The sequence below is a fragment of the Burkholderia sp. SIMBA_051 genome (genome assembly GCF_046534915.1).
Classification (GTDB): Bacteria; Pseudomonadota; Gammaproteobacteria; order Burkholderiales; family Burkholderiaceae; genus Burkholderia; species Burkholderia ambifaria.
Genome location: NZ_JAWRXS010000005.1, coordinates 1 through 115,343, shown reverse-complemented (window position 1 = coordinate 115,343; position 115,343 = coordinate 1). Strand labels below are relative to the sequence as shown.

Sequence of the window (115,343 nt, the reverse complement as noted above, 5' to 3'; positions counted from 1 at the left end):
TGCCGCTCGCGCGCACGCAGCCGTGGCTGATGCTCGCGTTCAGCGGGTCGCTCTGGTACGCGGCGCCGCACGTCGCGCGCTTCCTGCCGACCGTCGAAGGCGCGCCGTGGGACTTCAATCCGTTCGCCTGGCAGTTCCTGTTCGTGCTCGGCGTGATCGCGCGCTGCCAGCCCGTGTACCAGACGCTCGCGCCGAAGCCCCAGGGCTGGCTGCTGACGGCCGCGTCGCTCGCGATCGTCGCGGCCGGCGCGTACTATCGGCTGCGCATCGAGCCATTCCCGACCGATCCGTCGATCAAGCAGAACCTCGGCGCGCTGCGGCTCGTGAACTTCCTCGCGATCGCCTGGCTCGCGGCCAAGCTCGTGCACCTCGGGTGGATGAAGAAGGTCGCGCATGCGATGCCGTGGATCGGCACGATCGGCCGCCAGGGGCTGCTGTGCTTCGTCGCCGGCACCTGCATCTCGCTTGCGGTGGACTCGCTGCTCTACCAGGCGACCGAAGGCTATCTGAACGTGCCGCTCGGCCTGGCCGCCGACGTCGTCGCGACGGGGCTGCTGTATCTCGTCGCAAAACTCTACGGGCCGCTGGTGTCGCGGCTGCCGTTCCCGTTCCGTTCGCGGCAATGACGCGCCGCGCCGTCATGCGCCGCTGCTACGATAGCGGGCGCCTTTCCTGAAACGATTCGCCATGCGCCGACTCGCCCTTCCATTCGCCGTCGCCCTGCTCGCCGGCTGCCTCGCCACCGCCCACGCCACGCCGGGCGGGCCCGCGGTTTCGCCGGGATCCTCCGCGCCCGCGGGCGCGATCGTCCCGCCCGCAACCGTCGGGCCGGCTGCCCAGGAGCCGCCGCTCAACCCCGGCAGCAGCGTCGTGCTGCGCGCGTTCCGCTCGGCGTCGCTCAAGCGCGACTGGTCATACACGGTCTATCTGCCGCCCGGCTACAACCCGGAAGGCGCGCGCTATCCGGTCATGTATCTGCTGCACGGCAATGCCGGCAACGCGAACGACTGGATCACGCAGGGCCGGCTGCAGGCCACGGCCGACACGCTGATCGAGCGCCACGAGATCCCGCCTGTCGTGATCGTGATGCCGCAAGGCGGCACCGACTGGTACGTCGACCGCAAGGAGAAGATGCAGAGCGCGTTCCTGAACGAGCTGTTGCCGGAAGTCGAAGCGCACTTCGCGGTGTCGAACCAGCGCGCGGGCCGCGCGATCGGCGGCGTATCGATGGGCGGTTTCGGCGCGCTGCGTTTCTCGCTGCTCGAACCGGGCCTGTTCTGCGGCGCGATGCTGCTGAGCCCCGCGATCTACGCGAACGAGCCGCCGCTCAATTCCGCCGCGCGCTATGTCGGTGTGTTCGGCGACCGGCAGTTCGATCCGCGCGTATGGCACGAGCTCAACTACCCGGCGCTGATGCGCGGCTATTTCGCGCGCAACTGGCGCGTGCCGATGTTCATCGCGGCCGGCGACGACGACCTGACGATCCAGGCCGAGTCGAGCGTGCTGTACACGCACCTGCGCCGCGCGCAGAACGCGGCCGAGCTGCGCATCGTCGACGGCGGGCATACGTGGGAAGTGTGGCGCGGGTTGCTCGGGCAGGGGTTGAAGTATGCGTTGGAGTGCGTGAAGTAACGGAGGCGGATACTTCCACCGCACCGGATCGTGCAGCGTATGCGTGCGCGCATCCGGCCGCGTGGTGCCGCGACATCGAACGGGTCAAGCGCGATGCGGAACGGGTGGCCGACCACGCTTGAGCGCGACACGAGCTGTGTCGGCCCGCACGGAGGCCGGCGTTCCCGACGAACGACCGCACGACCGCCACCCCGCTCGATCACCCAACACGAGCGCCAATCGCACCGCGTCTTTCAGCTCAAAGCCACGTCCCGCCCTGCCGCTCATCCGGTTCATCGGCGAGCGCGTCGAAATCGTGAATCCAGTCCAGGTGATGCAGCACGCTGTCGCGCTCGCCGAGGCGCGCATTGCGCGCCTGCGCGGCCGACCCATCGGGCAGATGCAGCACGTCGGCCGCGGAGATCGACGCGTACTGCACCTTGCGCGTGCGGCCGCGCCGCAGCCGCTCGTACCCCTCCTGCGCGTCGCGCCAGTTGCCGGGCCCGGCCTTCGCCAGTTGCGCGGCCAGCACCATCGCATCCTCGATCGACTGATTCGCGCCCTGCCCGTGATGCGGCACGAGCGCATGCGCGGCATCGCCGATCAGCGTCACGCGCCCGCGGCTCCAGCGGCCGAGCGGCGGCCGGTGAAACAGCCCCCAGCGCTGGCTGATCGGCACCGCCGTGATCATCTGCACTACCGCCGGATGCCAGCCCCCGAACAGGCGCAGCTGCTCGCCCTCCTCAGCCGGCATGACCCAGTCGCGTGACGGCCACGGCGACGGATGACGCTCGACCAGCAGGAAGTTCTGGTCGCCGTTGTCGCCGATCGGATAGTGCAGCAGATGCCCGTGCGGACCGACCCAGAACTGAATGGTCTCGGGATCGGGCAGCAGGTTCATCCGCTCGGCCGGCACCACGCCGCGAAAGCCCGAGCAACCCGAATACAGCACGTCGTCGTAGCCGAGCATCCAGCGCCGCGTGAGCGAACGCGCGCCGTCCGCGCCGATCACGAGATCGGCGTCGACGCGCTCGCCGTTCTCGAAGGTCAGCGTGACGCGCTCCGGATGCTGCGCGAGTTCGACCAACCGATGGCCGAGATGAATCTGCTCGACCCCGACCGCCTTCGACAGGATCGCCTGCAAGTCCGCGCGGTGCACGCCCCAGTACGCGCCGCCGAACTGCCGGCGATAGTCGGGCTCGCCGCGATGATGGCCGATCACCGCGCCGCTGCGCCCGTCGCGATAGACGAGACCGGGAATCTCCGCGCACACCGCATCGAAAGCCGGACGCAATCCCATCCGTTCATAGAAGCGCGTGGCGTTGGCCGACAGCGCGACGGCCGCCCCCACCTCGCGCAGCACGTCGGTCTGCTCGTAGAGCTGCGCGTCGATGCCCTGCTCGCGCAACGCGAGCGCCAGTGTCAGGCCGCCGATGCCGGCACCGACGATCGCGATCCTCAAGTTCGTCTGCATGATGAACGTGTCTCCGATATTCAGATGATGAGTGGTCGAGGCCGCGGCGCGCGTGACCCGCCCGGCGCGCCGGTCGAATGCAGGCGCCGTGTCGGTATTTTCAGCAGCACACCCTTATCCCACAATAAAATACCGGAAATCTGCTTCATCACTGAACGCAATGATCGGAGGCAACGCCGAACCATGGAACTGAGCGAGATCGACCTCAACCTGCTGTTGCTGTTTCAGCGGTTGATGCAGGAGCGGCGTGTGTCGACCGTCGCCGAGCAGATGAACATGAGCCAGCCGGGCGTCAGCAACGCGCTCGCGAAGCTGCGCCGCCGGCTCGGCGATCCGCTGTTCGTGCGCGGGCCGGGCGGCGTCGTCCCGACACCCTTCGCGTTGCGGCTGGCCGAACCGGTTGCGCAGGCGCTGTCGACGCTGCATGCCGCGCTCAATCCGGAGACCGGTTTCGATCCGCTGTGCGCGTCGCGCACGATGACGATCGGCATGACCGATATCGGCGAAGTCGTGTTCCTGCCCGCGTTGCTCGAACATCTGGCGCGCACGGCGCCGGGCATCGCGCTCAACACGGTGCGCAACACGAGCGTCAACCTCAGCGACGAGATGGCCGACGGCCGCGTCGACCTCGCGATCGGGCTGCTGCCGCAACTGCAAGGCGGGTTCTATCAGCGCCGGCTGTTCGATCAGCGGTACGTGTGCCTGTTCCGGCGCGGTCATCCGCTCGAAGACGCGCCGCTGACGGTCGACGCGTGGCGGGATGCCGAGCATCTGGTCGTGGTGTCGGCCGGCACCGGTCACGGGCAGGTGGACGACTGGCTGAAGCGGCGCCGCGTGAAGCGCCGCGTGCGGCTGACGGTGCCGCATTTCATGAGCGTCGGCTATATCCTGCAGCGCACCGACCTGATCGCGACCGTGCCGGAACATCTTGCGCTGCAACTGGCGGCTCCGTTTTCGCTCGGCTGGCGGGCGTTGCCGGTCACGCTGCCGGGCGCGCCGATTCACATGCTGTGGCATGCGCGCGTGAATCAGGACGAAGGCAACCGGTGGCTACGGGAGGTCGTGGTCAGCCTGTTCGCGGACACCGGGACACGCGCGCGAAAGGCCGCGCCGGCGCGCAAAAAATAGCGGCGCGAGCGGCGCAACCCGCGGTGCGCGGTACGATGGCGCTTCACCCGGCGCACGATGTCGCCTCTTTTCCTCACCCCAACCCGCAGGGAATCAAGCCATGTCTGCCTCGAAGAAGTTCGCCGCCGTCACGGGCGCGGGATCCGGCATCGGTCGTGCCGCCGCCATCGCACTCGCGAACGCCGGCTTTACCGTCGCGCTGATCGGACGCAACGAAGCATCGTTGCTTGAAACGAAAGAGACGATCGCCGCCGGGCATGGCGACGCACATGCGTTTCCCGCCGACGTCACCGACGAAGCGTCGGTCGAACATGCGTTCTCGCGGATTTCGCACGAGTTCGGCCGGCTGGATGTCCTCTTCAACAACGCTGGCCGCAACGCGCCGGCCGTCCCGCTCGACGAGTACGAATTCGGCGTGTGGAACGACGTCGTCGCGACGAACCTGACGGGCGTCTTCCTGTGCGCGCGGGCAGCATGGCGCCTGATGAAGGCGCAAACGCCGCAGGGTGGCCGGATCATCAACAATGGCTCGATCTCCGCCTACACGCCGCGCCCGAACACCATCGCCTACACGGCCACCAAGCATGCGGTGGCCGGCATCACCAAGTCGCTCGCGCTCGACGGCCGTGCATACAACATCGCGTGCAGCCAGATCGACATCGGCAACGCGGCGACGTCGCTCACCGACCGGATGACGGACGGCGTGCTGCAGGCCGACGGACGCATGGCGCCGGAGGCGCGCATGGACGTCACCCATGTCGCGAACGCGGTCGTTCAGATGGCAAGCCTTCCGCTGGATACGAACATCCTGAACATGACGATCATGGCGACCACGATGCCGTTCGTGGGGCGCGGATAACGGGGCGCGGCGCCCGTTTCGGCACGCCGGCCTGCGCTGCCGGTCACGCTGCCCGACGCTCCGGCGAAACGTAAATCCTCCTTGACAAGTTGCGAGGCGCAACTAATATTGCTTGCGACTCGCAACTTTTTTTGCGGACGGATCATGGACCTCATCGATATTCCGGCAAAGCCTCGCGACGCGACGATCCTCGAGCTGCGCGATTTTTCTCGCAAGCTGGTTCGCGAACTGGGTTTCATGCGCGCGACATTGGCCGATAGCGATCTGGCGCCCTCCGCGGTTCACGCCGTTCTTGAAATCGGAATGGCGCCCGGCATCAGCGCGAAGGATCTGGGCAGCATTCTGCGGCTGGACAAATCGAATACGAGCAGGCAGCTTTCCCGGCTCGAAACGGCCGGCTTTGTGACGCGCCGCATCTCACCTGACGATGCGCGTGCGACCGAGTTGTACCTGACTACCGACGGGCAAAAACTTCGCAAGAAGATCGACCAGTTTGCGACGCGCCAGGTATCGAATGCGTTACGACGGATGGTTCCGGCCGACCAGCAAACCCTCGTCCGCGCGCTCGCGCTGTACAGCGATGCGCTCGCGCAAGACAACAGTGCCGAGGCACCACCCGCGCCGAATCCGGACGCCGGGCACATTGTCGACGGCTACCAGCCCGGCTGTATCGGCGACATAGCAAGCCTTCACGCGCGGTTCTATTCGGAACACTGGGGATTCGGCGCCTTCTTCGAGAAAAAAGTGGCGACCGAGCTCGCGGAATTTGCCGGCACGCTGCCCGCCGAAGGCAAGGCTCTGTGGCTCCATGTCGAAAACGGCCGCGCGCTCGCCTCTGTCGCAATAGACGGGAACAAGGCCACGGGAATCGCACACTTGCGATGGTTCATCGTCGACGACGCATTGCGCGGTGCCGGTATCGGGCGGCAACTGATGACGCGCGCAATGCAGTTCGTCGACGAGCAGCGGTTCGACGAGACCTATCTATGGACGTTCAAGGGCCTGGATTCGGCACGTCACTTGTACGAATCGTTCGGCTTTACGCTGACCAGCGAATCGGACGGTGCGCAATGGGGAACCCATGTCATCGAGCAGCGCTTCAGCCGGCGCGGGCCGGGTCGATAAGCGGATAAGCCACCGCGCGATTCATCGATCGTGATAGATCGCGAGCCACACCGACGGTTCTTCCGGATGTGTCCACGCAACGCGATGCCGGCAATGCGGTTCGATCAGCACATGGTCGCCGGGGCGCATGTCGTGCAGCGTCGCGTCCGCTTCGAATTCGAGCACGGCCGCGCCTGACAGCAGCACCACCCATTCGGCACGGGGATCGTCATACCAGAATCCGTCGGGACTCGCGTGCCCCATCGACACGATGCGCTCGACGTTCAGGCGCGGGCCCGCGACGAGTATGTCGATCCGTTCGTCGTCGCCGCGCGCCGCTTCGGTGCTGAACAGGTTGCCGGTTTGAAGTTGCATGGTTGGACCCTCGCGTCGCCCGTCGTTCGACGGCGGTTGACGTCCACTGTAGCGCGGCGGCCGGCATTGCGGCGAACTCGTTTGCGCGCGCCGGCAAGACCGACACTCAGGCGGCCGCCTCGTTATCGATATCGCGCGCCGTCGGTTCATCACGCGCGATCGAACGAGGGGTACCCGTCATCAGCAGCAATGCTGCAATGCTGCGATGCGTCACACCGTCACGCCGGCGGCTGAAACGCGGCGACCTTGTTGCGGCCCGTTGCCTTCGCGTAGTACAGCGCCTCGTCGGCGGCCTTGATCACGCTGCCAGCCTCCACGTCGTCGTCTGGCGTCCAGCTGGCGAGGCCGATACTGGCGGTCACGTGCCCGTGTTCGCTGCCCGCGTGCTCGAGCGCCAGTTCGTCGATCGCCGCGCGAATTCGCTCGGCGATCTGGGCGGCGCCCGTCTCGGGCGTATCGGGCAGCAGCACGACGAATTCCTCCCCGCCGTAGCGCGCCGCGGTATCGGCGGGCCGGCGGATGTTCTCGCCGATGCAGCGCGCAACCGCGGCCAGTGCGTCGTCTCCGGCCTGGTGGCCGTAGGTGTCGTTATAGGCCTTGAAGCGGTCGACATCGACGAACAACAACGAGAAAACCGAGCGCGATCGACGTGCGCGACGCCATTCGCGATCCAGCACTTCGCCGAAGGTGCGGCGATTGTTCAGCCCGGTGAGACCGTCGGTGCGGGCGAGCAACACGAGTTCCGACTCGGCGCGCATCCGCCGCCGCAGTTGCGTGCCGAGCATGACGGACACCGCGATGAAGGCAGCGCCGAACGTCGCCACCAACGCGCCGATCGTCGCGGCCCGGTGCCGCCATGCCGCATAAATGTCCTCTTCCGCTTCGGCGACCATGATCAGCAGCGGCAGCTTCGGCAGATGCCTGAAGTAGTAGAGCCGGCGCACCCCGTCGAGCGACGAGGTTTCCGAGAACACGCCTTCCCGCGCGGTCTGAAACCGCTTGAAGGTCGCGGCGTGGCTGATATCGCGGCCGATCGTGTGGGCGTCGTACGGCTGACGCATCACCATGACGCCGTCGCTGCCGATCAGCGAGATCGAGCCGTGCTGCCCCAGCGACAGGCCGGCAAACAGATTATGGAAATACTCGAGGTTGACCGCGATGAGCACGACGCCGCCGAACGAGCCGTCCGGGTTCGAGATTCGCCGCGTGAGCCCGATGCTGGGCGCCCCGCCACGCAGCCGCGACGTGAACGGGTCGCTGATAAAGAGTCCGGCATTCGGATTGTCACGATGGACGACGAAGTATTTACGGTCGGCGAAATTGCCGCGGCGCGGCACGTCGTTGGCCGAATCCAGCACGATGTTGCCGCCGGCATCGAGCACCAGCATCGAGCCGAGAAATTCCGCCGTCATCGCATTGTCGAACAGCACCGAGCGCCGCAGGCTCGCAGGCGCATTCATCACGTCGGAACGTTGGAGGCCGTTGATGACCGCCTGCAGCGAAAGGTCGTAGAGTTCGAAGTTGCGTTCGATGTCGCGCTCGGCGATGAGGCCGAGATTGCGGGACGTTTCGCTCGCCCGCTCCCGCGCGTCGTTGCGGCTCTGGAACAGCTGCAGCACGCACAGACCCATCAGCGCGCAGGCGATCACGATACCGACCACGACGATGGTATAGGGAGCCGCCGACCTGGATTGCATGTGTCTCCTCGATGATCAAGCGTGTGCGCGGGCGCGGGCGCACCACATGATTACTTCATACTAAAAAAGGCGCGGCGGCATGGCAAGCGGGGGATGCACCGAGGGCGGCGCGGCAGCGGTGCGTCGGTGCGTCGATAGCGGGTCGTTGCGCACCCGACCATCACGCACCCGAATCCGGAATCCGAAAGAGATCCGATTCCTCGATGTCGATCGAGATTCCCACATCCGCTCGAAAGCCTAATCTACAAGGCTTTCCCGGAAATCTGATGAACTTTCAGGTTGACTGAAGTCGATCGATTTCCGTAGCATTTGCCTACATGACGCCTACATGGACGGCAAATGACCAAGCAGAACTTCACGGCCGCTCGAGTCGCCGGATTCGAGTGCGAGCCCGGAAAGCAGCAAACGATCTACTGGGATGCGAAGACGCCCGGTCTCGGACTTCGCGTCACAGCTGCAGGCGCACGATCCTACATTTTCGAGTCGCGTCTGTTCGGCAAAACTATGCGGCTGACCATCGGAAACATCCAAGTTTGGGATTTGGGCCGGGCACGCACCGAAGCCGCCCGGCTCAAGACCTTGGTTGACGACGGCAAAGATCCGCGCGAAATACGGGCAGAACAGCAAGCCGCTCACGAAGCCCGACAATTTGAAGCACGACGCCGAGACGCGACTTTCGGTGAAGCTTGGGAGCAGTACATCGAAGTTCGCAAGCCGTTTTGGAGCGAACGCAGCTACATCGACCATCTGCAACACTCCCAAGTGGGCGGACTCCCCAAAAAACGTGGAAAAGGAACAACTCGCCCCGGCGCACTAGCTGAGCTGCGCCCGCTGAAAATGTCCGAATTGACCGGCAACCGGATCGCCAATTGGTTGATCGCCCAATCCTTGCATCGCCCTACCGTAACGGCACATTCGTTCAGGTTGTTGAGAGGATTTATTCGCTGGGCGGAAGATACCCCTTCGTACCAAGGAATTATCCCGCCCGACTCCTACACGATGCGAGAGGTCCGTGACGTCATTCCTCGGGTAAAACCCAAGGAAGGTGATTCGTTGCAACGCGAACAACTCCATGCGTGGTTTCGGGAGGTCCGAAAAATCGAGAATCCAATTCGAAGCGTCTACCTACAAGGCTTGCTGATCACCGGTGCTCGCCGTGAGGAATGGGCAGCGCTACGCTGGGAGGATGTCGACTTCCGCTGGCGAAGCCTCCGGCTTGACGACAAAGTCGAGGGAACCGGTGGACGCGTAATTCCGCTTACTCCGTACTTGGCCGAGCTCTTGCTCGAGTTGAAACGCTTGAGCGAAACGCCGCCCAACAAAAGGCAAGCCGCACGTCTTGCCAAACTAGGAGAGGACTGGAGACCATCCGCGTGGGTATTCGCTAGCAAGAAATCTGCTGATGGCAAGATCGCGGATCCCCGCGACGCGCACATCAAGGCATTGGCATCGGCAGATCTGCCTCACGTGACGCTCCACGGATTGCGCCGGTCCTTCGGCACACTGTCGGAATGGGTCGAAGTCCCTGTCGGCGTCGTGGCTCAAATTCAAGGGCACAAGCCATCCGCGATCGCGGAGAAGCACTATCGGCGCCGCCCTCTTGATCTCCTTCGAATGTGGCATGACAAAATCGAGCACTGGATGTTGGAACAGGCGCAGATCAGGTCCGAGCCATCCCAAGCATGAGATGAAGTATGCTACCCGTTGACTCGTAAGTTGGTCGAGGAAAAGAAGATCATGAGCCAAGATTGTCCCAATCGAGCGAACATGGAAAAGCGAACGCTATCTGCCGATCTGTCGACGTGCTCTATGAGCAGGGATCCGAACTCGGCGTGCTTGAGAGACACGCACTAGCTCCGCGTTCGGAGTCGCGACCGACAGAAGTTGCGGGTGCAGATCCTTGCGGACGATCAAGGCTCGCAAGTAGAGCGCGTCGAAGAAGTTGAGGCTTCCGCCGCGACTTTGAGCCGCGGCGAGCTGAATCTCTAGATTTTCGAGCAGTTCGGCCAGTGTTCGTACACCCTTCAGCCCCTTAAGAATGGCACTGTGAAGGTGCTCCACTTCGCCCTTTGCACGCTCAAGAACGTGAAGGCGATTGAGATGAAACTCGATAGCACGACGGGTCGATCTCGACAAGCTCAGGCGTGGTGCGATCGACACCAGTGACGGTGCGCCTCGAGCGCCCATTTCGATGTGGGCGATGAGAACTCGCTCGGCTAAGAAACGATCGAAATATGGATGGAGAATCCGCCTCTCACTTGTTCTGAATCGATAAGATCGTTCCAGCAGCTCTGTCGCGCCCACTTGCCGCCTATTGCGCACGACCCGTCCAGTTGTTGGCGCGTAATAGGTCAGTTTGTGCCCCTGGCAGTCCCCACACGCCGGCACCAAATTAGCGGAAAAAATCGAGAAATGCGGGAATTCTTTCCTGCTTCGTGGAAGGTAGTGATCGACCGTCATTGATCCCTTGATTCCGCAGTAGGGACAGCATCCAACGTAACCAGGCTTCCGGGGCGCGTTCTTATAGCGCAAATAGCTCGCCTTGGAGTCATAGAGGCCGTACATTGCCTGCGCAAGCTTGCGATCCGACGCCTTAAGGAGCAAGCGGCCGGGTTCAATGTATCGCTTAGGGTACTGCGCGAACGCTTTCGCGACTCTGGGAAGCACCCGGTGGATGTCCTGCCACCCATCGCCTCGCTTGGTGATGTAGGTCCGAACCGCGGCCAAGTCTTCCTGTGCTGTCCGCGTCAGGGCGAGATAGGTAGGCATCTCAGACCTTTGCGAGGACAGCTTGCGCGTGCAGATAGCGCGCGCCGTCATTGCCCAAATCCCTCTCAAGCTCGTTTGTCACGATCTCGGCGCCCTGTGCTACTCGCTCGGCAATGACGGCATCGATGCGGCGTTCGTAGGCCTTCTTAATGCTGCCGTCCTGAAAGACGTGGTCAACGATCATAGAGACATCGCCACCTAGGGTTTGGAGAGAGGGGCGATACAGCTCTGGCAGACCCTCTGCGTTGCGCTTCAAAATCAGTACTGCGCTGCGATCCACCTCTCTGACAACAAACGGCGAGTGAGTGACAACCACGGCTCGCGACTCGGTTGCCACGAGCGTACTGACAAGGGTCCTCACGAGCAGAGAAATAAAGGCCGGATGGAGATGATTCTCGGGCTCATCGATGAGGACAAGTGCTCCCCCGCGGGTCAGAAGGAAGGTCGAGAGACAAAAACTAAGAAGGCTCTTTTCCCCGGAACTCAGCGAGTAGCCGCCCTTCGTGCGCGACTTCATGATCGGTGCCTTCGTTAGATCTACCGCTGCCAGTAGGTTAGAGTTCAGCTGTTCGATAAATTCGCGGAGATGGATTCTCGCGACACCGCCAAACTCGCGTGCTATCAGCGGGAGAAAGAGTTCGTCGGTATAAATGAATTGGCCGAGTATTAGCTCAATTTGGCGAAGATTGTCCTGACCATCGTCGGTCGATGCGATCTGATGAATCAACCACGTGACGCGACGCCAAGAAGCTGAGTCAATTCCCATCGACTCCACTTCAACACCTTTTCTTCGGAGGCGACGCCAGTGGGACGCCTCGTACGTAAACGCGACGATCTTAGGCGGACCGGATTCCAATAATTCAGTGCCGACATCATCGTGCATCGATAGCATTCTGCTCTGGGCAGCCTGCGCGAGTCCGATGAGTAAGCGTGTCTTCCCTTGGCCATTCGAGCCGATGATCACGTTGATCGGGTTCAAAGAATGGAGTGCTTCTCCGAAGTTCAACGACACAGGTAGGTCAAGGTCCGCAGCCACCGGAACGTCAGCTTCAATAGACGCAGCATTTGTCAGTGGCGATCTACGCGCAAGCACGTTCAAGATGGAACGAATGGCTACGAAGGCGAATAGCTCTTCGTCGCCTTTGAGCAAGATTGAACGAAAGGTGGCGAACGCTCTAGCTCGGATCAGGCTCTTTGCGTTGGGGTGATAGGCGTTTAGAACCGCGATATCGTGCGCTTTCGCGAGCAGGCGCTGTGCAGCTCCTGCTAGTTCGGAGACCACTTCCCGATACGCGTCGCGACCTGACAGTGACAGTACGAAGTCGCCAAATTTTTCAACAAATTCGTCGGCAGTTTGCAGTTGCCCGTAACTGGAAGCCCAGGCGGCTAGCGAACTGGGTTCGAGGGCTAACGAGCCGTCGGGTCTGTCTTCATCTACTAGCAGGAACAGCTTGCCATCTACACGAGCCATGGCTGCACCGAAATGATCGACAGGGAATACCTGCACATTAACTAGGTATCCGCCATCGACGCGCCGGGCATCTCTGTCGGGCACGATGACCAGACAGTCTTGGTACTGACCTTGTAACTGAATCTGACTCGGAGATCCGGCAAATAGGACCTCGTCTCGTGCGTACCCGTCTTTTCGCAATTCCCACCTCGCCTTCACCTCCGCACGCTCGGTGCGGTGCACTTGCATCACGCGTAACTTGGCAGATCGCCGATAACCCGCTGGATGGCCTCAACAACGGGTGCATCGCCGGTCGGCCTGAATTGCCGAATTATCAGACGATTCTACGTCGAATGGAGCTGGTAATTGAAAGAAGCATCACGTCAAATAGCAACCAAGCCACAAAAGGGAGAGCTCGCTCGCTCACTTGCCGATTACACGCTGGCCCGCTGACATGTCACACGGGCGCTCACCCTCGTGCCTTAGCAACGCCGCTCAAGCGCTTGTTGACGCCATCTCTCCACACAGCCAGCCGCTCGATGTCCTTCTCGAGTTCGTCTGGATCAGGAACTGGTAATCTGCCAACTGCTGTCGCAGCATCGTGCTCGAACTTCGAACTTTTGGTCATACCCGCTTCGACTTCTCGATAGTCATCATCTGTCACGACGACAGACTTGAGGCGCTGAGTTGACACTCCCTCCCCAAACCGCTGAACTGAGCCGTTGAGCAGAACCTCCTCGACACCTCTCTCCCATGCGAGGCGTAGTCGGCCATAGCAAGCCGCAGTCAAGCGGCGATGTTCATCGTCGTCGCCTTCCTTTTGGGCTTTGCGAACTTCGACCAACATCTCTCTAAGTCGCGCCAGACGATCCTTGGTACCTACTACATCAAAAGGTAGATCCTGGGAGTGAACGCCATAGCCATCCGCCGTTCTCCGGATGTAGTTTTTGGTCAATGCCGCTCCGAGCTCTTCGGCTTTTTGCTCGAGGATGCAGAGGAAATAGATGTCGTGAGTAAAGACGATTACTTGCCGCACCCGCGACTCGACGGCCAATCGCTCGGCAACCTCCCAGCGGCGCCTGTGATCAAGCGACGATACAGGGTCGTCGAATACGACGCCGCCTCGCCCCTTGCCAAGCTTTATCTCCGCAAGAAAAGACGCGATTGCGATAGCTCGTTGCTCTCCCTCGCTCAGGATCGCGGCTGGGGCTCCGCCACCGGGCAGTCGCAAGGTCAGCTTGAACTGGGTCCTGCCGCCCGGTGACTCAGGCTTCATTACGACCTTGAGGTGATGAACTTTAAGCTTCTCGAGTTCCTCGTTCAGGGCGTCTGCAAGCTCCTTACTCGCCGTCGTCCGGGACAGTTCCGTGGATTTCCTCGATATGCCGCGCGTATCCAGTGCATCAATACAGGCTTGGAGTTTGCCGCAAATCTTGTGCTTCGCTATTGCCTCCAAGACAGCAGCCTTGACCTCGCCGAGCCGCACGCGTGCATCGAACTCCGACTTTTCGATAGCCATGGCGGCCCGCACCTTTTCGTCAGCCGTAGCATCAAGCGCCTTGGCCTGCTCCTGCAAACGGTCTATGATGCCCGCAAGCTCCGACCGCGGATCTGCCGACAGTTTGGGGATTTCGCTCCACTCAAGCTTTCCAGCAGCAGCTAGCAATACGGCCTTATGAAGCGCGTTAAGGCCACCTTGAATCACAGTGCATGCGGCTGCCACGGCCGGTGCAATCTCGCTCAACTCCTCGACCAATGCATCGCGAAACATCAGATCCAAATTGGCTAGTTGAACCGTTCTGTAGGCCGTAGCAGCAAGCTCGCGAGCGTCCTTCGCCGCCTTTTCGGCAGCCTGTTGGATAAAGGCGTCGAATCGCACAAGCCGTGCGGCACCATCCTGCCCAAGTGCATTCTGGCACAGTGGGCAGGCCGCATCGTTGGGCAAACCAGGAAATTCATGGTCTGGATGGCACACTTTGTTGAACGCACGCGCAGCGTCGAACAGCACCTTCCACTCTTCTCCTCCAGTACCGATCAGTTGGCCGGGAGTCTGCTTGAATTCGGTCGCAGCAAGTTCCGCGGCAATCTTGGCGGTCTTGGCCTTATCGACCAGCGTCTTGAGCTCGTTGACCTTGTCGTCGTCGATCGCAGCAATCGCAGTTGCAATGCGCTCCTTCAGCCCGTTTAGACGCGTGGCCTTCTGGCGAAGTGCCAGCGCCTTTTGCTTCGGATCTACTTCGGCCAGGACCTTCGTCAGGAGCGCGTGGCGTTCCTGCTCGACTTCGGAAAGCGTTGCCAGGGCCTCAATCTCTTCGGGCGCGGTATTCCCGGAAATACCAAGAAGCAACTCCGCCACTGCAGTCTTCTGCTTAGTCAACGCTACGTAGGCAGCATCACTCGGAGCATTCGCTTGCTTCTCCTGAGTGGCGCGAGCCTTGAGATTGCTGCACGCGCCAACGAGTCCCTCAAGGATATCTAATCCGTACGGGACATATGCGAAATCACCGTGATTGTCGATATAGGCGCGAGCGCAATGCGTGTCAAAGATGGAGATGTCCGACAATGGTTCCGGCGACGGATTGCCATAGCGCCAAGGCAAGTCGGTGACGATCCCATCGATTACGGCCTCAAATATGGCCTGAGCCACATTGGCCGCATTGGGCTCGATATTCGCGTTCGGGAGAATCGGCTCCCGCCGGTCTCTAGCACGGCAAGCCTGCTTGAACACTCTCGAATAGCCCGACTTACCAGCGCCGTTCTCGCCGTAAATGATCGTCAAACCAGCTGTCGCAATGGGGAGGCGTCCGCCATGTGCCAATGCATTGACATGAGCGAGATCCTTGATGCCAGCCAGTTGAACAAGTCGAGCAGGATTAGCCTGCGGTGCGACTTGTGCGTCCTGAAGCGCCCTCGGCTGACGCCCCTGAGGATCGGCAATTCCAGCCTCAACTTTGGCCAGGGCGTAGAGGTCGTCGAGATCAACAGCGCCCAGCGTTCGATCCTCGTAGAGTCGAGCGATGGCGTCTTGTTGCCAAGCCGCGAGGCCCTTGGACCACTCGTATATTTCTTGAAGAATTGTCATTGGTCTCCTTCATACCACCGGAGATTGCCGAAGGAGTTTGGCTTGTTGTCTTCGGCTCAGTGGCAGTACCCAAACTATATCTCAGCCGCGTGGTTAATGTTCGCTGATACAGCGAACGCGTCCCCACCGCATCGGCATTAGAAGGTAGTGATACACCACACCGTTATCGATAACACATTGACCTATGGCCATATCCTAGAAAATTTCAACTACATATCACTTCCACGAGCACGGCTACCTACAGCCGCTCCGCCTCGACAATCCCGTCGGGGCGCACTCCGCTCGGAGGTTTCATGTACCTGGCCTATCTTCTTATCGCTACGATCGCAACGGTGTTTGCGCTCGTTGTAATCGTTATTCTCGTCGTTTGGCGGCAGCGCACCAAACCAACGCCGCCGACCACGCCCACAACTGGTTCTGCCGCGCCTGCACTAGCGACTATCCCTTCGCGATACACAGCGGATGACGAGTGGGAAGCTCAGGCACCATACCCTGACCATGCTTTGCATGCGATCCGGACAAGCGAGTGGGCATTACGACACGCACCGCCACACGAGACACGCTATCCGTCGCGCAATCACTTCACGTTCGACGACGTCGAACCGTTCGAACTGGACGAATCCCGCTCGTTTCATCGGCCCACTGAACGATCTGAGGCCGATGCTGACTTCTTCTCTTATGCGCCGCCGAATGCCCATAGCTTGTCGACGTTCGCACCCAGCGAAATCGCCCAACGCTGCCCACACTGCAATTCGTCACGCATCACCACGTTGAACATCGGCCGCAAAGCAGGCAGCACGATCGGCAGTGTCGCCGGCGCGACGAGCGGCATGGCAATGACCCTCTCTGGCGCCGAAGCCGGCGCGGCCGTAGGCGCAATTGGCGGGCCGCTTGGCTCTGTCTTTGGTGGACTCGCCGGCGCGGTCATCGCCGGCCTACTCGGCAGTGCAGCAGGCTGCGCGGCTGGATCCGCGGTCGGTGCCGCCATCGACGAGAACGTCCTCGACAACTATCGGTGCCTGTCGTGCGGCCATACCTTCAGCGCGCAGCACGATTGATCCTCGCGATCGCAGTCCTCATCCAGCCGTTCCACCGCATCCGCTTCCCCCTTCTCGATTTAGTCCTGCCCGGCATGCGCCGGGCATTATGCCATTTCAATTTTTCAGGAGTTCACCATGCATCTCGTCCAATCCATGGCCTACGTCGGTCAAATGCCTTGGCATGGCCTCGGCAACCATCTCGCCGCCAACCAGCCGATCGAAGTCTGGGCAGACCGCGCCGGCATGAACTGGACGATCGAATCGTCCGAGGTCCGGTACGTGTCCGGCTCCGCCGGCATCGGCTCAATTCACGCCTTTCCCGACCAGAAAGTGCTGTATCGGTCGGACACCAAGGCACCGCTATCCGTCGTCTCCGCCCGGTATCAGGTCGTCCAGCCCCGCGAGATTCTCGAGTTCTACCGCGACCTGACGGAAGTCGGCGGATTCGAACTCGAAACGGCGGGCGTGCTCAAGGAGGGCCGCAAGTTCTGGGCACTCGCCAAGACCGGTCAGTCCGGCATGTTGAAGGGCAAGGACCACGTCAAAGGCTATCTGCTACTGGCGACGGCCTGCGACGGCACGCTCGCAACGACCGCGCAGTTCACTTCAGTCCGCGTCGTCTGTAACAACACATTGGCGATCGCGCTCGGTGACGGCACCGGTGTCGTCAAGGTTCCGCACCGTTCTCAGTTTGATCCGCAAGCAGTCAAACGTCAGCTCGGTATTGCCGTGTCGTCGTGGGACGCGTTCATGGTTCGCACGAAGGCCTTGGCAGAGCGCAAGGTCACCGATACCACCGCCGACGCATTCTTCCGGCGCGTGCTCACCTATACCGTCACGAGCCCGGGCGAGCGCGACGGGCAAACCGTGAACGAACGTGCCATTCGCGCCGCCAGCGAACTCTATGCAGGCCGCGGCAAAGGTGCTCAGCTGGCTTCGGCGTCCGGAACCGCCTGGGGCTTGCTGAACTCGATCACCGAGTACGTCGACCACCATCGGCGAGCACGCAGCGAGGATCACCGGCGCGACGCCGCCTGGTTCGGGCAAGGTGCGCTCATCAAGCAACGAGCCTGGGACGAAGCGCTCAAGCTCGTCGTGTAATCACCGTCCTTCATTCCCCTACTCCTCGACCCGGTCAGGTTCCCCTGCCGGGCCTTTCTACTTCTGGAGGTTTCATGAGCGTTATTCCATCCAGTCGGATTCGACGGCAACGACCTGCGTTGAAGCTCGTCAGGACCGACGAACTATCCCGCGACGACTGGCTTGCTGTCCGGCGAGCCGGCATCGGCGGATCCGATGCAGCAGCGGCCGTCGGCCTCAATCCGTACATGAGTCCACTCGAGTTGTGGCTCGACAAGACGGGACGGGCAGACAGCCTTCCTCGTCCAGACCCAGACGACACGACGTCGCCAACGTACTGGGGCACGCTGCTCGAGCCCATCGTGGCCGCGTCCTACACGAAGCAGACGGGCAATCGTGTTCGGCGCGTCAACGCAGTACTCCGTCATCCCTCGATCCCGTGGATGCTGGCGAATATCGATCGCGAGATTGTCGGCGTGCCTGACGTACAGATTTTGGAATGCAAGACGGCGGGAGAGCATGGCTCTCGCCTTTGGCGAGACGGCGTGCCCGACTACGTGACGATCCAAGTTCAGCATCAGCTCGCAGTCACCGGCAAATCGGCGGCGCACGTCGCCGTGCTGCTGTGTGGTCAAGCACTCGAAGTGCATCGGATCGATCGTGACGATGCGCTGATCGGTCGGCTGATCGATCTCGAAGCTCGTTTCTGGCAGTTCGTGGAAACCGACACGCCTCCACCGGCCGACGGATCGGAGTCGGCTGACCGTGCGCTACGACACCTGTACCCGGGTCATGGCGCAGCGATCGACTTTAGTGACGACGCTTGCCTGTCCGCGATCTTTGCCGATCTGATTGCGGTACGGGCCGAGATCGAAACACGTCAACAGCTCGAAGCGCAGTTCAAGCAAACGATCCAGCAAGCGATGGGGGATGCGACGCGTGCCGTATTCCAGACCGGCGCCGTGTCGTTCAAGCGTAGCAAGGACTCGTCCTCGATCGACTTGGCGCGACTGTTGGCCGATCACCCAGAGCTCGAAACACAGTACGCCACCTCGAAGCCCGGCTCCCGGCGCTTTCTTGTTTCCACCTGACGGGAGTCTGATCGTGAGCCAATACACGACAAACCTCGAATGTCTCACCGACATCATTGAATTCTCGCGCTACGGCGCGCTCGCGCAGGCGTTCGTCATGGATGCGCTCAGCAAACACGCCGAACGCGTCGCCAAGCTCCCCCTCGACGAGTTACAGAAGCAGCTTGGCAATCACCCGCTGGTCAGCGCACGCGCCTGGCATGGCGTCGCTCAAGAGATCCACAGCAAGCTCGAGTCGCATTTCACTCGAAAGCCGGCATAGCTCGTCGGCTATCGCAATCCACTCCCCCTTTCTATCTAAAGGAGCAGCATGCTCAAAGGTCTAGCCATTACCCCGCCCGTTGTCGGCAGGATTTCGATCGGGCGCGTTGTCGAGAAGAGCGGCAAGCGCGTTCCCGCTGCCGACGACCAATTCACGCTCACCACCCAGGTACAGCAGCGCGGCGAATGGATGTTGCATCCGCTGAACGAAACCCTGCGCAAGGCAGCGTCCGGCAAGTTGCGATCGATCCCGGTCCGTATGCTGTTCAGCGATCCGGATCTCAATCTCCGCGCCGATTACTCGCTGTTTGACCGCGACACCGGACGCCCCACGTGTGTCGGCAACGGAGAAACCTGTCGGCGCGCCGGTGACAACGGCATCGAAAGCCTGCCGTGCCCGTCGCCGGATGGATGTGCGTTTGGTCAGCGTGGCGGCTGCAAGCCCTACGCACGGCTGAACGTGGTCGTCGGCGACGAAGACGAGATGGGCTCGTTCATCTTCCGCACCACGTCGTATAACTCCATTCGTACGCTCGCAGCGCGGCTCCTCTACTTCCGCGCCGTGTCAGGCAACTTGCTCGCCTGCCTGCCGCTGGAACTCCGGCTACGCGGCAAGTCGACCACGCAAAGCTATCGGTCGGCGATCTATTACGTGGACTTGGGTGTGAGGCCTGGCAGTACGCTCGAGGAAGCCCTGATGCACGCACGCGAGCTCGACATGCGCCGCCGGGCAGCGGGTTTCGATCAGGCCGCACTCGACGCCGCGGCTCGGCTCGGTTTCGCAAACGGGGCATTCGAGGATAGTCCGGACGAGCGCGCCGCCGTGGCCGCGGAGTTTTACCCCAATGCATCCGGTCAACCGGCGGTCGAGAGCAGCGATTCAGGCACGCAGGCGACGCTGCGTGACAAGCTGGAGCACAAGGCGGTGCTCCTGGGCGGGAAAGCCGCATGACCGGCGCCCGTCGATGGCCGATCGTCCTGGCGACCATGGCCACGACCACCGCGCTCTGCCTATCCGTGTTGGCCGGGTGGCAGCGTGGCGGCACGTGGCCGGAACAACTCGTCTGGATCGCAATCGGCATGGTGCTCGTAACCAGCGCACATATGTTGCCGGCACTGATCCGGGACAGGCCGTTTCTTGTTCGAGCGATTGGTAGCTTGCTCTGGATAGCCTGTTTGGCGACCACGTGCTACGGACATGTCACGTTCTTCCTGCTCAGCCAGCAACACGTTAGTGAACGGCGGGTATCGAGTGCAGTCGTCATGCCCTCGCCTCCCGCGCGCAGTCTGACGGTCTTGATGACCGAACGGGCAGCGATCACACAACAGCTCGCGCGAATCGATATGCGTCGCTGTGTGCGTGACTGCGCATTACGGGAGTCGCATCGTGCGACGTTGGCGGCGCGACTTGATGTCCTGAGTGCGGAAGCTGACGAAGTCCGTCGTGTCGACGCCGAACGTGACCGCCTCATGTCCCGGCGCGACGCCCTGCGCGACGATCCAGTCACGTCGCGACTGGCGGCATTACTCGGCACGACGACAAAGCACGTCGATCTGCTCTCCGGCTTGACGTTTGCCGCAGTGCTGGAAGGTGTGGCGTGTTTGCTGTGGACGGTTATTCTGGGGCGGCCGTCGATACCCGAAGCGACAGGTACGGCGACTACTGCTGATGCGCCAACCGTCCCGTTGCAGACCGAGGCGACTTTGCCTGCCGTGACGACGGCCTCGGAGACGCCTGCTGAGCAGACCGTTAGTCGCAAAAATAACGATTCAGTCCTCCCGCGACTTGACTCAGTCCCGCCCAATAGCGAGTTAGCTCGTCTCGCTCAGGACGTTGCTACCGGCTTGGTCCGGCCCACCGTCGCCGACATCCGCCTACACCTCGGCTGCTCCCAAGCCAAAGCTCTGACGCTTCGGCGGCGCCTCGCCGAGCTCAACTTACTGGCATAAACCGGGCTTTCGCCCGGCAGTCGCTTCCCTCTTTCAATCGGACGTCCTTTTATCCAGCGCTGCTGGAGGCCTTTGCACGTCCATCCATTGGAGAAACACCATGAATTTGACACCCAACCACCCGCCTCGTCTGCGCTTCAAGCTCGGTCGAATCCTTGCGACGCCCGCTGCGTTGAGCGTCATGACCAACGCGAACGTCTCAGTCATCCATCTGCTGATCCGGCATGCCTGCGGCGACTGGGGAGATCTGTCCGAATCAGACCGGGAACAGAACGAACTGGCGGTAGAGGCTGGATCACGGATCTTGTCGAGCTACGTCCTCGCTGGCGGCCAGACCGTTTGGCTCATCACGGAATGGGATCGGTCCATGACTACGCTCCTGTTACCGGGTGACTACTGACGTACGGGACCAAGACACTAAGTAGCGCCAGACGGACCGCTGCCATGCTGGCTGCGGTCCGAAGTGCCTCAAATTACCGTAGTCGCTGGCGCTTGATTTCCGGAGGCGTAGCAGCATTCGCCCGACGCTCGCCTGTTGGCTTGAGCGATACGCCGTCCAATGGAGCAAACAATTCGGCCAACGTTACGTTCAGCACATAGCAGATGTTAGCCAACGTTTCGACCGACGGATTGGCAATACCACGCTCGATCGCCGAGATGTATGTGCGGTCGACGTGCGCCTCGAAAGCCAGCACTTCCTGCGATTTCTCGGCTGCATGTCGGCACGCCTTGACCCGTTTGCCGAGAGCAATTGAGATCGGGGCTGGTCGTGTTGCGGAAGGTGTTGAGCGCCTAGTAGCCATGGCGTGCAGAATGCCCGCCCGTCGACTGATTAACGACGCTGTAAACACTTCAATTATAGTCGTATATACTCTACATTACGAATCTCAACTGATGTCCGGGCTGGCTGAGGTGCTTAGCCGGCTTGAGCACGCGCCACCTCGGCTCCTTTGGTGCGCTCGTCTTTGTTGAGTAAACACCACATCAATTGATGTGCCCATGCGTGCTGGACCGGCACGTCAAACGGAGAAAACAATGAAAACCATAAAACATACGGGGTTCAACAAACACATCCTGGGCCTGTCCATCGCAACTGCCCTCGCTGCTTGCGGCGGCGGTGGCGATTCAGGATCTAGTCAACCATCATCGGGCGAAGGAAGCACTCCGACAACGCCCACGCCAGCAGTCACGGGCAAGGCCATCGATGGATACCTTGCGGGTGCCACGGTCTGCCTCGACCTGAACAACAGCGGAACTTGTGAGTCGGGGGATCCAAGCACCGTCACGGATGGAAACGGTCAGTTCTCGATTCCGTACAGCGGCGACGCAACAGGGAAAACGCTCCGGGTCGAGATCACGCCGACCACCAAGGACCTCTCTCGTCCGTCAGGTTTCCAGTTCCCGGCCACCTTCACGCTGTCGCAGATCGTCCAGCCAACGTCATCACAAGTCGTCAGCCCACTCACGACGCTCGTCTCTGCACAAATGCAGACCGGTTTGAGCCGATCGCAGGCAATAGCCACCGTGCAGGGACTACTCGGCGGTCAGGTCGATCCCAATGCGGACTACCTCGCGAACAAGGACGCGACAACACAATCGCTCGCTGCCCAAGTCGTCGATAAGCTCGGAACTTTCGCGACGAGCGGTGCCATCGACGCATCGACCGTTCGCAATGCCCTGAACGCGATGGTCACCAAGGGAAGCGTCTCGTCGATCACGCAGGATGATCTTACTGCTCAAGCAAAGAAGCCGGTCTATCAGGTTGCGGATGCGTCGCAGGTTCTCGCCAATCCGACCTATAGCTTCGTGGACTATCTGATCTCGTTCTTTGGCGGGTACAACCAGACACCCGGTTCAACCAATCAGGCTTTGGTCCGCGATGTCCGCCAGATCGTCGGCACCGCACTACAAGTCACTCAGCAAGAGAATCTGCCGGCCGGAAGCGACTCATGGGCCAGCGTCGGTCTCGGAGCCTACAACGGAGGAAAATACGATGGGTTGGCTGGTGAGTACGTGCTGAAGTCTGACGGAACATGGTCGAATCTCATCCCGGAGACGCAGCGGCTCGCCCCGCTTCCGCTTACGCGCGTCGGCACAATCCTGTCGGGCACAGATCCGGCGTCGGGTATCGGGTTTACGTACGAGGTCCGCTCCGTCGACTTGTCCGGCCAGCCGCTGTCGCTTGCGGCTCCCGCCGTACCGGGTTTCTACGATTTCGCGCACGCTGCACAACTGACCAGTACTGCGTTCCCCAGCGGCACCGGCGCCTATCTCGGCCGTCAAACTTATTCCACTGATCGGGTCGTCATCCCGGTATCCGTCCCGATGTGCGACAACCCCGTCGTACAGAACGGCTTGGTCTGCGGTGGGGTTCCTGCGTATGTAGACGGCAGCACTATCGTCATGACATCGGGTGTTTCGAGCACGACTTACACCTCGATTCAGCAGGCAGTTGGTGTTGAACTTGCGGCGCTGAACGTCGGATTGAGCTCCATCCGTTTGTCTGCAGACCACAGTGCAACCGTCGATGCCAAACCAGGCACATGGTCGGTCTACGCAAATAACCCTAACGTCCTGGTGCTCGACTTCGCTCCTGCGGACATCGTGGCACTCGCGACAGCCAACGGTCGGATGCAACCGCTCGTACGGGGCGCAAAGCTGATTCTCGCGCAGCGCGCTGGCCGCTTGCAGGTCGGCTGGTTGTACCCCTCGACATACACCGAGCAATCGCTTCAATTCGCGAACGGCCTGCCAGCGGCACTCATGGCGGCGCTCAACGCGGTGATCTCCTCTCGATAGCTGATCTCAGCCTCTTACTGTTTTGGCCCGGGTTCTGGCATGTACCCCCTCGGATCGCCAGAACCCACTTTGCCGACCGGTTCCCCGGTCGGTCTTTTTTTGCTCCCTTTCTCGTAATAACCCGCCGCCCCATCACTCACGGGTGCCGGAAATCATCCTCTTTGACGAACTCACACCATGAAACCTATTCGTTCTTGCCGTCACGCGGCGGCCCTACTCATAGCTTCGCTCGCAGCAGCTTTGCTCGCTGGCTGCAAAGGTGATGTACTCGATTACCGCAACGTCCAGCTTGTCAACGGCAAGGTATACGCGGGCGACGCCAACTCGCCTTTCTCCGGGAAAGTCACCAGCGTGCCCGCCCCGAGCATTCTCAATAGTCAACCGGGCTATCAGCGAATGATGCAGAACAGTGCGTATGTCGTGCCTGAAGCCTATCGCGGCGGCATCGATTCGATGATGATTCACGGTCTCCTCTGCGACGCCAAGGTCAGTGCGGGGATGCTCGACGGCGACGTCGTCTGCAAGGCACCACAATCCGATACCGTTCGCATGAAGATGTCGTTCAGCGGTGCAGCACTCACCGGCCCAATGCAGATCTTCGACAACTCGGGCGATCAAACTGTCCTCGATGCGAATTTCAATAAGGGAAATCCGGACGGTCCGGAGAAGATCTACTACGCACCGACCAAGCAACTCATTGGAGAGTTTCCCTGGAAGGACGGTCGGCTGAATGGCGTGGTCAAGACGTACGACGGGAAAACCGGAAACACGCTTGTGGAAGCACACTATGAAAACGGTGCGGCCAACGGCGAGATAGTTCGCTATTCGCCTGATGGCAAGCACGTGATCTATCGTGCGGCATTTGCCAACGACCAACTCGACGGTGCCGAGGACCGATTCGATCCCAACACGGGCGAACTCGTCAGCCACAGCGTCTGGAATTCAGGCTCGCGAGTCGCCACTCCTGAGGAAGCTCAAGCCACAGCACAAACTTTGGCAACAATTGAGCGTGGCACGCAGGTGAAAACGTGTATCCGGGAGCTTCGCAACGCTACGCCACCGAATCCGATGGATGTCGACGACAAAGAGGCAAAGTGGTCGGCACAATGTGAGCAACGCTTTCCGACTGTCGCAAATAGCGCAACCACCTCGACATCGGCTTCCTCATCTGCTCGTACCGAGAATCGTAGCGAGTGGCCAACCGAGGACAACGCCTGTACTACAAGCTGGCTGAACCACTTCAAGAGAGAACGAGGGGCGGATGCCGTTGTGACCTACGATATGGCGTGGGAATGGGTCGACAACTGTCGGGCCGGAAAGCAGCCGTCGTAAAACTTACGATTCCAGCAGATCTGCGGCACGTCACCCGCAGATCCGTCATCTCATTTTGTTGACACTTCACGTGAAATTGAGTGGGGGAGCACATTACCTTCCGGCTCAGAACGGCTGATGAGAACAACCAACAGCACTCTTGTCCCTCCGGCACTGATCGTCGCGACGCGTGTACTCTACAGACACCCGATGTCATACCCGGATGTCATACCCGGATTCAGATGAGAGTGTTAATTATGTCAACTTGCGGTGTGGTGTTTGCTCGTGGCTAAGCAAAAAGCGGAATGATCCGCTGCGTAGCGATATCTGTATCATCAGACTATCGACTCGCCAACAACGACAAATAACGATGAACGCCCTTAACGGCCGCGTGCAAGGAACATCCGTCAAACGGATGACAGTAGATGCTCTGGTCAGGTCGCTTGCTGTTTCGCGCGACAGGCCGCTCATGCTATTTCTCGGCGCCGGTGCGTCCATGAGTTCGGGAATGCCTTCGGCCGGGCAATGCATCTGGGAATGGAAACGCGAGATCTTTCTCTCCAATAATCCTGGCCTCGAGGAGCAGTTCAGCGAGCTTTCGTTACCCTCGGTTCGGGCGCGAATCCAGTCATGGCTTGATCAGCAGAGACGCTTTCCGCCACTGGGTCATGCCGATGAGTATGGCGCCTATATCGAGGCCTGCTTTGCCCGTAGTGAAGATCGTCGTCTGTATTTTGAGAGATGGGTGAAGCAGTGCAAGCCTCATCTCGGCTACCAGCTCATGGCGCTGCTGGCTGCCGACGGGCTGGTCAAATCTGTATGGACGCCTAACTTCGACGGCCTTGCGTCACGCTCAGCGGCAGCTGCCAACGTTACGCCGATCGAGATCGGGATTGATTGCCAGCAACGCCTGTACCGTGCGCCGGGAGAACGCGAGTTGGCATGTATCTCCATGCACGGCGATTATCGGTACGACAGCCTCAAGAACACGCCGGGTGAACTGGTAGAACAGGAGGCCACGCTTCGCGCGTCATTCGTGCAGTCGCTCACAAGCCACACCGTTGTCGTTTGCGGCTATAGCGGTCGTGACGACAGTGTGATGCGTGCCTTTGCTGAATACGCGGCCAACACGCCGACAGGGTCCTCCCGCCCACTCTTTTGGACCCAGTACGGCGACGACGAACCGCTTGACGCGGTTAGTTCGCTCCTGTCGACACCGGAGAATGAGGAAGCAAATCGTTTTCTTGTCCAGGGCGTTTCCTTTGACGATTTGATGCGTCGACTCGCCCTTTACCTCTCCAAGGGCGATGCGCGACTGCGCGTTACCGAAATCCTTGACCGGTACCAGGCGGCACCTGTTGATCAGAGGTCGCCTTTTGCCTTGCCCAGGCTACCGGTCACGGGGCTTATCAAAAGCAACGCGATTCCGATGACCCCGCCCCGAGAGCTCCTAGAGTTCGACCTTCATCAGTGGCCGGCAGTTGGTACCGTTTGGTCCAGACTGCGTGACACGGGGGACGAGTATGGATTTGTCGCAGCTCCTTTCCGTGGGAAGGTATATGCCGTTGCATCACCCGCCCAGATCCAGACCGCGTTTGGCAAAAACCTGAACGGGGAAGTCAAACGTGTACCGCTCAACGACGAAGACCTCCGCTACGAAGGCGGCGTCATCAACCACTTGGTTCGCCGCGCGACAGTACGCACGCTTTCGCGGCTGGCCAAATGTTCTACGGACGGTGACTCGCTCGTATGGGATAACGATTCGGGCAAATCGCATCGGGTGAATGGACTCAGCTGGCGAGTTTGCGATGCGGCGCTCCTGCAGGTACGTTCTCTTGGCGACAAGCTCGCACTTGTGATCAAGCCAACTCTGCATGTAACCGACGACGGTGGTGCGCTGGCACCGAAGGAAATCGAGCGCCTGGTCAAGCAGAAGGTGCTTGGCTACCAGCACAACAAGGAGTTCAACGAAGCAACGGAATTCTGGCGCAAGCGATTACTCCCGAAAAGAGATCTCGCGCTTCGGTTTCCGGACAGCGAGGATGGTATCTCGTTCGTCATTTCTGGCCGCCCTGTCTTTGCCCGCATCACCGACGAGCGTGAGCGTACCGTCAGCCTCACCGAGTCGCAGGAGGTTGCCGCCAGTCAGAGCGGACTCCAGTTATCCGAACCGCGGTTGCACTTCGCGCAAAAGTCTGCGAATGGCGTAGCGCTGGATACGCATCCTGTCCGCGGACTGGTGCAGAATCGTCCGTTTGACGCCGCGCTGACGGCGTCAGGCATTGCTTCAAGGATACGTGTGGCCGTGATCACACCTTCACGCGATGCAAAACGGATCCGTGAATTTCTCGGCCGGCTCCACGACACGGCGCAACCTGGCAAAGATTCCGATTACCTGCCACCGTTTCCCGGGTTTGGCTCGGCGTTCCATTGCCCACTGGAACTGCCCGATCCCGCTGTCCCGATGTTCGTCACGCTGGGCGAACCAGACGACACCACTCCAGAGGCAGCGCGCCTGCTTGCCGGACGCATCACTTCCGCCCTATCTTCACTTGCAGCTTCGGCACGACCAGACGTCACCCTTATCTACATACCGTCGCGCTGGCAGCCGTATCGCGGTTACCAGTCCGACGATGAGGATTTCGATCTGCATGACTTTGTGAAAGCAGCGGCCATTCCGAACGGATGCGCGACGCAGTTTATCGAGGAGGATACACTTCAGAACCCACAGCAGTGCCGGGTCCGGTGGTGGTTGTCACTCGCGCTGTACATGAAAAGCATGCGCACGCCGTGGACGCTTCCTGGGTTGGACAAAGACTCCGCATATGTTGGTCTGGGGTTCAGCGTCAAGCGAAAAACCTCGGCCGATGCGCAGGGGCATGTCGTTCTCGGTTGCAGTCACTTGTACAGTCCAACGGGACAGGGCTTACAGTTCAGACTGAGCAAGATCGAGAATCCGATCATGCGAAGTAAAAATCCGTTCATGAGCTTTGATGATGCCCGCCGGCTCGGTGAAGGTATCAGGGAACTATTCTTCAACGCTCACCTGCGTCTTCCCAACCGCGTCGTCGTGCACAAGCAGACGCCCTTTCTTGAAGATGAACGCAAAGGCCTGCAAGTGGGGCTCGACGGCGTCGCGTGCGTCGAGCTTCTGCAGATATTCATCGACGACACGTTGCGCTACGTCGCATCGCATCCGACCGCCGACGGCAAGTTCGACATCGACGGGTATCCCATCAGGCGAGGTACCACCGTTGTGATCGACGACATGACCGCGCTACTTTGGGTTCATGGCGTTTCGACTGCGCTGAACCCGCGGCTTCGTTATTTCCAGGGGAAACGGCGCATACCGGCCCCGCTCGTCATTCGTCGTCATGCAGGTACAACGGATCTCATGACTCTCGCTGAGGAAGTTCTTGGTTTTTCAAAAATGAACTTCAATAGCTTTGATCTCTATGGACAGCTTCCAGCCACGATCGAGACTTCACGTCGTGTTGCCGGTATTGGAGCGTTGCTCGACAGATTTACGGACCGCTCCTATGACTACCGGCTTTTCATGTAATTTTCCAGGTCAGGACATTTACTGCCCAGGACCCTTCAGTACCTTTGTCTTCAGATCCGTCTCGTGAGCGACGTCTCTTGCCGATATTCGTGAAGGTATGTCCATTCTCAGCGAGCGACGTGCGGTGCGAGTTGCTAGCGAATGCGCGCCAAGTAGTAGTCGCCGACCGAGTGGTCGACGACTTGTCCCGGCGTGGTGTGATGTATTGCAGGCCGGCGCAGACCGAGATAGCGGTCAAGCGCCGACACGAAAGGCTTGTGGATTTGCCCAAGTTGTGTAGTGCAGCCCGTTCGACACGCGCATCACCTACCTGCTGCCGAAGCCACGCCAGTGCCTAGCGGTCAGCTTGGGTCTTGCCAGCTGGAGGGCTCAACCGAGGTTTAAGCCGATGTCGGCGCGACGCGCCGGTGACCGATCGTGGGGGATGAACAAGGCAAGCGTTCATGCTCTGTAGAGCATGAACGCTTGCCTTGTTCATAAGCCCTGTTCGGCGTCTGGGCCGCACTGGTACCGGGCTCGGCGATTGCAGCGTCATCGTCAGCGTGAACAGTGTGCTCGACTGTGGTCGATGGGACGGAGGGCACACGATGACTGAAATTGTACTGACCATTGACCGTCTGTCGATCGCTTCCGCACGGACGTCCACGCCCGTGCTTGACAATGTGTCGATGTCGATTGCTCGCGGCACAATCGTCGGTGTGATCGGCGAATCGGGTGCCGGCAAAACGACGCTCGGCCTCGCGCTGCTCGGCGCATTGCGCACCGGGATGTCACGGCGCGACGGCCGCGTGACGCTCAGTGACACGGAAATTCTCGGGCCGGCCGCTCGTGATCCGCGAATCCTGCACGGCACGCGCATCGCCTACGTCGCTCAATCGGCCGCTGCGGCATTCACGCCGACCCAGCGACTCATCGAGCAGGTCATCGAGACGGCCGTCGTACGCCGTGTGCTCGATCGTGATGCCGCGCACCGCCGCGCGATCGAGCTGTTCGCGCTGCTCGGCTTGCCCGATCCGGCACGGTTCGGCGAGAGGTACCCGAATCAGGCATCCGGCGGCCAGTTGCAGCGTGCGATGGTCGCGATGGCGCTATGTGCGTCGCCGGACATTGTCGTGTTCGATGAGCCTACCGCCGCGCTCGACGCCGCAACGCGCGACCAGGTTTAGCGGTCGCCCGCTCGACGCTGGCATCGAGCGGCACCGCCGCGCTGTTCATCAGCCACGATCTGCCGGCCGTCGCTCGCATCGCCGACACACTCATCGTGCTGCGCAACGGCCGCATCGTCGAACAGGGACTGGCGCGCGACGTAGTCGCGGCACCGAAGCACAAATATACGCAACGGCTGCTGACCGTATCGATCGGGCGCCGCGAGCCGGGTGCCCCCGTTCCGGAGGGCTCGCCGGTGCTGCGCGACGTGTCGCTCACACTCCAACGCGGATAGACACTTGCGGTAGTCGGGCCGTCAGGTTCCGGCAAGTCGAGCCTCGCGCGCGTGATAGCTGGCCTGCTGCCGCCGCGGCGCGGCGCGATCCGCCTGCACGGGGCATTGGTCCCCCGGCAGCTACCGGCAGCGCGGCCGGGACGCGTTGCACGCAATCCAACTGATCCATCAGTTTCCGGACCTCGCACTGAACCCGCCCGAGACGATCGGCGCGGCGATCGACCGCGCGCTCGCCCGCCATTCCGGAGGGCAACGCGCCGGCCGCCGCGGGCGCATCGTCGCGTTGTTGACCGAGGCCGGGCTCGAGCCGGCGATCGCCACCCGACCACCCGCGCAATTGTCGGGCGGCCAGAAGCAGCGCGCGTGCATCGCACGGGCGCTGGCTCCCGAACCGGCGGTGCTCGTCTGTGACGAACCGACATCGGCACTGGACCCGTTTGTCGGACGGCGGGTACTCGACCTGCTCAAGCGGGTGCAGCGCGAGTCCGGGCTGGCGATCCTGCTGATCACGCATGATGCCGCGGTCGTGGCTGCAATGGCCGACGACGTCCTGACACTCGGTCGCTCGACCAACGTCGCAAAGAATACGGAATATCGAGTCAAGCCTGACGTTCTCGTCGCCCACTAACCTCCTGCTCATCGACGCTTCAAGTGCGACGTGCCGCCGAAATGCTCCGGTACGTCTGGTACGCCTGTAATCGGCATATCGAATTGAATGTAGGTGCCCGAAATCTCCCGCGCGAACGATAACAAGAAAGGCTTCTCGGTCCCCATAACATCAAGTCATGTTCGCCACAACAATTCCGGCATTGTTCCCGCGAAATTGACTCACTATAGTCAATCAAAACAACGCTCGATCTCTGTCGAACGGCCATGCCAATGTACCGGCGAACCGTTGGGACGATGCTCCCACCTCAACCGTGTCAAGGAAAAGTCGTGATCTCGATAAAGTGCTTGAGCCGGGTAGCCATAACATTGGCGATCGGCGGCGTGACCACCACACCCGTCCTCGCCGGCGGCAAGATTACCTTCGTCTCCCAAGGCGGCGCCTATCAGGAAGCACAGACGAAGGCAATTCTCGCCCCCGCCGCGAAACTGCTCGGTATCACGATCAACCAGGACAGCATCCCCGATGCCTGGCCCCAAATCAAGGCACAAGGCGCGACTGGAAAGCCGATCTGGGACGTTGTCGACACGCCGACGTCGAACTGCCTGCGCGGTGGTCGCGAAGGGCTGATTGAGAAGCTCGACTTTTCGAAGATGCCGAACGCCGGCGCGATTCCGGAAAAGTACCGTACATCCTGGTCCGTGCCCTACGAGTTCTACTCGAGCGTCATTGGCTACAACAAAAAGACCCTGAAACACGTGCCGCGCAATTGGGCGGATTTCTGGAACGTCAAGGATTTCCCCGGTACACGGGCGTTGCGCAACGATCCGCAGACGGTTCTCGAGGCCGCACTGCTCGCTGACGGGGTGCCACGCGACAAGCTCTATCCGCTCGATGTCGATCACGCGTTCCGTAAGCTGGCACAGATCAAGCCCAGCATTGCCGTGTGGTGGACCTCAGGCGGCCAGTCCGCGCAGTTGCTGCACGACGGAGAAGTCGACATGGAAATGATCTGGAACGGCCGCGCGAGCGCCGTCGCGAAAGACAATTCCGACATCGCATTCACCTACGAAGATGGCATCCTGCAGAACACGCAACTGTGCATCCTGAAGAACGCACCGAATCTCGCGGACGCGGTGCGTTTCGTCGACGCGGCGGTCTCTCCCGATCTGCAAGCGAACCTGCCGACCTACATCGACTATGGCCCCGGTAATCCAACCGCGTACAAGATCGGCAAGATCTCGCCTCAACGGGCAGGCGAACTCCCCAGCTCCCCGCAAAATGCCGCGAAGCAGGCCCTGCTCTCCGAAGAATGGTGGGCGTCGCCCAACGGTATCCAGGCGAAAGCCCGCTGGCTGAAGTTCATGCAGCAATAGTGCCGGAAACGCGCGACGGGAGACGCTGCAGCCTCTTCACATGCCGGAACGTTCCGTGCGCCTCGCGCGCAAAGCCGTGGCGCCTCACTCCCTTCGGTTCCGCTCGATAGTGTACGACTACCTGATTCTCGGCGGCGGCTCGGCGGGTTGCGTGCTGGCCGCCCGGCTGTCCGAGGATGCCGGTCGCTCGGTCTGTCTCGTCGAGGCGGGCCGTGACATCGCGGCGGCAACCATGCCACCCGACATTCGCAGCCGCTACCCCGGCCGAGCCTATCTCGACACACGCAACCTCTGGACGCGTCTGCACGCGAAGATGCGTGCATCGAGCGCCCCGCGCCGCTATGAGCAAGCTCGCTTGCTGGGCGGTGGATCGGCGATCAATGCGCTGATGGCCAACCGTGGGGCGCCCGCCGACTACGACGAATGGGACGCGCTCGGTGCGACCGGATGGAACTGGGCGAATTGCCTGCCATACTTCCTGAAGCTCGAACACGACGCCGACTTCGCCGGCCCGCTGCACGGCAAGAACGGGCCGCTTCGCGTGCGACGTACCTCGCACGACAGGTTCTCCCCGTTCGTGCGTGCCGTGATCGAGTCGCTCAGCCGACACGGACATCCGCTTCGCGCGGATCAGAACGGTCCGTGGGAGGACGGCGTATTTCCCGGTGTCATCTCGGTCAGCGAGCACGGCGAACGGATTCCGACCTCGGTTTGCTATCTCGACGCCGCCACCCGAGCGCGGCGCAATCTCACGATCGTCGCTGATACCCAGGTGGCACGCCTACGGTTCGAGGGCCGCCGCACGACTGGCGCGGACATCGTGCGTGCCGACGGCAGCGAGGCGATATTGCGAGCGCGCCACGTAATCGTCAGCGCAGGCGCGATCCACAGTCCCGCCCTGCTTATGCGTAGCGGCATCGGGCCGGCTGACGAGTTGCGCAGGTTCGGCATCGACGTGTTGGCGCCACTCGATGGTGTGGGACGCAACCTGATGGAGCACCCGTCGATCGCCGTGTCGGCATTTCTGCCGCGCGCACTGCGCTCGCCGTTTCCCGACGAACATCACGAGCAAGCGATCGTGCGCTACTCGTCCGGCCTCCCCGACACACCTCCCGGCGACATGCACGGTGCGATCCTGTCGCGCTCGGGCTGGCATTCGGTCGGCTACCGGCTCGGCACGATGTTCTTCTGGGTCAACAAGTCGTATTCGCGCGGACGCGTCACATTGACCTCCACCGATGTGCGCGACGAACCCGACGTCAACTTTTCCATGCTGTCGGACGCACGCGACCTCCAGCGTCTGAAAGATGCGGTCCGATTCGGCGCCTGGACGCTTGCCCAGCCCGTGCTCGCCGCCCGACTCGGTCCGCGCTTTCCGTCGAGCTACTCGCCGCGCGTCGCGTCGATCGCACGTCCTGGCGGATTGAACGCGTTGCAGCGCGGCGCGCTAAGCGGGTTGCTCGACGTCGCCGGACCGCTGCGTGCAGCGTTGATCGGGCGTGTCGTCACACAAGGAATATCTCTCGATGCGCTTCTTGCCGACGACACCGCGCTCACCCACTTTGTCGCGCATGCCGTGGGCGGCACCTGGCATCCTTCGGGAACGTGCCGCATGGGCGCTGCCGGCGACCCACTCGCAGTGACAGATCCGGACGGTGTGGTACACGGTATCGACGGGCTGACGGTTTGCGATGCATCGCTGATGCCGTCGATTCCGTGCGCAAACACGAATGTCCCGACTATCATGATCGCAGAGCGTATCGCGGACCGACTGCGCAGTCACTCAGGAAACTGAACGCACGTTACGTCGATCTCGGGCTTGCGCGATTCATTCGCGTGTCTCCGCATCTGACAGCGTGTGCATCGCGCAACGCTCGGCGCGCTATATGGACGTGCCCCCGACGCGATTCCGCGTGATCTCCGGTGTCGCGCGTGTTTCCGGCTCCTTCATCGGCACCGGATTTTCAGAGCACAGGTGCGCCATTGGTCCCGGCGTGGGCCACCTGATCGCCTACCTCGTCGCCAACGATACACCGCTTGTCGATCCGTATGCCTCTTCGCTCGCCAGCTGCTCCCACGGTACGAAAATCGTGATCGATGCCGGGCGCAGATTCGGGTCGATTCGGCAAGCGTGTGCTAACACTTGCGCGATCGGCGATGCGAAGCACCTCACTCCGGAATTCGACCGCACGCGTCATGGATGTTTCACAAGCATCGGGGAGCACCACCGGTCGTTCGATTCGTTAGCGGCCGTGCCCCGTGTCGCGCCGAGAACCAGTCACGGCTTCCTCAGCCGGTTGCCATACGCGCCGGGCCGCCGCGGCGGCTGATCACGACAACAAGCACGAGGGCGAGTGTCAGTGCGGTAAGCATCGTACTGATCGCCGCAATGGTCGGATCGATCTCGTCGCGCAGCGTGACGAACATCCTGCGCGTGAGCGTCTGGCTCGCGCCGCCCGACACGAAAAGTGCCACGACGGTCTCGTCGAGGGCCTGAATGAACACGAACACCGCGCCCGCGATCACGCTCGAGCGGATTTGCGGCAACGTCACCGTCAGGAAGCTGCGCAGCCGGTTCATCCCCAGACTCCGGGCCGCCATCTCCTGAGTATGGTCGAACGTGCGCAGATCCGCGCCCACGGAGATCAGCACGTAAGGCAGGCCGAGCATCGCATCCGCGAGGATCAGTCCGCCGAGCGTATTCACGTAGCCGAGCTGCGAATAGACGAAAAACACGCCAACCGCGACGATAATGATCGGCACCATCAGTGGCAGCATGATCGCGGTGCGCAGCCAGCGAATCAGCGGATGCTCACCGTGCTCGACCGCGTAGGCCGCGGCGACGCCAACCGGCGTTGCGATCAGCACTGCACCGCAGGAGGCCACGAGCGTCGTCCGCGCGGCCGCGAGCCACTCGGGATTGTCGAAGAACGCCCGATACCAGCGTAGCGAAAGCGCGGGGGGCGGAAACGTCATGAAGCGCGTGTCCGAGAACGACATGGGCACGACGATCAGCACCGGGATCATCAGGAATGCAAGGATCAGCAACACCGTGGCGACGAGCAGTGCGCGCGCGAGTGGATTCGGTCTCATTTCGCCCCCAAGGTTCTGTCCAGCGGAATCACGCGGCTTGCCGCATAGAAGATCGCGAACACGCACATGAGCAGCACGACGCTCACCGAACTGGCTGCCCCCCAGCTGTTGTAGATCTCGACGTTGCGGCTCACGACCATCGATACCATGATCGAGCGCCCGCCGCCCATCAGCTCGGGCGTAATGTAGAAGCCTAGACACAGCACGAACACCAGTGTGACGCCCGCCACGACGCCGCCCATCGACAGCGGGAGAAACACGCGCAGAAAGCCGTGCATTGGCGACGCACCGAGACTCGCGGCCGCCTGCGCAAGGTTTTGCGGAATCTTCTGCATCGCGGAATAGAGCGGCAGCACCATAAACGGCAGCAGGATGTGCACCATCGCGATAACCGTTCCCAGTTCATTGTGAGCGAGTTGCAACGGGCGCTCTGCGAGTCCTGTCGCGAGCAGCAGCTTGTTCACAACGCCGGTGCGCTGCAGCAGCACAAGCCACGCATAGGTGCGCACGAGCACGCTCGTCCAGAACGGCAGCACCACCATCCCGAGAATCAGCGTTGCGTACCTCGGCCGCACCGAAGCCGCGAGATACGCGACCGGATAGGCGAGCAGCAGCGTGACTGTCGTGACAAGCACACTCAGCCGGAACGTCAACGCGAAGGTCTCGAGATAGGCACCGCTGAAAACACGGCGATAGTTGCCAAGCGTAAAGCCACCGTCCTGCCAGATCGACTGCCAGGACAGCCACGCAAGCGGCACGACGAGGAGCAGCACCACGACAGTGAGCGCCGGCGCCAGCAGCAACAGCATCGTCCGATCCTGGCGACGCCGATGGTGGCGTGCGACGCCCTCCTCCTTCGGTCGCATCAGTTCGATTTTCGAAATAATAGTCTTGACCGTTGTCATCATACCCCCAGCGCATCGAGAAGCTGATACCACGCTGCAACGAACCGCACGCCGGGCGCTCTCAGCGCCCGGAGCGGAACCGGCCGCAGGCCATCCTGCGCGAGCAACGCGAGATCAGGCATCTCGCCGAGCGCAAGCGCCGCCGCGTGCTGGCCCACGAGACTCGCCATCGCCACGCCAGCACCGTTGTAACCGACACAGAACACGGTTGAGTCGTCGCTGCGACCAACGTGCGGCAATGCGTTGAACGTCATGCCGACATAACCTGACCAGCGGAATTCGACGCGCACGTCCTCGAGCGCCGGAAACAGTGCGACCATCGCACGACGCAGTGCCTCGAAGCCGGTGTTCTGCCCCTCCTTGCCGAACGCGTCGCGCCCGCCGAACACCATCCGGCCGTCCGCACGTCGAAACCACCTCATCATGCGTCGCGTCTCGGTGTAGCTGCGGCGCTGCGTCATGAGTGCCTCGTCGAGCACGGACGGCAGGCGCTCGGTTGCGATCATCGCGCTACGAAATGGCACCAGCTCGCGCTGATAGCGGGCGGTCGCCCCGGTGATGTCCGAATACGCATTGGTCGCGACGATCAACCGCTTCGCGCGCACGATCGCACCAGGGGTACTCAGCGTGACGCCGGGCGCGCCCGGCTCGCGCCGGATTGCCACCACGGGCGTGTGCGCATGGATCGGCACGCCGCGCGCCGTCAACCCGCGCGCCAGGCCAAGCACATACTCGAGCGGCAGGATCGTGCCCGCGTCGGCACTCAGCACACCGCCGACGAAGCCTGTCGACCCGGTTTCCTCTGCGACCTGCGCGCCCGTGAGCGAGGTCATCGACGCGTCCCCGAGCGATTTGCGAACCCACTCTGCTTCGGCGACGCACGCCGCCAGCGCGCGCTCAGTGTGTGCGCAGCGCAAGCTGCCGTTGCGTTCAAACTGCGCTCCCGCAAGTCCGAACTCGCTGACCAGCGCCTCGATGGTCCGCACGCCGTCGTGCGCGAGCCGGTGCATCCGTTTCGCGACGTCGAGTCCGTGGCGCGCCGCGATCGTCGGAAAGGACAGCCGGAACTTGGACGACACCACGCCGCCGTTGCGCCCGCTAGCCCCCCAGCCAACCGGATTCGCGTCGAGCACGACGCATGGCACGCCGCGCCGCTGCAGCGCATAGGCGGCGCCGAGGCCCGAGTAGCCGGCGCCGATCACCGCAACCTCGGTCTGCACATCGCGCATCAATGGACCGGCGTCGACCCTCGCATCGAGTACCCCCGACCGGGCAGCAAGATGCCGCCACAGAGAGTCGGGCTGCGGAGCCGTGGAAGCAAGCGGCGCGAGCATCGTCAGGCCGCGGCGCGTTCGGCGTCGACCGCATCCGCCAGCGCGGCAAGCGTCGGGAAGCAGAACGTCGGCGGCGTCACCGCATCGGGCACCGGCGTTCCGCCGAAGCCATGCTGATCGCGCCGCCGTTCGATCCAGCATGTCGCATAGCCGAGCTTTGTCGCGATACCGATATCGTGATACTGGCTCTGCGCGGTATGCAGAATCTCGCCGAATTTGTAGCCGAACGCGGCCTGACGCCCGCGGTTGTACGCGAAAAACTGCGGATCGGGTTTCGCGACGCCGGTTTCGTCGCAGCAGACGGTATCGTCGAATGGATCGCCAAGCGTGTGGGCATATGCCGAGAGCGCGACACGGTCTGCGTTTGTCATTGCGACGAGACGAAAGTGCTTGCGCAGGCGCTTGAGCGCCGCTACCGAGTCGGCGAACGCGGGCCACTCGAGAACATCGCGCTGGAACGCGGCGGCAGACTGCACGTCGTCGGGCAACCCAAGCTCCTTCGCAAGCGATCGGTAGACGTTCGCCATCTCGCGGCTCGAGCGGCCGGGGAACGCTGCGCGGCCCCGCAGGTACGGTTCAAAAATCTGGTCGTCGGAGAGATCCTTCGCGGCGACCCCGCCGAGGCGGCGCACCGAGGCGAGCACGCCCTGTTCGAAATTGATCAGCGTGCCGACGACATCGAACGTCAGCACCTTGAAATCGGTAAGCTTCATGGCCTGGATCCTTGATTACATGAAAATTGAGCGAAACAACTGAAACAAGCACAAACCGGACGCGCGCCCGTCAAGCGGGCACGACGATCGTGTCGTGCGGATCGAGCGCGACGGCGACGGAAGCGCCCGGCGGCGGAATACGCCGCCGCGCATCATGGTTGCCCGGCTGACGCAAGCTGAGCGCGGTACCGTCGGACAGCGCCCCGAACACACGCAGGCTTTCTCCCTGATAGAGCACCTCGGTCACGCGCACGCTCAAGCGGTTCGCGCCGGACGGTGCGCTGCCGTCGTCGATGACGAGCTTTTCGGTCTGTACCGCGAGCAGCAGCTTGTCCGCACGCGGCAATGGCGAGCTCGTTCGCAGCACGGCATCGCCGAGCCGCACGAGGTCCTCCCCCGCCCGCTCGACGGGCAGTAGCGTGGCCTCGCCAATAAAGCTCGCGACAAACGCGTTGCACGGCCGATCGTAGAGGCGCTCCGGCGTATCGATCTGGACAAGCTTGCCGTGCCTCAGCACCGCGACACGATCGCTCATCGTCAGCGCCTCGCGTTGATCGTGAGTCACATAGATGATCGTCGCGCCGAGCCGTCGATGAAGACGACGCAGCTCGATCTGCATGGTCTCGCGCAGTTGCTTGTCGAGCGCGGAAAGCGGCTCGTCCATGAGGATCAATTGAGGTTCGAACACCATCGCGCGCGCGAGCGCCACGCGTTGGCGCTGACCACCCGAGAGCTCGCCGACACGTCGGTCCTCATAACCTGCCAGTTCGACCATCGCGAGCGCATCCGACACTCTGCGCGCCCAACCGGCCTTCGGCTCGCCTCGCGCACGCAGCGGAAATGCAATGTTCTCTCCGACCGTCATGTGCGGAAACAGCGCGTAGTTCTGGAACACGATCCCGATGTCGCGCTTGTGAGGCGGTGCAAATGTAATGTCCCGGTCGCCGACCCAGACGCTGCCGCTCGTGGGTTGCACGAATCCGCCGAGAATGCCGAGCAGCGTTGTCTTGCCGGACCCGGACGGGCCGAGCAACGAAACGAATTCGCCCTGCGCGACCTCAAGAGACACGTCATCCAGCGCCGAAACGTTGCCATAACGTTTGACCGCCGACCGAACCGAAACGCCCGCCTTCACTCTCGCGTCCATCTGCCGCTCCCGCATGTCAGACCGTGTTGAGGAAAATATAGGCGCCGTCATTTTTGGCGGCAATTCCCAAATTGTTGGATCGGGCATAACATCAGGTCATGCCGAACCTTCGTCGCAAACTCCCCAGCGCGAATGCGCTGTTCGTCTTTGAAGCAGCCGCCCGTTGCGGAAACTTCACGCGCGCAGCACAGGAGCTCTACGTCAGTCAGCCGGCTGTGAGCCGTATGCTTTCACGCATGGAGGAACACCTGGGCGTGAGGCTGTTCGAGCGCATACACGGCGGCATTTCGCTCACCGAGGATGGCAGGATTCTGTACCGCAAGATCTCGGAGGGCCTGAACGGCATCGAAGATGCAATCCACGAGATCGAGGCCCGGGCAACGGGCGTCGAACCCGTTACGCTGTCGGTGTCGACAGCGTTCACGACCCACTGGCTGATGCCGCGAATGAGTCGGCTGAACGCGGCGTTCCCGTCGGTCGACCTGCGGTTCCAACTCATTTCGGGCCGCATCGGCGGCCCCCTTGGCGACGTCGACCTCGGCATGCGCTTTCTGCATGAAAGCGAACTCGGGGACAATAGCGTGCGGGTCATGCCCGAACTGCTGCTACCGGTATGCAACGAGCGCTATGCGGAGATTGCGCAAAGCGATGCATGGCGCCAGCACGGCGACACGGTAATTGTGATGGACGCGGAAGAGCGCGGCTGGCACACGCGCTTTTCCGCGTTCGCGAGCCAGGCGCGCACTGTCACCAACGTGCTAAGCCTGAACGATTATGCGATCGTCATCCAGGCGGCGCTGCTCGGCCAGGGGGTCGCACTCGGCTGGGTGAACGTGCTCACGCACTGGCTCGCGGAGAAAGCGCTCGTGCCGGCCGAGTCCGAGCTGATTGGTACTGATCGCCTGTGTTGCCTGTCCTGGGCGCCAGGCCGCCCTCTCAGGCCGATCGTCGCCGATGTAAGAGACTGGTTGCTTGCGGAAATGCAAGCGGATCTCGTAGCGGTTGACCGTGCGTACCCGGCGCTCGGCTTGGCAGCGGCGATCTCCGGCTATGCGGTGTCGGGCGCAAGACGGCAGTGAATTGTCTCGCCGGCGGTTGTCTCCCTCTTCTGCCGCGGCGCGGCCGGCCATGATCCCGTCTCTGTCCACGGACCTGCATCGTGCGCGATTCGTCACACTTATCGATGGGCGTCTTATGAGATGCATCGAACGAGGAAGCGCGATCACGTGCAGGGACTATCGTCGGTTCCGGCCGCCCACGCTGCTGGCTGCGACTGGAAGTACTTCCCGCGTGCATTGCGAGAAGTACCACCGTGTCCACTTCATCGAGCGTTCGACTTCGTCAGACGACCCGGTGCGACATGGAAGGCAACAGTCCGTGACAACGCTCTCGGGTCGCGAGATGAACCGGCCGCCAACAGCTTGTAGCTGCCACCGTTGATTCGCCACAGATGCGCATCGACGTCCCAGATTGCGAAACGTTGTGCGGGAACCGAAATACTGACCTGTTGTGCGCGACCCGGTTCGAGCGACACCTTCGTCCACCCCACGAGTCGCTGCGGCGGCTCCCCTGTTCCCGGCGGAAGAGTTGCGTACACCTGTGCGACCTCCGCCCCTGCACGCGACCCGGTGTTCGTCACCGTGAAGGTGACGACTACATTGTTCGCTCCGTCAACCCGAACAGTCATGTCCGAGTAAGCGAATGCCGTATACGAAAGTCCGAACCCGAACGGAAACAATGGCTCGATGGCTTTCGCGTCGAACCAACGGTATCCCAGCAACAGTCCCTCGCGGTACTCGACGTTCAATGCCTTCCCGCCGATAGCCTGTTGAGGAAGATCGGCCTCCTGTCTGGCGAACGTAATCGGGAGCTTGCCGGAAGGATTGACGTCGCCGAACAGCACGTCGGCAATCGCTTGCCCGCCCCGCACGCCCGGATACCAGGTCTCGAGGACGCCGTGCACATTGGCGAGCCACGGCATCGTCACCGGACTACCGTTTTCCAGCACGACGATGATGCGCTTTGCCCGGGATGCCACCGCAGCAATCAGTGCATTCTGATCGTATTGCTGGTTGTACGGATCCGCCTTCGAATCAGGTAGTGAAAGACTGGCCAGATCGAATCCCTCCGTCTCCCATTGAGTCGCAAACACGATCGCGACATCGGCACGCGCGGCAGCATTCGCGGCGGCCGTCGTATCCGTACCATCGAAGTAGCTGACGGTCGCATTCAGCGCCTTCGCCTTGATCGCAGCCAGCGGAGAAGACTTGTACCAGGTCGCGCATACATTTATCAATGCTCCGGATGGCGATTGGCACGTCGCGACGGCGTTGCCGTCCGCTGCAGGCACCGCACCGGATCCACCGCCCGAAAGCACGCCCACATCCGCGTGCCCACCGATCACCGCAATTGACGAAACACCACCTGATGAGAGTGGCAACACCGGGTTCTGCGCTCCCGAAGCTGTCGCATTCTTCAACAAGACGAACGATTGCTGCGCAATCGACAGCGCATCGGCGTTCCCCGCCTGACGATCGACCGTGCCTCCGGGCGTCGGCGGAGAATCCATCACGCCCGTCGCAATGAGGGTTCTGAGCTTTCGCTGAACCATGTCGTTTAGTCGTGACATCGGCACGCGGCCGGTGGCAACTGCATCCTTAAGCTTCGACCCGAAATAGGAGACGATCGGAAAATCGGCAATCTTGTTTGCATCTGCTCCTGCATCCCCAGGTTGCTCCTCGTCAAGACCGGCAAGTGCCGAAGCAACGGTGCTGTGCGTAGCAGTCCAGTCCGACTGAGCGACACCCTTGAATCCCCATTCGTTCTTCAATACCGTCGACAGGAGATACGAGTTCTCGCAGGCGTAAACGCCATTTACAAGGTTGTACGAACACATGACATTGCCGGGCTGGCCGTCCTTGATCGCGATCTCGAACGCAAGCAGTTCCGTCTCCCGCATCACGCGCTCGTCGATGACGGAATTGCTGGTCATCCGATTCGTTTCCTGACCATTCATCGCCAGGTGTTTGATTGTCGCGATGACCTTCTGCGACTGAGTTCCGGCCGTTCTGGCTGCACCCATTACGCCAGCCAGGACCGGGTCTTCTCCCAGGTACTCGAATGTCCGGCCGCCGCGGGGTTCGCGCGCAAGATTGATCCCGCCGCCGAGCCCCTCCGCATAACCCAATGCGCGGAGCTCGATCGCAATGCGTTTTCCGTAGGTACTGGCCAACTGCGGATCCCAGCTTGCCGCCAGCGCGATCGGCGCAGGTAATGCGGTCGCACCCGAATCGACGATATTCACACCTCCCGCGGAGTCTGCGCTCGAAATCGGCGGAATCCCCAGTCTGTCGACGCCAGGGATATAGCCGGCGCCCTTCGCCCACGCGGGAAAGGGGCCTCCAATCGACAGCGCGGGCAGCCCGGCGCCGTGAACGAGCTGGATTTTCTCGTCCGTCGTCAATTGCGCGACCAGCGCTGCGGCGCGTTCATCGATGGCCGCATCACCGACGCCATTCGAAGTCGCATCACCTCCGCAAGAAGTGAGCAACAACGCCAACGGGCAGGCGCCCGCGAAGGCTAGGTATCGCAGGGAATTTCTCAAGCGAATGTCTCCGATTTTCGAGTTATATGTATTGACGTACACGCTACATGTGCAGCGCCACAACAAATTGCCACGCAGTCACATGCGGCAAAATAAAAATCCAACTTATTTATTCGGATTCCATATTAATTATGTGAGGGAAACCACCTCACTCACGAGGAATGTCGTTATGCCGGTAAATTGAAGCGTGTTGTTCGATCTGGTTCCAGATGCGAGCACCCGTGAGGCCGAAGCAGCAATTTCGCCGGCGGCGCTATGCATCCATCGACGATGGCGACGCCAGGATCGAGATGCCGCCTCCACTCATTCCGAGCGCGCGCAAGATAGAGCGCCTACGATCACCCATTCGACAGCGTCGCAACTTGCGGACGGCAACCGCCTGTGACGTTCGATTCGAAGCGACGCCTCGCTCCAGCCGTCCCTATTCGCCCTCAACACGCTCGATCTTTGCGTTGAACGACGACGTCTTCGTCAAGATGTCGAGCCCGGAGACAATTCGCCCGAGGTTGATCAGAGATCTCGAGTACCCGAAGTCGTTATAGAAGATGGCAAGATTTCCCCACGGCGCGTAGTAGGCAACGGTGCCGACGGATGGATCGAATCCATCCGGCGCGCCTGACGTCGACAATGTGCGTGGGAGGTAACTGACCTTTTCTGTCGCGTGATAGTCCTCGAACTTCAACGTCAGTGGCAGTTGGGATACGAAATCCCTGCTTGTTGCGTTGTCTTCCAGTTCGGCAACGATCCTGCGACCGTCGACGTTGATCGCGACCTTCACCTTCCTCTCTCCTTGGTTACCGCCACCGTTCGAGTTCGCATTTTTTGCGGGTGTCGCGGCATTCACCGCGCCGGAACACAAAAACATGATCGTCGTAGCCGCAATGGCCTTTGTCATCAAACGCCACGTCATCGATTGCCCTCTTTGTATGCGTCTCGCATCAATCCTCGTGCCTGTGAATCAGCGCCTGTTCGTTTTTTGGTCAACGCAGTAGTCGTAAGCACCTCGACCGCAGTCGTCGCGGCCTCTGTTATGAAACATCATAAATCAGCTGGATCATCCAATTGATGACCCGACGTGAATACGGGTATGAACGCCACTCACGAGTCACGCGTGCGTCGCTACTGCACAATGCCGCGCTCGTCATCCGTCAAATTTTTCCGCCTGCACCTTCCTGCATTCGGAAGTTACGCATTTCAAATTGTCTTCGGCCTTGCTCCGACGTGGCCGAACGCGGCAGCCCGATGCATCGCGAAAGGCGGCGTGGCACATACCGCCTCACTGCATCTACAACACCTTGAAGTTTCACTGATCGGAACTCGTGCTATCTATCAGAATACGTGCTAGTATGATTTCCATCAGAGGGAGAAGTGGTCTGTGCGGTCTGCGCACCATCCGCTTCCGTACAGACCCCGATGGCAGATACATGAGAGGTGACATATGGCAAGCAGTGATCTCATCGCGCCTGACTACCGATACTCACGGGTCGATCGCCCGCTCCCGACGTTCGTCCATGCCTTCCCTGAAGCGCCCTCGCCTTTCTTTACATGAGCGACTGGGAGACTCCTTTTCCATCCTCGAATCACTGAACAAGTCGGTCACGCGTGCCTGAGCGGCCGTCGATCGACTCACCGAGTCGCCTGATACGGTCTGGCAGCGATCCGTCGCCGCCATCGAGCGACGAATTACCATCCACAGGAGAACAAAAGTGTCGTCTTCATCTGTCAGTGCATCGCCGATCAGCGCAGGCCATCAAAAGGCGCTCGACTGGCTCAAGTCCGGTCCCAAGCGCCTGCTGATTGGCGGACAATGGGTCGAGGCCGTCTCCGGCCGAACCTTCGACACGAGCAACCCGGCGACAGAAGAAACGCTCACCACGGTGGCGGAAGCCGACAGCGCCGACATCGACAAGGCCGCGATTGCCGCACGCAAGGCGTTCGAATCGAAGACGTGGAGCGGGATCTCGCCGCATACGCGCGCCCGCTATCTCCTCAGAATCGCCGATGCCGTCGAGCAGCACGCTGACGAGCTCGCCGTACTCGAAAGCCTCGACATGGGGGCGCCGGTCGCGTTTTCCGCAGGTCGCGTCGCATCGACGGCCGAGCTCTTCCGCTACTACGCAGGGTGGGTCACGAAGATCCACGGAACGACCAACCCGACCGACGATGCCAAGTTCATCTACATGTTGCGCGAGCCGATGGGCGTGTGCGCGCTGATCAACGCATGGAATGTCCCGCTGGTCATGGCTGCTTCCAAGCTGGGTCCCGCATTGGCTTGCGGCAACACCGCCATCCTGAAGCCCGCCGAGCAAGCGCCGCTCTCGACGGTGCGGCTGGCGGAACTGATTCACGAACTTGATCTGCCGCCTGGTGTCGTCAACGTCGTTCCCGGGTTCGGCGCGACCGCTGGCGCGGCAATGGCAGCCCATCCCGACATCGACAAGATCGCGTTCACGGGTTCAACCGGCGTCGGCCGGCAGATCCTGCAAGCCTCCGCCGGCAACATGAAGAAGGTGACGCTCGAGCTGGGCGGAAAGTCGCCGAACATCATCTTCCCGGACGCGGACCTCGACAAGGCGATCGAAGCGGCCGTCGTCGGGTTCTGCCGAAACTCGGGGCAGATCTGCTCGGCCGGCACACGGCTTTTCGTTCACGAGAGTCTCCACGACGAAGTCGCGCGACGCATCTCGGAGATCGCGTCCGGCTACCGAGTCGGTTCGCCGCTCGCGAACGATACTCAATTGGGCCCGCTTGTCTCGCGCAGGCAAATGGATCGCGTGATGTCCTATATCGATGCGGGGAAGACGGAAGGCGCCACGCTGAACACCGGTGGCAAACGCATTGGCGATCTCGGGTATTTCGTCGCACCCACGGTCTTCTCGAACGTGTCGAACAAGATGCAGATCGCGCAGGAAGAAATCTTCGGGCCGGTACTGTCGATCATTCCGTTCCGCGACGAGGAGGACGCCATTCTCAAGGGCAACGACACGCTGTACGGGCTGGCGGCTGCCGTCTGGACGCGTGACGTGAGTCGCGCGCATCGTGTAGCGCGCGCCCTGAAGTCGGGACGCGTGTGGATCAATACGTATGCGGAAACCGATCCCGTCATGTCCATCGGCGGCTACAAGCAATCGGGCTACGGCCGCGAAATGGGCGCGGAATCGATCGAAGCGTATACGCAGACGAAGTCGGTCCTGATGCGGCTTTGATCGCTGGACGTCGCACGCACGCGTACACGCGTGCGTGCGCGAAATGGAAGGGACGCAACACTCGTCCGGCACCAAGGCGCGGTGCCGGACGAGGTCGAACCACCACGCCGGGTCTGTGACAGTTCGACCGAATCAGGCCGAGCCTGCACGACCTTGCGCGATGCGCCATCACAGGATTCAATGAAATCCCCGCAAATGGACACGCACGACTATATCGTTATCGGTGCAGGGTCGGCTGGCTGCGTACTCGCCCGTCGGCTCAGCGAAAACAGGGAGAATCGCGTACTGCTGCTCGAGGCCGGCCCGAGTTCCGACAAGTTTTGGGTTCGAACACCTGCCGGCATGGCGAAGCTCTTCTTCAACGAGCGGTTCAACTGGAACTACTACACGGAACCGATGCCGACCTTGCTCGACCGGCGCATGTACTGGCCGCGCGGTAAAGGGCTCGGCGGGTCAAGCTCGATCAACGGCATGGTATACATCCGTGGACATCGTCAGGACTTCGACTACTGGCGCAGCCTCGGAAACACCGGTTGGGGTTACGACGACCTGCTGCCGTACTTCAAGCGAATGGAGCACAACGAACGCGGCGGAGATCATTACCGCGGCACAGGCGGCCCGCTGTGCATCAGCGATCCGGTCATCCGGCACCCGAGTTCCATCGACTTCGTCAAAGCAGCAGTCAACAGCGGCATCCCCTATACCGATGACCTGAATGGCGAGCGCCACGACGGTGTCGGCTTCATTCAGCACAATATCCGATCCGGGCAGCGCCATTCATCCTATACGGCGTACGTAGAGCCGGTCCGCGACCGAGCGAATCTCGAGATCCGCACCGGGTGCATGGTGCAGCGAATCGTGTTCGAAGGCCGCGAAGCGGTTGGTGTCGAGGTCGTCGAGCAAGGCGAACGCCGCATCCTGCGTGCATCCCGCGAGATCATCCTTGCCGCCGGTGCGCTCAATTCGCCGCAGATCCTCATGTTGTCGGGAATCGGTGCCGGAGCCGAACTGCAGCGTCACGGGATACCGGTGATCAACGAACTGCCCGGCGTTGGACGCAACTTGCAGGATCACTTCTACGTGCACTGCAGTTTCATGTCGACCCGCGACAGTTCGTACAACCACGATCTCAGCGGCCTGCGAAAGTACTGGCAAGGCCTGCGATACGTAACGACCCACACCGGTTATCTTGCGCTCGGCTCGTCCCAGGTGGCGGCGTTTGTCAAAAGCCGACCGGACGAGCCCTACGGGGATCTCCAGATCAGCTTTCGTCCAATGACCTTCACCTATCACGAGAACGGGAAGATCGAGGTCGACCCGGTCCCTGCGATGTCCGCATCGGTATACCGCGTTCGCCCGTCCGCGACGGGGACGGTAACGCTTCGATCCGCTGATCCCGCGCAGGCGTCGGCATTCACACCGAACTTTCTCTGTCATGACGATGACATCCACGCGATGATCCAGGGCGTCCGGCAGATTCGGCAAATCATGTCGACGGAGCCGATCGCTTCGCGCGTCGTCAACGAACGTTTTCCCGGCGCCGGCGTGGAGACGGACGATGCCCTGCTTCGCTTCATGGAGCAGCACGGCAATTCGGCGTTTCACCCGGCAGGAACCTGCAAGATGGGGCGCGACGAGATGGCAGTCGTCGACGAGCGCTTGAACGTCAGAGGTGTCGAACGACTGCGTATCGTCGACGCATCGATCATGCCCCGCGTGACGGCCGGCAATACGAACGCGCCGTCGATGATGATCGGCGAGAAAGGAGCGGACATGATCGCGCGCGACTCGAAAGCACGCCGCGCCAACGCGGCTTAGGGAGCGATCCGGTTTACCGCATGACGACGCATTTTTTAGTTTCATTTCATCACCATTTAACATAGGAGTACGAATAAATGGTTTAAAGGAAATCAGCCTCTCGCACAGGATGTGGCCCGGAATAACCTGTTCTCGACGGTTCCCAGGCCGCTCCTCACATCGTAGCTATGCAAATCACGGGCGCCCGTCCATTGCTGACACTGCGTAAACCAGGGTCCGCATATTGCGTGGTCGCCGTAGATTGAAAGAACATACCCCATGAAAGGGAGGAGACAATGTCCAGATCCAGTCCTTGGCGCACGCTTGCCGCCGGTTCGATCGGAAATTTCGGCGAGATCTACGATTTCGCGGTTTTCGGCTTCTCGGTGCCGATTCTCGCGACACACTTTTTCCCCGGCAGCAACCGGACCGCAGCCATACTGAGCACGTTTGCCGTATATGCCGTCGCATTTCTGGCCAGACCGCTCGGCGGTCTGATGTTCGGCATGGTGGCGGACCGGATCGGCCGGGTCAAAGTCATGGCCATGACCGTATGGCTGATGGCGCTCGGCACAGCACTGATGGGGCTGTTACCGACGTATGCCGAGATTGGCATTGCGGCGCCAATCCTGCTCGTGATGTGTCGCTTCGCCCAGGGGCTCGCGCTGGGCGGCGAGACTTCGGGCACGACAAGCTTTATCGTCGAAGCGGCACCGGACGATCGGCGGGGACGGTGGCTCGGCTTCACGCTGATTTTCTCCCACCTGCCGAACGCGGTCGTCGCGGGTCTTCTCATCGCCGTCCAGGCAGCCGGCTCGACCGCCTATGCCGAGTGGCTCTGGCGCATTCCCTTCCTGATGGGTGGCCTGATCGGTGTGGTTGGCTTCTGGCTCCGCCGAAACATCGACGAACCTGAAGAATTCAAGCAGGCAGCCCGCAAGAGCAAAGTCGACAATCCTTTACGCGCCGCCCTGCAATCGGGCGGATTGAGAGGTATGTTGAATGTCGTGATGATTCAGCCCGTCTATTCGGTCGGGGCGTACCTGTTGCTGGGATTCATGTACACGTTTCTCGTCCGGGTGGCGAAACTCGAACCGATGTCTGCGCTCGTTTCAAATGCGATCGCGGTGGTCGTTCTGTCGCTCCTGCTTCCGCTGGGCGGCATCCTGAGCGATCGACTCGGACGGAAACGCGTGCTGACGTTCGGCGCGGCATGGCTGGCGCTCGCGGCCTATCCGGCGATGCATCTCGCAGCCTCCGGCACGTTCAGCGGTGCGGTGATCGGGCAAGTACTGCTCGCGATCGGGCTCGGGATCAATGGCGGCGCCAACTTCGTCGCCGCGCCGGAATTCTTCCCGACTTCGTTCCGGGCAACGGGGCATGCGATCTCGTACCAGATCAGCGTGGCGACATTCGGCGGCACCAGCCCGTTCATTGCCACCTACCTCACCCAAGCGATCGGTACGCCTCTCGCCCCGGCGCTCTACGTGACCGCAATCGCACTGGTATGCCTTATCGCCACGCAATTCGTGCCTGAGACGCGAGGCATCCGACTTCGCACGTCGGTCGAAGGCACACCGAATGACGCGAGTGCCGCGGTGTTGCATGATGCTCGCTGAGCACGATTGAGTTGGTGGAACCGCGATGGCCGAGAGGTCATCGCCGGAGACGCGTGGAAATCAGGCGCCCGGCTTTGACAGCGGGCGCAACTGAATTTGAGTGATATGTGGTCCTAATGCGGAAATGACACTGCGGGATCCGTTATCGGTCAAAAACACAGAACGCGAGCGATGTAACGGAACCGTGGCCGAGCAACCCTTGACGGCGGCGTCCGATGTCACGATTCGTTGGATGCCGCCGTGCGCCGGTGCAATCTATCGGATGGACTCTACGCCCGACGTGAATGTCGCGTTTCGGCATGCACGCGAGCCAGTCCGCACGAACAACCAGATTTCCGTTAGATCAATCGGTACGAAGTCCACACCGACGTCGATGGGCAAATATTCCGGCACTAGCCGACACCGCCAGCGACCGGAACGGTGCATTTAGATAGACTTGTGTTCGATGCCATTCCAGCATCAATGCGTGCATCGGGGATAAATCCCGCGCGGCGACGTGTGGTTCAATCCGCTGCACGAACCGTTCGTCTGCTCCTGGGCGGCGACACGCTCCAGCACCCGTCTTCACCGCGAAAGAAGAAGATCGTCATTTCCCGCCCCGCCACCGTTGCGTCAACACGCACGCAACGCACGGCGTGGGGATGACCGAGGCCCGATCGGGTCAATCGTATCGAGCGCCCATGCGTTGCGCCAAACCATTTGCTGACGATCCAGCGTAGCGATTGCCCGTGCCCCATTGCCTGCTCCCGATGCTCCGAACGCCGACATCCTGGCGCTGCGCCGGACGCGATTCACGGCGTGCCGACGCTGAACGCCTTAGATCTCGATCATCTCGAAGTCGATCTTCGTCGCGGAACACTCCGGACAGATCCAGTCGTCCGGCACATCCTCCCAGCGCGTCCCGGCAGGAATGCCTTCGGCCGGCATGCCTTCCGCTTCGTCGTAGACAAAGCCGCACAGGACGCATTGCCACAGCTTGAACTCCTGTTGCACCGATCCGCTTTCCGGCGCTGCGCCGCTTTCGGTCGTTTTCACGTTTGCACTCATCTGCTTCACCATTTCATCGATCTTCAATACCCGGCGGCCGCCCGATCGCGACCGCCGGCGTCAACGATGCAACGCACGCGTCGCCGTTCAGCTCCCCGCCTTCGCATCACGCAACAAAGTGCCGCTATCGGCCACCCGCGACAGCAGTTCGCTCGGCTGCCAGCGCTTCCCGTAGCGTTCGTGCCATTCGCAAACCTGCCGATGGATCTCCTTCGCGCCGATCGAATCGGCCCAGTACATCAGCCCACCGCGATGTCGCGGGAAGCCGAAGCCATAGAGCCACATGACATCGATGTCGCTCGCCCGATATGCCTTGCCGTCCTCGAGGATCTTGCAGGCCTCGTTTACGGACGCGAACAGCATCCGTCTCAAGATTTCATCGTCAGTGAACTCCCGTTGCGGAACGCCGAGCTCGCTGGCGACTTCCGAGATGATTCGTCTGACCTCGGCGTCCGGACGCGGGGTGCGATCTCCTTCTTCGTACCGATACCACCCGGCGCCAGACTTCTGCCCTTTTCTGCCCAGTTCCACCATGCGGTCGGGAACGTGCAGCTTGCGGTAAGTGGGATCCGCCGCGGCACGACGCTTGCGCGTGTCGTAACTGACGTCGAGCCCGGACAGATCGCTGACGGCGAACGGCCCCATCGGATACCCGAACTCGACCATGACCTTGTCGACCTGCTCGGGAAGTGCCCCCTCCTCGAGCATCAGCATCATCTCGGTAACCAGCGGCGCACGGCTGCGGTTCGCGGCAAAACCATCGCATGTACCCGACACGACGCTGACCTTACCGAGATCTCGCCCCATTCGCGATGCGCGGACAATCGTCTCGATCGAGGACACGTCGCCCCGGACGATTTCGCACAGCTTCATGACGTTCGCCGGCGCAAAGAAGTGGGCGCCGGCAACGTCCTGCGGACGATTGGTCATCGCTGCCATCGTATCGATGTCGATCGCGGACGAATTCGTGAGCAGCAATGCACCACGCTTCATCACCGCATCGAGCTTCGAAAATACTTCCCGCTTGAGATCGATGCGCTCGAATACCGCCTCGACCACCGCATCGCAATCGGCAATTTCCTCGTAGCGTTCGGCGGTCCGGATACAGGCCATCCGAGCATCCATCTCCGGCTGCGTCAGGCTTCCTCGCTTGACTCGGACCGCGTAGGTATCACGAATGCGATTCAGACCGCGCTCCAATGCCTCGGGTGTGGCTTCTAGTACCTGCACCGGAATACCGGCATCCGCGAAGCACATCGCAATTCCGCTCCCCATCGTTCCGGCGCCGATCACGGCCGCCGATGCGATCTGCGACGGCTTGAGATCGGCCGGCACCCCGGGAATTTTTGCCGCTTCCCGCTCCGCAAAGAACGCGTAACGCAATGCGCGGGCTTCGTCCGATCCTTCCAGCTCGGCAATCGAACGCTGTTCGAGCGCGAGGCCCTCGTCGAACGGTTTGTCGATCGACGCCTCGACACATGCGATCGCATGCTGAGGCGCCTGCAATTTTCGGGCTCGCGCGAGCGCCTTCGCGCGCGCGGCATCCCAGCGAGTCCTGTCGCGCCGCGTCTCCTCGATGCGATCCGATCGATCCCGGACGCGCGGAAGCGGCCTCGCTTCGGCAACGCGCTTTGCAAGGTCAAGCGCAGCGGTGCGCAGAGCGTCCGGACTCACGATTTCGGTGACGATGCCGAGACGCAATGCTTCGTCGGCACCGACATGACGCCCAGTCACGATGATGTCGAGCGCCGCTTCCGGTCCGATCAGGCGCGAAAGCCGCTGCGTGCCGCCGCCGGCCGGAACGATTCCAATCGACACCTCCGGCAAGCCAACCTTGGCATCCGTCGATGCAATGCGGTAGTGACATGCGAGGGCATGCTCGAGCCCGGCACCTAGCGCATAGCCGTGCACTGCGGCAATCACCGGCTTCCGGCTCGCGTCCAGCTCGGCCGTACTCACGCTGCTGGTAACCGATCGCGCCTTGCCGAACTGCCGAATGTCTGCACCGGCAATGAAATTGCGCCCGGCGCCGATGAGGACAACCGCATCGATGCCAGGGTCGGCATTCGCACGCGCAACGCCATCGATGATGCTCTCCCGCATTCCCGGTGCCAGCGCATTGACGGGCGGATTGTCGATGGTGATGACGGCAACGCCGTCCTCCACGTCATATTTCACAAGCTGAAGGTCGCTCATCTCGTTTTCCATTTCGTAAGAACCATCCGGAGTTGCATGCGCGCTGCGCACGCAAATGCAACGTGTTCCGGGTGCAAGCGGGACGCCCCGTTTCGCTGGCCAGCATGTTCACGCATCCCTGTGCAACGTCGATCCGATGGTATCATGTGTTTTACTCAGTAGCATCAATTCCACTCAGTGAAACCAAAGAATCACACTGCGTCACCGGGTAAATAGACGTGTACGGCGATCTACCGGGCTAGTGAATACATTGCAGCAGCACTGGAAGCTCGTGCCACAACGCCCCGGCCGATCCGGCCGTTCCGTTTCGCAAACATGGAGGAGTGTCAACACATGACCATCAGAGGCAAGGCCTATATCGTCGGCGCGTACGAGCACCCGTTGCGCAAGGCGCCGGATCATTCGGTTGCACAGTTGCACGCGGAGGTCGCCAAGGGCGCGCTCGAAGATGCCGGCCTGGCGAAAGACGACATCGACGGGTATTTCTGTGCCGGTGACGCGCCCGGCGCGAATGCGTGGTCGATGGCCAACTACCTGAACCTGAACAAGCTGAAGCACATCGACTCGACGGATATGGGCGGCTGCTCGTATCTGATCCACGTTGCGCACGCGGCGGAAGCCATTGCAGCCGGGAAGTGCAACGTCGCGCTCATCACGCTCGCCGGCCGGCCCAACTCGGAAGGTATTTCCGGCACGCAGGTACGCGTGCGCGGCGTCAATCTTCCCGACGCGCCCTATGAGATGCCGTACAACCCGGTGACCGTAAACCTGTACGCAATGGCAGCCATGCGGCACATGTACGAATTCGGCACCACCAGCGAGCAACTCGCGTGGGTCAAGGTCGCCGCATCGCATCATGCGCAGCACAACCCGAATGCGATGCTGCAGAAAGTGGTCAGCGTGGAAGACGTCCTCGCTTCGCCCATGATCTCGGATCCGCTTCACCGGCTCGACTCGTGCGTCGTCAGCGATGGCGGCGGCGCCGTGATCGTCGCGCGCCCGGAAATTGCGAAATCGCTCAATCGCCCGCGCGTCAAACTGCTCGGCAGCGGCGAATCCACGAAGCATCAGATGGGCGGCAAGATCGATCTCACCTACACGGGCGCCGCGTGGACGGGCCCTCGCGCGTTCGAGGAAGCCGGCGTCCGCCCGTCGGACATCCAGTACGCGTCGATCTACGACAGCTTCACGATCACGGTGATCCTGCAGCTCGAGGATCTTGGCTTCTGCAAGAAAGGGGAAGGCGGAAAGTTCGTGGCCGACGGCAATCTGATATCCGGGATCGGAAAGCTGCCGTTCAATACGGACGGCGGCGGGCTGTGCAACAACCACCCGTCGAACCGCGGCGGGATCACCAAGATCATCGAGGCCGTTCGCCAGTTGCGCGGCGAGGCCCACCCGAAACTGCAAGTCCGCGATTGCTCACTGGCACTCGCCACTGGCATCGGCGGCGCGATCGGGCACCGTCATGGCGCCGCAACGCTCATCATGGAAAGAGAGTAAGCAAATGGCCACCCTGTATACAGACCGCAAGATCAACGATCCCGCACTGAACCCGGGCGACGAACCGTATTTCAACGCGGCGTCGGATGGCAGGCTCCTCGTCAAGCACTGCAACGCCTGTCACGAGCCGCATCACTATCCGCGATCGCTGTGCCCGTTCTGCTGGAGTGACGACCTCGAATGGAAGGATGCGCGCGGCCTCGGGACGATTTACGCATTCAGCGTCACGCGCCGCGGAACGGCTACGCCGTACTGCATTGCGTACGTGACGCTCGACGAGGGCACCACGCTCATGACGAACATCGTCGATACCGATCTCGATGCGGTGAGGATCGGCCAGCGTGTCAAGGTCGTGTTCAAGCAATCGGAAGGTGGCCATTCGATTCCGATGTTCACGCCGGTGGCCGACGCTCACGCATAAGACGTCGATCGCCACATCCACATCGGTGCGAACACGCCGGCAACGCGGCGGGCGTGTTCGGTCGTCTTTTAAGCCGGTTCCTGAAAACGGCGCTTATCTGGAGAATCCACATGGCAGGCGTAGCCTTATACAGCGCAGTCGGTGATGCGATGACGCACTATGACGTCGACGTCGACGCGGCGACCCTTTCGAAGAAAGCAACGATACGCGTGCCGGCCAAGGTACAGTACGCGTGGCCCCACCCGTCCCGTCCGCATCTGTACGTGTCCACCAGCAATGGCGGGCCGCGCGTGCGATCCGACTTCAACCACGTGAGCGCGTTCACGATCGCGGCGGACGGCGCGCTGTCCGCGCACGGCGAGCCGCAGGCTCTAGAACGCCGCGCGGTTCACATGTGTGTGGATCCTGCCGGGCGCTTCATCTTGAACGGCCACAATTTTCCGACGAGCGGGATTACCGTACACCGTATCGAACAAGACGGGACGATCGGCGCATCGGTCGCACATCCGGAAATGCTGGACTTTGGTATCTATCCGCACCAGGTCATGGTGTTTCCAGGCGGCTCGCATGCGTTGATCGTCGATCGCGGCAATCAGGCGCAGGGCGAGCGCGCTGAGGAGCCAGGGGCGCTGCGCTCCTTTGAATTCAAGGACGGCAAGCTGTCACCCGGTCAGATCGTCGCGCCCGACGGCGGGTACGGGTTCGGGCCGCGGCACGTCGACTTCCATCCATCGAAGCCTTGGCTCTATGCGTCCGACGAACGCACCAACCGGATCTATCTGTTTCGTTTCGCCGGCGGTGTGATCGATCCGCACCCGACCTGTACAGTCGACACGTTGGCGGAACCGCGCCGAGTCAATCCGCGCCAGCTCGGCGGCCCGATCCATGTCCACCCGAACGGTCGATTCGTTTACGTGGCAAACCGCGCCGACCATACGGTCGACTTTGCAGGCCGGAAGGTGTTTGGCGGCGGAGAAAACAACATCGCCGTGTTCCGCATCGATCCCGACTCCGGCAACCTCGAGCCGATTCAGCACGCCGACACGCAGTCGTTTCACGTCCGGACGTTCGCATGCGACCCGAGCGGTCGCCTCCTCGTCGCAGCCAGCATCAAGGCACTCGCGGTTCGCCGCGGCGACGACGTCGAGGTCACGCCGGCGGCGCTCTCCGTATTCCGGATCCTCACGGATGGACGACTCGAGTTTGTACGGAAGTACGACGTCGATACGCCGGATGACCAGCTTCAGTACTGGATGGGTATCGTCGGCGTCCGCTGATTTGCTGTTTGTGCGTGCATGCCTGATCGGGCACGCACGCACAATGGGACTGCGGGAACCGGGGTGATGCTCCACTCCGGTCACGCGAACCTCTTCAGATCCTGTTCAGGATGCGGCCGCCGTCGACCAGCATCGAAATACCCGTGACGAAGTCGGCTTCCTCCGATGCCAGAAACAGCGCGGCATTCGCCACGTCCCACGCGGTTCCCTGCCGGCCGAGCGGCACCTTCGCGTTACGTTCGGCCTCCACCTGCTCGCGCGGCTGGTTCCATTCGCGCACGCGCGTCTCGACGGCCATCGGGGTAGCGATCAGTCCAGGCAAGATGCAGTTCGCCCGAATACCGAAGGGCGCATTCTGCAGTGCCAGCTGTTCGGTAAATGCGATCACGCCTGCCTTGGTTGCCTTGTAAACCGCATACGGATATTTGCCGAGTGCGGCAGCCGACGCAACGTTGACGATCGCGCCGGAACGCTGTTCCCGCATGATCGCGACCGCATGCTTGCATGCGAACATCGTGCCGCGCAGATTGATGCGGCAAATGTTGTCGAATTTTTCCTCGGTGAGCTCCATCAGGTCTGAATCGCCGCCGCCGAGGCTCACGCCCACGTTGTTGTGCAGAATGTCGAGCGTGCCCCAGCGCTGCTTCGCTTGCAGCATGGCTTGCCCGAGCTCGCTTTCGCGCGTCACGTCCGCTGCCGCCGCCACCGCTTCGAACCCTTCGCTGCGGATCAGGGCCGCCGTTTCTTCAGCCGATTCGAAATTCCTGTCGACGGCGAGGACGCGGGCGCCCTCTCGCGCGAAGCGCATCGCCGTCGCACGACCGTTTCCGAATCCTTCGCCGGGGCTCTGCCCGGCACCGATGACTACCGCTACCTTGCCTTCGAGCCGCTGCGGCGGCGTCCAGCCGGGACCGTGATGAGTTGAATTCATGAGGCTCTCCTGTGCTCCTGTCTCCAAGGTTGAAATCGTCCGCCGTCCCGGCACGAGAAATACTCCGGGCCCCCCTTGCATCGTGCGTCGAATACTGCAGCGAACAAGTGTGGCCTGCTGCCCGGCCAGGCTCGAACATGCCGGTTTCCTGCGTTGAAAGTAATGCTATCATAGGTTCTGTTTATCGGTACCAGTTCCACTCATCAGAACCAAACGACCCAATCGCCCTGCCTGAATCGAACGACCGGGTGAGCGCGATTGGATATATGCTGGAGGAGCAATGACACACACCGCCTCGCTGCTCATCGCAGGAGATTGCGGCCCGGTTCACGGGCCGGACGAGGGTTTTCCGATCGATGGCTACACGGCGCTCGTCCGCCCCGCACTGGAGCGCGCCGACTTCCGCTTCATCAACTGCATGCGGGCGTATTCGGCCCGCGGCGTGAAAACCGAGCACGCGCCGCAAGTCTGCCAGCCGGTCGAAATGGCGCAGATCTTTACAGGCGGGCTTTTTGACGCGGTCACCCTCGCAAACAACCATAGCTGCGATGCGGGCGTGGACGCAATGCTGGACACCAGGACGTTGCTGAACGCACATGGCGTCCAGGTAACGGGCGCGGGCAAGAACCGCGAGGAAGCGCGGCGCGCCGCGATCGTCGAGAAGAACGGCGTGACCGTTGGCTATCTGGGCTATACCTCCGTCGCTGCCAAGGGTAGTGAGGCCGGACCGGACAAGCCGGGCGTCATGAACATCGGGATCGCAACGCAATACGAGACGCGCGGCCCGCATCAGTCGGTACGTGTACGCACGGAGCCCGACCCGCGCGATCTCGGCATGTTGCAGGAGGACATCGCGGTGCTGCGGAGTCAGGTCGATGTCGTCGTACTCGCGTACCACGCCGGCGTGATTCGCCTACCGCGCATCATCCCCGACTATCAAGTCGCCGTGGCTCACGCGGCGATCGATGCCGGCGCCGACCTCGTCGTCGGACATTCCCCGCACATCCCGAAGGCGATCGAGGTTTATCGAGGCAAGACGATCTTCTATAGCCTCGGCGTGTTCGCGATGACAAAGCCGTTCGCCGCGCCGTCATGGCACGACGAACCGGCCTGGGCGCACGGCGCCGTGCGCAACCATACGGATCTCGATCCCGAGTATCCGTTCATGCCCTACGGCAAGGCGTGCACGCTCGCGCTGCTGGCAAAAGCGACCCTTTCCCATGAAGGCATCGTACGCACCTCGTTTCTTCCGATGGCGATCGACAAGCAATATCGGCCGGAGATACTGCATCCGGCCGACCGCCGATTCGCGGAAGTTCTCTCCTATATGGAATGGGTATCGGAAGACATGCCGCATCGTTTCAGCGTCGAAGGCAACGAAGTCATCATTTCGGCCTGACCCGACCAATCCCCTCCCCGAGCATTGCGAGAACCTTCATGGATTTGGGAATCAACGGAAAAACTGCCCTCGTGACCGCCTCGAGCGGCGGAATGGGCAGAAATATCGCCCACGCCCTCGCGGCTGAAGGCGTCAACATCGTGCTGTTTGCACGGTCGGCCGACAAACTGCGTGCCGTTGCGGACGAGATCGAACAAAAGTACGGCGTACGGGCGCTTCCGGTGGCTGGAGACATGCGCGTGAGCAGCGACGTGGAGAACCTCTCGGCCGCGATCGAACGCGAATTCGGTGGCCTCGACATCGTCGTCGTGAATACGAGCCGCCCGCCCAACCCGATACGCGCGACGCTGGACGAAACCGACGAAGCCAGATGGAACGAGGCGTACCAGAATCAGCTCTGGAGCACCATTCAGGTTCTCCAGCGAATGACGCCGACGATGCGCGAACGCGGCTGGGGGCGCATCATCGCGATTACCTCCGCATCCGTGAAGTCACCGATGCCGCACCATAGCCTGTCGACCGTCTTCCGCGCTGGTGTCACTGCCTACATGAAGCACCTTGCCAACGAACTCGGCGATCGAGGCATCACGGTGAACTGCGTCGCCCCGGCACTCATCGAAACACCGCACCGCAGCGGCAGCGCTGCGTATACGGCCGAACAGGCGGAAGCGCGCAAGAAGCTCACGCCGCTGGGACGCATGGGTTCCCAGGAGGAACTGGCAGGGGTGGTGACGTTCCTCGCGTCCATGCAGGCAGGGTTCATCACGGGCTCGACCGTCGCCGTCGAGGGAGGCATGATCGGCTCGCTCTTCTGACTGCCATACGCGGCAACGCGCAGCCGCCGGCAACAATGTGCCGCTACTGCGCCTTGCCGCCGTACTGACGCGAAATATCGGCCGCCGACGTCACGGCGAGCTTGATGAACTCCTTTTCGTGCATTTGCATCCGGACGGTCGGCGCGCCGACCGACAGGCAATAGTGCACTTCCTCGTTGAAGTCCTTGATCGGTGCCGAAATCGCGGAAATGCCGAGGAGTCGCTCGCCATGCGAAACGGCGTAGCCTTGGTCACGCACCTGCGCGAGTTCCTCGAGCACGTCGGTTTTCGTCATTTTTCGCGCTCGTGCGACGCTGGCCACGATCGGCGTGAGGTCGGTCTTGGGCAGATAAGCCATCAACACCTTCGACGCGGAACCCGCCAGCAGCGGAATCTGCTCGCCGGCCTGAACGACCGCCCGCAGCGGTGCCGTGCCTGTGGACACGGCATCGATGCACACGCGGTTCCCGCCGTTGACCGTGTGAATCGACACGGTTTCCTTCGTCTGCTCCGCCAGTTCGAGCAGGAACGGCCGCGCAATCTCGCGAATCGTCAGTGTGCTTCGAACCAGGCCGGCCAGTCTCGTAAAACGAAATGACAGGCAGTACTGGTTGTCCTCCAGGCGGACGAGATACCCGGCACGCTCGAGACTCTGGACGATTCGGAAGGTCGTGGATTTCGGCAGATCGATACGATCGGCGATCTCCTGCAACGACAGGCTGCTTCTTTCAGCGCTAAAGCTCTCGAAGATGGCAAGGATACGTTGGACTGAGCGCATCATATCGGCAGCATTCCCTCTCGAAGGTTATTGGAAGTCGGTATGCTACATTGCGCGTTCTGGGGGTACCCGCGCCCCCACGGGCGTAATGTCTCTGTAACGCGCATGTTACCACGCAGTTTCAGTGATCGGCACGCGTTCCAATTGATGCGCGAAATTGCGGCGGGGCAAGCTTGCTCATGCCTGCGGTATCTAGATCAACTCTGCGAAGCCTGAAGCAGCTTACGAATTCATCGTCTCTGCCGCCCGCCGCGCCATGCACGCCGCGGTAGTCCTGATGTTGCGCGGCTGCGCCTGCATCGAGATCAGCCTTGCATATCCGACAAGAAGCGCTTGCAACATAAACGCGTCCGTTTCGGGTGCTCGCCGCGCCTTTGAATCGGTGCCGTCCTGATCAGCACGGGATTTCTTGATGACTTCAGAGAGGGCCTCGTGCATCTCCTGAAACAATTCTCCGACCAGAAACGCGGTATCAGGATCTTCGAGAAATACACCATAGTTTGCGATCCACCAGCCGATAGATGTGCCGTCGCCGAGCTTCATCCTACCGTCGGTTAACGTCATTCGACAAAAGCGGGTGACGTTGCGGGACGCCGCGGCACTGCTCGCGCACTGCGCCAGCTCAAGCAGATCCTGTCTCAGCCCGCGCTGCAATCTCACGAATATTTCACGCAGCAAATCGCTCTTGCTGCTGAAGTGCCAGTACACGGCACCGCGCGTGACTGTCGCGGACTTCGCAATGTCATCGAGGGTGACGGCCTGAAATCCGTGCTCGACAAATAGACGCTCACCCGCATCCAGAATAGCTTCGCGGGTGAGCAATGCACTGCGCTTGGTCTTACGAACCATCGGAAGCGACCGTCTGGTCCGGCGCGCGCGGCGTCTCGCCCGCACGCTGGATCCAGCCGCCGCCCAGCGCGCGATACAGCGTGACCAGGTTCGTCCAGCGGGCCAGACGCGCGTTGATCAGCGTCTGCTGTGCCGAGTACAGATCGGTTTGCGCGGTCAGCACCGACAGGTAGCTGTCGACCCCGTTCTTGTAGCGCAGGTCCGACAGATCGAAACGACGCTGCTGCGCGTGCTCGTTGCGCTCGAGCGCGGCGATCTGCTGGTCGTACGTGCCGCGTGCCGCCAGCCCGTCGGACACTTCGCGGAACGCCGACTGGATCGCCTTCTCGTAGTTGGCGATCTCGATGCGCTTCTGCACGTTCGCGAGGTTCAGGTTCGCGATGTTCTGCCCGCCTTCGAAGATCGGCATCGTGATCTGCGGCGCGAACGACCACGCCGCCGTGCCGGCCTTGAACAGCCCGCCGAGCGTGGGGCTCCCGGTACCGAACGCGCCCGTCAGCGAGATGCGCGGGAAGAACGCCGCGCGTGCCGCGCCGATGTTCGCGTTCGCGGCCAGCAGCGTCTGCTCGGCCTGCATCACGTCGGGGCGACGCGTCAGCAGGTCCGACGGCAGGCCGGCCGGCACGTCCGTCAGCAGGTTCTGCGCGTCGAGCGGCATGCCTGCGGGCAGATCGTCCGGCAGCGGCTCGCCGACCAGCAGCACCAGTGCATTCAATGCCTGCGCACGCGCGCGCGCCTGGGCCTGCTGGTTCGACAGCGCCTGCTCGACCACCGTCTGCGCCTGACGCAGCTCGAGCTCGGAGCCCGTGCCGTTGTCGAACTGCAGCTTGGTCAGGTCGTACGACGCCTGCGCGGTCTTCAGCGTATTTTCCGTGACCTTCAGCAGGTCGTCGGTCGACAGCAGCGTCAGGTACTGATCCGCGACCTGCGACACCAGCGAGATCTCGGTGGCCTGCCGTGCATACGACGTCGACAGGTACTGCGCGAGCGCCCGGTCCTTCAGGCTCTGCACGCGGCCGAACAGATCGAGCTCCCACGACGCGGACAGGCCGACGTTGTAGGCGCGCGAGATGTACGGCGCACCGGTCTGCGAAAGGCCCTGCGGCACGCGCTGGATATTGCCGGTGCCCGTGCCGTCGAGCGTCGGGAACAGGCCGGCGCGCGTGATCTGGTACTGCGCGCGCGCCGCCTCGATGTTCAGCACCGCGACGCGCAGGTCGCGGTTGTTCTTCAGCGCGATCTCGATCAGCCGCTGCAGGCGCGGATCGACGAAGAATTCGCGCCAGCCGATGGCGGTCGCAGCTTGCCCGTTCGCGCTGCGCGCGCCGGCAGCACCCGGCTGCGTCGCATAGACGCCGTCGGCCGGGTACGCCTGCGCGACGGGTGCGTCGGGCCGCTTGTAATGCGGCGCCATCGTGCAGCCCGTGGCAAGGAGCGCGACCGCGATTGCAGTCAAAGCGTGTTTTTGCATCATCACTGTCCCTTGTTGCCTTCGTCGCCGTTGCCCGGCTTCTCTTCGTGGTGCGAGTGCTCCTGAGCCAGGCGCAGCGCCTCGTCGACGTCTTCCTTCTCGCCGCTGAAGATCGCGCGAATCTTCACGAAGAACATCGGGATCATGAAGATCGCGAGGAACGTCGCCGTGATCATCCCGCCGATCACGCCGGTACCGATCGCGTGCTGGCTCGCCGAACCCGCGCCGTTACTGATCGCGAGCGGCATCACACCGAGAATGAACGCGAGCGACGTCATCAGGATCGGACGCAGCCGCAGACGCGCCGCTTCCAGCGCGGCCTCGATCGGCCCCATCTTCTCCGTCATCTGCAGTTCGCGCGCGAACTCGACGATCAGAATCGCGTTCTTCGCGGACAAGCCCACCGTGGTCAACAGGCCGACCTGGAAGAACACGTCGTTCTCGAGGCCGCGCATCGTCGCCGCGAGCAGTGCGCCCACGACGCCGAGCGGCACCACCATGATCACCGAGAACGGGATCGACCAGCTTTCATACAGCGCCGCGAGACACAGGAACACGACCAGGATCGAGATCGCGTACAGCACCGGCGCCTGCGAGCCGGACTGGATTTCCTGGAACGACAGGCCGGTCCACGAATAGCCGATACCGACCGGCAGCTTGCTCACGAGCCCTTCCATCGCAGCCATCGCCTGACCGGTCGACTTGCCTGCGGATGCTTGCCCCTGGATCTCGATCGCCGAGATCCCGTTGTAGCGCTCGAGCTTCGGCGAACCGTACGTCCAGTGGCCGGTCGCGAACGCGCTGAACGGAACCATCCCGCCCGAGCTGTTGCGCACGTACCAGATGTTCATGTCCTCCGGCGTCATCCGGAACGGCGCATCGGATTGCACGTACACGCGTTTGATTCGGCCATCGGTATCGAGGAAGTTGTTCACGAACTGCGACGCCCATGCGATCGAGAACGTCTGGTCGATCGCCGATGCCGTCACGCCGAGCGCATTCGCCTTCTCGCGGTCGATGTCGACCTTATACTGCGGCGTGTCGTTCAGGCCGTTCGGACGCACCAACGCCAGCGTGGGGTCCTTCTCGGCCATCCCGAGCAACTGGTTACGCGCCGCCATCAGCGCATCGTGGCCGAGACCGGCGTTGTCCGTCAGCTCGAAGTCGAAGCCGGCCGCGGTGCCGAGCTCCGGAATCGACGGCGGATTGAACGGAATCACGACCGCATCCTTGTACCGCGAATAATGCGCGGCGGTGCGCTCGATCAGTGCGGCGACCTTTTGTGACGCACGTTGACGCTGCTCATACGGTTTGAGCTTCACGAAAACGAGTCCGGCGTTTTGACCGCGCCCCGCAAAACTGAAACCGTTGACGGTGAATACCGAATCGACGGTATCCTTCTCCGCCGTCTTCATATGCTCGGTAATATTATCGAGCGTGACGCCGGTCGTTTCCTGCGTGGAGCCCGACGGTGTCTGCACGATCATGAACATGTAGCCCTGATCTTCGTCGGGCAGGAACGACTTCGGCAGACGCACAAACAGGAAGCCCACCGCGACGATCACGACCAGGTAAATGAGCATCCATCGGCCCGAGCGCTTGATCACGTGATGCACGCCGCCGGTATAGCGATCGCGGTTGCGATCGAACGTACGGTTGAACCAGCCGAAGAAGCCTTTCTTCTCTTCGTGATGCCCTTGCGGGACTGGCTTGAGGATCGTCGCGCACAGTGCAGGTGTCAGGATCAATGCAACGAGCACCGACAACACCATCGCCGACACGATCGTCAGCGAGAACTGACGATAGATCGCGCCGACCGACCCACCGGAGAATGCCACCGGCACGAACACCGCCGACAGCACGAGCGCCACACCGACGAGCGCACTCGTGATTTGCTCCATCGCCTTCTTGGTCGCTTCCTTCGGCGAGAGCCCCTCCTCGACCATCACGCGTTCGACGTTTTCGACCACCACGATCGCATCGTCAACCAGCAGGCCGATGGCGAGCACGAGGCCGAACATCGACAGCGTGTTGATCGAGAAGCCCGCAAGGCCCATGATCGCGAACGTGCCGAGCAGCACGACCGGCACCGCGATCGTCGGGATGATCGTCGCACGCAGGTTCTGCAGGAACAGGTACATCACGAGGAACACGAGCACGATGCCCTCGATCAGTGTCTTGACGACTTCCTCGATCGACAGCTTCACGAACGGCGTGGTGTCGTACGGATAATGCACCACCATCCCCGGCGGGAAGTACTTGGAAAGTGCCTCGACCTGACTCTTGAGCAGCTTCGCCGTGGCAAGTGCATTGGCGCCCGTGGCCAACTGGATCCCCAGGCCCGCGGTCGGCTGGCCCATATACTTCGTGTCGAACGTATAATTTTCCGAACCAAGCGCGACCCTGCCAACATCCTTCAGACGCACCTGCGAACCGTCCTGGTTGACCTTCAGCAAGATGTTCTCGAACTCCTGCGGCGTACGCAGCAGTGTCGCTTCGGTCAGCGTTGCCTGCAACATCGTACCGGGCTTCGCCGGCGTACCGCCAAGCTGACCCGCAGCCACCTGTACGTTCTGTGCACTGATCGCAGCCGTCACATCGGCCGGCGTAAGCTCAAAGTTCGTCAGCTTGTTCGGATCCAACCAGATTCGCATCGCGTATTGAGATCCAAGCAGGAAGGTACGCCCGACGCCGTTGGTCCGGCTCAACGGATCCAGCACATGCGACGCAACATAGTTCGTCAGATCGTCCTTGGACATGCTGCCGTCTTCGGAGTTGAACGTGAACCACAGCAACCAGTTGTTGCTCGATTTCGTCACCTGCAAGCCAAGCTGCTGCACGACCTGCGGCAGGATCGGTGTCGCGAGCGATAGCTTGTTCTGCACCTGAACCTGCGCGACATCCGGATTCGTGCCGGGCGCAAACGTAATGGTGATGGTCGAGTTTCCCGAGTCGTCGCTCGTCGACGACATGTACAGGAAGTTGTCGAGACCGCTCATCTGCTGCTCGATCACCTGCGTCACCGTGTCTTCCACCGTCTTCGCGGAGGCGCCCGGATAACTCGAGGTGATCTGGATCGCAGGTGGCGCGATATTCGGGTATTGCGACACGGGAAGCGAAAAAATCGAAGCGATCCCGGCCAGCATCAATACAATCGCGATCACCCACGCGAAGATCGGGCGATCGATAAAAAACTTTGCCATGAAACAGGCTCCCTGTTATTGCGCGCTCGAAGCAGCGGCAGCGCTTGCCGGCGCAGCACCCGATGCGGCGACAGCCGAAATGGCTGCGGCGACTGGCGCGGCGGATGCGGCTGCACCCGATGCCGGCAACTGCGCGGCGACCGACTTCACCGTCGCGCCCGGACGAACCTTCTCGACGCCCTGCACGATCACGCGGTCGCCCGCTTGCAGGCCGCCTTCGACGATCCAGTTCCGACCTTGCATGCCGGTCGTCTTCAACTGACGCGTCTCGACCTTGTTGTTTGTGCCTACGATCAGAGCGACCGGTAGACCCTTCTGGTCATGCGTGACGCCGATCTGTGGCACCAGGAACGCGTTCTCGTTCACGCCTTCCTCGATCCGTGCGCGCACGAACATCCCCGGCAGCAGCACGCGGCCCGGGTTCGGGAAGACCGCGCGGATCGTCACCGAGCCCGTCGTCTGGTCGACCGTCACGTCCGAGAACTGCAGCTTGCCGGCGTCGGAATAGGTCTTGCCGTCCTCCAGGATCAGCGACACCTTCGCCGCGCCCGGGCCGCTCGTCTTCAGGCGGCCGCTCTGCACGTCCTGGCGCAGCTTCAGCCCCTCGAGGCTCGACTGCGTCAGGTCGACATAGACCGGATCGAGCTGCTGCACCGTCGACATCAGCGTCGCCTGGCTCGCCTGCACGTAGGCGCCCGGCGTGACTTGCGAAATGCCGACGCGGCCGGTGATCGGCGACACGACGTCCGTATAGCCGAGGTTGATCTGCGCGGTATCGACCGCTGCCTTGCCGGCCGCGACGTCCGCCGCCGCCTGGCCTTGCGTGGCCACCGCGTTGTCGTAGTCCTGCTTGCTGACCGCGTTCGCGGCCACCAGCACCTTGTAGCGCGCGACCAGCGCGTTCTGCGTGACGAGGTTCGCCTGCGCCCTCGCGAGCGTCGCCTTCGCGCTATTCAACGCTGCGATGTACGGTGCAGGATCGATCTTGTAGAGACGCTGGCCGGCCTTGACGTCGGTGCCTTCGGTGAATTCACGGCGCAGCACGATGCCGTCGACCCGTGCGCGTACTTGCGCAACCAGGAACGCACTGCTGCGGCCGGGAAGTTCGGAAATGACCGGGACCGATTGCGGCCGAACTGTCACCACGCCCACTTCCGGTGTAGGCGATTCAGGCGGCGGACTCGCTTTTCCGCAAGCTGCCAGCGTTGCCGCCGCAGTCGCGGCGAGAATAAAGCGATTTGAGATCCATTCGATCTTCATGGTGCAACCTCTGAGAATTACAACGAATCGGTATCGGTCGGCGACGAGTACCCGAAACCGACAAGGTCAGGCCCCGCGAATTGACCCGGCATTTGCACTGCCCGCGCCACCGTCCGGCGTCACCGGCACACGACACCGCCGGTAGCGACTCGCAGTCACTACGAGACGCTCGTGTCATGAACGGCGCCACACGACTCGGGCGCGACGCATCGTCTAACCGCCAGAATCGCGAACGCTGCGCATAGGCTCGGAATGGCGACGCCTTGCTCCCGGACAAGTCCGGTGAGCATCGCGCCGCGCACTAGCGATATCGGGTTGAATTGGTACGGAAGGAACGCAAGCCGACGATCGGTCTGTCGGCTTCGTACGGGATGCGTTATTGGCCGATCATGTGTTGGTCATCGACAAGACGCCACTACATCGAGCGGAACCTGAACGCGGCATGCGCCAACGCAATCGATGCGATCAACCGATCGGCGATCCGGCGTGATGAAATTGAACCCTTGAAATTGACGCGGCCGGCGTTGCGGGAAACGAATCGATTCGGAATGCGCACGTGCAATTCCAACCGCCGCCGTAGATGAAAAACGCATTGTTTCAGCTCCAGAAAGCTCTTCCTTGCGCACGCTCGCGTGCACTGAACGTCATGACACCCGGAATCGCACGCACCTTGCGTACTGTCCGCTGCGTCACCTCGTCTCCTGCGCCTTGCGGCGCGAGCCTCCTGATTCCGAAATCGCGACGATGAATCTCGCGCGACACCGATGGATCATGCTTCTGCGACGGGATCGATCGCCCATCGTTTGAACGTCGCAGTCCTTACTTCGTGACTGTCGGCGCAAACACCTACGAAAAGTGCGTCGGCTTTCGACGACGAAAGAAATGTACCAGCGTCACGACTATCCGATAAGCCGCCTGGGGCCGAATGGTCCTATGAACGGAAATCATCAATCGATCACATTGGGATGGTTCGAGAAAACAGTGCGCGATTTGGGCGCAGACAACTCCATTGCGGGCACCCTGTCGACTCAAGCCCCGCCGACACCAGCCACCGAATAATGAAATCGCACGCTAAAGAAAACGGCAGAACGCATCGCACCGATCATCGAGCATCCGCGGCACCAGGCATGCACACCTGGCGATTTGATTACGGCCTGACGGGTCACAATCGCACCCGCCAGGCCGCTGATTCAACGCATCTGAAGGACGATTACGTTGCTGCTGGCCGGATTCGTCCGCTCGCGAAGGTGTTTCACCTCGTCAGCCTTCACCACCCCGCCGCGGTTACCCCACGACGTCCGGACGAACGTCAGCACGTCCGCAATCTCCTGATCCGAAAGCTGCTTGCGAAACGGCGGCATGCGATACGCGTCCGGAACGCCAGCCGCAACGACACGGCCTGAGCCGTTTAACGTCACGTTGATAGACGACACGTTCGTGCCGGCCATCGACGACGCGGCGCCTGACAAGGGCGGTATCCACTGCCCTTGTCCGCGTCCATCGATGCCGTGGCACGCGCTGCATTTCGCCATGAACGTCTGTGCGCCAGGTACCTTCAACCGCTGATCGAGCGCGAGATGTCCGTTGGATGCCGCATCGTATTGCCACGGGGCGCCGTCGCGTGCCGGATCGCCGGGCAGCGACTTCAGGTAGTGCGCGACTGCACGTAGATCGTCGTCCGTCATGTATTGCGTCGAGTTGTTGAACACGTCAGCCATTGAACCGAACACGACGGCATGCGGATTCCGCCCCGCCCTCAGGAAACGAAAGACGTCGTCTTCGCTCCAGCGGCCGAGCCCGGTGTTCGCGTCGCCCCGCAGACTCGGCGCATACCAGCCGTCCAGTTCGGCGCCGGCCAGATAGAGTGCGCTACGCTCGTCGAGTGCCTTCTCGTTCATCGCCACGCCGCGCGGCGTGTGGCAACTGCCGCAATGGCCGAGCCCCTGGACGAGATGGGCACCCCGGTTCCATTGTTCGTCGGCTGCCGCTTTCGACTGATAGGCTCCCGGCTCGGTGAATACGGCATTCCACAGCGCAAGTGGCCACCGCATGTTCAGCGGCCAGGGGATATCGCTTCGCTTGTTTTCCTGCCGAACCGGTTGCACACCGTGCATGAAGTACGCATACAGCGCGCGCACATCATCGTCAGCCAGCTTCGAGTAGGACGGGTAAGGCATGGCCGGATAGAGCCGATGGCCGTCGCGAGCAACGCCGTGTCGCAGTGCGCGGTCGAAATCCGCGAGCGTATAGCTACCGATGCCGGTTGCGCCGTCGGGTGTAATGTTCGTCGCGAAAATCGATCCCATCGGCGTGGCCATCTCGAGACCGCCCGCGAACGGTGCGCTGCGCGGGGTACTGTGGCACGCGACACAGTCGCCGAGCCGCGCGACGTATTCGCCATGCCTGATCAGTTCGGCCGACGGTACACCCGTATCGGCAGCACCGTCGAACGGCGACGCCGGCGAGCGGGTCGAGAACCAGGCGATGCCGGCCGCTGCGACAACGCAGGCCGGCAGCAGGATGGCGAGGACCTTCTTCAAGCAGTTTTTCGTCATTGTCTGGCGTGGCTTTCCGGGCAGGATGTCAGGTGTTGAAGGTGTAGCGCGAGAGCGGCATGCTGCGAATACGCTGACCGGTCAGCCGGGCAACCGCATTGGCCACTGCCGGCGGCACGGCAGGCAACGGCGGCTCGCCGATCCCGCCCATCTTTTCGCCACTCTCGATGATCCGCACGTGTACGCGCGCCATCCGGGCGGGCGGCAGGATCGGGTACATGTCGTAGTTGCGCGCGGTCGGCACACCCTTTTCGTACGTCACCTCTTCCAGCAGGACCTGAGACAGTCCAAGTGCCACTGCACCGCTCACCTGCGCCTGGACGATGGCCGGGTTGACGATGCTGCCAGGATCAATCGCCTCCCAGATATCGTGCACCTTGACTTGCCCTTGCTCGATCGACACCTCCGCAATCACTGCCGTCTCGGTACCGAAGGGACTTGCCATCGCAACTCCACGCGCGCGACGCGTTCCGTCGCTTGCCGTAAACGGTCCGCGCTTCCAACCTCCGGACTTTTCGCCCACCGCACGCAGCAGATTCGTGAGCCGCTTGTTGCCGCTCAACATCCGCATCCGCAAGTCATACGGGTCGTGCCCCCCCTCGTCGGCCAGTTCATCCAGGAACGTCTCATAGAAAAAGTCGTTCATCGAATTGCCGACCGAGCGCCAGTAACCTTGCACCATCGGACTCTTTACATAAAGCCGAGCGATCCGGCGATCCGGAATCGCATATTTCTTGCCGGCCAGCCCTTCAACGGCACTGTGATCGACTGTCTCGCCTCGCTTGTTGCTGAGCGCTTCGGTCGGACCTTCGGTGACCGTCACCGCTTCGAGGGCGATCGGCAGCCCCTGGGCATCGAGTCCGCCACGGAAGCGCACCGCGGCCATCGGTCGCAATGCATCGCGCAGGAACTCTTCCTCGCGACTCCAGATGACCTTGACTGGCCGCCCGACGGCCTTTGCCAGCTGAATGGCCTGCGGATACACGAGCGCCGTGTCGTAGAGAAAGTGGCGTCCGAAGAATCCGCCAAGGAGCGGGGAATGGATGATCACCTTCTCGGCAGGCAAGCCCGTACGCTTGACGATATCGGCCTGGAACATCTCGGGCGCCTGATTGGGTATCCACAGTTCGAGCGAGCCGTCCGCGTTGAATCGCGCGAGCGCCGACGGCGGTTCCAGTTGCGCATGATTCAGATACTGGCTGTGATAGGTCGCGTTGACGACCTTCTTCGCACGCTTGAATGCAGCATTCGCGTCTCCAACAACCTCGGCGTCGTCGCCGACGCCCGGCTCATTGGCGAGGCGCTGTGCGAATGCCGCGGTCGAGAAATCGGCCGGCATGTAACGCACTGCGGAATCCGCCCCCGGCTCCCGCCAGTCGACCTGAAGCGCCTCCGCCGCGCGCTTCGCATCCCACCACCGCTCGGCCACCACCGCGACTGCGCCCGGCAGACGGTGAACGGAATGCACACCTTTCATCGCGCCGACCTGGGCCTCATTGCGGATCGCACCCACGGTCAGTCCCAGCCGGGGAGCATGCTGAACCACCGCCTGCAGCATGCCGTCGACGCGACTGTCGATGCTGTACATCGCCTTGCCCGTCGATTTCTGATGCACGTCCACACGCTGGACCGGCTTGCCGATCCAGCGGAATTGCGCCGGGTCCTTCAACTTCACACTTGCGGGATCCGGCACGGGCAAGTCCATCGCATGCGATGCGAGCTGCCCGTAATCAAGCGAGCGACCGGACGCGCGATGGATCACCTTGCCCGGTTCCGTGCTCAGACCATCGACCTGGACGCGCAGTTGAGCCGCAGCCGCCTGCAATAGCATCTGCCGCGCAAGCGCGCCCAAACGGCGCATCGTCGGATAGCTCATGCGCACCGACATGCTGCCGCCGGTAATACGCATGCCGTTGCTCATCACCTTGTACTCGGCACCGGGCGGCGCGCTTTCTACGACAAAGCTGGCAGGATCGGCATCCAGCTCCTCGCCGACGATTTGCGCCATCGCGGTAAAGATCCCCTGCCCGCCTTCCATGAACGGACTGAGAAAGCGGATCGAGTTGTCGGGACGAATCTCCAGAAACGCCGGAACACGCGTCCCTGGCGTCGTGGTCGCCGCAGCGCCGGCGGCGCGCGCGGCGCGCACCGGCAAACCGAAGCCAAGAACCAGCGCGCCCGCAGCGGTTCCCGCACTCGCAACAAGGAAACGGCGACGTGAAATGTTCGTCGGCTCGTCGATCGGAAAGACGTCGCTCGGAGCGGACGTGTCAGCCAGCTTCGTCATGCGTCACCCCGCTCTTCTTCGCTGGTGCCGGAGGCCTTGCTCGCGATCGCCCCGACCGCCGCGATACCCGCTAGCGTCGCGGTCACTGCCGTGGCGGCATGCTGCGTCGTCGGATTGGACGGATGAGCAACGGCAGCATGTGGGTTGGAACCGCCCGATAGATCGTTGACTGCCGCGTGAATCGCGTTGTACGTTCCGCAGCGACACAGATTGATCATCGCTGCCGCGACTTGCTCGTCGGAAGGATGCGGCGTCTGCTTGAGCAGCGCGGTCGCTGCCATGACCTGACCGGATTGACAGTAGCCGCACTGAGGAACCTGGTGCTTGACCCACGCCGCGACGACGCGCTTGCCGACGTCGTCTTCTTCGATGGCTTCGATTGTCGTGATCTTGCGCCCCGCCACACCTTCGACAGGTGTCACGCAGGAGCGCATCAGCACGCCGTCAACCATGACGGAGCAAGCTCCGCATTGCGCGAGACCGCAACCGTACTTGGTTCCAGTCAGGCCGAGTTCGTCGCGAAGCGCCCATAACAGGGGCGTATCGCCATCGGAATGGACCTCGTAGGTCTTGCCGTTGATTTGGAGCTGCATGGCTCTCCCATCTTCTGAGAATGAAATCCCGGTACCACGTTGTGGCCAAGTGCCTCAAAACGGGGTACTCCGTGGTAGCGGTCGATCCTAGCACTCACGACCATTCCGATTAACTACACCGTACAGATAGATCCTATTAGCATTGCTCATGAGTCTCTTGCGGACGACCTCGATCCTCGCGGAATCAATCCAGATAAGTCCTTTCCGCATCTTGCTGAGCAAATTCAGATCACCCTTTATCTGTTTTTATGGACACCTTATTTATTTTTCTTATATGCTCGCTTTCTGAAAGCAGTTTTGACGCGCGCCGAGATCCACCTATGCCACGCCGTACAAGCGAAAACCCCGTGGGTTACACCAACTACGTCGCCAACGGGAGTCGAAGCTTACGGCCGGACCCCGTATATCGGCAGCATCAAAAAAGCGGAACGCCGGTCAGTTCGACAAGCGAGTTCATGAGCTTGTCCTGAAACCGCACATCCGACGCCTCCGCGGCAGGCGTCCGTAGCTGGCGGTGATGCCAGTAGCCGCCACTCGTCACCGCTGCCGAATCGTTGCTGGTAGCGAGCCAGGTTTGCGTGAGGTGCCCCAGTTCGAGATCGTCCGGCGCGCCAGAGCCGCCCATTCGCGTCGGCACCCAACCGGGATCGACCGCGTTGCTCAGGACGTCCGGCCAATGGCGTGCTACCGCAAGGGCCAGTGCCGTCACATACAGCTTGCTCTCCGAGTAGGCGAGGTCCGAACTCCATCGCCGCTCCAGCCAATCGATGTCGCCCAGCGCGCCGCGCACAACCCGGTGCATGCTGCTGCTCAGATATACCAGCCGGGACGGGCGCTCGATCAGCGCGGTCAACAGATAAGGCGCAAGGACGTTGACCGCGAGCGTGCCGGCGTGCCCGTCGGCCGTGGTATTGCGACCGGACAGATAGGCGCCGGCGTTGTGAATCACGGCATCCATCCGGCCCAGCGCGTTGACCCGATCGGCCATTCGTCGAGTCTCGACACTGCTCGACAAGTCACCGATCACCACACCGATCACGCGTCCGGCAAGATCGTTCACGGCGCGCGCCCGCTCTTGCGAACGCGCGTGCAGCAACACCTGATGCCCTTCTTCGATCAAGGTGGACGCCGCCGCGTGTCCGAGGCCGTCAGTACTGCCAGTGATGAATATGCGTGCCACAATACTTTCCCTTCACCGAGTCGGCTTCGAATCCAGTGCGAACGCCGCCGGCCCGGCCAGCCGACGACTGCAGATCAACCGCGGCCGTTGCGGAACTGACGGGCCGTTTCGGCAACCCGTTGCCCCAGATGAGCAGCTGTCTTCAGGTCGCTTTCGATCGGCGACAGTTCCGGCGACTCGTCCTTGGAGTAAGCCATGGCACCCAGCCAGCCGCCGATCCGGTTCTGTTCGTCATCGGATTTACCGGGGAACAGGTCGACGCCCACCCAGATCATCCCGTGCTGAGCGGCAAACAATGCCATCGAAACCAGCGAGTTGAGCTTGTCGCCGTGGATGGCGCCAGAGTTGGTGAACCCGGCGGCAATCTTGTTGCGCCACTTTTGCGGAACCCATGCAGTGCGGGTCGAATCTTCCATGAACTGCTTGAATCGCGCGCTGACGAGACCGTTATAGGTCGGCGAGCCGAAGATGATCGCGTCGCTGGCTTCAAGCACGTCCCATTGAACCGGGCCGTCCGCAACCGCGAACAATTGCACTTCTGCGCCCTGCACCTTGCGGACACCCTCGGCGATTGCCTGAGCCTGTTTCGCGGTGTGGCCATAGCCGCTGTCGTACACGATGGAGATCAACATCACGATCCTTTCGATTTACCAATACCGACCATTATCGCGATGGCGATGCTTCGCGAGAACGTATGTTCGGGTTGAACGATCTACAACGTAAGGTTGATAATCAAAAGACAAGCTACCGATAGACTGATGCCATGGACTCTTCACAACGTGTACGGGCAATACTCTCCTTTGTGCAGGCTGCGCATAGCGGCAGCTTCGCCGCCGCGGCCCGGAATCTCGGTATCTCCTCGGCTGCAGTCAGCAAAAACGTTGCAAGCCTCGAGCAAGCGCTCGGCGTACGCCTCGTCAACCGGACAACACGTTCGCTCAAGCTCACGTCCGAAGGCGGCGCGTTTCTCGAACAAGCGCAGATTGCCCTCGACGCACTCGATGCGCTCGACGCGGCCGTGGGTTCGGTATCGGGGCAACCGGTGGCCCCGAGCGGCCGTGTGCGCATCTCGACCAGCGCGGCTTTCGGACGCAACCAGGTTCTGCCTGCCCTGCCGACACTGCTGGCCCGGTATCGCGATCTTCGCGTCGAGGTCGATTTCGACGACCGGCGCATCGATCTGGTCCAGGATGGCTACGATCTGGCGATCCGAGGCGGGCGGATCGCAGACTCGTCGCTGGTTTCCCGGTCTGTATGTCAGTTGAATATGGTTCTTGTGGCATCGCCGGCGTATCTTGCCGAAGCGGGTACGCCACGCACCGTTCAAGAACTGGGCCGGCACCGGCTTATCGGCCGTCGCTTCCTGGCTGGACGATTGTCTCCCTGGATTTTTCGACAAGCAGACGGAACGCTGGCGGAGTTCGGCGTTTTCGCCCCTGTTGTCACCGTCTCGGCGCCGGAAGCGGCTGCGCAAGCCGCACTGGAGGGACTCGGCATCGCGCAGGTCGGTGTCCATCATGCCTGGACCCATCTCCGTTCCGGTGAGTTGAAGACCGTGCTGACCGACTGCCACCACCCCGGCACGTACGAAATGGTTCTGCAGTATCCGCATCGCGCGCTGCTGGCACCGCGCGTGCGCGTCACGGTCGATCACCTGCTCGAAGCGTTTTCGCGCGACGAAGCGCTACACGTCCCGATCGGCGCCATGGCCGACTTCCAGGCCTGATGCAGGCTAGGCGCGCGGATGGTGTTTGTCGGCCGCCCCGCTCACATCGCACAACGAGCACGTTCCTGTCAGCGATCGAACGGTTCGTTCCCGTAGCGATCGCTTAACTGCCATTCACCGCTCCCGAATTGTCGGCGTGGACAGCTGGCGAGTGTTTCCGTCTGCCCGCTAAGCGGGCGGGACATCGTTCACCAGGCCGGTTCGTCAGAACGTAACAACGACACCTTTACTTACCCTGAAATTTCGGCTTGCGCTTTTCTTTATAAGCTTGAATCGCCTCTTTGTAATCGTCCGTACATTGCACGACTGCCATCTGGGCCGCGACTGAATCGAGGCTCGTCCGCAGATCCGTTCGCATCGACTGGTACATGAGCTTCTTGATCTCTCGCAACTGAATCGGCGGCCCATCCGCGAGTTGGGCGGCGAATGCCAACGTTTCGTCGATCAATGACGCGTCGCTGAATACCCGATTGACCAATCCGATCTTCAGCGCCTCATCGGACGATACGAAGGCACCGGTCCACAACAGTTCGAGTGCCTTGGCAGGGCCGACCAGCCGCGGCAGGAAATAGCATCCGCCGTTACCCGGCAGAAGACCGACACGGATATACGCTTCGGAGAAACGTGCAGATTCTCCAGCGAATCGCAGATCGCACATCAGCGAAAGATCCATCCCCGCACCGACCGCCGCGCCGTTCACGGCCGCAATCAGCGGCTTCTCGAATGCCTCGACTGCAAGCGCCACCTGGTGCGTAACCTTCTGCAAGCGCAATTTTCGCTCGAGTGGCGTTGGATCGCGCGCCGCGTCTTCTGTGGATCGCCGCCCGAGATCACCGCCCGAGCAAAATGCATCGCCGGCACCCGTAATGACGAAACAGCCGATCGAATCGTCGTCGTTCGCCGATTTCAATGCGTTGCCGAGCTGTGCCAGCATGTCCTCGCTGAGCGCATTCTTTTTTTCCGGTCGATTCAGCCGTGCGACCATCACCCGACCGACCGTGCTGATTTCAAGATCAGACAATTTCACCTCCTTCCGTAGTGCTCGCCCGTCCACACCGCAGACAGGGCGAACGAGTGTTCGACGTGCCGTTACTTTGCGGCCTGCTGCCGGTGACGAGCGTGTTCGCCGCGCGCCTCGGCGAGCGCCTCTTTCAACGCGCGATTGATCCAGCGCTTGTTGTCGGCAAACACGGCTCGGTCTTTTGCGCCAAGGCCTGTCGCCACCGCGCTCGCCGCGACAGAGAGTTCTTCCCGCCTCACGACGCTCCTGACGAGGCCTCGACGTTGCGCTTCCGCCGCAGACATCCGGCGTCCCGTTTGAATCAGGTCCAGCGCCAGCGCTCGTCCGCCGATCACCGCGAGAATGTTCGCGCCCGAGAACGTCGCAATGCCGAGATCGATCTCGGGCAGCGCAAGGTCCGCCTCGTCGACGGCCACGCAAGCATCCGCAAGCAGCGCAAGCATCGCCCCTCCGCCGATCGCCGCGCCATTGAGAACCGCGATGACGGGCTTCGGCGCGTCCATCACAATGTCCTGCAAAGCCGCCAGCGCGTGCGAGCGCCGCTCCTTCTGCCGCGCCGTGTCACCGTCCTCGGGCTTCTCTCGCACGTCCACACCTGCCGTGAAAACCCGTTCGCCCGACCCGGTCAACATCACCGCCCGAATCTCCGGATCGTCGACACCCCGAGCGATCGCTGCGGTGATGTCCTGGACCATGCCGACAGTCATCGCATTCGCCTTGTCGGGTCGATTCACTGTGATCCAGAGAAAGGCATCCCGTATGTCGACCACCACGCTACTTGTTGCTGTTTCCATTTCGTTCTTTCCCGATTGCTGATTCACATTCACGTCGCCACGCCATTCTTCATGCCGGCGCTGGCGTACTCGACACGAACATGTCGGCATGAAACTCGTGTTCCGGAAGTCCGCAAGCCGCGGTGAAATCGCGCAGCGCCGCCTGAACGACTACCGGCGCTCCGCATGCGTAGACCTGATGACCGGACAAGTCCGGGTAGTCCTCCATCACCGCACGATGCACGAAGCCCGTCCGGCCGTGCCACTCGTCGTCGGGACGTGCGTCCGAAACAACCGGGACATAGTTCACGCCGTATTCGTCCGTCCAGGCATGCGGGAGCTCGTCCAGATAGAGGTCGGCGGGACGCCGCGCTCCCCAATAGAGCGTCATCGGCCTTCGGCTGCCCTTGCGTACCTCATGCTCGATCATCGACTTGATCGGCGCGAAGCCGGTCCCGCTGGCGACGAAGATGATCGGCTTGTCACTGTCGTCGCGTACGAAGAACGTGCCCATCGGACCTTCGAGACGCAGCAGGTCATTCACCTTCATCGCGTTGAACACGTGTGTGCTGAACGGGCCGCCATAGTTGCGCAAATGCAGTTCGATGAATACGTCGTCGTCCGGAGAATTGGCCATTGAAAGGCTGCGTCGGATGCCGCCGTTCATCAGAACGTCGATGTACTGGCCCGGTAGAAACGCGAGGCGATCCTTTGCCGCCGTCCTGAGCCTGATCCGCATTACGTCGTCGGCCAGCCGCTCGAGCCGGTCGACGCGGCAGGCCAACCGCCGCACGGGAACGCCTTCGGCTGCGTGAACAACCTTGCAGGCCACGGTAAGCGCCGACAGCGGCTTCGCCTGACACAGCAGCGCGTAACCTTCGCGCCGCTCAGCGTCCGACAATCCACGCTGGTCGCTTCCACCGTGATCGACCGAGCCTGCCACGATCTTCGCCTTGCACGCGCCGCATACGCCGTTCCGGCAACTGTGCGCCAACGGATAGCCGCTGCCGAGCGCCGCGCCTAGAATCGTGTCCCCACGCGGCACGTCCAGCGTGCGGTCGAGCGGCTCGAACGTCACCGGATAACTTTCCGGTATTACCTGACTGTCACTCATGGATAACTCACCTGGATCTCGAACGGAGTGGGATCGTTGCGTTACGTTCACGACGACCGCCCCTCTTTGGCGTCATGCGGAACAATGAGTGCGTCGGCGGCAATCACGCCGTCGGGCGTGGCGAACAGCGGATTGATGTCGATTTCCCGCACGCGGTCGCGTTGTTCCCACGCGAAGCGGGACAGCGCTGCGAGCGCCGAAGCAATCGCGTCCACATCCATAGCAGCACCACCGCGCGCGCCGTCGAGAATGCGGCGACATTTCAACTCGTCGAGCATTTCTCGCGCGGTTGTCTTGTCGAAAGGCGCCAGTCTGCAGGTCGAGTCGCCGAGCAACTCGGCATAAATACCGCCCGCGCCCACGACGATCACCGGCCCGAACACGACATCGTTTACCGCACCGGCGATGAGTTCGACGCCGCCGCGCACCATTTCCGATATCAGCACGCCGTCGATACGCGCAGTCGGCATGTAGTTGCGCGCATTCGCGAGTACCTCGTCAATCGCGGATTCCAGTTCGGCCCGCGTGCGGATGCCGACCTTGACGCCGCCCGCTTCGGTTTTATGCGGGATATCTGCTGACACGACCTTCACCACGAGCGGCGCCGTCAAGGCATCGAACACCGCACCATCCGCACGCGTGACAATGACGTCTCGCGTCACCGGAATGCCCGCGGCCGCCAGAATGGCCTTCGAATCCGTCTCGGACAACGCGCCTCCCGGCGCGATCGGATGCACATCCCCGGACGCACCGGCCACGAATTCGACATCGTGCACCCGGTTCACGCGACACTTGGCCTCGTGATAGCGCGCCAGCATGGCGATCGCTTTCGCCGCGCGTGACGGGGACGGCAACACGGGAATGCCGGCATCATCGAACCGTCGCAGCGCATCGCCGATCTCGCTGGCCGGTGCGGACGAGAACACGACGATCGGCTTCGTGGCATTTGCCGCCACGCGCGCCAGCACATCGGCCGCCGCGGTGCTACCCGCCTTTCCGGTCGTCGCAAGATTGACGCACACGGCGTGGACATCGTTGTCTTCCAGTACCGCCTGTACCGCAGTCGTCAGCTTGTCTGCGTTGCTCGCGGAGAAATAGCCGGCGGTAAGATCGATCGGATTGTGAACCGCGCCGATATTCGGCACGACGGCCTGGAGCTTGCGCTGCGTGTCTTCGCCGAGCTCGCACAGCGTGAGCCCCTGCGGCTCGCCTGCATCGGCGAAGACGATGGCCGACCCGCCCGACACGCCCATCACGGCGACTCCGTTGCCGGTCGGATACTTGGCGCCGGCCAACGCTTTCAGGTAATCGACGGCCTCGTGGATCTCGCTGATTTCCACGATACCGGTCTGCTTGAACATCGCTCGGTAGAAATCGTATGTCCCCGTCATGCTGGCCGTGTGCGACGCCGCGGCGCGCGCGCCCTGCTCCGTGACGCCGCCCTTCCACAGCAAGATCGGCTTTCCGGCCACCATGGCCCGACGCCCGACGTCGAGCAGCGCGCGGCCATCTCGGGTTCCCTCGATATACGCGACGATGATTCGGGTTTGCGGATCGTCAAGCAATGCATCGATGAGCTGCACCGTGTCGATATCGGTCTCGTTGCCCGTTGCAATGACATGACGGAACCCGATATCCGCGGCGGAACAGGCGAGCGCGAGGCTGTAACCGAAGCCGCCGCTCTGCGTCACGAGCGACACGCCGCCCGCCTTCAGCTTCGGCTCGCGCGTGATGCTGCCGAATGCCGCATAAACATTCGAATGAATGTTGGCGAAACCGAGGCAGTTCGGCCCGATGATGCGCATGCCGGCATTGCGCGCCAACGCAAGCATGCGCTGCTCTCGCTCGATACCTTCCGGTCCGCTTTCGCGGAAGCCGCCGCTCAATACGACCGCGAACGGCACGCGCTTTTCGGCGCAACCATCCAGAACCGGCAACACCCCCGCCGCGGGGACACCGATGACCACGAGATCGACCGGCTCGTCAATCTCGGCCACCGAGCCGTAGCACTTCAGTCCCTCGAACTGTTCGTACTTGGGATTCACCGGGAAGATCTTTCCCGCGTACCCGTTCTTCAGCAACGCACGGACAGCCTGGGAACCCGGCCGTCCCGCATCGTCGGACACACCTACCACCGCGATCGAGCGCGGTTCGAACAAATGTCTGAAGTCGTTGTGGTTCATATCGTTACTGGCTAACACACCATCGATGAGAAATTGGGGGATTCGAAAGCGCGCCTGCTCGGGGGCCTCACAACGCCGCGCGATCCGATCGCAGCACTCGCGGACGGCGGTCAATGCGACGTCGCCGACAGGAAACACTGTAGTCCGCACGGTCGCACGAGTCAAATAAAATGGAACTCGTTCCATTGTTCGGAACCGCAAGCGAAGTCGCAAAAACCGCTTCGCACTGTCGACTACGTGCGGCTACCGACAGGAAATGGCTTTGTGGCATCACCACGCGAAACGCGCGTGGCAATGCGAATGCATCGACGGATTCGAAGGATTGACAAACCACCGGCACACTTCGGCGGTCGTACGATCCGCAGGAAAGTGGCAGAACTGCTTGCGAGAACGGTCAGGCCCGGCACAGCGGTCGCCCTTGGACGCGCTGTCGATGCGCCAGGCGGTGCCCCGAGAAGTTCATGCCGCGGGCACGACATTGCTGGAATTGCGGCGCCTACGATCAGACAAGCGGAGTCGTAGTCGTGGAGCGTCGTCTCGTGGAGCGTCGTCTCGCGGCAACGCTCACCGCGAGACGATGGCTCATTGCAACGCCGGCACGTCGACCTGAACGGTCAATACAGCAGCGTTTCGCTTACGAGCGGACAGTTCGTCCAGCGTACCGCGATAGACGGTGCAAAACAGTTGCCGCCCGTCGGCACCACCGAGCGTGCACGATACGGCACGGCCGTCAAAAGCGATCGCATCCGTGATGACGCCGCCGTCCAGCACGCGAAGAACCTCGCCGGTGTTGAAGCAGGCGACCCACACCGCGCCTGACGCGTCGGCGCATATCCCGTCCGGTTCGCGCCCGCCGAGATCCGCATAGATGCGACGGTTGCCGAGTTGCCCGCGGCTACCGATATCGAATGCAGTCAGCCGGTGAAGCCAGGTTTCCGCGACGATCAGAGTCTTGCCATCATCGACGATGACCGCACCATTCGGAAATTCGAGTTCCGTGGCGGCCACACTGATCACGCCATCGCGATCGACGCAATGCAGCGCGGTCAACGCCTTCGGTTCGCCGGCGTCATAGTCGTAACCGAAATTGCCGACGTAGATCCGTCCGTCCCGATCGATCACGAAATCGTTGACATCGCCGGCGGCGACCCCTGACAGATCCGCATACTCGACGATCGAGGTGCCGACTATCTTCATCAACCTGCGGTTCTTCGACGACACGACGATCGGCGTTCCATCCGGCAGAAACCCCAGCCCGGACGGGCGATGCGGCACTTCGCAGATCCTTTGCCGCATACCGTCCAGGCCGAGTGCGTAAACAGCGTGGTCGAAGACGTCCGAAACCCACAGCCGGTTATCGTGCCAACGCGGCGCCTCCAGGAAGATGAAGTCTTCCGCGAAAAGCGAGGGTTGGTATGTTCTCATGTGCTCCTCCTCATCCCTTCAGGCCACGGCACAATGCCGAGCGCGAACGACCGCCCTCGGCATTGGCGGGCCGCCGGGTTACCAGCCGCCGTCGATCTGGATGTTCTGCCCCGTGATCAGGTCCGACTGCGGCGACGAGAGGAAGACCGCGAGGTTCGCTACGTCGACCGCCTCGATCCGCCGCTTGAGGCTCTGACGCTCGAGGATCCAGTTGTGATACTGCTCGCGGGTATCCGCACGATCACGGAATTCGGCTTCGGACACCACCGCGCCTGGCGAAATGCCGTTCACGTTGACGCCGTGCGCGCCGAGTTCACGGGCCAGCCCCTTGATCAAACCGTACAGCGCGCCCTTGGACGCGATGTACGGCACGTATCCGTCCCACTGGCCAGTCAGCGTCAACGACGTCACGTTCACGATCTTCCCGTAGCGGCGTGCCTTCATCGCGCCGCTGCACGCCCTTGCCAGCGCGAAGGCAGCCGAGGAATTGATCCGCACCTGATCCTCGTACTCCTCGATCGAAAACTGTTCGAACGGCTTCATGATGACGAGCGCCGCGTTGTTGACCAGAACGTCGATCCCGCCGACCTCCTCGGCCAACGCCGACACAGCCGCCTCGGTCGCAGACAGCTGGTTCAGATCGCACCCGAAGTAGCGCACGTCGCTGCCGAGCTTGCCAAGCGTCTCCTGCGCGCCTTCGATACCCGGACGGTCCAGTGCGATCACCGTTGCGCCCTCTTCGGCGAAACGCGCGACGAGCGCACGCCCGATCGTCCCCAATGCGCCCGTTACAAGCACCTTTTTCCCGGACAACTGAGTCATTTAGATCTTCCTCCAATTTTCATTGCGTGGTTGCGTCCCGACGTGGTCGGAACCCGGTACACCGGGAAGCATGGGCTCCCCGCCGAATCTGCATCGATGTCCGAATGAACGCGCCACCGCATTGCGCGGCGCGTGCACGCGGAATCGATCACCATTCCGCCGGACAAGCGGCCAAGTTCTCCTTCGTGATTGCCGGCGTGTCGTACGTGACGAATTGCGCTTTCTTCGTGTTCTTTCCGGTTGCAGCGTCATACAGCGCCTTGGCCGTAAGGCGCCCGATCAACTGAGGGCGTGTGCAGACCGAGCCGTCGATACCACCGTTCTTGATCGCATCGTTCCCGAGCCGCGACCCGCCCGCCGTCGCAACGAGCTTCGTCTTGGCGCCGCTGGAGCGCAGCGCGCGCGCGCAGCCGAGTGCCATGTCATCGGCATGGCTGTAAATCAGGTCGATGTCGGGATTGGCCGTCAGGATGTTCTGGCAGACGGATTCGCCCTTCGCAGGCGTCCAGTCCGTCGGTTGCGACGCGACGATCCGATACTTCACGCCCGCCTTGTCGAGCGCCTTCCTGAACCCGTCCGTCCGCTGCCGCACCACGGCGAAACCGGGCGCGCCTTCGATGATGCCGATCTTCGCGACGTGATCCTTCGGCAGCATCCGGGCGGCCAGTTCACCAGCGCGCTCGCCGGCAGCAACGTCGTCGGTGGTCACGAGCGCCGTCAGCTTGCTGTAGACCTGGCGAATCGGCACCTTGTTGGGATCGCCAATCTGTACCGCAGCCGCAACGAACGGAATGTTGCTGTCTGCCGCACGATCGACCCAGCCGCGCGCGACGACCGAGTCGACGGCGATCATCGAGATACCGTCAACCTTCTGTGCGATCAGATCGTCGACGGCGTTGCCCTGCCGTTCGACGCTCGCCCGGCCGTCCAGAACGACCGCGCGACAGCCGAGTTCCTTGCAGGCATCCTGAAAACCCTTGGCCAACGACACGTCGAACGGGTATTGCATGCTGTCCGCCACATACGCGAGCGTGATCTCCTTTGCGCCAGCGGTATTGAACGACAGCGACAGCATCGCCGCGAGTCCCGTCAGCCCGAGCCTTCTGAAAATAGCCTTCATGCTTGTCTCCTGAATCGTATTTTGATTTTGCAAAACGATCGGCATGGCCCGATCGCATCGAAGCATCAGACCGGCCTTCGTGCGCACTGCCACTCTAGACCGGCTACATCACGCCGTCAATAAATTTGGAACGCGTTCCACTGTTCGAAACCAAGGTGGCAATTTCAACGATATCCGGATGATCGCGATATCACGACGAAACCGCCTCGTCGGTCAGAACAGCGTCATGATCCCTGCGATTGCGCCGAACTGGCTGTGCCCGTAATTCGGTGCGACGTTGCCCGCGGCGCCGCCCTGTCTTGCATTCGGGCCGTACGGGTCGAGGAAGCCGTTCCCCAAGCCCAGGTTGGATGTCGAGCTGTTGTGGAGATAGGCAAGCTCGGAGTAAAAGAAAGTCCGCTTCGAAAGACTGTACGTGCCGCCGAGCGTATACATCGTCGCGTTGCCGTTGCCCCTGTTGGCATTGGCGTGGTAAACGCCGCTGGTCACGTTAATGAACGGATTCACGAGATAGGACAGCCCCACCCACTCGTGATCGACTGCTGTCGGCACACCGCTCACACCGGTGGGCAACGTACCAGGCGTCACCCCGTAACTCGCGGGGGTTGCGTCCGATGCGCTCAGATGCTGATAACCGACGTAGGCCTTGAGCGGGCCCCATGCATATGTGCCGCCGGCCATGATGGAGCGCGAGCTGACATACACGTTCGAGAACTTCCCGTTGGGATCGCGCGTTTCGTCGTAGATGGCAAGCAGTTCGAGATTGCCGGCGTTGTACATTGCCTTGACGCCATCAACCCGGCCCTGGGCACCGCCCAACTGATTCGGCCCCGAACCCGAGAGACCGGCACTCGACGCCGCCGAATTCCAGCCGCCCGGGTTGTTGGTCAGACTGTACTGCCCCTTGACCGTGAAACCACCCAGGCTCGGCGAGGTGTATTCGATCCCGTTGCCCGCCTGCGACCAGTTGCGCCCGCGCACTAGTGTCGAGACGGCGAACTGCTGGAACAGCTGAGGATCGAGATCGTAGCTGTCCTGCATGATTTCGCCGGCACCCGTGTTTCCCATCTTGAACGTGCCGAACCGGTCGTCCGTCATACCAACCCACGCGTGGCGGCCGAACAGGCTGCCGTTCTGAATGTTGCCGCTCAGCGTACTGATACCGGTTTCCAGCTTGAAGATCGCCTTGGTTCCGCCACCGAGATCCTCGGAACCTTCGATACCCCACCACGACTCACCGAATCCGCCGCTCTGCATGCCGACGAGTCGCCCGTCACCACGCCCGCTCCAGTAGGAGAAGCCGTTGTCGATCCGGCCGTAGAGCGTGACACTGCTCTGCGCATGCGCGCCTGCCGTCAATGCAAGCAGCGAAAGGCAAAAAATTCCCTTCTTCATATCCCTTCCTTGTGTTGATGTGTCTCCACCATATCCAGGCCGAAATACGCAGACGATCTGCATTGGTCGACGTATTTGCCTGTCCCGCGCGGCAAATTCTATTGACGCTTTTTGCCTCGAGCAGGCCTTCGGTGGATCAGGAAATCGATAATCAGGTTTCTCTTGCCTGGCTTTATTGGTTGGGATTCGGCAGGACGTGGCTACATTCGTTGACCAGTATTCCTTGTCGAGTTCGACGGTGTGTCAGGGGCGCTGCCGCAATCGATACGCTAGCCGTGATCAACGACTGAATACATAGATTCGACAAGTCCGACAAATGATATGCATCACTGATTATTGTATTGAAAACGCAACATTGAATTGCAACGCCCACCTCGACGAACACTTGCAAGACGTGGAGACAGGTGTGCACTACGCGACGATGCACGTCAATTCCATCGGCAGCAACGTCAATATCGTCCGACCGATCCGAAACGGGGAGCGTCCATCGGAACTTGACTACTGCCCGCATCGGTAGAGATTCGGAAAGAGATTTCGACGAGGCGCCGCATCCGATGTGGGATGCAGCGCCTAGTCGATCAAGAGGAGCATGCGGCGATGCCGAAGCCGAGTGAGTGAGCGCGCCGGATAACGCGAGAATCAGAAGGAAGGCCGTCGTGTGACGTGCTGGTCACCAGATCGACTCGCCATAGACGAGCGCACGCAAGTGCTCATTCGGGGTAACGAGCACGGCATTGACGGTGATCGCAGTGGCGGCGATCAACCGCATGTTCAAATCGAGTTCGGCGGGAAAGCTCGCGGCACGCACCGTAATGGCCATATCGACCGGCACGACCTGCAAGCCGTCGATCGACGCTAGTGTCGACAACCAGCGCCGCTTGTCGACCGATAGCTTCAGCCGTCCACTGTCGACATACTGCGACGCCTCGAGAATGCTGATCACTGAAATGGCGAGCGCTCCGGCACCCAGCTCCCGTTCGATCCTTTCGCGGATGGATGAACTCAGCGTGCCATGGCCGCTGAGCCACATCACCATCGCCGGCGTATCGAGGACGACCAAGGCGTCTCCGTTCAGGTTTCCGCGCACTCGCGGTTAAGCTCGGGATCGAAGTGCACGATCGCGGTACGCACCGACGCCACCGCGTTGCGTTTCGGCCCACCATATCGCCGAATTTCGATGGTCGGACGGCCGTGGTCCGTCACGATCACGCTTTCTCCGAGCATCTCAACCTGTCTGAAAAGTTCGCATGCCTTCGTCTTGAACATCGCCTTGGAAACGCGCTTTTCCATTTCTTTCCTCGCTGGCCGCGACATCGGCGCCACGCGCGCGATATCGCAACCTATGGACCCAGGTCTGCGGCACGAACACCAGCCCGCACCCATGCCGTACGATCTATCCGGCATCAATGCGCATTACCGCGCCGCCGGGATCCGCCCACGGTATAAATCGCCGCGGCGACGACAATGACCGTGCCTTCGATAACACCCTGGTAGTTGGCGCCGAGGTTCAGGATATTGAAGCCGTTCGCCAGCGTAACCAGCAGCAGCGCGCCCGCCAGTGTCTTGACGACACTGCCCGAACCACCGTAAAGCGACGTTCCACCCAGAATCGCCGATGCAATGACGGCGAGTTCCTGCCCCTGCATCGCGGTCGGATTGATTGCGCCGAGCCGGCTACCGAACAACACGCCGCCAACCCCGGCGACGCCGCTGCAAAGAACGAAAGCGGCCATCTTGTATCGTTTGACGTTGATACCCGACAGACGCGCGGCTTCCGGATTTCCGCCGACGGCATAGACGCGCCGCCCGGTCGTCGTGAAGGTGAGAACGGCCCAGACGACGGTCGTGAACGCGGCCATGTAGATTACCGGCTTCTGGACGGTCAGCTCCGCTCCGGCCCGCCACGACACGGCAACCAACACCACACCGCCGGTAATCGCCGCGACCGGCGCCACGATGCTCCGCCCCGCCCGCCGCGCGCGCGACACATACGACATGCCGCTCAGAGCGAGCAACACGCCGATGACGAGCAGCGGCCATGCGACATGTACTCGCCCGGATTCGAACGCCTGCATCGCAGCCAGCGCATCGGAGTCCGACACGGAGAGCGACCGTCCATCGGTCACGATCTGCACGACGCCGCGAATCGCCGTCAGCGTGCCAAGCGTGACGATGAATGCATTGATGCCGAGAAGCTGCACGATCGCCCCATTCAGCACGCCGACCAGCATGGCGACCACAACCGCCAGGCACGCGGCCGGCCAGAATCCCATCGAATCTGCACATCCGACCAGTACCGCGGCAGACAGGGCGGCGACCGAAGCGACCGACAGGTCGAAATTGCCGGTAATCAGGATGACTGTCATGGCCACGGCCATCATCGCGACCAGCGACGACTGGTAAAGCACGTTCGTGATGTTGCCGAGCGTGAGGTAGTTCGCACGCCCCGTATAGGCCGTGACGATCGAGAGTACGAGTACCAGAACGATCAACGCGTAATACACGCCCATTTCCCGCAGGCTCAGCAGACGCCGCAACGTCGTCGACGTATGCGACGCCGAGCTGGCTGCATCGTCTCCGCCGAACGACTGCACGGAATGATTTTTCGAAGTAGACAGATTCATGATCACTCGCTCATTGTTGATTGCTGCGCCGTGCATGTTGCGCGCTGGCCGCCGGCCAGCAATATCAATTCATGCTCGGAAGTTTCGTGTGCTGCGCGTTCGGCGATACATCGCCCATCGCGCATGACGAGGATCCGCTGGCTGACTGCCAGCAACTCCTCGAATTCGGATGACACGATGATCACGGCATTACCTGCGGCCGCCAACTCCCGTACGAGCAGCAGGATGTCGGTTTTGGCGCCGATATCGATGCCGGCGGTGGGTTCGTCGAGAAGAAAGATCTTCACGTCGCTGAACAGCCATTTCGCAATCGTCACCTTCTGGGCGTTACCGCCGCTCAGTTCCGTCACGATCGAATCCGGCGACTGCGCCTTGATCTTCAATCGCCTGATCGCCTCGGCCCCCCTTTCGCGTTCACGCTCGCGCTGCGGAAACAGTCGCCGCAGGGAGACGCATTCGAGCGCCGGCAACGTCGTATTGCGCCAGATTTCAAACCCCGGCACGAGACCCTGCGCCATGCGATCTTCGGGAACGAGACCGATTCCCGCCTTGACCGCTGCCATCGTGGAGCGCCGGATTGCCCGACCATTTACCCGGACTTCACCGGTTGCGTCCGGGTCCGCGCCGAAGATCGCGTGCAAAAGCTCACTGCGCCCCGACCCGAGCAGGCCAGCGACGCCTATCACTTCGCCGGCCGCGAGCGTCAGGGAAATCGGGGCGAGCTTGCCGGGAGACGCAACGTTGCGCAATTCGAGCCGCGCTCGTGTGTCTGCGGGATCCCGGCGCGTCGGTGTGCGCTCGAGAGCGACGAGTTGCCGCCCGACGATCGCCTCGGCCAGTCGGGATTCGTCGAGTTCGCTCGTTTCTGCCCGGACGACAACCTCGCCGTCGCGCAGGATCGTCACGCAGTCCGTCAGCGACATCACCTCGTCGAGAAAGTGCGAGACGAACACGATTGCCTTGTTTTCCGCGCGGGACAGATGCCGGACGATGCGGTAGACGACCTCGCGCTCCTCGGTTGCGAGCGACGCAGTGGGCTCGTCCATGATGATGAGGTCGGCGCCCGTGCCGAGTGCCTGGAAGATCGCGACCATCTGGCGCTGGCCGATCGACAGTTCGTCGACCAGGCGATCCGGATCGAGCCAATACCCCGTGCGTTCGCACAGCGCCTTATACCGGACGCGCAGCGACTCGTCGCATCGCCAGCGCCCCCGATCGCCGAGAAAGACATTCTCGAGCACGGACAACGTCGGGATCAGCGGAATATGCTGATGAATGGTCGCGACACCCGTCTCGTTCGCTTCCCGCGGGCTTGACCATTGAACGGGCGCCCCTCGCCACAGGATCCGCCCGCCCGTCGCCGCGAACGAGCCTGACAATATCTTGATCAGTGTCGATTTTCCCGCGCCATTCGCGCCCAGCAGCCCATAGACCTTGCCGCGGGCAATGTCGAGATCGACACCGCGCAGCGCTACCAGCCCATTCGGAAACGTCTTCGCGACCCGCTCGAGACGCATGAGCGGAACCTCCTCCGCTAGTTGCATCTTGCCTCCTTGTCTCTTCTTTTCATGCGTGGGCGGGAGTGTCATCGTTTCCCGTCCACGGGCGCGCCGATTTTCGGCGCGATCTCCGTTTTCCCGAAACGCCCTTTGCGGGCGACGCATCGTCCGCGTTGCATCCCGGGTGTTCTTCACTTCAACCCACATCCGAACGGCTTGCAGGTTCAAGCAAGCCGCCTAGGCATGACATCGTCGATGCGTCCGGGCAGCCCGCCCATCAAAATCGACTGCGCCTGCTCCGTCTCGCCCGGCCCTGCCTTCCTACGACCGCCTGCGCCACTTCCCTCGGGCGATTCGTGGATGGGACCGTTAGCGGGAACTGTAGCTCGCACATCATCGACCGTCAACGAAAATGAAATGCGTTTCGATGATTGAAACTTCGATTCGTTATCGCGCCCTGATACCGCACTCTCGTCATCTCTCATCCACGCATTATGCGTTCCACTGATTGGAACTTATTCTATTTAGTGAAACCTATGCTACGATGACTCATCGGTCACCGTCATGCCGCAACCCGCCCGTTCCGGCCCGGCCCGATTTGACATGCAGCGCAAGACCTAAGGAGAACGACTGATGATCTACACTCGAAGCGGCGCGGACGCGCTCGCGCAGCGCAGCACCATCGTTTCCCCCGGAACCGGAAACGAGCACTGGGGAACCACCTACTTCGGCCCGCGTTCGTCGGCCGGCTCGGCTCCCGGCCCGCAGGCCACGATGTCCGAACTCAGGGCACACGAAACGATCGTTCCGCACTTCCACGGCGTCACGATGTTCCAGTGTTTTCTTGCTGGCGCCGGAACCCTCGGCAGTCGAGGCCAGGTAATCGAACCGCTCACGGTGCAGTTCAAGGATCATCACACCGCGTATGGTCCGATCGTTGCCGGTCCGCAGGGGCTCTGCTTCGTCGCGATGCGCATGTACACCGGTAACTCCGAACCCGTGTATCTCGACAAGCCGGGCTATCGCGATCGGCTGCAAACCAGCAAGCGTCGGCACATCACGTCCGAACCCGTGCGCTTTTCCATCGCACCGGTCATGCAATCGCGCACCGAAGTCGAGTGGGAAACCCTGTTCAGCGACGAGAACGACGGCATGCATGCGCAAGTTGTTCGACTCGGTGCCAGAATGGCTGTCGAAGGCCCCGACCCGCGTGCCGCCGGTGGGTATTACGTATTGGTCGGCAATGGCAGCTTGCTGCATGGCGATGAAAATCTCCCGCTGTGGTCGATGATCGTCGTCGAGCCTAACGAAGAGCGATTCGAAATTCGCGCCGGCGATCAGGGCCTCGAGGCACTCGTGCTGCAGTACCCGCGCGAAGAACGGTAACGATTCCCGATCTGCCGCTTCCGCCCCAATGAACCGCGGCGGACTTCGAAATACACGAGACAGCTTGTACGGCCGTTCAGCGTTTTCAACGGCCGGAGCGAGCGGAACAACCGGACAGCGACCGGCAAAATTCGCCGCGCGCGTCCGGTCTTGTCAGTGCATGGCGGCCGACCCGGCCGGAAAGAGCGCCGAGTCCGGTTGAAATCAGGTCACATGAGAGGCGACGCGAAATGAAGATTGGCTACATCGGGCTTGGCGCACTTGGCAGCCAGCTCGCCCGTAGATTCCTGCCGGACCACAGCCTGTGTGTCTGGGACATCAACGTTGCTGCGGCGCAAGCATTGGCGGCACACGGCGCAGAGATCGCACCGACGGCCGCCGAACTGGCACGACGAAGCGACATCGTCTTCCTTTGCCTTCCGCGCAGCGCCGATGTCGAGCGTGTCGTGCTCGGTACCGACGGCGTGGCGGCTGGACTGTCCGCCGGCAAGCTCGTCATCGATCAGACCAGCGGCGTACCGGAAACGACCCGCCATATTGCCGACGTGCTGGCGAAATCCGGCATCGACATGATGGATGCGGCGGTATCCGCCAGTCCGCATGTCGTCGCCGCCGGTGGCGCGACGTTGATGGTCGCCGCATCGGACGGCGTGCTCGAACGTGCGATGCCTGCTTTGCAGGCGATTACCGGAACCATCTATCGATGCGGCTCTCGCGTCGGCGATGGTCAGGCGATGAAGATGGTCAATAACGCGATGAATGCCGGTTGCCGACTCGGGACGCTCGAGGTCGTTGCCACCGGCCGAAAAGCCGGATTGTCCCTGGCACGCATGTCGGACTTTCTGAGCCGCAGCGACGCGCGCAATCAAACCACGGAAAAGATGCTTCCTGCGCTTGTGCAACGGAAATCGTCGACGAACTTCGCCCTCTCGTTGATGTTGAAGGATGTGACACAGGCCGTATCGCTCGGTATCGCTCAGCGCGTACCGATGCCGGTTACGGGAATCGTCCGGGGCTTGCTGCAGATCGGCGTCAATACGCTCGGCAACAGCGCACAGCTCGAAGACATGGTCGGACTGATCGAGTCGATGGCCGGCACGCAGCTCGCCGATGACACCGCGTCGCCCGCGCCCGATCGTTCTATGGCTCGGAACGACGCCGAACACGATACCGTCGAGCTCGTCGCGAGCGCGATCGGGGCACTGTCCCGGCTGATCAGTTTCGAATGCATTGCCGCGGGCCTGCGGTATGGCCTGACGCTCGACGACATGGAGCAAGTCATCAACAAGAGTTCCGGATGGAGCGACGCATCGAAGTCAGTTTTTGCCGAATTGCTGGGTGGCGCCCGTCACAATAGCGCTGACCTGAAGACAATGATGGCTCGTATGGACGCGGCATGCGCCCTCGGCAACGATACTGGTGCACCGATGCTGATTGCAAACGCCGTTCGCTGTTTGCTCGAGCAGGCGCTGAATCAGATTGGCGAAAGCGCCCGGATCAGCGATCTCGCGGCGTTCTACGATGGCATGGCAAACATTCAACTGGGCCGAGCTCGTCGGAGCGGGCCGGACAACGCACGTCAGTTTCGCCCGGCCATCCACAATTGACACCGCTAGGGTGCGGTCTCGCACGGCGGCCGCCGATACGCTCGGCGGCGTGATCGCCCATGCCGCATCCGGACATGATTCATTCAGATACCCGGAACAACCATGGCAATCGACCTTGTTGTCAATGGCAAATCGCAGACGCTGGATCTCGATCCCGACACACCGCTCCTCTGGGTACTTCGCGACCACCTGGGAATGACGGGAACGAAGTTCGGCTGTGGTATCGCTCAGTGCGGTGCCTGCACGGTTCATGTCGATCAGGCTCCCGTGCGCGCTTGCCAGTTCCCGCTGCAAGCTGCCGCCGGACGGCATGTCACCACGATCGAGGGATTGTCGAAAGACGGCCCCCACCCGCTGCAGACAGTCTGGATCGAACACAACGTCGCGCAGTGCGGATACTGCCAATCGGGGATGCTCATGGCCGCTGCCGCGCTGCTCCGGACGACCGGCCACCCGAGCGATGCGGACATCGACGCGCAAATGACGAATATCTGCCGTTGCGGTACCTACCCTCGAGTGCGCGCCGCCATCCACGAGGCAGCGATTCGCATCAAGAACGCAAAGGCGTGACCATGAATCCGCATCGCAGGCAGTTCCTGATCAAGGCTTCCGTCGTGGGCGGCAGCTTCGTGCTTGGCGTTTTCCGCCCTCGCGACGCGGACGCGCTCGCATCATCCCGACCGTGGGACATGCCCGAGCAGCCGACTGGCGCGGAGTTCACACCGTGGATTGCGATTGGTCGCGACAATATCGTGACGGTCAGGGTCGCCACGCCAGATATCGGCAATGGCGTCATGACGCAGGCGTTGATGACCGTCACCGAGGAACTGCACTGCGACTGGAACCGGTTGGTCGGCGAGTACGCATCGCCTCATCGCAACTATGTCGAGAACGACGTCTATTCCCGGGGTATGGGATACAACGGCTTCTTCGCTCGCTCGACGTTACCGCGACGTATGGAATTGCTCCTGCAAGCCGGAGCGAGCGCACGGGAAAGGCTGAAGGCGGCCGCCGCCCGCACCTGGGGCGTCCCTCGCAACGAGATCGAAGCAAAGGATAGCGTACTGACTCACGCTCCGACCGGCAAACGCCTGACATATGGCGATGTGGTCGAAATGGCCGGTTCGATTTCGCTCGACGCCGAGCCGGCACCCAAGCCGCAGCGCGATTGGTGGTTTCTCGGCAAGGCGAACCCGCCGCGAGTCCAACAGCCGTTGATTGCACATGGCAGCGCCGTTTACGGCATCGACGTGAAATTGCCTGGCATGGTGCATGCGGCGCTCATGCAGGCACCGGTACACGGCGGCAAGCTCGCGCGCTATGACTTCGAGAAAGTCCGTACGATGCCTGGGGTACTCGGTGTCGCGGTTGTCGATCCGTCCGAGCAACGCGGGTTCGTCGATCCCGAGCGGGTCCCGTTCCCGATCGCGTTTAGTGCACCGCAAAGCGCGATCGCCGTCATTGCCGAACACTACTGGCAGGCAAGAAAAGCACTCGAGGCCATGCCGATCGAGTGGATCGATGGTCCGGGCGCCCAGTGGCAAACGCACGAGCAGGTCGTCGCCGCATGCCACAGCGCCGTCGAGCGCGAAGGCGACAAGATCCTGGTCGATCGCGGAAACGCGACGAGCATCCTGGCGTCCCATGCCAGTGTCATCGAGGCCGAGTATCACGCACCGTTTGCCGAACACGCGGCCATGGAACCGCTTAACGGTACGGCGCTGGTCACGGCCGATCGCGTCGATGTATGGCATCCCTCGCAACAGGCGCAACAGGGGCACATCGTCGCCGCGCAGGAAGCCGGCCTGCCGCCCGAGAAGGTTTACTTTCACCAGACTTATGTGGGTGGCGGATTCGGTCGACGCGTCACCGGCAACGACGTCCGCATGGTCGTGGCCATCGCGAAGCGATTTCCTGGACGCCCGGTGAAGGTCATCTGGTCGCGCGAGGAGACCATGCGACAGGGGCGTTACCGATCCATCGAATCCGTCAGGCTACGCGCTGCACTCGATGCGAGCGGCATGCCTGTCGCATTCCACGCGCGTGCCGCCGGCGCACCCGATTTTTTCCTGAACTATCTGCACGACGGCCCGCTAAGCACCGGTGTCGTCGATCACGTGCTCGTCGAATCGCGCACCGTGCCGCTTCATGTGATGACGGGCTCGTATCGAGGGCCCGGATACAACGCCCATGCAACGTTCATCGAAATGTTCGTCGACGAGTGCGCGCACGCTGTCGGTATTGATCCACTGGCGTATCGGCTCAAGCTGTATGCGAAATGGCCCGATCCCGGATGGATCAAGTGCCTGACCGAAGTAGTGAGCAAGGCGCACTGGGGCCGTGCGCTGCCGAAGGGATGGGGTCAGGGTATCGCCATCGCCAACTACGGCATGAACGGAAAGCCCGAGGCCGGCACGACTGTCGCAGCCGTCGTCACGGTCGAGGTTGCCCGCGATGGTAGCGTCCGCGTTGACTCCGTCGACATCGCATTCGATCCCGGGCACGTCGGCTATCCGGACGGGCTGGTGTCACAAATGGAAGGCGGTGCCCTCTTCGCGTTGAACTCGGCCCTCAATGAACAGATTACCGTTGCGAACGGAAAAATCGTCGAAAGCAATTTCCACAACTACCCGATGATGAGAATAGGCGACGCGCCGAAGCGCATCAGCGTGCATTTCGGCGGTGTATCCGGCCATTCGCGTATGGCCTGGGTCGGGGAATCTCCGATGGGTCCGGTGGCCGCGGCGCTCGGCAACGCGATATTCTCCGCCACCGGCAAACGATTGAGATCGATGCCGTTCCGAATCCATGATCTGAGCTGGGCATGATGTTCGTCTCGATACACCGCAGGTACGCCGTCGCATCACCTAAGCTCGCATCGCGCATATCCACCCCGACGTTCACCGTGCAGCATTAGCGTTGGCTCGACCATGGCATTCCTCGAATATGACAATTCCATCCGCAACTTGTTCGGACGACCGCACGATATCCGCGCTTGCGCCGCTCATGGCGGTCGTCCTCGTCGCGTTCCTGATCATCGGCATTGCGCTGCCGGTGCTACCGCTTCACGTCCACGACGACCTGGGCCTCGGCACTTTCTTTGTCGGTCTGGTGACGGGCAGCCAGTTTGCCGCGTCATTGTTCTCGCGTGTGTGGGCCGGCCACTTCGCAGACAAATCGGGCGCAAAACGCGCCGTCATTGTCGGGATGGTCTCGGCCTCGGTGGCCGGTCTCATTTACCTGTCGTCTCTCGCAGTCGCATCAATCCCGCTGGTGTCGGTCACCATCCTGATCGTGGGTCGCGCGCTTCTGGGTGCCGCGGAAAGCTTCATCATTACCGGCGCATTGAGCTGGGGACTGGCGCGCGTGTCTCCGGGCGTCTCCGGCAAGGTCATCGCATGGATCGGGATGGCAATGTATGCGGCATTTGCCCTCGGCGCGCCGCTGGGCACGATTCTCTATGCGAAGTACGGATTTGCGGCCATCGCGTGCGCAACCGTGCTGATGCCGCTCGCCACATTGACTCTGGTGCTACCGTTGACTGCCATTCCTCCCCTGGCGCGAAGCGGCCCGTCAATGACACGAGTCATCCGCGCGGTGGCGGCGCCCGGGATCGGCCTGGCAATGAGCAGTATCGGCTTCGGGTCGATCATGGCCTTCGTTTCGCTGCTGTTTGCGGAGCAAGGCTGGCAACCGACCTGGCTTTCGTTCACCGTTTTCGCGATCTCGTTCATCGCTGCACGCATCGTTTTCGGCCATTTGCCCGACAAGCTGGGTGGCGCCAGGGTCGCACTCATTTTCGTACTGGTGGAGGCCGCCGGACAGGCACTCATCTGGACCGCAACCGGATCGGTACCGGCGCTGCTGGGCGCCGCGATGACCGGCATCGGTTATTCGCTCGTCTATCCCGCGCTCGGCGTCGAAGCCGTTCATCGGGTGCCCCCGCAGAATCGTGGGCTGGCGATGGGCGCCTATACGGCGTTCCTCGATCTCGCGCTGGGAATCGCAAGCCCGGCACTCGGCCTGCTTGCCCACTGGGCAGGTCTGCGCACCGTGTTTCTCGTTGGTGCCGTCGTCGCATGCTGCTCTGCGGGCGTGTCCATCGCACTGATGAAGGCCGCACATTCTCGTTGAATCAAGCCGGGGTCGGGCCGGCACGAAACCTTCCAACTGCCGACCGTGCCATGCAAAGGTAGCGAGCCCGTTTCGGAATGCCGAGATCGTCGATCGAGAGCGCGCGGCCGATCAACGGCAGCGCGCTCCCAAATCTTGCTGTTACTCCTCGACCAGCAACTTCGATGGCCGGCGCTTCTCGATCGCCCATTTCAGAAGCGCGGCGGAGCGATAGATTCCGTGCGCGAACTTGCCATAGGGCAACGTCGCAAACAATGCCATCACAATCCCGAGGTGAACGGCCAGCAGCGTCGGCATCAGGTTCGTGCTGCGCAGCGCAAGGAGCGCCAACCCCGAGGCCGCCGTCAGGATCAGGAGCAGGACGAAGCCTCGATCCATGGGCTTTTGAGCAGGATCACCGTGAAGCGGATGACGCTTGAGGTTGAGCCATAGCAGACCGCAAGTGCCAGCAAGAAGACTCACACCGCCGACCGTACCGAGCACGACCGGCACACTCATATAAGCGTACGGGGCCTCGAGATGGAACACGTAGTGATACAGCGTAGCCACACACGTCGACGCGAAACACAGCATGAATCCATAGAACGTCAGATGATGAAACCGCCGACGGAGAAGCGAAAACGCATCGTCGGCATTGTTGCATCCGTCCCCGTGGCCGCCGCCGAGATATCGAAGCGACAGTACATTCCTCGTTGCCTCCAGTGCCGCATCGATCGACGCATCACCAGGATCTTCGTTGCGCCAGAATCGCCGTACCCCGATACCCAGAGCAAGCGCCGAAAACAGGAACACGGTACCGAACACCAGCGCGAGGAAGTTGTGCGGAAAGATCGCGTAGAAATTCGACCCTGCAATGTCGGCAGCCGATCGAGCGCCGCGGCCCGCCAGCATCAGGAAGAGCGTCAGCCCCGCGGCAAGCGCCAGGGCAAGCGTCATGCCGTTGCGCTTGTAAAGCGAACCCAATGCCGGCGGCCACGCATATTCCGTATACGTATTGAGGCGAACCTCTGCCATCGCGCGCGGAACGTTGACGGCAAATTCATGCGGCGGCGCATACTGGCACGAGTGGAGACAGGCGCCGCAGTTGTGACAGAGATTGGCGAGCAGATGAACGTCGGCACGACCGAATTCGAGGCGGCGTGTCATCGCCGGGAAGACCGCGCAGAAGCCTTCGCAATAGCGACACGCATTGCAGATCTGCATGATTCGACTGACCTCGCGCTCGCCGTCCGACAGCATGACGCCTCGCACGGTGGCCGGGGGAGTCTCCGCGAGCGCTTGCGCCTCGCGAGTAAGCGCTTCAAGCGACTGCATGATCCGATTCCTTTTCGTTGATTCGTTGCGCGGCGCGCGCCGCCTCGGCGCCGGCAATCCGGCCGAACGCCGTGCCGATCGCCATGCCGATGCCGGCCGTATAACCCTTTCCGAGGACGTTTCCGGCCATCATTTCTCCGGCGACGAACAGATTCGGCGAGGGCTTCCCGCCGAAATGCACAGCTGCGCGCTCGTTCGTTTTCAGGCCGAGATAAGTAAACGTGATGCCGGGACGCAGCGCATATGCAAAAAACGGCGGCTTATCGATCGGCTGTGCCCAGTGCGTCTTCGGCGGCGTCAGACCTTCGGTATGGCAGTCGTCCAGAACGGCGTGATTGAACGTGCCCGCACGACATGCGGCGTTGTACGTTTCGATCGTGTTGACGAACGTCTGTTCGTGCAAGCCCGTCGCCCGCGCCAGTTCGGCGAGCGAGCCGGCACGAATGCCGGGGAACACCGGGGGCATGAAGCGGCCGACGGCTTTTGCGTCGATGATCGAGTAGGCGATCTGCCCCGGCTGAAGCGCGACCAGGCGCCCCCATATCGCGTATCGCTTCGGCCAGAAATCCTCGCCCTCATCGTAGAACCGCTCTGCGTTACGATTCAGCACCACGCCGAGGGAAACGCAGTCGACGCGCGTGCATATTCCGCCATCGTAAAGCGGCGCGCGCGCATCGATCGCGACACAGTGCGATTGTGACGGATCGCCGATTGCGTCGGCGCCGGCGTCGATCATGTACTTGAGCACGACGCCTTCGTTGTAGCGCGTCCCGCGAATGAGGAAATTATCCGCGACCCATTCGCCATTGACCTCGCCCCACGCGTCGCGTAGCCACTCGCGGTTCGACTCGAAGCCCCCTGCCGCCAGCACGCAGGAATGCGCCTCGATACGCTCTCCACCCACGCGTGCCGCGACGAACCGGCCGTCTTCGAGCTCGATCGCGTCGACCGGTGCGTCATAGCGCACGCGCACGCCAAGTGACTCGGCGCTTCGATAGTAGGCGTTGACCAGTGCCTTCCCGCCGCCCATGAAGAATGCATTGGTGCGGGCGACATGCAACGCACCCGACAGCGGCGGCTGAAATCGCACCCCATGCTTGCGCATCCAGTCGCGACAGTTCGACGACGCGCGTATCGCGATTCTCGCGAGCCGCTCGTCGGTCAATCCGCCTGTGACCTTCATCAGGTCGTCGAAATACTCGTCTTCCGGATAGGCATCGACGAGAACATCCTGCGGCGCGTCGTGCATGCAACGCAGGTTGCGGGTATGCGACGAATTTCCGCCGCGCCACTCGCGCGGCGCGGCTTCGAGCATCAGCACCGATGCCCCGGCTTCCCGGGCCATCAACGCCGCGCAAAGGGCCGCGTTACCGCCTCCTATTACGAGTACGTCCAGCATCACCACCTCTTTCCCTTGATAGTCCGGGGCAGTGTAGGTGACGCAGAGGATGGCCGACAGTGGCGGGTAGTGAAGACCTCTTCACGAAACGTGAAGACCGGCGCCTGTCGAGTCGGGTTCGACGAGCGTTGCGCCCGCCCATTTCCCGGCCAGCACCAGTTCACGCGCGACCTCCAGCAGAACGACACGCGCGGCGAGGCCCGGCGGCGACAGTTCGTCGTCGCACAGACTTGCGAGCTGATTGAGGCGGGTCAATTGCGTGCTGTGAATGGGCACGACATGGAATGCAGCGGCGTCGCACCGGGCCAACGCCGCACCAGGCTGAATCGTCACGCCAAGGCCGGCACCTACCGCTTCCATGAGGGTTGCCAGACCGTCGATTTCGGCCACGACATTCATAGAGCGATTCGCTTTCGAAAAAGCGGAATTGATGAGCATGCGCAGCCCGTGATTGTCGCTGGGCAGAACGAGAGGACAGACCGCCAGCTCACGAATGGATGATCCCTTCGGATCCAGGGGGACCGTCAGCGAGGCGGAAGAAATGGCAAATAGCCGCTCGTCCAGAAGCGGCACTGTGCTGAACCGCTTGCCGGCGGAATTGCCGAACAGTATTGCAAGATCGATCTGCCTGGCGACAAGCATCGACTCGAGATTTCCGGACAAATTCTCGACCACGCGCAAACTGACATCCGGATATCGCTCGCGCATCGCGCGTATGAACGGCAACGCCACGACACCCGACGTGCTGGGCGCAAAGCCGACCGTCACCTGGCCGGCAAGGCGGCCGGTTTCTGCGGCGCGCACCGCATCATCGGCGTGACGCAGCACCAGTTGGGCTCGATGCCAGAATGCGAGACCGGCATTGGTGGGTTGAATCCCGGTTTTCGTTCGCTGCAGGAGCCGGACCGAGAGCTCGCTTTCCAGCCGACTGATTTGTTGGCTCAGTGTGGACGTCACGACGTCGAGTTCCAACGCGGCGCGGCCCATGCTGCCGCACTCGACAACGCGGACGAAATAGCGAAGTTGCCGGAGTTCCAAGAGATGCCTCGCTAATGGATAGCTAGTCGCTGAAAACGGCAGTGACGTAATCGTTGCCGGTATGCCGAACATCCGACTTCCGTACAGAACGACCACGCCGGGTCGCCGACATCCGGCAGAGCAATACAATGCGTGCGATCAACCCAAGCGTCAATCCGAATGGGCCCTTGCCACGGCACGTGGCAAGCGTAGGCGGTGCGGCGGCAGACTCAGCTGGTGAGCGAATGGTCGCGCATTGGCCGCGCATCACCCTGTTCTCTCCTTGCATATTGGCCGGAGGGAGGCGCGTTTCGCATGTCGTGATTTTGCAGAACGGGAACGTTACGCCGGACTGCCGTCATTTCGGCAACGATTGCCACCGCGATTTCCGGAGGCGTCTGCGCGCCGATGTACATGCCTATGGGTGCGTGAAGCCGTTCAATCTGGTCGACAGTGAGATCGAACAGTCCAAGCCGCTCCCGGCGCCGGGCGCAGTTCATTCGTGAACCGATCGCTCCGACATAGAAAGCGTCGGACTTCAGCGCTTCAAGCAGCGCCATGTCGTCGAGCTTCGGATCATGCGTCAACGCTACGATCGCCGTACTCGAGTTCACACCGATCCGGACCAGCAGGTCATCGGGCATTTCACGACTGAATTCGGTACGCTCCACGCGCCACGTTGTCTCGTACTCTTCTCGGGGGTCGCATACGATGATCCTGTATCCGAGCGGCAACGCCAAGCGCGCAACATATTCCGACAATTGCCCGGCCCCGATCAGGACCAGCCTCAACCTCGGTCCGAAAACAGATTCCAGATAGCGTCCATCGAACGATGTGCCAGCCAGAACCGATGCCTCGTGAAGCGTCGCTTCGCCGGTAACAATATCGAGCGTGCGCCGCACTGTTTTGCCAGCCGATGTCGCATCCAGCACTTCCGCCAGCGTCGACGCTTCGGTCAGCGGCTCGACAACCAGTTCGAGCGTACCGCCGCACGGCAATCCGAATCGATGCGCCTCGTCGGCCGTCACGCCGTACTTCAACGTTTGCGGGCCATCCGGTGCAAGCGCTCCGCTTCTGGCCCGGTTGGCGAGATCATCCTCGATGCACCCACCGGACACCGAACCCTTCATCGCGCCATCCTGCCTGACTGCCAGGATCGAACCGATCGGCCTCGGTGCGGAACCCCATGTGTGCACCACCGTCGCAACAACAACGGTGGCGCCCGTGCGCTTCCAATCCAGCGCCGTTGTCAGGACTTCGACGTCGACGCTATCCACGATTCGGTCCGCGCGGTGTCGGGAACTCGACCGGACAGGTCGCGATCTCGGTGTCTTCCTGATCGCACCACCCGGCGTCTTCTGCTTCGATCAATTGCACTGCGATGCCGCGCCGTTTTCCGCAAGTTGCGGATGTCCACTCGAATTCCGAGCGGCGACAATCTTGGCCGACGCAACCTGAGCATCGTTCACCCAGGTGCGGGGGTTCGCACGTGCCGGGTTAAAGCCTGCAGCCTCGTACTGGATCATTTCGTTGCGAACCTGCTCACGCGTAAGGCCTTGCGTCGTGGATTGAGCGGATGCCAGCAGCGGGCTGGAAATGGCAAGGGTGGCAACGAGAAGACGATGGCTGAATTTCATGATGTTCACTCCAGAAAGACGAATAGAGACTTGCCCGATATGCTGATGCGGCCGGTAGCGGCGCGAGCGGCATCCGGGGCCGTCGCGGCGTGGCCGATCACGATGGCCGCGCTTGCGTCAGCGAACCATTTGGCAAGTACGACGTCTCCCACACAATGTGTGTCCTTCTGAGCCGCGTGCTATTTATGGTGGTCGTCAAACCCGCGCGGCATGGTGACGACCTGGAAGCGTGAAGTTTACGGTTTACCGTCGTTTCGATTAAGTAGCCAAACTTGCTAGAACCTATTAGCATCGCTCATGAATCAATGACGGCACGACGCTCCTTTAGTGCTAGGATTCCAACCCTTCTATAGGGGAAATACCGGATGGCTCGGGAAAACTTCAATGACTTGCTCGTCTTTCTCGCCGTGGCGCGAGAACGAAGCTTCACGCGCGCGGCAGCAAAACTCGGGGTCTCTCAATCCGCGCTCAGCCACACGATCCGGGACCTGGAGGCACGTCTCGGAGTCCGCCTCCTGACACGCACCACCCGCAGCGTATCGACGACCGACGCAGGAGAAGAACTCCTGCAGACAGCCGCGCCGAGGATCGAGGAAATCGAGGCGAAGCTGGCGTCCCTGTCCGACTTCCGCGACAAGCCAGCAGGTTTGGTCAGGATTACTGCCACCGATCATGCGATCGATTCGGTCGTTTGGCCCAAACTGACGAAGGTCCTGCACGAGTATCCGGACATTCGCGTGGAACTGACGGTCGACTATGGTCTGGCGAACATCGTCGAAGACCGCTATGACATCGGCATCCGGTTCGGGGACCAGGTCGCAAAAGACATGATCGCCGTGCGCATCAGCCCCGATGTCCCGCTAGTGATCGTTGGCTCACCCGCCTACCTTGAAGGCCGATCGTTGCCCAAGTCGCCCGAAGATCTGCTCAACCACGACTGTGTGACTTTGCGACTCACGACCACGAAAGGCGTGTACGCATGGGAACTCAAGAAGGGCAAGCGGGAAATCCAGGCACGCGTGAGCGGTCAATTGACGTTCAACACCCAACAGCAGATGTTGCAAGCCGCGGTGGACGGATTCGGCCTCGCGTTCCTGCCCGAAGACGCAGTGCGCCCCTATCTCGAGCAGGGAAAGTTGCAAAGTGTCCTCAAGGACTGGTGCCCGGCATTTCCTGGCTATCACGCATACTATCCGAGCCGCCGGCAAGCATCTCGCGCGTTCTCGGTCGTGATCGACGCATTGAAGCAACGTCACTGACGTTCGCCGGATCGATATCGCTGCAATAGCGCCGATCGAATACCTTGCGCGCCGATCCTGACATTGCGCGCCGGATCGGGGCCGAAGACGCAGGCTTGCGGGCTTCGCCAACGCGTTAGGTATCTTCAAGGTATCTTCAGCATCAGCCTGGTTTTCTGCGACCTTTCGCACCTTCGCTCGCAGAATCTCCACACCATGTGGGGCCCCTCGCGTGGGAAGGACGCATGCCCACCCGTTGCTCCACGTCGACCGGCGCTCGCCCCACGTAAAACAAGCCGAATTCATTAGTCGTCTTCATGAGTTCAATCACGTTTTCGGGCGTAATCAATTACATTCCTTTCAGTATCATTTGAATCGACCTTGCACCGAGGTTCGCCGTCGGTTCAAGCGTTCCGCTCGTTGCCCGGCCATTGCCTTTCCGCTCCGGCAAGCCGTGCGTCGGCTCTTTCATGATTGCCGGTGCCATCGCCGGGAGTGGTAACGGGAGCCAATTCCTCGCCTCGCCGCTCGCAAACAGCGCGGGGCGCGAGCGGCAGGTCTGCATCAACCGATACCCCGACATTGGCGACAACTCGATCACCTGCTTAACGAAGGACAGATTCAATGAGAAAGTTCTTTATTTTCTTCGGATTTCTTATCAACTCGTTTGCCGCGATGGCTGCCGATATGTCTTCCGGCGCAGACAACTTTTACCGTAGCGATCGGGTGACCGCCCAAAAGGTCAAGTTCGCCAACCAATACAAGATGAACGTCACGGGAAATCTCTTCGTCCCGAAGAACCTGGACCGAAATCAAAAGCACGCGGCAATCATCGTCGGCCACCCGATGGGCGCAGTAAAGGAGCAAAGTGCCAATCTGTACGCGCAAAAGCTGGCTGAACGAGGCTTCATTACGTTGTCGCTCGACCTGTCGTTCTGGGGCGAAAGCGACGGTCAACCGCGTAACGCCGTCTCTCCCGACATCTATGCGGAAGACTTCAGCGCCGCGGTGGACTTTCTCGGCACTCGTCCGTTCGTCGACCGCAACCGGATCGGCGTACTTGGCATCTGCGGCAGCGGAAGTTTCGTCATCAGCGCGGCGAAGATCGATCCTCGCATGAAGGCGATCGCGACGGTCAGCATGTACGATATGGGCGCCGCGAATCGCAACGGGCTGCGCCACGGGCAAACGCTCGAACAACGCAGGCAGATCATCGCGGCGGCAGCCGAGCAGCGCTACGTCGAGTTTGCCGGCGGGCAAACTCAATATACGAGCGGTACCGTTCATGAGCTGAACGACGACACCCCTGCGATTCAGCGGGAATTCTTCGACTTTTATCGCACACCGCGTGGCGAATATACGCCGAAGAGCTCATCACCGGCCCACACCACACACCCGACGCTCACCAGCAATGTCAAGTTCATGAACTTCTACCCGTTCAACGACATCGAGACGATCTCGCCTCGCCCGATGCTCTTCATTACGGGCGAGAACGCCCATTCGCGGGAGTTCAGCGAAGAGGCCTATCGCCTCGCTGGCCAGCCGAAGGAACTGGTGATCGTCCCGGGTGCGGGACATGTGGATCTCTACGATCGCGTCAATCTCATCCCGTTCGACAAATTGACCGCCTTCTTCCGCGGTAATCTGTGACACCTCACCGCATTGATTTTCGCCATCAGCTGCAATCCTGGCCCCTCGCACGATAGGCGACTACACCGGCCGTACGTTGGCGGACCAGCGTACGGCGCCATGCGCCCCAAGCCACCGACGTCAATCGCCCCATTCCGAACAGCCACGAACACCTGAAAAGGTGCATTGGGTCACCTCTCCGGCTTCAAACTCGACTAATGAGCCAAGCTCATCAGTCCAATCACGCCAACCACCTTTATCGATCGCGCGCGTCACGGTTTAATACAGTCCTGACGGCACGAAGGCAGTTCGCTTCGTCCATGCCCGGTCGTCGTTCGGTACGCCCTCGCCCCAACGACTCGCGCATTCTTTTTCGCGAGATATTGCGTCGGCCCCGTGCCGCGTATGGCCCTCACCCGGCAACGACCACTTCCTACCGCTCGATGGCCCGCTTGACCGGGCCCCGTACTGCACCGACAGGCGCAGCGGCAAATCGTCGCCGTGCGCATTCAACCGTTCGCGTATTTCCGGCCCGGCAAGCGCGGACCCATGAGGAACACTATGTCGACATTGACAGCATCGCCGCAGAGTTCGCAGCGAAATATATGGAGCGCGGTCAGCTCGATGGCGATGTGCGCCGCGATGCTGATCGCTTCAGAATTCATGCCGGTAAGCCTGCTCACGCCGATCGCAACCGACCTTCACGCGACGGTGGGCATGGCGGGACAGGCGATCTCGATATCAGGGCTGTTTGCCGTGGCGACCAGCCTGCTGATTCCGTCAGTCACCGGGCGCTTTGACAGGCGACACGTGCTGACCGCGCTGGCAGCGTTGATGCTGATCTCGCTCGTGTTGATCGCCGAGGCAAGAGATTTCGCCACGCTGATGGCCGCACGCGCCCTGCTCGGTGTCGTGATCGGCGGCTTCTGGTCGCTGGCAACGGCGACCATCATGCGCCTCGTCCCGGAACAAACCATTCCCAAAGCGCTCGGCGTCCTGTTCACGGGCAATGCCGTGGCCACGGCCTTTGCCGCTCCCATTGGCAGCTACGTCGGTGGCATGATCGGGTGGCGCGGCGTGTTCTGGGCGCTGACGCCCATCGTTATCGTCAACATGATCTGGCTGTGGTCGAGCATTCCGTCGATGCCGGCACAGGGTAGCCATCCCGTCGGAAAGGTCCTCGGCCTGCTCAAGCGACCCAATGTGGCATTCGGGATGCTCGCGGTCATGCTGACCTTCGGCGGCGCATTCGCGATCTTCACGTACCTGCGCCCATTTCTCGAGTCGTACACGCACGTCGACGTGACCCAGCTGTCGATGCTGCTGCTGGGCCTCGGGCTGGCGGGCTTCGTCGGAACGTACGGGGCAAGCGCATTGATCGGAAAACGCCTGTATTTCCTGCTCATGATCCTGCCGCTCGCGCTGGGTGCCGTGACGATCGGCATGCTGTCAGTCGGCCACATGCTGTGGGCAGTTGCGCTTGCAATGATTGCATGGGGCACCGTGAACTCGGCCATTCCGGTCGCGTGGTCGACGTGGTTGACGCAAGGCGTCAAGGACGAACCCGAGAGCGGCGGTGGATTGATGGTCGCTGCGATCCAACTGTCGATCATGACGGGCGCGGAATTCGGCGGGATCTTGCTCGATCACGTGTCGATCGCCGCCACGCTCGTCGGCGGGACCGCGCTTCTCGTGCTTTCCGCAGCAATCGTCGGTAACGGCGCACGACTGCAGCCGCGGAAATAATCAACCGCTAGTCGTCAGGTTCGGAATCTGTTCCGTCAGCACCGACCGAATTCGTGCGCTCTGCGCGATGGCATCTCCCGTGGCTCCTGCGTGAAAACGTGGCCTCTTTATGAAACGATTCTGCCTACGTCTGCTCAAGGTCGGTGCCTGCATCGTCATTCTGGCTGCAGTCAGTGCCTGTGCCTATTTGCAGCATCCGCTGTTCGGTGCGCTGCCCAAGGGCGAACGTCTGACACGCATCATGCGCTCGCCTAACTATGCCGATGGCGCATTTCGAAACCAGATCGACTCGCCAATGCTCACGACGGACCAGCCCGAGTGGGAGATGTGGATGGAAACCATATTTGGCTGGGAGAAAGGCGAACCCCGCCCGCCGGGCGCCATTCACGCCATCAGGACAGATCTCAAGGCGCTCGATCCCGGGCAGGATCTGGTCGTCTGGCTCGGGCATTCGTCCTATTTCGTGCAGTTGGCCGGCAAGCGCTTCTTGATTGATCCGGTCTTCAGCAACAACGCGGCTCCCGTGCCCCTCACGAACAGGGCTTTCGAGGGCACCAGCGTCTATACGGCAAACGACATGCCCGAGATCGATGCGCTACTGATCACCCACGACCACTACGATCATCTGGACTACCCGACCATTCGCGCCCTCAAGCCCAAGGTGAGGCGCGTGATCGCTGGACTGGGCGTAGGGGCACATTTCGAGGCCTGGGGCTATGACATGTCACTCGTGCGCGAGGCGGATTGGAGTGACATCGTCGAACTGACACCAGGACTGCACGTCCACATCACCCCGGCCCGGCATTTCTCCGGGCGCGGCTTTACCCGGAATCAGTCTCTGTGGGTCGGTTTCGCGATCATTTCCCCGAGCCGCCGCATCTTCTTCAGTGGCGACTCGGGCTACGCACCTCATTTCGCGGAGATCGGCCAGCGGCTGGGCCCGTTCGATTGGGTGGCGCTCGATGCGGGACAGTACGACCCGCGATGGGCAAACGTCCATATGAACCCGGAGCAGGCCGCGCAGGCAGCGGAGGACCTGCAAACCCGTGTACTCACGCCAGCGCACGTCGGCCGCTTCTCCATTGCCCCGCACGACTGGAACGACCCTTTCAAACGCATCACGGCGGCCAGCCGGAAGCGCAACTATGCCTTGTGGACGCCGGAAATCGGTCGCCCGATGTACCTGGACGGCCGGACGCAGAAATTTTCCCCATGGTGGGAAGAGGTCCATCCGGACAACCCTCGGAAAGGTACGGATGACCACGAATCCTAGCTGCGGCAGTCGCATTCAATTCTGACCCGAATTTCGTAAGACCCGTTCATCAACAGCAGAGAACCATCATGATCAAAGACAAAGTTGTAGTCATCACCGGCGCATCCTCCGGAATCGGTGAAGCGACGGCCAAATTGCTCGCGAGCAAGGGGGCCAAGGTCGTACTCGGTGCACGACGCGAAGAGAATCTGAAGCGGATCGCCGACGAGATCAAGCAAAGCGGTGGCCAAGCGGTCTACCAAGAGCTGGACGTGACCAAGCAACTGGAAAACGACAGCATCGTCAAACTCGCCAAGGATGAATTCGGTCGCGTTGACGTCATTTTCCTGAATGCCGGCCTCATGCCGATTTCACCGCTCTCCGCACTTAAGACCGACGACTGGCATCAAATGGTCGACGTCAACGTCAAGGGGGTTCTGAACGGTGTCGCGGCAGTGCTGCCGGCATTTGTCGAGCAGAAATCCGGTCATGTCATCGCAACCTCTTCGGTAGCGGGGCTCAAAGCCTATCCGGGCGGCGCCGTCTACGGCGGGACAAAATGGTTCGTGCGCGACTTCATGGAGGTCTTGCGCATGGAGTCGGCCATGGAGGGAACCAACATCCGCACGGCGACGATCTATCCGGCTGCCATCAATACGGAACTGCTGACGACGATCAGTGAAAAAGAGACACTCGGCCAGATGCAGGGGATCTACGAGAAATTCGGGATCTCTCCGGACCGGATCGCCAATGTCGTTGCGTTCGCGATCGATCAGCCCGACGACACGACGATCAACGAATTCACGGTTGGGCCCGCCAACCAGCCCTGGTAAGCAAACGGCCTGGCGCACGCGTCTAGCCTCGGCGTCGGTCGTTCGAGGACGAAGTTCGACACTTCGTGGTTTGCCCGCGTGCGAACAACGCGGCCGTGCGCTGTAGCTCGATCCCCAGCGCTTCCGGCAAGCGCCGGGATTGTCTCATCGACGACACCCGATTTCCAAGAGGACATTCATCGAAATGCGGTTCGGTTCGCCCCGGACACTGTAAGCGAAGCTCCGGGGCCGTCCAAAACGCTCTCGACATGTGGCGTGCAGCGCGGCAGGCAATGCCTGTCGCGGGCAGAGCAGATCGGCTAGATATCTCAGATACCTGACACCGAATTTCCATTGAGTGGCACTCAAGGGCATTCAGCCGCGCCCCTCTTGACGCTCAGTGTGCGGTGAAACCCCCATCGACCGGCAATCCGACGCCGACCACAAAGCTCGCGCCAGAGCTGCAGCAGCATCGCGGTGAGGTGACATTCAGCAGCGCCCGGTGGCCGCAGTCAGCCGAGTTTGAGCAGCTGATCGTGTCATGGTGATAAGGCTCCCTATCATCCACACCGTTCTCACCGATTTGTGCGCGTGTTTGGGATGCCTTCTGGTCACTACCTTTAACGACTGAAACGCTCTCGACGTGTCCCAACTAGAGGCTTGAGCGGCTGATCCAGTGGATCAGTCTGCCGATAGCGGAGTCTGGTATCGCCTATCAAGCGGAGGGGTCGCTCTGGTTCTTGTTGCACCTGTCAACTTGGGTGACGGCCGCCCGAAGAGAGTAACCACATCGTGAGCGATGAAGTGGGGGCAGGCATCGGCAGAGCGACGCAAAGAAGGCCGCACCGGCCGCGCTTAATGCAGATCAGGCGATACGAAGTGAACGCCGAAATGCTCCGCCAGCTGCGCAAGCCGTCGATCACGCGTCCAGAGCCGGGGGCTCGGGGTTAATAGCACCGACTTGTCATGTTGGCGTGCGACCACGGTAATTGTGCAGTGGCTGCTGCACAAATTCCGGCCGCAAAAAACGGTTGCGCCCGAACGCAAACTATCTTGGCGAAGTCGGTAGCCCGGATCACTTCGGTACGACGGCGGACGTTTAAGCCGGTCCCTATTTCGGTGTTAATTATGTACAATCATCAGGAATGCTACCAAATTAGGCGGGCAACATGGAGTTGGCACCTCGGAGCATTATTGCGCCCGAAGCAGGTTTGCTCGAGATCTTGGGCTACGGGACTGCTTGGATCGCCGTTGTCGCAGCACTACTCTATCTTTTTGGAAGGATCAACCGGACTGCGGGGATAGCCGCGGAGATTGTCGGTATGGTCGGCGGCTTCGCGATACTGCTACACGATAGGCCTCCTCGGCGTCGGCAGCCGCGCCGTCTGCTTCGAGGATGATGCCGAGATTGTTCAGCGCCCCTGCATGATCGGCAGCCAGCGCCACGCGATAGGTGGTCACGGCACCGGCGGTCCGCCCTTCATGATGGGCAGCGACGCCGGCGGCAAATTCTGCGTGCGCCGCGTCAACGCTTCGCGTCCCATTGTCGGGAGGGTTGGCTTCGCTCATGGTCGAGTTGGCTGATGATGCTTCGCGAGTTCGATCGCCGCGACCGATTGGAGACGATCTATCCGTCCGCGAAGATCAACGATCTATTGGCTGAAATTCTGCTCTCTCCGCGACACGTAGCCGATCAGGTGCCACCGGCCGTCGGGTTCGAGGCGGAAGCTCAGCTTCTCGAACATGGTGGTGCCGCTCGTCAGCGTCGTCGCGTAGTCGACGTTCGCGTAAAGCCCGTCGGGCATCCCGGTTGTGCGCTCGTAGCGGATGCGCGTGACCTGCGCCCAGCCGCGATGGCTCACCGCGCCGACCGACTGGCGAGTTTGCTGCATCTGCGCGGCGAACTGGTCTTGCTTGAAGCGCGCCTTCACGAACGGCGCGGCGTCGGTCCATACCGCGCCGTACTCGCCGGCGTCGAGCTGCTTGAACACGGCATCGGAATCGCGGAGCAGCGTGTCGGCCGATTCGCCGGCGGCTTGCGCGTGGGCGCCGATCGCGATCGATGCGGCGGCGCAGCCGAGCAGCCATTTTGCGCGGGTGAGGGGCGGGCGTGCGTTCATGTCGGAGTCCGGAAAGGGTGGCGCGTCACGCGTCGCGATAGAGGGCGGCGATCGCGTCCGTATAGGCGGCGACGTTCTCGGGGTTGTAGATGCTGACCGAGTCGAGCACGTGCTTCGACTGCTCGCGGTACGCCTCGAGGTTCGCGTCGTGCTCGGTGAACGCCTTCAGCAGCGCGCGGCCGCCGGCCTGGCAGTCGAAGTCCGGATAGAAATACCCGGCCTTGCCGAGGAATGGCGAGTTGTGGATCAGCGGATAGTCGCCGTACAGCAGCTCGTAGTAGAGGTAGTTCTGCGCGTTTTCCCACGTGTGCGATACCACCGCATCGCCGTACGCGGCCATGAACTCGTACACCGCATAGCGGCTTTCGAACGTCGTGATCCCGTGGTTCACGATGTCGAGGCTCTTCGCGAAGTGGACGAACGTCGCATGTTCCTTCAGGTGCAGCGTGTTGCACACGCGCACGAACTCGAGGAAATCAGGCTTGGCCCGATACGCTTCCTCGGCCACCAGCATCGGAATGACGCTCGTCTTCACCATGCAGATGTTCGGCTCGAACATCGTCACGCGCCAGCGCGGCTTGCCGGGCTCATAGCCGAACGACAGTCCGGCGCCGAGCGTCGCGCGCGCCTTGTCGAACAGCATCATCGGGTGCCAGATGTGCGGGACGGTCGTGACGGGGGCGCGCAAGCCCGTCTGGTAGTAGTGCAGGCACGTGCGCTCGAACTCGGGAATCGTCCACACCGCGTCGTATTGCGCGCCCGAGAACAGGAAGCCCGACGGCTTGTCGAACATCGCGCGCTCGATGTCGATCACGTAGTCGTTGCCGACCCGCATCGTGACCACCTTGCCGCCGCGGTCGCGGAACGCGCGCAGGTAGTCCGCGCCGAACTGCGCGCTCATTTCGATCAGCACATCGCAGCGTTCCAGCGCTTCGTCCATCGACAGCAACGGCACGTCCCACTCGCCGAGCATCATCTGCGGATCGGCGACCTGTTCGCCGCCGTTCACCATCACAGCATCCGCGACGAGCGGCGACTGGCGCAGCAGCAGGATCAGCAGCAGGCAGTTCTGGAAAATGCCGTTTTCCCACAGCGACTGGCCGGCGCCGCGCACGAACAGCGACACGCCGACGACGAGACGTCTGCGGGTTCGAGATTCTGGTCTGGTGGTCGCCATTTCCGTTTATTCCTCGAGGTTGAACCGCTTGGCGCTTGAGATTTCCGATATCGACTATTCACAAGTCGGCCCCCGATCTCAGCGGTCGTGCCAATCCCTGACCATTGAGCCGACCAAGCATGGCAAAACATCGAAGCAGTCGCACTGAAGATGTATTGTGGGTTTCCGCCTGTTTTTCCATCGCGTCCGTCAGGTAACTGCGCATGCTCGTAGCGATAGCGGAACGCCTGCCATACAACGCACTTGCAAGTCCGGCCGCGAAGGCACGCCTCGCCTCGCCGTGCATCTTTCCGTCCATGTGCGGCTCGATCACTGCATAGGCAATACGCTCGAATTGCTGCATCGAGTGCCCTACCGCTCCACCTGTGGACTGTTCTATCATTCTCAACCGGCTCGGCTTCCCGGTGTAGTAGCCTTGCACCCATTGAGCCCCGGCCAGCGAGGCGGTGCGTAATGCGTCGGCGCTTTCTATTCCCTCCACCACCACCTGCGATGCCTGGCCGCGGGCGCCGATCACCAATTTCTTGAACTGCTCGAGATGTATCGCGTCGTGTTCACCCGTTGGTAACATTCGACCGGAAATCTTGATGATTTCGGGCGAAGAAATCACCGAGCGATTCTCGATGCTGAATCCATCGCCAAAATCATCCACGGCGATACAACAGCCGATACGCCGCAGGTGCTCGACAAATGCTCGACCTGTTACGGGTGACAACTGCGTAGTTTCGGTGATCTCCACCACAAGGCGAGATGCGATGTCCGGCCTGCCTTCAAGCAGCCGAAGAACCGATGCCCATCCTCCGATCTCATTCGCACTTTGCGCGGAAATATTGACGCCCAATCGAATGTTGGAGTTCGACTCCAGGAACTCGGCGGCCATGCCAATGACATAGCGGTCCAGGTAGCGCATGAGTCCAAGCCGTTCCAGACTGGGAATAAACGCCGACGGATATGTGATCGGTTGATCGTCGCCGACGCGAAGTCGCACCAGGCATTCGTGATATAAAACCTGTTCACGATTTTGTACGCTAAAGATCGGCTGAGCGCACAGTATCACCTGATCGCAAGCCATCGCAGCCAGCACCATGGCGGCCGTCCCCAGGTCCGGTGTCCCGTGAGGTCCTGTACCGCGTGCAAGGGCATATTGCACCATCGCCTTCGTGCAGTAGCTCATGTCGTTGTCATACACTCGGAGAATAAACGTGACGTTTCACGAGCCCTTGGCGACCAGCGATTCAGAAACCCGCGGTTCCGCAAAATCCCGTCGCCCCACAGCCACTGGCCGCCGCGATGCATGAACGGCGATACACCGACGACGAAACGCTCGCCATCGCCGGGCGCTTGACGCGCATGGGCGTCCGACATGCGTATGCCCCGGTTCATGCGGTCAGGCGTTCAACGAACGCGTCCAGGTTGGCGGGGTTGTCGATCGAGACCGATCGCAGCAGCCGGTTAGCTTTCGCGCGATAGTCGTCAAGCCGCTCGTCGTGATGCAGCCACGCTTCGAGCAGCGCCTGGCTGCCCGCGACGGAATCGAAGTCGGGGTAGTAGTAGCCGGCATCGCCGAGTAGCGTCGAATTGTGGATCAGCGGATAGCCGCCATACAACACGTCGTAGTACAGGTAGTTCTGCGGATTTTCCCAGTGGTGCGATACGACGGCATCCGCATGGCGCGCCATGAATCCCGGCAGGTCGGTGCGCGGGTCGAACGTCGCCTTATGCCGGCGCACGAGATCGAGGCTGTTCGCGAAATGCACGAAGGTCGGATGTTCCTTCATGTGTATCGAATTGACGACGAACAGATGCTGCACGGCATCCGGATACGCGCGGTAGAACTCATCGCAAACAAGCATCGGGTAATGGCAGGACTTCACGACCGAGATGTTCGGTTCGAGCGTCGCGAGATGCCAAGCGCGGTGACCAGGTCGATAGCCGAACGTCATGCCTTCGCTCGCCAGCGCGGCGATGCGGCGATCGAGGAAGTACGGCGACCACAGATGCGGAATCGTATGAACCGGCGCGCGCGTAAGCGTGCGCAGCAGCGGCACGTCGATCTTTTGCGACTTTTCGAGCACCCACACTTCATCGAATTGCGTGCCGTTGAAGATGTGCCCCGAAGGCTTGTCGAAAATCGGCGTTTCGGCGAGGCCGCTGTAGATATGGCCGACGTAGCACGCGACAAGCTTCGTGCCGAGCGCTTTCACGTGCCTGAGCCATTCGGCTGGCAATTGCGCGCCCATCTCGACCACGACGTCGAGCTCATGCGTGACGTCGACGGGTTTCACGAGCGGGATGTCAAGGCCATCGAGGTCGAGACCGGCTGGCAGCGCATTCGCATCGCCGCCGTTCAGGAAATAAACGGGGCCGACGCGGTCCGAGCACTTGAGCATCATCGCGAGATACGCGATGTTCTGGTGAATGCCGTTTTCCCACAACGACTGGCCATCGCGCGCAAACAGCGAGATGCCGATACTTGGACGCAGCCTTTTGCGATCGTGGTTGCGGGAGCACCCGAGCGTAGAGTGCCTCATAGCTCCACCTGGAATGCGTGGCGTAGTTGAAAACTATCCATAAAGCGCCCAACTTGACGAGGCAAAATTATTAGAGGTTGAACGAGGAAATCTCCGGGCGGATTCCGATAGCATCGGCATCCGCCCGGAGAGCAAATCAGCGCTTTACCATTGATATGAGACGCCAGCGCCATAAGTGCTGGAGCTCCCGCTGATCCCGACACCGATCTTCGCTTTCAAGCTGTCGCTGAAGCGAACGGATACCCCGAGCGCAGTCGCTGCGTATCCTTGATAACTCCCTCCTCCAATCCCCACCGCGATCGTCTTTCCAGGGTCAACCTCGGGAATCATGGTCAATGCAGTCGCCGCGGCGATCCCGGAGTACGCACGACGTGCGACCTCATTGACGGTCGACTGGACGCCCCACAACTGGTTCATGTTCGCGGCATCCGTTCCATTGATGCCGGGCGCCACGTTCGTCAGCCGACGCTCATTGCCGAGCGATCCGAACGAAACCGTGTTGGGTTGCGACGCTACTGAACCCGCACCGATTGCCACGGAATTCGAAGCGCTCGCAACACTGCCCTGTCCTACCGCAGTCGTATTGGCTCCCGAAGCAGTCGATCCCTGGCCCAATGCAGTCGAGTTGTCTCCTGTCGCCGCTGCGGCCTGACCATCCGCCTTCGAGTTAGCGCCCGAGGCGATCGCGCCCTGCCCCTCGGCAGTCGAGTTTTGCCCGGATGCAACCGCCCCTTCACCCACCGCAGTCGAGTTCGTTCCGGACGCGGATGCATTTTGGCCAACAGCCGTCGAGTTCGCCGCCGCGGTTGCCCCGGTGCCAAGGGCGGTGCTACCGTCGGTCGTTTGGGTCTTGATCGACGTGAGCGGAGCCACTGCGGTTGAAAGCGATGCCAGGCTGTCATTGGTTGTGGACAGTCCAGTCGACAGTGAAGTCACGTTACTGTCTGTCGTGCTCAATCCCGTCGACAACGAGGTAATACTGCTGTTTGTCGAACTGAGGCCGGTCGACGTTGATGTCGACAGCGACGCCACACTGCTATTGGTCGCGCTCAGGCCCGTCGACAGTGAGCTGACCCCGGTGGATGCGGATGTTGACAGTGACGCCACGTTGCTGTTGGTCGTGCTCAGCCCCGTCGACAGCGACGCAACGCTGCTTCCGGTTGCGCTAAGACCGGTCGACAGAGAGCTAATGCCCGTCGACGTGGACGTCGACAACGATGCCAGGTTGCTGTTGGTCGCGCTCAATCCCGTCGACAACGAGCTGATACCCGTCGAGGTCGAGGTCGACAGCGAACTGATACCCGTCGAGGTCGAGGTCGACAGCGAACTGATGCCCGTCGAAGCCGACGTCGACAGCGAGGTCACCGAGCTGTTGGTCGAGCTCAGCCCCGT

At 61.5% G+C, this 115,343-nt stretch carries 91 protein-coding genes and 2 pseudogenes (1 of these 93 running past the window's edge); 43 read left to right on the top strand and 50 right to left on the bottom strand.

Going from position 1 to position 115,343, the window contains the following annotated elements; genetic code table 11:
* On the top strand, window positions 1-626 hold the 3' portion of the coding sequence (locus SB771_RS13700; RefSeq protein ID WP_041491663.1) for an OpgC domain-containing protein. 478 nt of this gene lie to the left of the window's left edge; 626 of the gene's 1,104 nt are visible here — the last part of the coding sequence; its start codon lies off the left edge, out of view; it ends in the stop codon at window positions 624-626.
* 61 nt (window positions 627-687) lie between these two features.
* Complete coding sequence (locus SB771_RS13695) at window positions 688-1,632, top strand: alpha/beta hydrolase (RefSeq protein WP_175659064.1); 945 nt, start codon at window positions 688-690, stop codon at window positions 1,630-1,632.
* Between the two features lie 238 nt (window positions 1,633-1,870).
* Here the strand turns inward: SB771_RS13695 and SB771_RS13690 are convergent, their stop codons facing one another.
* The gene (locus tag SB771_RS13690; RefSeq protein ID WP_175659063.1) at window positions 1,871-3,085 is read right to left on the bottom strand and encodes an FAD-dependent monooxygenase; all 1,215 of its coding nucleotides are present in this window, start codon (window positions 3,083-3,085) and stop codon (window positions 1,871-1,873) included.
* Between the two features lie 183 nt (window positions 3,086-3,268).
* Here SB771_RS13690 and SB771_RS13685 point away from each other — a divergent pair, with 183 nt between their 5' ends.
* The 3 genes from SB771_RS13685 to SB771_RS13675 all read left to right on the top strand — a co-directional run bounded on the left by SB771_RS13685 (window position 3,269) and on the right by SB771_RS13675 (window position 6,197).
* The gene (locus SB771_RS13685; RefSeq protein ID WP_175659740.1) at window positions 3,269-4,213 is read left to right on the top strand and encodes a LysR family transcriptional regulator; all 945 of its coding nucleotides are present in this window, start codon (window positions 3,269-3,271) and stop codon (window positions 4,211-4,213) included.
* A 100-nt stretch (window positions 4,214-4,313) separates the two neighbouring features.
* Entirely contained in the window at window positions 4,314-5,072 is a 759-nt protein-coding gene (locus SB771_RS13680) for an SDR family oxidoreductase (RefSeq protein ID WP_175659062.1), read from the top strand.
* Between the two features lie 144 nt (window positions 5,073-5,216).
* A complete protein-coding gene (locus SB771_RS13675) occupies window positions 5,217-6,197 on the top strand; it encodes a helix-turn-helix domain-containing GNAT family N-acetyltransferase (protein WP_175659061.1) in 981 nt (326 codons plus the stop codon).
* A gap of 21 nt (window positions 6,198-6,218) precedes the next feature.
* Here the strand turns inward: SB771_RS13675 and SB771_RS13670 are convergent, their stop codons facing one another.
* On the bottom strand, window positions 6,219-6,551 hold the full coding sequence (locus tag SB771_RS13670) for a cupin domain-containing protein (RefSeq protein WP_006753233.1): 333 nt from the start codon (window positions 6,549-6,551) through the stop codon (window positions 6,219-6,221).
* A 218-nt stretch (window positions 6,552-6,769) separates the two neighbouring features.
* A complete protein-coding gene (locus SB771_RS13665) occupies window positions 6,770-8,248 on the bottom strand; it encodes a sensor domain-containing diguanylate cyclase (RefSeq protein WP_175659060.1) in 1,479 nt (492 codons plus the stop codon).
* A 339-nt stretch (window positions 8,249-8,587) separates the two neighbouring features.
* Here SB771_RS13665 and SB771_RS13660 point away from each other — a divergent pair, with 339 nt between their 5' ends.
* Window positions 8,588-9,934 carry a tyrosine-type recombinase/integrase gene (locus SB771_RS13660; RefSeq protein WP_175705252.1) on the top strand — a complete coding sequence of 449 codons (1,347 nt, stop codon included), beginning with the start codon at window positions 8,588-8,590 and terminating at the stop codon, window positions 9,932-9,934.
* A gap of 96 nt (window positions 9,935-10,030) precedes the next feature.
* On the opposite strand, the gene SB771_RS13655 is transcribed toward SB771_RS13660, so the two are convergent.
* The 3 genes from SB771_RS13655 to SB771_RS13645 all read right to left on the bottom strand — a co-directional run bounded on the left by SB771_RS13655 (window position 10,031) and on the right by SB771_RS13645 (window position 15,549).
* Window positions 10,031-11,017, bottom strand: a complete 987-nt coding sequence (locus SB771_RS13655) for an HNH endonuclease (RefSeq protein ID WP_175705253.1) — start codon at window positions 11,015-11,017, stop codon at window positions 10,031-10,033.
* Between the two features lies 1 nt (window position 11,018).
* Window positions 11,019-12,716, bottom strand: coding sequence for an AAA family ATPase (locus SB771_RS13650; protein ID WP_244096740.1), 1,698 nt, complete (start codon window positions 12,714-12,716; stop codon window positions 11,019-11,021).
* A gap of 220 nt (window positions 12,717-12,936) precedes the next feature.
* The gene (locus SB771_RS13645; protein ID WP_175705255.1) at window positions 12,937-15,549 is read right to left on the bottom strand and encodes an AAA family ATPase; all 2,613 of its coding nucleotides are present in this window, start codon (window positions 15,547-15,549) and stop codon (window positions 12,937-12,939) included.
* A gap of 293 nt (window positions 15,550-15,842) precedes the next feature.
* Between SB771_RS13645 and SB771_RS13640 the strand changes: the two genes are divergently transcribed.
* From SB771_RS13640 to SB771_RS13610, 7 genes are all read left to right on the top strand, one after another.
* Complete coding sequence (locus SB771_RS13640) at window positions 15,843-16,607, top strand: hypothetical protein (protein WP_244096709.1); 765 nt, start codon at window positions 15,843-15,845, stop codon at window positions 16,605-16,607.
* A gap of 117 nt (window positions 16,608-16,724) precedes the next feature.
* Entirely contained in the window at window positions 16,725-17,690 is a 966-nt protein-coding gene (locus tag SB771_RS13635; protein ID WP_175705256.1) for a DUF932 domain-containing protein, read from the top strand.
* Between the two features lie 74 nt (window positions 17,691-17,764).
* Window positions 17,765-18,760 (top strand): YqaJ viral recombinase family protein, encoded by a 996-nt coding sequence (locus SB771_RS13630; RefSeq protein ID WP_175705257.1) that lies wholly within the window; start codon window positions 17,765-17,767, stop codon window positions 18,758-18,760.
* A gap of 13 nt (window positions 18,761-18,773) precedes the next feature.
* Complete coding sequence (locus SB771_RS13625; RefSeq protein WP_175705258.1) at window positions 18,774-19,022, top strand: hypothetical protein; 249 nt, start codon at window positions 18,774-18,776, stop codon at window positions 19,020-19,022.
* A gap of 48 nt (window positions 19,023-19,070) precedes the next feature.
* Window positions 19,071-19,973: a phage capsid protein gene (locus SB771_RS13620; RefSeq protein ID WP_175705259.1), complete on the top strand. Its 903-nt coding sequence runs from the start codon at window positions 19,071-19,073 to the stop codon at window positions 19,971-19,973.
* Window positions 19,970-20,971, top strand: coding sequence for a hypothetical protein (locus tag SB771_RS13615; protein WP_175705260.1), 1,002 nt, complete (start codon window positions 19,970-19,972; stop codon window positions 20,969-20,971). Before SB771_RS13620 ends, SB771_RS13615 begins: the two co-directional genes overlap by 4 nt.
* A gap of 100 nt (window positions 20,972-21,071) precedes the next feature.
* Window positions 21,072-21,371: a hypothetical protein gene (locus SB771_RS13610; protein WP_175705261.1), complete on the top strand. Its 300-nt coding sequence runs from the start codon at window positions 21,072-21,074 to the stop codon at window positions 21,369-21,371.
* Between the two features lie 73 nt (window positions 21,372-21,444).
* Here SB771_RS13610 and SB771_RS13605 read toward each other — a convergent pair whose 3' ends face one another.
* Window positions 21,445-21,774: a helix-turn-helix domain-containing protein gene (locus SB771_RS13605; RefSeq protein ID WP_175705262.1), complete on the bottom strand. Its 330-nt coding sequence runs from the start codon at window positions 21,772-21,774 to the stop codon at window positions 21,445-21,447.
* 232 nt (window positions 21,775-22,006) lie between these two features.
* Here SB771_RS13605 and SB771_RS13600 point away from each other — a divergent pair, with 232 nt between their 5' ends.
* The 9 genes and pseudogenes from SB771_RS13600 to SB771_RS13560 all read left to right on the top strand — a co-directional run bounded on the left by SB771_RS13600 (window position 22,007) and on the right by SB771_RS13560 (window position 33,862).
* Window positions 22,007-23,770, top strand: a complete 1,764-nt coding sequence (locus SB771_RS13600; protein ID WP_175705263.1) for a hypothetical protein — start codon at window positions 22,007-22,009, stop codon at window positions 23,768-23,770.
* A 177-nt stretch (window positions 23,771-23,947) separates the two neighbouring features.
* Entirely contained in the window at window positions 23,948-25,102 is a 1,155-nt protein-coding gene (locus SB771_RS13595) for a toxin-antitoxin system YwqK family antitoxin (protein ID WP_175705264.1), read from the top strand.
* Window positions 25,103-25,451: 349 nt separating this feature from the next.
* Window positions 25,452-28,643 carry an SIR2 family protein gene (locus SB771_RS13590; protein WP_410721802.1) on the top strand — a complete coding sequence of 1,064 codons (3,192 nt, stop codon included), beginning with the start codon at window positions 25,452-25,454 and terminating at the stop codon, window positions 28,641-28,643.
* Window positions 28,644-29,113: 470 nt separating this feature from the next.
* Entirely contained in the window at window positions 29,114-29,809 is a 696-nt protein-coding gene (locus SB771_RS13585) for an ATP-binding cassette domain-containing protein (protein ID WP_175705265.1), read from the top strand.
* A gap of 95 nt (window positions 29,810-29,904) precedes the next feature.
* Window positions 29,905-30,084, top strand: coding sequence for a hypothetical protein (locus tag SB771_RS13580; protein ID WP_175705266.1), 180 nt, complete (start codon window positions 29,905-29,907; stop codon window positions 30,082-30,084).
* 51 nt (window positions 30,085-30,135) lie between these two features.
* Window positions 30,136-30,189: pseudogene (locus tag SB771_RS13575) on the top strand (hypothetical protein); the annotation flags it as partial.
* A gap of 40 nt (window positions 30,190-30,229) precedes the next feature.
* Window positions 30,230-30,712 carry an ATP-binding cassette domain-containing protein gene (locus SB771_RS13570; RefSeq protein WP_279607301.1) on the top strand — a complete coding sequence of 161 codons (483 nt, stop codon included), beginning with the start codon at window positions 30,230-30,232 and terminating at the stop codon, window positions 30,710-30,712.
* Window positions 30,713-31,020: 308 nt separating this feature from the next.
* Window positions 31,021-32,067, top strand: coding sequence for an ABC transporter substrate-binding protein (locus SB771_RS13565; protein ID WP_244096707.1), 1,047 nt, complete (start codon window positions 31,021-31,023; stop codon window positions 32,065-32,067).
* Window positions 32,068-32,176: 109 nt separating this feature from the next.
* Window positions 32,177-33,862, top strand: a complete 1,686-nt coding sequence (locus SB771_RS13560; RefSeq protein WP_175705288.1) for a GMC family oxidoreductase — start codon at window positions 32,177-32,179, stop codon at window positions 33,860-33,862.
* A 494-nt stretch (window positions 33,863-34,356) separates the two neighbouring features.
* Here the strand turns inward: SB771_RS13560 and SB771_RS13555 are convergent, their stop codons facing one another.
* The 5 genes from SB771_RS13555 to SB771_RS13535 form a co-directional block, all read right to left on the bottom strand.
* Window positions 34,357-35,160: an ABC transporter permease gene (locus SB771_RS13555; RefSeq protein ID WP_175705268.1), complete on the bottom strand. Its 804-nt coding sequence runs from the start codon at window positions 35,158-35,160 to the stop codon at window positions 34,357-34,359.
* Window positions 35,157-36,026 carry an ABC transporter permease gene (locus SB771_RS13550; protein WP_244096706.1) on the bottom strand — a complete coding sequence of 290 codons (870 nt, stop codon included), beginning with the start codon at window positions 36,024-36,026 and terminating at the stop codon, window positions 35,157-35,159. The genes SB771_RS13555 and SB771_RS13550 overlap by 4 nt, the downstream gene beginning before the upstream one ends.
* Before the next feature lie 38 nt (window positions 36,027-36,064).
* Window positions 36,065-37,399 carry an NAD(P)/FAD-dependent oxidoreductase gene (locus SB771_RS13545; RefSeq protein WP_175705270.1) on the bottom strand — a complete coding sequence of 445 codons (1,335 nt, stop codon included), beginning with the start codon at window positions 37,397-37,399 and terminating at the stop codon, window positions 36,065-36,067.
* Between the two features lie 2 nt (window positions 37,400-37,401).
* Window positions 37,402-38,112 carry an HAD-IA family hydrolase gene (locus SB771_RS13540; protein ID WP_175705271.1) on the bottom strand — a complete coding sequence of 237 codons (711 nt, stop codon included), beginning with the start codon at window positions 38,110-38,112 and terminating at the stop codon, window positions 37,402-37,404.
* 70 nt (window positions 38,113-38,182) lie between these two features.
* Entirely contained in the window at window positions 38,183-39,259 is a 1,077-nt protein-coding gene (locus SB771_RS13535; protein WP_175705272.1) for an ABC transporter ATP-binding protein, read from the bottom strand.
* 98 nt (window positions 39,260-39,357) lie between these two features.
* On the opposite strand from SB771_RS13535, the gene SB771_RS13530 reads away from it, so the two are divergent.
* Entirely contained in the window at window positions 39,358-40,338 is a 981-nt protein-coding gene (locus SB771_RS13530; protein WP_175705273.1) for a LysR family transcriptional regulator, read from the top strand.
* Window positions 40,339-40,580: 242 nt separating this feature from the next.
* Here the strand turns inward: SB771_RS13530 and SB771_RS13525 are convergent, their stop codons facing one another.
* Both SB771_RS13525 and SB771_RS13520 read right to left on the bottom strand, forming a co-directional pair.
* Window positions 40,581-42,863 carry a beta-glucosidase family protein gene (locus tag SB771_RS13525; protein WP_175764146.1) on the bottom strand — a complete coding sequence of 761 codons (2,283 nt, stop codon included), beginning with the start codon at window positions 42,861-42,863 and terminating at the stop codon, window positions 40,581-40,583.
* A gap of 421 nt (window positions 42,864-43,284) precedes the next feature.
* Window positions 43,285-43,758 (bottom strand): cyclophilin-like fold protein, encoded by a 474-nt coding sequence (locus SB771_RS13520; protein WP_244096705.1) that lies wholly within the window; start codon window positions 43,756-43,758, stop codon window positions 43,285-43,287.
* Between the two features lie 811 nt (window positions 43,759-44,569).
* On the opposite strand from SB771_RS13520, the gene SB771_RS13515 reads away from it, so the two are divergent.
* The 3 genes from SB771_RS13515 (at window position 44,570) to SB771_RS13505 (ending at window position 49,485) form a co-directional block, all read left to right on the top strand.
* Window positions 44,570-46,069 (top strand): aldehyde dehydrogenase family protein, encoded by a 1,500-nt coding sequence (locus SB771_RS13515; protein ID WP_279607300.1) that lies wholly within the window; start codon window positions 44,570-44,572, stop codon window positions 46,067-46,069.
* Between the two features lie 195 nt (window positions 46,070-46,264).
* Window positions 46,265-47,887, top strand: a complete 1,623-nt coding sequence (locus tag SB771_RS13510) for a GMC family oxidoreductase (protein WP_175705275.1) — start codon at window positions 46,265-46,267, stop codon at window positions 47,885-47,887.
* 275 nt (window positions 47,888-48,162) lie between these two features.
* Complete coding sequence (locus SB771_RS13505; RefSeq protein WP_175705276.1) at window positions 48,163-49,485, top strand: MFS transporter; 1,323 nt, start codon at window positions 48,163-48,165, stop codon at window positions 49,483-49,485.
* 816 nt (window positions 49,486-50,301) lie between these two features.
* Here the strand turns inward: SB771_RS13505 and SB771_RS13500 are convergent.
* Together SB771_RS13500 and SB771_RS13495 are read right to left on the bottom strand one after the other, a co-directional pair.
* Complete coding sequence (locus SB771_RS13500) at window positions 50,302-50,478, bottom strand: rubredoxin (protein ID WP_244096738.1); 177 nt, start codon at window positions 50,476-50,478, stop codon at window positions 50,302-50,304.
* 141 nt (window positions 50,479-50,619) lie between these two features.
* Window positions 50,620-52,728 carry a 3-hydroxyacyl-CoA dehydrogenase NAD-binding domain-containing protein gene (locus SB771_RS13495; RefSeq protein WP_175705277.1) on the bottom strand — a complete coding sequence of 703 codons (2,109 nt, stop codon included), beginning with the start codon at window positions 52,726-52,728 and terminating at the stop codon, window positions 50,620-50,622.
* A gap of 333 nt (window positions 52,729-53,061) precedes the next feature.
* Between SB771_RS13495 and SB771_RS13490 the strand changes: the two genes are divergently transcribed.
* The 3 genes from SB771_RS13490 to SB771_RS13480 all read left to right on the top strand — a co-directional run bounded on the left by SB771_RS13490 (window position 53,062) and on the right by SB771_RS13480 (window position 55,929).
* Window positions 53,062-54,231 (top strand): thiolase domain-containing protein, encoded by a 1,170-nt coding sequence (locus SB771_RS13490; RefSeq protein ID WP_175705278.1) that lies wholly within the window; start codon window positions 53,062-53,064, stop codon window positions 54,229-54,231.
* Between the two features lie 4 nt (window positions 54,232-54,235).
* Window positions 54,236-54,652 (top strand): Zn-ribbon domain-containing OB-fold protein, encoded by a 417-nt coding sequence (locus SB771_RS13485; protein ID WP_175705279.1) that lies wholly within the window; start codon window positions 54,236-54,238, stop codon window positions 54,650-54,652.
* A gap of 149 nt (window positions 54,653-54,801) precedes the next feature.
* Window positions 54,802-55,929 carry a lactonase family protein gene (locus SB771_RS13480; RefSeq protein WP_244096704.1) on the top strand — a complete coding sequence of 376 codons (1,128 nt, stop codon included), beginning with the start codon at window positions 54,802-54,804 and terminating at the stop codon, window positions 55,927-55,929.
* Window positions 55,930-56,023: 94 nt separating this feature from the next.
* Here SB771_RS13480 and SB771_RS13475 read toward each other — a convergent pair whose 3' ends face one another.
* Complete coding sequence (locus SB771_RS13475) at window positions 56,024-56,914, bottom strand: SDR family NAD(P)-dependent oxidoreductase (RefSeq protein ID WP_341770269.1); 891 nt, start codon at window positions 56,912-56,914, stop codon at window positions 56,024-56,026.
* A gap of 226 nt (window positions 56,915-57,140) precedes the next feature.
* Here SB771_RS13475 and SB771_RS13470 point away from each other — a divergent pair, with 226 nt between their 5' ends.
* Both SB771_RS13470 and SB771_RS13465 read left to right on the top strand, forming a co-directional pair.
* Window positions 57,141-58,259 carry a CapA family protein gene (locus SB771_RS13470; RefSeq protein ID WP_175705281.1) on the top strand — a complete coding sequence of 373 codons (1,119 nt, stop codon included), beginning with the start codon at window positions 57,141-57,143 and terminating at the stop codon, window positions 58,257-58,259.
* Window positions 58,260-58,297: 38 nt separating this feature from the next.
* Window positions 58,298-59,074 carry an SDR family oxidoreductase gene (locus SB771_RS13465; RefSeq protein ID WP_175705282.1) on the top strand — a complete coding sequence of 259 codons (777 nt, stop codon included), beginning with the start codon at window positions 58,298-58,300 and terminating at the stop codon, window positions 59,072-59,074.
* Window positions 59,075-59,117: 43 nt separating this feature from the next.
* On the opposite strand, the gene SB771_RS13460 is transcribed toward SB771_RS13465, so the two are convergent.
* The 10 genes from SB771_RS13460 to SB771_RS13415 all read right to left on the bottom strand — a co-directional run bounded on the left by SB771_RS13460 (window position 59,118) and on the right by SB771_RS13415 (window position 73,882).
* Window positions 59,118-59,855, bottom strand: coding sequence for an IclR family transcriptional regulator (locus SB771_RS13460; RefSeq protein ID WP_208448986.1), 738 nt, complete (start codon window positions 59,853-59,855; stop codon window positions 59,118-59,120).
* Between the two features lie 219 nt (window positions 59,856-60,074).
* Window positions 60,075-60,701, bottom strand: coding sequence for a TetR family transcriptional regulator (locus tag SB771_RS13455; protein ID WP_175705283.1), 627 nt, complete (start codon window positions 60,699-60,701; stop codon window positions 60,075-60,077).
* A complete protein-coding gene (locus SB771_RS13450) occupies window positions 60,691-62,175 on the bottom strand; it encodes an efflux transporter outer membrane subunit (protein ID WP_410721185.1) in 1,485 nt (494 codons plus the stop codon). The genes SB771_RS13455 and SB771_RS13450 overlap by 11 nt, the downstream gene beginning before the upstream one ends.
* Window positions 62,175-65,375, bottom strand: coding sequence for an efflux RND transporter permease subunit (locus tag SB771_RS13445; RefSeq protein WP_410721186.1), 3,201 nt, complete (start codon window positions 65,373-65,375; stop codon window positions 62,175-62,177). Before SB771_RS13445 ends, SB771_RS13450 begins: the two co-directional genes overlap by 1 nt.
* 15 nt (window positions 65,376-65,390) lie before the next feature.
* Window positions 65,391-66,635, bottom strand: coding sequence for an efflux RND transporter periplasmic adaptor subunit (locus tag SB771_RS13440; protein ID WP_175705183.1), 1,245 nt, complete (start codon window positions 66,633-66,635; stop codon window positions 65,391-65,393).
* Window positions 66,636-67,825: 1,190 nt separating this feature from the next.
* On the bottom strand, window positions 67,826-69,190 hold the full coding sequence (locus tag SB771_RS13435) for a cytochrome c (RefSeq protein ID WP_175705184.1): 1,365 nt from the start codon (window positions 69,188-69,190) through the stop codon (window positions 67,826-67,828).
* Between the two features lie 28 nt (window positions 69,191-69,218).
* Entirely contained in the window at window positions 69,219-71,477 is a 2,259-nt protein-coding gene (locus SB771_RS13430) for a molybdopterin cofactor-binding domain-containing protein (protein ID WP_410721801.1), read from the bottom strand.
* Window positions 71,474-72,070 (bottom strand): 2Fe-2S iron-sulfur cluster-binding protein, encoded by a 597-nt coding sequence (locus tag SB771_RS13425; RefSeq protein ID WP_175705186.1) that lies wholly within the window; start codon window positions 72,068-72,070, stop codon window positions 71,474-71,476. Before SB771_RS13425 ends, SB771_RS13430 begins: the two co-directional genes overlap by 4 nt.
* Before the next feature lie 415 nt (window positions 72,071-72,485).
* Entirely contained in the window at window positions 72,486-73,250 is a 765-nt protein-coding gene (locus SB771_RS13420; RefSeq protein WP_175705187.1) for an SDR family NAD(P)-dependent oxidoreductase, read from the bottom strand.
* A 74-nt stretch (window positions 73,251-73,324) separates the two neighbouring features.
* On the bottom strand, window positions 73,325-73,882 hold the full coding sequence (locus tag SB771_RS13415) for a flavodoxin family protein (RefSeq protein ID WP_175705218.1): 558 nt from the start codon (window positions 73,880-73,882) through the stop codon (window positions 73,325-73,327).
* A 131-nt stretch (window positions 73,883-74,013) separates the two neighbouring features.
* Between SB771_RS13415 and SB771_RS13410 the strand changes: the two genes are divergently transcribed.
* The gene (locus SB771_RS13410; protein WP_175705188.1) at window positions 74,014-74,976 is read left to right on the top strand and encodes a LysR family transcriptional regulator; all 963 of its coding nucleotides are present in this window, start codon (window positions 74,014-74,016) and stop codon (window positions 74,974-74,976) included.
* 226 nt (window positions 74,977-75,202) lie between these two features.
* Here SB771_RS13410 and SB771_RS13405 read toward each other — a convergent pair whose 3' ends face one another.
* From SB771_RS13405 to SB771_RS13350, 12 genes are all read right to left on the bottom strand, one after another.
* A complete protein-coding gene (locus tag SB771_RS13405; protein ID WP_410721800.1) occupies window positions 75,203-76,003 on the bottom strand; it encodes an enoyl-CoA hydratase/isomerase family protein in 801 nt (266 codons plus the stop codon).
* A 62-nt stretch (window positions 76,004-76,065) separates the two neighbouring features.
* Window positions 76,066-76,824: an enoyl-CoA hydratase/isomerase family protein gene (locus SB771_RS13400; RefSeq protein ID WP_244096881.1), complete on the bottom strand. Its 759-nt coding sequence runs from the start codon at window positions 76,822-76,824 to the stop codon at window positions 76,066-76,068.
* 16 nt (window positions 76,825-76,840) lie between these two features.
* The gene (locus SB771_RS13395) at window positions 76,841-77,884 is read right to left on the bottom strand and encodes a CDP-6-deoxy-delta-3,4-glucoseen reductase (protein ID WP_175705189.1); all 1,044 of its coding nucleotides are present in this window, start codon (window positions 77,882-77,884) and stop codon (window positions 76,841-76,843) included.
* A gap of 47 nt (window positions 77,885-77,931) precedes the next feature.
* Complete coding sequence (locus tag SB771_RS13390; RefSeq protein WP_410721799.1) at window positions 77,932-80,181, bottom strand: acetate--CoA ligase family protein; 2,250 nt, start codon at window positions 80,179-80,181, stop codon at window positions 77,932-77,934.
* 468 nt (window positions 80,182-80,649) lie between these two features.
* Window positions 80,650-81,492, bottom strand: coding sequence for an SMP-30/gluconolactonase/LRE family protein (locus SB771_RS13385; protein WP_175705191.1), 843 nt, complete (start codon window positions 81,490-81,492; stop codon window positions 80,650-80,652).
* 78 nt (window positions 81,493-81,570) lie between these two features.
* Window positions 81,571-82,314, bottom strand: coding sequence for an SDR family oxidoreductase (locus SB771_RS13380; RefSeq protein ID WP_175705192.1), 744 nt, complete (start codon window positions 82,312-82,314; stop codon window positions 81,571-81,573).
* A gap of 148 nt (window positions 82,315-82,462) precedes the next feature.
* Window positions 82,463-83,434, bottom strand: a complete 972-nt coding sequence (locus tag SB771_RS13375) for a sugar ABC transporter substrate-binding protein (RefSeq protein WP_175705193.1) — start codon at window positions 83,432-83,434, stop codon at window positions 82,463-82,465.
* 213 nt (window positions 83,435-83,647) lie between these two features.
* Entirely contained in the window at window positions 83,648-84,829 is a 1,182-nt protein-coding gene (locus SB771_RS13370) for a porin (protein WP_175705194.1), read from the bottom strand.
* A 670-nt stretch (window positions 84,830-85,499) separates the two neighbouring features.
* Window positions 85,500-85,889, bottom strand: a complete 390-nt coding sequence (locus SB771_RS13365) for a type II toxin-antitoxin system VapC family toxin (RefSeq protein WP_175705195.1) — start codon at window positions 85,887-85,889, stop codon at window positions 85,500-85,502.
* Between the two features lie 11 nt (window positions 85,890-85,900).
* Window positions 85,901-86,119 (bottom strand): type II toxin-antitoxin system Phd/YefM family antitoxin, encoded by a 219-nt coding sequence (locus SB771_RS13360; RefSeq protein WP_175705196.1) that lies wholly within the window; start codon window positions 86,117-86,119, stop codon window positions 85,901-85,903.
* A 113-nt stretch (window positions 86,120-86,232) separates the two neighbouring features.
* On the bottom strand, window positions 86,233-87,453 hold the full coding sequence (locus tag SB771_RS13355) for an ABC transporter permease (RefSeq protein WP_175705197.1): 1,221 nt from the start codon (window positions 87,451-87,453) through the stop codon (window positions 86,233-86,235).
* Between the two features lie 2 nt (window positions 87,454-87,455).
* Window positions 87,456-89,180, bottom strand: coding sequence for a sugar ABC transporter ATP-binding protein (locus SB771_RS13350; protein WP_244096882.1), 1,725 nt, complete (start codon window positions 89,178-89,180; stop codon window positions 87,456-87,458).
* Window positions 89,181-89,585: 405 nt separating this feature from the next.
* On the opposite strand from SB771_RS13350, the gene SB771_RS13345 reads away from it, so the two are divergent.
* From SB771_RS13345 to SB771_RS13325, 5 genes are all read left to right on the top strand, one after another.
* Window positions 89,586-90,338 (top strand): hypothetical protein, encoded by a 753-nt coding sequence (locus SB771_RS13345; protein ID WP_244096883.1) that lies wholly within the window; start codon window positions 89,586-89,588, stop codon window positions 90,336-90,338.
* 230 nt (window positions 90,339-90,568) lie between these two features.
* Window positions 90,569-91,945, top strand: coding sequence for an NAD-binding protein (locus SB771_RS13340; protein ID WP_175705198.1), 1,377 nt, complete (start codon window positions 90,569-90,571; stop codon window positions 91,943-91,945).
* Window positions 91,946-92,047: 102 nt separating this feature from the next.
* Window positions 92,048-92,515, top strand: a complete 468-nt coding sequence (locus SB771_RS13335) for a (2Fe-2S)-binding protein (protein ID WP_175705199.1) — start codon at window positions 92,048-92,050, stop codon at window positions 92,513-92,515.
* 2 nt (window positions 92,516-92,517) lie between these two features.
* Window positions 92,518-94,773: a xanthine dehydrogenase family protein molybdopterin-binding subunit gene (locus SB771_RS13330; RefSeq protein WP_175705200.1), complete on the top strand. Its 2,256-nt coding sequence runs from the start codon at window positions 92,518-92,520 to the stop codon at window positions 94,771-94,773.
* A gap of 178 nt (window positions 94,774-94,951) precedes the next feature.
* On the top strand, window positions 94,952-96,079 hold the full coding sequence (locus tag SB771_RS13325; RefSeq protein WP_244096884.1) for an arabinose transporter: 1,128 nt from the start codon (window positions 94,952-94,954) through the stop codon (window positions 96,077-96,079).
* Between the two features lie 141 nt (window positions 96,080-96,220).
* Here the strand turns inward: SB771_RS13325 and tcuB are convergent, their stop codons facing one another.
* The 5 genes from tcuB to SB771_RS13300 all read right to left on the bottom strand — a co-directional run bounded on the left by tcuB (window position 96,221) and on the right by SB771_RS13300 (window position 101,446).
* Window positions 96,221-97,393: a tricarballylate utilization 4Fe-4S protein TcuB gene (gene tcuB / locus SB771_RS13320; protein ID WP_175705202.1), complete on the bottom strand. Its 1,173-nt coding sequence runs from the start codon at window positions 97,391-97,393 to the stop codon at window positions 96,221-96,223.
* Complete coding sequence (tcuA, locus tag SB771_RS13315; protein WP_175705203.1) at window positions 97,380-98,792, bottom strand: FAD-dependent tricarballylate dehydrogenase TcuA; 1,413 nt, start codon at window positions 98,790-98,792, stop codon at window positions 97,380-97,382. Before tcuA ends, tcuB begins: the two co-directional genes overlap by 14 nt.
* Before the next feature lie 81 nt (window positions 98,793-98,873).
* The gene (locus tag SB771_RS13310) at window positions 98,874-99,830 is read right to left on the bottom strand and encodes a LysR family transcriptional regulator (protein WP_175705204.1); all 957 of its coding nucleotides are present in this window, start codon (window positions 99,828-99,830) and stop codon (window positions 98,874-98,876) included.
* Between the two features lie 209 nt (window positions 99,831-100,039).
* Window positions 100,040-101,086: an XdhC family protein gene (locus SB771_RS13305; RefSeq protein ID WP_175705205.1), complete on the bottom strand. Its 1,047-nt coding sequence runs from the start codon at window positions 101,084-101,086 to the stop codon at window positions 100,040-100,042.
* Window positions 101,087-101,176: 90 nt separating this feature from the next.
* The gene (locus tag SB771_RS13300) at window positions 101,177-101,446 is read right to left on the bottom strand and encodes a DUF4148 domain-containing protein (RefSeq protein ID WP_175705206.1); all 270 of its coding nucleotides are present in this window, start codon (window positions 101,444-101,446) and stop codon (window positions 101,177-101,179) included.
* Between the two features lie 365 nt (window positions 101,447-101,811).
* Here SB771_RS13300 and SB771_RS13295 point away from each other — a divergent pair, with 365 nt between their 5' ends.
* The 5 genes from SB771_RS13295 (at window position 101,812) to SB771_RS13275 (ending at window position 108,144) form a co-directional block, all read left to right on the top strand.
* Window positions 101,812-102,705: a LysR family transcriptional regulator gene (locus tag SB771_RS13295; RefSeq protein ID WP_175705207.1), complete on the top strand. Its 894-nt coding sequence runs from the start codon at window positions 101,812-101,814 to the stop codon at window positions 102,703-102,705.
* Window positions 102,706-103,308: 603 nt separating this feature from the next.
* Complete coding sequence (locus SB771_RS13290) at window positions 103,309-104,334, top strand: alpha/beta hydrolase (RefSeq protein WP_175705208.1); 1,026 nt, start codon at window positions 103,309-103,311, stop codon at window positions 104,332-104,334.
* A gap of 540 nt (window positions 104,335-104,874) precedes the next feature.
* A complete protein-coding gene (locus tag SB771_RS13285) occupies window positions 104,875-106,059 on the top strand; it encodes an MFS transporter (protein ID WP_175705209.1) in 1,185 nt (394 codons plus the stop codon).
* Between the two features lie 109 nt (window positions 106,060-106,168).
* Complete coding sequence (locus tag SB771_RS13280; protein WP_175705210.1) at window positions 106,169-107,332, top strand: MBL fold metallo-hydrolase; 1,164 nt, start codon at window positions 106,169-106,171, stop codon at window positions 107,330-107,332.
* Window positions 107,333-107,400: 68 nt separating this feature from the next.
* On the top strand, window positions 107,401-108,144 hold the full coding sequence (locus SB771_RS13275; RefSeq protein ID WP_175705211.1) for an SDR family oxidoreductase: 744 nt from the start codon (window positions 107,401-107,403) through the stop codon (window positions 108,142-108,144).
* A gap of 1,263 nt (window positions 108,145-109,407) precedes the next feature.
* Here the strand turns inward: SB771_RS13275 and SB771_RS13270 are convergent.
* The 6 genes and pseudogenes from SB771_RS13270 to SB771_RS13245 all read right to left on the bottom strand — a co-directional run.
* Window positions 109,408-109,692, bottom strand: a complete 285-nt coding sequence (locus SB771_RS13270) for a hypothetical protein (RefSeq protein WP_175705212.1) — start codon at window positions 109,690-109,692, stop codon at window positions 109,408-109,410.
* A gap of 83 nt (window positions 109,693-109,775) precedes the next feature.
* Window positions 109,776-110,243 (bottom strand): DUF4019 domain-containing protein, encoded by a 468-nt coding sequence (locus SB771_RS13265; RefSeq protein WP_175705213.1) that lies wholly within the window; start codon window positions 110,241-110,243, stop codon window positions 109,776-109,778.
* A gap of 25 nt (window positions 110,244-110,268) precedes the next feature.
* On the bottom strand, window positions 110,269-111,420 hold the full coding sequence (locus tag SB771_RS13260) for a DUF2827 domain-containing protein (RefSeq protein WP_175705214.1): 1,152 nt from the start codon (window positions 111,418-111,420) through the stop codon (window positions 110,269-110,271).
* A gap of 58 nt (window positions 111,421-111,478) precedes the next feature.
* On the bottom strand, window positions 111,479-112,594 hold the full coding sequence (locus SB771_RS13255) for an EAL domain-containing protein (protein ID WP_175705215.1): 1,116 nt from the start codon (window positions 112,592-112,594) through the stop codon (window positions 111,479-111,481).
* A 205-nt stretch (window positions 112,595-112,799) separates the two neighbouring features.
* Complete coding sequence (locus SB771_RS13250) at window positions 112,800-113,951, bottom strand: DUF2827 domain-containing protein (RefSeq protein ID WP_175705216.1); 1,152 nt, start codon at window positions 113,949-113,951, stop codon at window positions 112,800-112,802.
* A gap of 144 nt (window positions 113,952-114,095) precedes the next feature.
* Window positions 114,096-115,028 (bottom strand): annotated as a pseudogene (locus tag SB771_RS13245) (YadA family autotransporter adhesin); the annotation flags it as partial.
* A 37-nt stretch (window positions 115,029-115,065) separates the two neighbouring features.
* On the opposite strand from SB771_RS13245, the gene SB771_RS13240 reads away from it, so the two are divergent.
* On the top strand, window positions 115,066-115,343 hold a 278-nt coding region (locus SB771_RS13240; RefSeq protein WP_410721798.1), incomplete at its 3' end, for a hypothetical protein.

Bases quoted from the DNA above. Each gene is read 5' to 3' on its own strand.
- SB771_RS13695 (WP_175659064.1), top strand. From the start codon at position 688: ATGCGCCGACTCGCCCTTCCATTCGCCGTCGCCCTGCTCGCCGGCTGC.
- SB771_RS13690 (WP_175659063.1), bottom strand. From the start codon at position 3,085: ATGCAGACGAACTTGAGGATCGCGATCGTCGGTGCCGGCATCGGCGGC.
- SB771_RS13685 (WP_175659740.1), top strand. From the start codon at position 3,269: ATGGAACTGAGCGAGATCGACCTCAACCTGCTGTTGCTGTTTCAGCGG.
- SB771_RS13680 (WP_175659062.1), top strand. From the start codon at position 4,314: ATGTCTGCCTCGAAGAAGTTCGCCGCCGTCACGGGCGCGGGATCCGGC.
- SB771_RS13675 (WP_175659061.1), top strand. From the start codon at position 5,217: ATGGACCTCATCGATATTCCGGCAAAGCCTCGCGACGCGACGATCCTC.
- SB771_RS13670 (WP_006753233.1), bottom strand. From the start codon at position 6,551: ATGCAACTTCAAACCGGCAACCTGTTCAGCACCGAAGCGGCGCGCGGC.
- SB771_RS13665 (WP_175659060.1), bottom strand. From the start codon at position 8,248: ATGCAATCCAGGTCGGCGGCTCCCTATACCATCGTCGTGGTCGGTATC.
- SB771_RS13660 (WP_175705252.1), top strand. From the start codon at position 8,588: ATGACCAAGCAGAACTTCACGGCCGCTCGAGTCGCCGGATTCGAGTGC.
- SB771_RS13655 (WP_175705253.1), bottom strand. From the start codon at position 11,017: ATGCCTACCTATCTCGCCCTGACGCGGACAGCACAGGAAGACTTGGCC.
- SB771_RS13650 (WP_244096740.1), bottom strand. From the start codon at position 12,716: ATGCAAGTGCACCGCACCGAGCGTGCGGAGGTGAAGGCGAGGTGGGAA.
- SB771_RS13645 (WP_175705255.1), bottom strand. From the start codon at position 15,549: ATGACAATTCTTCAAGAAATATACGAGTGGTCCAAGGGCCTCGCGGCT.
- SB771_RS13640 (WP_244096709.1), top strand. From the start codon at position 15,843: ATGTACCTGGCCTATCTTCTTATCGCTACGATCGCAACGGTGTTTGCG.
- SB771_RS13635 (WP_175705256.1), top strand. From the start codon at position 16,725: ATGCATCTCGTCCAATCCATGGCCTACGTCGGTCAAATGCCTTGGCAT.
- SB771_RS13630 (WP_175705257.1), top strand. From the start codon at position 17,765: ATGAGCGTTATTCCATCCAGTCGGATTCGACGGCAACGACCTGCGTTG.
- SB771_RS13620 (WP_175705259.1), top strand. From the start codon at position 19,071: ATGCTCAAAGGTCTAGCCATTACCCCGCCCGTTGTCGGCAGGATTTCG.
- SB771_RS13615 (WP_175705260.1), top strand. From the start codon at position 19,970: ATGACCGGCGCCCGTCGATGGCCGATCGTCCTGGCGACCATGGCCACG.
- SB771_RS13610 (WP_175705261.1), top strand. From the start codon at position 21,072: ATGAATTTGACACCCAACCACCCGCCTCGTCTGCGCTTCAAGCTCGGT.
- SB771_RS13605 (WP_175705262.1), bottom strand. From the start codon at position 21,774: ATGGCTACTAGGCGCTCAACACCTTCCGCAACACGACCAGCCCCGATC.
- SB771_RS13600 (WP_175705263.1), top strand. From the start codon at position 22,007: ATGAAAACCATAAAACATACGGGGTTCAACAAACACATCCTGGGCCTG.
- SB771_RS13595 (WP_175705264.1), top strand. From the start codon at position 23,948: ATGAAACCTATTCGTTCTTGCCGTCACGCGGCGGCCCTACTCATAGCT.
- SB771_RS13590 (WP_410721802.1), top strand. From the start codon at position 25,452: ATGAACGCCCTTAACGGCCGCGTGCAAGGAACATCCGTCAAACGGATG.
- SB771_RS13555 (WP_175705268.1), bottom strand. From the start codon at position 35,160: ATGAGACCGAATCCACTCGCGCGCGCACTGCTCGTCGCCACGGTGTTG.
- SB771_RS13550 (WP_244096706.1), bottom strand. From the start codon at position 36,026: ATGCGACCGAAGGAGGAGGGCGTCGCACGCCACCATCGGCGTCGCCAG.
- SB771_RS13545 (WP_175705270.1), bottom strand. From the start codon at position 37,399: ATGCTCGCGCCGCTTGCTTCCACGGCTCCGCAGCCCGACTCTCTGTGG.
- SB771_RS13540 (WP_175705271.1), bottom strand. From the start codon at position 38,112: ATGAAGCTTACCGATTTCAAGGTGCTGACGTTCGATGTCGTCGGCACG.
- SB771_RS13535 (WP_175705272.1), bottom strand. From the start codon at position 39,259: ATGGACGCGAGAGTGAAGGCGGGCGTTTCGGTTCGGTCGGCGGTCAAA.
- SB771_RS13530 (WP_175705273.1), top strand. From the start codon at position 39,358: ATGCCGAACCTTCGTCGCAAACTCCCCAGCGCGAATGCGCTGTTCGTC.
- SB771_RS13520 (WP_244096705.1), bottom strand. From the start codon at position 43,758: ATGACAAAGGCCATTGCGGCTACGACGATCATGTTTTTGTGTTCCGGC.
- SB771_RS13510 (WP_175705275.1), top strand. From the start codon at position 46,265: ATGGACACGCACGACTATATCGTTATCGGTGCAGGGTCGGCTGGCTGC.
- SB771_RS13505 (WP_175705276.1), top strand. From the start codon at position 48,163: ATGTCCAGATCCAGTCCTTGGCGCACGCTTGCCGCCGGTTCGATCGGA.
- SB771_RS13495 (WP_175705277.1), bottom strand. From the start codon at position 52,728: ATGAGCGACCTTCAGCTTGTGAAATATGACGTGGAGGACGGCGTTGCC.
- SB771_RS13490 (WP_175705278.1), top strand. From the start codon at position 53,062: ATGACCATCAGAGGCAAGGCCTATATCGTCGGCGCGTACGAGCACCCG.
- SB771_RS13485 (WP_175705279.1), top strand. From the start codon at position 54,236: ATGGCCACCCTGTATACAGACCGCAAGATCAACGATCCCGCACTGAAC.
- SB771_RS13480 (WP_244096704.1), top strand. From the start codon at position 54,802: ATGACGCACTATGACGTCGACGTCGACGCGGCGACCCTTTCGAAGAAA.
- SB771_RS13470 (WP_175705281.1), top strand. From the start codon at position 57,141: ATGACACACACCGCCTCGCTGCTCATCGCAGGAGATTGCGGCCCGGTT.
- SB771_RS13465 (WP_175705282.1), top strand. From the start codon at position 58,298: ATGGATTTGGGAATCAACGGAAAAACTGCCCTCGTGACCGCCTCGAGC.
- SB771_RS13460 (WP_208448986.1), bottom strand. From the start codon at position 59,855: ATGATGCGCTCAGTCCAACGTATCCTTGCCATCTTCGAGAGCTTTAGC.
- SB771_RS13455 (WP_175705283.1), bottom strand. From the start codon at position 60,701: ATGGTTCGTAAGACCAAGCGCAGTGCATTGCTCACCCGCGAAGCTATT.
- SB771_RS13450 (WP_410721185.1), bottom strand. From the start codon at position 62,175: ATGATGCAAAAACACGCTTTGACTGCAATCGCGGTCGCGCTCCTTGCC.
- SB771_RS13445 (WP_410721186.1), bottom strand. From the start codon at position 65,375: ATGGCAAAGTTTTTTATCGATCGCCCGATCTTCGCGTGGGTGATCGCG.
- SB771_RS13440 (WP_175705183.1), bottom strand. From the start codon at position 66,635: ATGAAGATCGAATGGATCTCAAATCGCTTTATTCTCGCCGCGACTGCG.
- SB771_RS13435 (WP_175705184.1), bottom strand. From the start codon at position 69,190: ATGACGAAAAACTGCTTGAAGAAGGTCCTCGCCATCCTGCTGCCGGCC.
- SB771_RS13430 (WP_410721801.1), bottom strand. From the start codon at position 71,477: ATGACGAAGCTGGCTGACACGTCCGCTCCGAGCGACGTCTTTCCGATC.
- SB771_RS13425 (WP_175705186.1), bottom strand. From the start codon at position 72,070: ATGCAGCTCCAAATCAACGGCAAGACCTACGAGGTCCATTCCGATGGC.
- SB771_RS13415 (WP_175705218.1), bottom strand. From the start codon at position 73,882: ATGTTGATCTCCATCGTGTACGACAGCGGCTATGGCCACACCGCGAAA.
- SB771_RS13410 (WP_175705188.1), top strand. From the start codon at position 74,014: ATGGACTCTTCACAACGTGTACGGGCAATACTCTCCTTTGTGCAGGCT.
- SB771_RS13395 (WP_175705189.1), bottom strand. From the start codon at position 77,884: ATGAGTGACAGTCAGGTAATACCGGAAAGTTATCCGGTGACGTTCGAG.
- SB771_RS13385 (WP_175705191.1), bottom strand. From the start codon at position 81,492: ATGAGAACATACCAACCCTCGCTTTTCGCGGAAGACTTCATCTTCCTG.
- SB771_RS13380 (WP_175705192.1), bottom strand. From the start codon at position 82,314: ATGACTCAGTTGTCCGGGAAAAAGGTGCTTGTAACGGGCGCATTGGGG.
- SB771_RS13375 (WP_175705193.1), bottom strand. From the start codon at position 83,434: ATGAAGGCTATTTTCAGAAGGCTCGGGCTGACGGGACTCGCGGCGATG.
- SB771_RS13370 (WP_175705194.1), bottom strand. From the start codon at position 84,829: ATGAAGAAGGGAATTTTTTGCCTTTCGCTGCTTGCATTGACGGCAGGC.
- SB771_RS13360 (WP_175705196.1), bottom strand. From the start codon at position 86,119: ATGGAAAAGCGCGTTTCCAAGGCGATGTTCAAGACGAAGGCATGCGAA.
- SB771_RS13355 (WP_175705197.1), bottom strand. From the start codon at position 87,453: ATGAATCTGTCTACTTCGAAAAATCATTCCGTGCAGTCGTTCGGCGGA.
- SB771_RS13345 (WP_244096883.1), top strand. From the start codon at position 89,586: ATGATCTACACTCGAAGCGGCGCGGACGCGCTCGCGCAGCGCAGCACC.
- SB771_RS13340 (WP_175705198.1), top strand. From the start codon at position 90,569: ATGAAGATTGGCTACATCGGGCTTGGCGCACTTGGCAGCCAGCTCGCC.
- SB771_RS13335 (WP_175705199.1), top strand. From the start codon at position 92,048: ATGGCAATCGACCTTGTTGTCAATGGCAAATCGCAGACGCTGGATCTC.
- SB771_RS13330 (WP_175705200.1), top strand. From the start codon at position 92,518: ATGAATCCGCATCGCAGGCAGTTCCTGATCAAGGCTTCCGTCGTGGGC.
- SB771_RS13325 (WP_244096884.1), top strand. From the start codon at position 94,952: ATGGCGGTCGTCCTCGTCGCGTTCCTGATCATCGGCATTGCGCTGCCG.
- tcuB (WP_175705202.1), bottom strand. From the start codon at position 97,393: ATGCAGTCGCTTGAAGCGCTTACTCGCGAGGCGCAAGCGCTCGCGGAG.
- tcuA (WP_175705203.1), bottom strand. From the start codon at position 98,792: ATGCTGGACGTACTCGTAATAGGAGGCGGTAACGCGGCCCTTTGCGCG.
- SB771_RS13300 (WP_175705206.1), bottom strand. From the start codon at position 101,446: ATGAAATTCAGCCATCGTCTTCTCGTTGCCACCCTTGCCATTTCCAGC.
- SB771_RS13295 (WP_175705207.1), top strand. From the start codon at position 101,812: ATGGCTCGGGAAAACTTCAATGACTTGCTCGTCTTTCTCGCCGTGGCG.
- SB771_RS13290 (WP_175705208.1), top strand. From the start codon at position 103,309: ATGAGAAAGTTCTTTATTTTCTTCGGATTTCTTATCAACTCGTTTGCC.
- SB771_RS13285 (WP_175705209.1), top strand. From the start codon at position 104,875: ATGTCGACATTGACAGCATCGCCGCAGAGTTCGCAGCGAAATATATGG.
- SB771_RS13280 (WP_175705210.1), top strand. From the start codon at position 106,169: ATGAAACGATTCTGCCTACGTCTGCTCAAGGTCGGTGCCTGCATCGTC.
- SB771_RS13275 (WP_175705211.1), top strand. From the start codon at position 107,401: ATGATCAAAGACAAAGTTGTAGTCATCACCGGCGCATCCTCCGGAATC.
- SB771_RS13270 (WP_175705212.1), bottom strand. From the start codon at position 109,692: ATGAGCGAAGCCAACCCTCCCGACAATGGGACGCGAAGCGTTGACGCG.
- SB771_RS13265 (WP_175705213.1), bottom strand. From the start codon at position 110,243: ATGAACGCACGCCCGCCCCTCACCCGCGCAAAATGGCTGCTCGGCTGC.
- SB771_RS13260 (WP_175705214.1), bottom strand. From the start codon at position 111,420: ATGGCGACCACCAGACCAGAATCTCGAACCCGCAGACGTCTCGTCGTC.
- SB771_RS13255 (WP_175705215.1), bottom strand. From the start codon at position 112,594: ATGAGCTACTGCACGAAGGCGATGGTGCAATATGCCCTTGCACGCGGT.
- SB771_RS13250 (WP_175705216.1), bottom strand. From the start codon at position 113,951: ATGAGGCACTCTACGCTCGGGTGCTCCCGCAACCACGATCGCAAAAGG.